We start from the raw sequence: 113,363 nt of genomic DNA, 5'->3' as shown, positions 1-113,363 counted from the left end.
CGGGTAGCGCCTCTGTCTCAAAGCCGTTGCCGAAGCCTGACATGTAGCCCGGCTGAATGGCGCTCTCCAGCCGATCGGCCATCTCGTTCCGCAAAGACGGATTCTGGACATTCATGAACGTGACCTCCACAATTGGTCACGATTGTAACTGTCAATTTTGTAACCAACAACGCCATGGCCAAACTTCAGCTCGAGCAGTTTCTGCCTTATCGCCTCAACCGCCTCGCTTCTGCGATTTCGCAGGATTTCCGCTCCATCTATGGCCCGCACTACGACCTAACGATCCCGGAATGGCGGGTGCTGGCCACGCTTGGGCAGTTCGACGAGCTCAGCGCCAAGGAGATCGGTCGACACTCGTCCATGCACAAGACGAAAGTGAGCCGGGCTGTCCGGACTCTGGAGGAGAGACGGTGGCTCAAGCGCCGCGGCAGTGAGGAGGACAGACGGGAGGAAATCCTGACCCTCACGGTTGATGGCCAGAAGGCTTATCGCGACATCGTCCCAAAGGCGGTGGCGTTCGAACGCCGCGTTCTGGACGATCTCGGAACGGAAGCCGAGCCGCTCCTGACCGTGTTGGAGCGGCTCGAGCAAATTTTCCGGGTGCGTTGATCTGGGTTTAAAGCGGCACATCGTCGGGAAGGCATTGGCCTTTGAGACCACGCCGCCCCTGACGCTTTCAACGAGGCGTGACGTCGAAGCCGAAATACTTCATTGAGAGCTTTTCGATCGTTCCATCCGCCTTCGCTTCGGTAATGGCCTTGTCAAACATGGACTTCAGCTCCGGATCACTCTTGCGGAGGCCGACCGAGCTGCCGCGCCCGAGCATGCCACCCTGGAACCGCGGCCCCACAAGCGTCATCTCCTCATTGCCGACCTTGGCGGCAGCTCCGGACAGATACGCAGTCGACGCCATGATCGCATCGATGCGCCCGGCCGTGAGGTCGAGGTCATGCTGCTCAGTGGTCTTGTATTCCCGGATCTCGGCAGTCCCCTTCAAGTATTTATCGAGGAAATTCGCCGCAATCGAGGATCCCTGAACGCCGATTGTCTTGCCTTTCAGGATCGGCTTGAGTTCTTCCACCGCGGCGGCAGCACCGGCCTCATTGGTTGCCAACGAAAAGATCTTGCCGTTCAGGGGCATGGTTGCAAGTGGACTCGACTTGAGAACGGCAAAGGTCTGACCGGTGGTGCCATAGGGCTGAGTGAAGGCCATGACCTCTTCGCGTTTGGCGGTCGCCGACATGCCGGCCATGATAGCATCGAACTTTCCGGCGTTCAGCGCCGGAATGATGCCATCGAAGGACTGGGCCTCGATCGTGCATTCGACTTTCATACGCCTGCACAGATCCTGGTAAAGCTCGATCTCAAACCCATCGAGCGATCCATCGGGCTTCGTGAAATTCCAAGGCGCGAAGGCCCCCTCCGTAGCGATCCGAACCTTCGTCCAGGTCTTGTCCTGCGCCATCGCATCTGTCCCGAGGACAATCGTCGCGCCGGTGAGCGCGAACGCCAAAATCTTGCCGATGATCTTCATGGTCTTTCCTTTGTTAACAGTAGGGATGCGGACTGTGCTGGAACGAACGGACTGGGGCTGGGAGCAGCCACGATCAATCATGCCGAGGTTTCAGCCTCCATTGCGCCGACAGGCGGATTCACGTCATCCGGAATCGGGTTCACGAAGGGCGTACCAGCCAGTCGCTCACGCAGGTCAGCCTTTGCCGCGGCGATCAGCGATGGGGTGAGGAAGAGATCGACCGCCGTTCCGGCCATGACCTTGGCCGCATGTTCCATTCCCTTATGGGCCGCAGGCGCTTTTCCTTGCGCCACGAGCTGCCAGGAGTGGCCAGGCGTCCCTATGGCGTAAGTGGCGCCGCGCATTTGAACAGTCGGAACCACCCAGCTGACAGTTCCAACATCAGTTGATCCTACCAACGTTCCATCACCGCTGCCGGGTGGGAAGATCGTGTCGCAGAGAGGAGCTCCCATGCGGGGCTTTAGTCCAAAGCGCGCAAAGGAGGATTTGATGTCTTCATCGGTCAGCGTTTTTTGAATCTCGGCCGCGAAGGCATTGTCCTGCTCGTCGAAGACGGGCGGCCCGAGACGCTCCAGATTCTGGTGCATCAGCTGCTCGAGCGGCGTATTACCGACGAGATTAGCATCGCCGCTGACGATCTCGCTGCAGACCGTCGTCTCAGTCATGAGTGCCGCGCCTTCAGCAATCTTCTTCACCCGGCGAAGCAATCCCTGCATCTCCGGCAGTTCACGGGCACGAATCAGATAACGCACCGTCGCGTTGGCCTGCACGACGTTCGGCGCCGAACCTCCGGTGTCTGTGATGGCATAATGGATGCGCGCCGTGCTCGGCATATGCTCGCGCATGTAGTTCACGCCAACGTTCATAAGTTCCACGGCATCAAGTGCGCTTCGCCCGAGATGTGGCGACGCTGCCGCATGGGAGGCTCGTCCGCTGAAGTGAAAATTGATCTCGTTGCAGGCCAGCGAAATCGGGTTGTTCACACCTGCAAAGGGTGCCGGGTGCCAGGAGATGGCGATGTCAACGTCGTCAAATACTCCTGCCCGCACCATGAAGCCCTTAGCGGACCCACCTTCCTCGGCCGGGCAGCCGTAATAGCGAATGCGCCCCTTCAGGCCGTTCGCCTCCAGATAATCCTTCACAGCCGTAGCAGCCATCAACGAACCACTTCCGAGCAGGTTGTGCCCGCACCCATGTCCGTTGCCGCCCTCACTAACGGGCTTCTGCTCCGCTAAGCCTGCGACTTGGCTGAGGCCCGGCAGAGCATCATACTCGCCCAGAATAGCGATGACGGGCCCACCTTCGCCCGCCTCGCCCATGACGGCCGTCGGGATACCGGCGATGTTCCGGGTGGTCCGAAATCCCTGCTGTTCAAGAACGGCGATGTGCTCGGCACAGGAACGACGCTCTTCAAAGTTGAGTTCGGGCATGTCCCATATGCGATCGCTAAGTTCGAAAAAGGTATCTCGTTTAGCTTCGATGAGGTCCCAAACCTCGGAGACGTTCTTGCCAGGCACGGGCGGACCTCTTCTCTGAGCACTCCGCCTGAAGCAGTAGCTGACATATCAGCTCTGCCAGACAGATATTCGCCAAAATTGGTACCAATATCATGCATGGCTTTTGTCTCTGCGCAAGGAAGGTCAAGCGAACAATTTTGCAGTAGCTGGACTTTCTGCCTAAAGAAGAAGCAGCGCCTCTCAAAAATATGTAACTGACTTGCAACAACCTGAACGGATGCACCTTTGAAGACGGAATGGATGAGCGTGGCCGACCTGATCGCGCGCGATGTCCGAGCTGGCACCTTCGCCCCCGGGTCGTGGCTGAAGCAGATCGATCTGGAACACCGTTACAGATGCGGGCGATCCGATATTCGGCGTGCTCTCGATTATCTTGCTCAGAAGCGATTGGTGCAGCACGTCCCCAATCGCGGGTACCATGTTGTTCTACCGGACAGCGACCAGACCGCCCATATTCTCGAGCTCCGCATAATTCTTGAAACGGCCGCTGTCGACAGTATCGTGGCCAACGCGACCCCTGATGCCATCATGCGGATCGATGCGCAGGCGTGTAGATTCGACGAAATGATCCTGAACGGAACAATCCTGGATCAATATGAAGCAAATCTTGCTTTTCATCGCGACTTGCTCAGCCTGTGCTCCAACCCCGAGCTATTCAGTCTCGTAACTGACCTCCGCAGCCGGACGTCCTCGGCCTTGGCTGGGCAATGGAGCACGCGGGCACGCGTTGAGCAATCAAGTCGAGAGCATCATGAAATGATCAAAGCGCTCGAAGCACGGGATGTGCAGCAGCTCAAAGACATCATCACGCGGCATATCCTCCAGCCGAAGGACCGATGAAGAGGCAGAGTGAGCTGGGCATCATATGCCCTCAACGACGGGTCGGATAGCTTCACCCTCAACAAACGCCTCCAACACTGCCCCAAGCTTCCCGACATCCCTTAAATAGGGAAAGGTATTGTGTCCCGTTTCCAGTTCGATGGTTCTGGTATGCGGAAACTCGCCCAGTCGGCGCGCGACGCGCATGTCAAATGCATTCTGGTTGCCAACCACGACCGTGATCATGCTCTTGGAATTTGAGGACAGGACGGGAGTTAAATCTCCACATTCGATCAGCTTGCCCTCTAAATGGCGAATACTCAAACTGTCTGGAGTGTTCAGGATGAACTCCGGCGCAGAGGCCAAGATGCGGTCGGCCCCGATGCTGACTCCAATGCCCAATGCGGGGAAGCCTCCCATCGAGTGTCCAAGGCACAGGATTTCGTGGTCGACGAAACTCGATTTCACATTCTGGAGGAACGCAAGAAGTCCCGAATAGGAAGAGGCGACTCCTGGGACGCCTGTCTGGTACCAATCGTTCAAACCCGGATTCAAGAAGAGCTTCTTACAATCGACATTGCGCAGGAAACTAGAATGTGACCGCGTTCCGAGCTTCTGGTTGATATAAGCAAAAACGATCAGCAGCTTCTTTCGATCAGAATCCTGCTCAAAAATGAGATGGTCCGAATTCTGAATGCGGATTGTTTGAGTTCCAATCGGTTCTTGCAACGTCACATGATCACCTTTCTCCAACACTTTGCCTGTCGCCGTCGCTCATCCGTTTCTCCAAGCAGAGCTGCGCCCTCAGCCACTCATCGTCGGCCGAAGTGTCCTTCAATGAGTTACCGGAACGCCACGCATCGAGCCGGGTGGACGCCCACTCTGCCAAAGAGCTGCGCATAGCTTCCAGATCGCTTCATGGTGAGAGCACGAATGCAAGGAACTCGGTTCAGTCATCCGAGCCCATATCGCGATAACGAACCGCGTTGCTCCATGTCTGCTCGATGCGTTTCAGCGTCCTGAATGTGGTTTCCAGATCACGCATCTCCGCCTCGTTGCGCGCCACAAGCTGCTGATAGGCTTTGTCGTTCCGCCTGATCAGATCGCACAATGCTCGCCCTTTTTCCGACAAGCGGATGCGAGCGGACCGGCGATCCCGCTCCGATGCTGTGCGAATGACGTATTCGGCTTCGACGAGCCGCTTCAGACTGTAGGACGCGTTCGAACCAAGATAATAGCCACGCTCGATCAAGTCGCGAACCGACAACTCGTTCGATCCGATGGTGAACAGCATCATCACCTGGGACGGACTCAGGTCGTCGATGCCGGCTTCGATCAGATCGGCACGCACGAGGTCGAGCGAACGCCTATGCAATCTCTCGATGACCCTCACGATCTCGATATGGGTGATACCCGTTGGCTCTGCCTGAGGAGCCTGAGGACCTTCCGTGCGGCTCACTGGCTCACCGCTCCTCCGGTGCAGAGTATGCAGCGTTGTCGGAAATTTGGACTCCGCTTCATCGTGAGCGACAATCCAAGGCAAGGAATTTGATATATTTTGCACATTATACCCCGTTATCCATTAATTAAATTAGTTCGAAATTCGAACTAATTTAATATTTCTCCTGGCATTGGCAGCATATCCAAGAAATAAGCTGGATAAACTGCTAGCCCGTATTGTCGTTTCCTCGGCCTTAGCTTTTTTATTGTTAGGCGAATCATACTTTATGGGTAGACGTTCTGCCATCGGTGATTCATAAATTCCCTCGAATAACTTTTAGGCAAAATTGAGATCTGCCGCATCATTGCCTCTTTTGGAGTCACTTCTGCATGACGAAAATGGCCCATCCAGAAGCCGCCGATACCCTCCACCAAGGGCGCAGAGCATTTGCAAGCGGCATCGCCTATGCGGGCGCCCTGAGTGCGATCATCAACGTGCTTCAGCTGACGGTTCCTCTGTTCATGCTGCAAGTCCATGACCGTGTCGTGAACAGTCAAAGCACGGACACGCTGGTCATGCTGATTGTCGTTTCCGTCATAGGCCTAGCCATCTACTGCATCCTCGATTATGTGCGTGCCCTCACCTATCAGGTCATGGCGAGCAAGCTGATCAGAAAGCTGAACCTTCCCGTCCTGGAGGCCGCCATATCTGCGTCCGTGACGAAGGGCATCTCCAAGTCCAGTCAAGCGATCCGTGACCTCAACGACATCCGGTCATTCATCGTTGGGAACGCCATCAGTGTCCCGCTGGAGGCATTTTGGGCGCCAATCTTCCTTGCCGTCCTGTTTGCTCTCCATTGGCTTTATGGCCTGGTGGCATTGACTTCGGCGGTTATCATCATCTCTCTCAGCCTTTTGTCCGATTTCCTGACGCGCAGAGCCATGAAGCGCGCCAATGAGTCCTCCATGCAGAACATCAGTGAAATCGGCGGCACCCTCCGTCATGCCGAGGCGGTCGAAGCCATGGGAATGCTTCCAGCCCTCTCGGAGCGTTGGCGGCAATCCCAATTGCACACGCAGGACCTTCTCGATGTGGTGACACGCCGGAGCCGCGCCATGGCATCGTTCACTCGGACCTGCCGCTATGTCATGCAGATCGCGGTTCTATCGGTCGGCGCAATCCTGGTCATCCAACAGGAAGTCAGCCCAGGGTCGATGGTGGCCTCAAGCATTATCATGGGTCGCATGCTTCTGCCCTTCGACTCGATGGTCGATGGCTGGCGGCAATGGGTGCTTGCCATTTCAGCCTGGAAGAATGTGAAAGAGCTTCTCGAGCATCGAGCCCCTAAGCGAGAATCCAAGCCGACGCCGCGCACCCAAGGCGAACTCACGGTCGACCGACTGGTCTATGCCCCTCCCGGTTCCGATGTACCTGTGCTCAAGGGGCTCTCGTTCAGCCTGTCGCCGGGCGAGGTGCTCGGTATCGTCGGTCCCTCGGCAGCTGGCAAGTCCACGCTTGCCCGCACGCTCATCGGGGTGATCAAGCCGACATCCGGCGGCGTCTATCTCGACGGCAACAACGTTTATCTCTGGGAACGTAGTTCATTCGGCGACATGGTAGGTTATTTGCCACAGAGCGTGTCGCTTCTTGACGGGACGATCCGGGACAACATCGCCCGGATGCGGGAAGCCGACCCCCGTATGGTGCTGGAAGCCGCCCGCCTCGCGGACGTTCATGAAATGATCGGCCGCCTACCTCTCGGGTACGATACCGTATTGGGGGATGGCGGCCATGCCCTCTCCGGCGGCCAGCGTCAGCGGATCGGGCTGGCGCGGGCAGTGTACGGCAGGCCGCGCTTGGTCGTCCTCGACGAACCAAACTCCAATCTCGACACCGACGGCGAACGCGCTCTCTTGCGGACCATCGAGGCCCTACGCGCGGATGGGTCGATCATCATCCTGATCGCACACCGGCCCTCCGTCATGCAGGCCGCCGACAAGCTCATGGTTCTGCAGGAGGGCAGGATCAGCCAATTCGGCCCACGAACTTCGGTCGTCAGCGCAATCACTCCCGGCGAGAAGCCGATTGCCGCAGTGAAAGGAAGCGCATGAAAAAGCGTTCGCAAACTATGGAGCAGACGACATCGCGCCCCGCGACATACATGGCCGTGGATATTGAACCGGCGAAAGACCGCTTCCGGGGTCGCGATCCTGGCGAGCCCTCCTATCGTGGACCGGTGATCGCAGGCTTGGCGACCATCTTCCTTGGTCTCGGCGGCCTCACCACCTGGGCCTTCTCAGCCCATCTCGACAGTGCTGCGATTGCGGCGGCCACTGTCGTCGTCGATTCCAAGCGCAAGACCATCAGCCATCTCGAAGGCGGGATTCTCAAAACGCTGCTTGCCCGCGAGGGAGAGATCGTGCAGGCCGGGCAGCCGCTCCTTCGTCTCGACGATACGCGGGCAAAGGCCGAGTTAGAGCAATTGCGCTCCAGGCGGATCGGCCTTGAGGCTCGGCTTGTGCGCCTTCGGGCCGAGCAGTCCGGGTTGGATGATCTCACCTTTCCCGAGAACCTGCTCCAAGCCGGAGGGCCGACGGCAGAGGAGATCCTGAAGGCTGAGCGGAAATTCTTCAAGGCCAGGCGTGAGATGTTCGATCGCCGCGTCGACATCCAGCGCAAGACTATCGAGCAGCAGGTGGCGGAAATCCAGGCCGTGAAGTCTCAGACCGACGCGAATACTCGACAATCGGAACTGCTCGACCGGGAGCTCAGGGCCATCGCAAGCCTCGTCGAGAAGGGCTATGCGCCGCGTCCGCGCCTTACGGAAATGCAGACGCGAGAAAGTCAGCTCCAGGGCGATGCCGGCGAACTGGCGTCCCGTAGGGCGAAGGCCGAACAAGCCAGGGCGGCGGCGGAACTGGAGATCCTTTCCCTCGGCAACGACTTTCAGCAGCAGGTCGCTTCGGACATCCAGACCGCGCAGCTCGAATTGGCTGATACAGTTGGACGAATAGACGCTGCCACCGATATTTTACGGCGTGTCGAGATCGTCTCCCCTGAGAGAGGCATCGTGACGAATATCCGCTCCCATACCCTGGGCAGCGTTATCGGCGCTGGGCAGCCCATCCTCGACATCGTTCCGGAAAATGAGCCATTGATCGTCGAGGCGAAAATCGGCCTACGTGATGTCGATTCTGTCCGCGTCGGCGCACCGGTTCAAATCCGGCTGACCGCCTATAACAGCCGCAGCACTCCGCCCCTCGCGGGAAAACTGACTTATCTTTCAGCCGACCAGCAGATGGACGAACGCAACAACTACGCCTACTTCGTCGCACGCGCTGAAATCGAACCGGGAAGTCTCAAGGCGAACTCTAAGACGACTCTCTACCCCGGGATGCCGGCCGAGGTTCTGATTATCAACAAGCCGAGACGCGCCATCGATTACCTGTTGGCCCCGATCACGGAGAGCTTCGACCGGGCCTTCCGGGAAGAGTAATCAGAAGGCATTCGGCACCGCCAATACTCGGCGCATTCCTGCCGCGAGGCGGCATCCGATCCCACCCGAACGATAGTTCGAATTTCGAATTAAAATACAACATATCAATATATATAATCAAATAACACACAAACAAAATTGAACCATGTCTAACTATAATTTCCCGTAACTCCAAACTTATACTTTGGCATTTACAACAACTACTTATTGTCTTACTTAATGCCTGCCGGGACACTCTCGACACAAGCACTTCCCGGAAATCTCCTCGCGCACAAAGCGCTTCATTTTGGCTCGAACACGCGACCGGGCGAATCGCAGCTTGCCCGGTGCTGACAATAAGGATGAGAGACATGGCGACTATTGGTGGTGGAGCCTCAAGCGATTCCTTGCATGGCACCTCCGGTGCAGACGTGATCTTCGGACATGGCGGCGATGACTTGATCCTCGGCGGTGGCGACAGTGACGCCATCTCCGGCGGCGACGGAGCCGATGTTCTCTTCGGCGGATCTGGAGACGATTGGATCTCTGGTGGCACCGATGATGACGTTCTGTTTGGCGGCGTTGGGGCTGATGTGCTTCAAGGCGATGCCGGAAGCGACATCCTGTTAGGCGGCAACAGCGACGATATTCTGCTCGGCGGCGCCGGAGACGATTATCTTCGGGGCGGCAACGGCAACGATATCCTGCGTGGCGGCGACGGGAGCGATGTTCTCGAAGGCGGCTCAGGCGACGACATCCTCCAGGGCGGCGCTGGTGACGACATTCTGCGCGGCGGATCCGGGAATGAGATCTTGGATGGCGGCGCTGGCGACGACATTCTCCACGGTGGCGCTGGCGGCGATACATTCGTCTTCAGTGGCGGCGGCGGCAATGATGTCGTTCTCGACTTCAAAGCCGGTCAGGACATCCTGCAGATCTCCAAAGGGATCAACGGAACAGACATTGCATCGGCAGACGATCTTGCCAGCCGTGTTCACCAGGTCGGCAGCAATACGATTGTCGATCTCGGAAATGGCGATACGATCACTCTCGTGAACGTGAATGCCGACGACATCAACAGCAACCCGAGCGATTATTTCTCGGTTCACTAATCCGCTTCTCTCCTGAAGAGCGGATGTCGCGGAGTCTTCTGCGGCATCCCATCAAACCAAATGGAGACAGGACGCGATGGCGAATCTTGCCATGCTCACATCACCGGCCGATGACTTTGCCTCCCTGAAGGTGGCATCTCTCGGGCGAGACGTTGTTCTGCTCACCTGGGACATGCCGCACATCGATCAGTGTTCACCTTCGAACCCTAGATGCGACGGCCAAGACATTTGGCCTTCCGCATCGCTTCGTCTCTCCTTGTCCGGCGGCGGAGAACGCCTCTTCTTGGTGTTCCGGCGCCCGGTCGGCGAAGCGGCAAATAAGGATCTGCGCCTCGAAACGCCTAGGCTTGGAACGATTGTCTCCATCGGTGACGATGCCGTGTTTTCCTCTGCCGACGCCGACAGCATGATCGGCGGACTTGACAGCCATGGTCGAGTAGCCCTCGCATCCGCGCTGTTCAACGTGTGGGGTGCGATGTTTCACCTCCGCCGGGAGAAGGCCTTCATCGATCTTCTCGGCGACCTTGTCTCCCAGATGGCTCCGACACCCGGACCGGCTGTCGCCATTGCGCAGGTTGCCGATGATTTTGTCCTGACGCGGACATCGGTCGTTGCGGGCTTCGGCAAGATCGACGCGATCTATACGTTCGGCAGGAACGGACCGACGCGTATCCTTGCCAGTCCTCACAGGATCCCAGATGGGAAGGCTGGGCGGGATGTCATCCATCTCCTGATTGATCGCGCGCGCATTCCTGCCGAGGATACTCTCCTGGTTCTGCTCGGCCCTGGAGGCCTATCCATCCGCCGCCTGCTCAGGCCGGAGGCCCGCCTTCCCTCCATCGAACGCTGGTTCCACGAGCGGGCGCATGCAGCGCCCGGCCTGCGTGAGCACGTGCTGAGGGAAATTGCCAAACGCTCGGCGGCGGGGTCCGCTTATGCGCTCGAGCTGCAGTTGCGGTTTCCTTTGCGCCCTCGCCGACTTTCGGGCAACCTCACTGCCCCATCGGCCGAGATCGTCTCCGCGCTGGCGACATCCGCAGGCACTCTGGTGACCGGTTGGTACCGTGATCCGGTGAACCTGTTCGCAGGCATCGAAGCCAGCGGACCTGAGATCGAACCTCTAGATCTGACGAAAGCCCTGTTCACCTTTCCCGTGGAAGTCGCAGGGCCGACGAAAGGATCCCGTCTTACGGCTACGGGCTTCGCTGTTCTAGCGCCCACCGGAAGGGGAGCGGAGCAGAACCTGCAACCACGCTTTCATCTTCGCCTGAAATCGGGCGCCCGTCATTCTCTCGTTCCACATCCTCAGCCTGCAGATCCCGCTCAGGCTCGCGCGACGGCTTTGCGGGCCATTCCGGCGCAGCACGTCGATCAGTCCATCCTCATGCAGGTTCTCCGACCGGCCATCGCCGATCTTCACGCACAGGTCGGCAACCAGATCGGGCGCCACACAATCCGAAGAATCGGCTTCTCTCACCGATGTCCGAAAGCGTCGATGATCATTCCGCTTTACCGGAATCTGGAGTTTCTTCGCTTCCAGATTGCCGCCTTCGCAACCGACCCATGGATTCGCGCAAATGCGGAGCTGGTATATGTGCTCGACTCTCCCGAACAGGCTCAGGAGGTCGAACATCTCCTGGGCGGCCTCCATCTTATTTATGGCCTTCCCGTTATTCTCGTGGTCATGGAGAGGAACGGCGGATATGCCCGCGCCAACAATGTGGGCGTGTCTGTTGCGCGAGGCGACGTTCTGGCGCTGGTCAACTCTGACATCATCCCGGTTTCTCCGGGATGGCTGGAAGCGATGGCGTCGCGGCTGAACGGTCGCCGCCGTATCGGCGCCGTCGGACCGAAGCTTTTGTTCGAGGACGGATCCATCCAGCACGCCGGCATGTACTTCTCGCAGGATCATCGTGGTTACTGGCTCAACCAGCATTTTCACAAGGGCATGCCGCGCGACTATGCTCCAGCCTGCGAGGAGCGCGTCGTCCCCGCCGTAACCGGCGCCTGCCTCGTCACTACGAGAGCATTGTTTGAATCCGTCGGGGGCTTCACGGAGGATTATGTGGTCGGAGATTACGAAGACAGCGATCTCTGCCTCAAAATCACCATGACGGAGCGCAAGATCGCATACGCCCCCGACATCGAGCTTTACCATCTCGAACGGAAGTCGATGTCTCTTAACTCCGAGTACATGCGCGGGATCGCCTGGCAGTACAATTGCGCTCTTCATACCGAGCGTTGGCGCGATGTCATGATTGCCGCAATGCAGACCGGACGCCCCCGCAAAATAAGGAATGCCGCCATATGAATGCGCAGTTCGATCTCACGAACACCTCGCGTGCACCGAAGCTCATTCCCGATGTGAACTTGAGCATCAAGAGCTTGATGGAAGAAATTGCGCTCAACGATTCTTTGCCGGCTCCGCCGCCTGAGAACGTCTTCGTGGGTGATGGTGATTACCGTGCGATCGGCGTCGAATATCTCGGCCACTTCATTCGGATCGGCGAGCTTCAGCCGTCCGAGTCAGTGCTTGACATCGGATGCGGCATCGGGCGAATGGCCGTTCCGCTGACGCAATACCTCGATCCCGAGACAGCTCTCTATGAGGGCATCGATCCCGTCAATGCGGGAATCGAGTGGTGCGTGCAGAATATCACGGCATCCTACCCGCACTTCCGATTCTGCCGCGTGGATGTCGCTCATGAATTATACAACCCAGGCGGGGCAATCGCTGGACATGAGATCGTCCTGCCGTTCTCCGAAGCGAAGTTCGACTTCGTCACGATGGTGTCCGTTGCAACTCATCTCCCGGAAGAGGAGATTTCCGCTTACGCGCGTGAGGTCATGCGCCTGCTGAGACCCGGCGGACGCCTGTTCCTGACCGCCTTCGTGGTCGCCGCAGGAGACCCGGACAGGCCGACGGCCCGTCCGCGATTCACCCGTGGGGAGACACCCGGCACATGGTACGGCGATCCTTTGGCGCCACTCGGGGCCATCGGCTTCGATGCGGGAATCATTGAGAACATTCTCACGAAGGCCGGCCTTCAGATCCGCCGCCTGAGCCTCGGCCATTGGCGTGGTAGGGTGAGCGATCACTATCAGGATGTCATCATCGCCGTGAAGCCGGAGTAGATCACGTGACAACACGCGTTCTGGTCGTTGCCCACAATCATCCGGATTTTCATCCCGGCGGGACGGAAATCCTCGCTCATGATCTCTTCCGTGAGTACCGCTCGCTTCCTGACGTCGAAGCGCTGTTCCTGGCGGCCACGAACAATCTCCATCGTGGCCAAAGGCCGGGAACGAGCTTCCAGTCGCCTGGAGGGGCTCCGGACGAAGTCGTCATGTGGTGCGGGCATTTCGACCAGTTCAATTTAAGCCAGGTCGATGCATACGGCGTCGTGCCTCATCTCGTCAGCCTGCTTGAGGACTTCCGTCCTGACATCGTTCACATCCATCATGTTCTGCTCATGGGTGTGGAGTTCATCGCGCTGGTGCGCCGAATTCTCCCAAACGCTCGCATCGTCATGACGCTCCACGACTACTATCCGATCTGCGCCCATGACGGGCTGATGATGCGAACCACAGGGAAGGAACGATGCGACCATGCGACGCCCAATCGCTGCAACGGGTGTTTCCCGAATGTCCCGGCGGATCGGTTTCTTCTACGCGAGCTGTATATTCGGACTCATCTCGACCAGGTTCACAGGTTCGTTGCTCCCAGCCGCTTCCTCAAAGAGCGCTTTGTGAGTTGGGGACTACCGTCCGGCTTGATCGAGGTCATTCCGAACGGTCGGCCCGCCGTCGTTCCCTCCGCCCATCGGGCAGCTTCCTCGGGCAGGCGGTCCGTATTCGGGTATTTCGGCAACCTCAATCCCTGGAAGGGCATTTCCGTCCTCCTCAAGGCGGCACAGCGTCTCATCGCGGATGGCGTCGGCGATTTTGAGCTCCGCCTGCATGGTGGCGCTCCTTTTCAGGCCAAAGAGTTCGTCACGACGGTCGATAACCTTCTTAACGCGACAGAGCCTCAGGTTCTGAGGCTCGGGCCTTATGGACGTGAGGACATTCCTGACCTCATGGCTTCCGTCGACTGGGTGGTGGTGCCGTCGGTCTGGTGGGAGAACGCTCCTCTGGTGATCCAGGAGGCGTTCGCCCATCGACGCCCCGTCATCACGAGCAGCATTGGGGGAATGGCGGAAGCCGTCAGAGATGGGATCGACGGTCTGCATGTCCGTCCCGACGACCCATCCCTGCTCGCGCGCACCATGCAGCAGGCCATAGAGACACCAGGTCTTTGGGAGACACTGGTGGCGGGGATCAACCAGCCGGCCGACATGGCGGTCGTCGCGGAACGCCACCTCACTCTCTATCGCAGCCTCCTCAAAGGTGCCGATATCATCGAACTGAAGGCGAACGCCGCATGAGCACAGCACAGTCAAGAGACGCAGTGGCCGTTCCAGTGGCTTCACAGCTCCAGGGCCGCGTCGATGCCATCGAAGGACGGCGCCTCTACGGGTGGGTCTGGAATCGCACTCACCCGACGGAGCGTCTCCTCATTCGGATCACGCTGAATGGCGGGAGTATCGCGTCGGCCACGGCCGACATGCCCCGCGTCGATCTGCGCCGCAACGGGATCGGCGACGGCGGACACGCCTTCGAAGTCGAGTTGCCAGACAGCGTCGGTCAGGACACGGCCGGCCTCGCTGTGGTGGCGATCGCGCCCTCGACCGGCGAGGAACTCGTCCTGCAGGCTCCGAGCCAGCACGAGCGCGCTGCCGAGGCTGCGATCAACGCGCCGCTGAGCCGCGTGTTCGACCGCCTCGACCTTCTGATTGAAGCGCAAAGGCGGTCTCAGGTTCTGCAGCGCGAGGCTGTCGAGAGTCTTCGGGGGACTTCGGCTCAGATCAGCGAGATCGTCGGCGAAGAGAACGGCATCGCGGCCGCTCTCGACGCTGTCCGGGCCAATCAATCCGACCTCGCCAAGAAGATATCAGACATCGAAGTCTTCCATATGCGCTTCGACCGGGTGCTGGCTGATTTCGGAAAGCAGATCGATGACCTCGGATCGTCCGTCGACCGCCCGATGAAGAGGGCCGTCACTCTCCTGATGGCGTTCGGGGGAATTTCCGCCGTAAGTGCCATCGCGGCGCTTGTCGTCCTTCTGCGTCATCCTCCTTGGTAGTGCCCCCCAAGTCACGAGCGAAAACGCATAGCGAACAGAATTTCAGGTCTCCCATGCATTACAATACGCAACCGCTAGATATGCGCGACTTGCCTCTGGACGGCGAGAGCGCACTCGTCACCCCGATCGGCGACGATCTTGCGCTGATTGCCGGCGTGGCCGACGCTATGACCGATCAGGTCGAAACGTTGCTCAACGGTGATCCTTCGATGTCCATGAAGGCTGATACCGTCAGCTGGGACCGCAGGGATGCGCCCGCGGATGCTGCGATTGGTTTCGTCTCAATTGTGCCGATCCGCCTCGCTGCCAAGGTTCGCCTGCGCTCGGTGGTGATGCGGCGCAGAGGACCGCCAATCCGCTACACTCTGATCAAGCCGGCGGTTCCACTTGGCACACTGATCTCTATCATCGCCGCTGACGCGGGTGATCGGTCGTCGATCGTCATCGACCGCATTATTCACGCGCTGATCGGCGGGAAATCCAGCCAGAAGCGGCTAGAGGCAGCCATATCGGTCCTCGGCGCCGCGGGCGCGACGGATGGATGGATCGAGGTCATCGGTTCGATTGATACGGGCCAAATCTTCCTTCAGGGTTGGGCCACCGATCTGCCTTGCGACAGGGTGCGGGTCCTTGCGGCCCACGAGGGACTGATGGCCGGCGACTTCAAATCGGCATCCGTCATCCGCAACGACCTGGGGGAGAAAGGCAAAGGCTTCGTGGGCCTGCTCGACACGGGAGCATCCGCGATTGACCCGGGCAAGCTCAAGAAGCTGTTCTTTCGCGGGCGTGACGGGTGGCGGAGTCTCGAGATCTATGATCGGCGCGTTCTCCTCTCCCCGACGGATGTGCCCGCTCACATCCGGGACGGTCTGGTCCACGCGAATGCAAATCCGGACACTATGCTGACCCTTCGGCGGGCCGGAGAACGCTTCGACGGGCGCGATACCGTGTCGGACCTCAAGCTGCCGGTTCGCATCGGCATGGACATGGCGGCCGAGATTCCAGGCGGTGGGATGCTGGTGGCCGGCTGGATGCTCGATCCGGAAGGCCACGTGGATTCCCTCACCCTGCGAGCCGGCGCAATCCAGCAGCGGATCGACGAGACCTGGACCCGCCTTCCTCGCTCCGATGTCTCATCGGCGTTCCAGCACAACGGCCTCTTCGCCGGACGTCTCGACCCGGCCCGCAACGATCACGGCTTCTTGGCCTTCGTCCCCGGTCCTCCCTCAGCCACCGATGGACCGGCCTATTTCGAGATGGCCGTCGGCGACACCGTCGCGTTCTATCCTCTCATGCCCCTTCGCGGCATGTCCCGCCGATCCCTCGAACGGCTCATCTCACCCCTCGACCCGAGGACGGCAACGGCCGGAGCCGCCATTGAGCGCCATATCGGCCCCATGATGCAGGCAATGGCCGCACCCGCGCCGACCGTCATCGAAATTCGCGACTTCGATTTCAACGATTCAGAGACCGGCCGGACCCTGGTGATCGGAGCCGGAATCGATGTCGAGGAGGCGGCCGTAACCTTATCGCTGCTCGCGCTCGATGCGGAAACGAAGGAAATGCCGATCATCGTCGCCGCGCCCCTGGAAGCTTTCGACAGCATAGCTCCGGAAGCGGAACGGCTCTCGCGCTTCTATGGGATCAAGATCAGGGTGATCGGCGCAACGGGCGTGCAGGATGCCTGCGACGCGTTCGAGTCCGCTATTCAGGCAACGAAGGCGGATACGCTGATCTTCCTCGCCGCTGGCGTCCTGCCGCGCCAAGCTGGATGGATCTCGTCGCTGGAACGGGCCTATCGCAAACGCGGGGGCAAGGCGCTGATCAGCCCCACGATCCTCTATGAAGACAATTCCATCCGCTTCGCGGGAACCTGGCTAGACCAGGAGGAGCAGAAGCTCGTCGACCGCTATATCGGATACCCGCGCGATGTCGTGCGCGGATCGCAACCGACGGAAGTCATCGCCGGATCGCTCTCGTGCTGCATCGTCTCGCGCGAATCCATCGCGTCAGTCGGCGGCTTTACGCGCTCCTATCTGAGTTCCGGTGAGAAGGGGCGCGACCTCTGCCTCAAGATGAGGCTCGGCGGGACGCCCGCAGTCTGGCTCCCAGATGTCGAGATGATTTCGGCTGACAATGATGTCGGCCCCTCGGCTTTTCCGGCGCACCGCTTGGCTCAGAAAATCGACCGCTGGAGCTTTGACCGAAAATGGTCGCTCCTCATCAACAATATGAGGTAGTGAAAGCATGTCCAATCCCTCTCCCCGCGTACTTATCGTCTCGCACGGTCATCCGAGCTTCTCCCTCGGAGGCGCCGAGATTGCCGCGTACAATCTGCACAAAGGCCTCAACCGGATCGGCAACGTCGAATCCCGTTTCCTCGCCCGCGTCGGGCACCCGGTCGCGCGTCACAGCCGAACGGCCCTGATGAGCCTCCGGCAGACTGAAGGCGAGTTTCTCTATCACGCCGACGAGTACGATCATTTTCTTATTTCAAACCGGAATACGGAGGAGATCGAGCGCGACTTCCTCCGTGTCCTGAAGGACTTGAAACCGGACGTCGTTCACTTCCATCACTTCATCGGCCTGGGTCTCGAGATGATCTATGCCGTTCGCCGGGCACGTCCGGATTGCGTGATTGTCATCACATTCCATGAATTCCTGTCGATCTGCAGCCATCACGGGCAGATGGTGAAGACCGGAGGGACGAAACTCTGCCACAGGGCCTCGCCGTCCGATTGCAATGCCTGCTTTCCGGAAGTTTCGCCGGCGCGGTTCCTGCGTCGCGAGCATTTCATCCGCGGGCTTCTCGACGTGGCCGACTTCTTCGTGTCACCCAGCCAATTTCTCGTCGACCGATATGTGGACTGGGGACTTGATCGCTCGCGCTTCATCGTCATCGAGAACGGACTGGACATTGCCGAAACCGCGCCGCCGCGAAGCCTGCCCCAACTGGGAAGCCGGCGCTCCCGGTTCGGCTATTTCGGCCAGATCACACAATTCAAGGGCGTTGATGTGCTGCTCGACGCAGTCACGTGCATTCCGGACGCCGTCTGGGGCGACGATGCCCAGCTGATGATCTTCGGTGGGAACCTGGAGCGACAGCCGGAAGCATTTCAGGAGAAGATCAGAAAGCTGGTGGAGCGCGCCGGATCCCGGGTCCGGTTCTACGGGGCCTACCAGAACAGCGAGATGCCGCGCCTTATGCGCTCGATCGACTGGACCATCATTCCCTCGATCTGGTGGGAGAACTCGCCCATCGTGATCCAGGAATCCTTCCATCACGGACGCCCCATGATCTGCAGCAATATCGGCGGCATGGCCGAGAAGATCGTCGACGGCGTTAATGGGCTGCACTTTCGCGTTGGTTCATCACAAGATCTCGTCGACCGAATGACCGAGGCGCTGACGAACCCGAAGCTTTGGAACGACCTGCGCGCGGGCATCGGGCAGCCGATCAACTACGAAGAATGCGCCCGGATTCATCTCGATCTTTATCAGGAACTTGCCGCGAAAAAGACGACAAGCTCGTCAGCAGTCGCGCTGACGGCTTAGTCTCTTACTGGCGAAACTATTTGGAGGCACAATCATGAAGCGCATTCTCGTCATCAGTCCTTCGGGCGAAGTCTACAACCACGACAATGTCCGCTGGTACCGACACAAGGATATTCAGCGCAGCATCAATCATTATCACAACATCGGGGACGCTTTCGTCTTCGACTCCTCGCTGAAGCTTCTGAACTACGACAAGCTTGATGCCCTCGAGATTGCCAATCCGGACCTGACCCAGATCGACCGGATCAATGCCGAGTACGATTATGTGTTCCTGCGAGGCTCGAACTATGTTCACAAGGACATGGTCTGGGACCAGGCGGTCGACGTTCTCAAGAGACTCAAAATACCTGTTATCGCCTGGGGTATCGGTGCCCAGGCGCCGGTCAAGGGTAAGATCGAGTTGTCGGAGGAAACAAAGACCGTCCTTCGCGTGATGGCCGATTCCACCACCTCCATCGGCGTGCGCGGCGCCTACTCGGCGCAGGTCCTCTGGGATCTCGGGATCAAGAACATCCGCATCGTCGGCTGCCCAACTGCATTCCGCCGGAACAATCCCGACTTGAACATCCGGCTGCCGCCTCTAGAGAAAATCCGGACGGCGGGCATCACGGTTCGTCGCGAGGTGTCGTCCACCTATGCTCGCGACATCCAGCAGTACCTGACGTTCCATCGCGACCTCGTGAAAAGCTTAGCGGACCGATTCGATGTGGTGTTGATGGCGCAGGGCGAAGTCGAGGAGAAGAAGATCGTTCTCGGCACGGCGGAGCAGCGGGAAGAGGCGATCAAGGCTCTGCGGGCTGACAAGCAGGTCAACGACTGGTATCTCGACGAAACTATGGAGAAGCTCCATAGGGAGAGGCTGTTCTATTCCGACGTAGTTGCGGATTATGAGAATCTCGTCCAGCAGAAGGATCTAGTCCTCGGATACCGGCTCCATGGCAACTTGATGGCGCTCGCGAACGGCGTGCCGTCGATCTACTTCACCTATGACAGCCGTACGGTCGAATTCGCCGAGACCTATCAGATCCCGAGCTTCGACGTCTTCTCGGGCAAGGAGTTCAAGCTCGAGGATTACTGGGATCAGTCGCTCTTCGACAGATTCAACCGAGCCTATCATCACACTTACCGCGAGATGCATCAGTTCCTGGTCGAGAACGGCGCGGATACGAAGATGCATCCTGTGATGCGGCAGGGTGAGTTCAGGCAGCTGCAAGCTGCCTGATAGTCCCATCGGGGTACCGGTCGTATTCTGGCATCCCTACAACTTCTCTCCACGTCACGCAAGAAACGAGGGGCAGTCATGGCTGTGTTGGTAACGGGCGGCGCAGGTTATATCGGAAGCCATATGGTTCTGGCATTAGCCGATGCCGGAAGGGATGTGGTCGTCCTGGACGATCTCAGCACCGGATTCGACTGGATGGTCCACCCAGCCGCGATCTTCATCAAGGGCGACGTGGGTGACGAGACTCTCGTTTCGCAGATCATTCGCAAGCATTCCATCAAGGTGATCGCTCATTTCGCGGGCTCGATCGTCGTTCCGGAATCCGTCACCGACCCGCTGAAATACTACATGAACAACACGGTCAGGTCGCGGTCGCTCATCAGCGCGGCGGTACAGAGCGGGGTCGAGCAGTTCCTCTTCTCCTCGACCGCCGCCGTCTATGGCGATGCCAGGGAGTGCTCAATTTCCGAGGGTGCGCCGCTCAACCCCGTCTCGCCCTATGGCACATCGAAGCTCATGACCGAGATGATGCTGAGGGACGTGACACGTGCACATCCTATGCGTTTCGTGGCCCTCCGGTATTTCAATGTCGCGGGCGCCGATCCTCGGGGCCGCAGCGGGCAAAGCACACGCCAGGCAACCCATCTCATCAAAGTCGCGACCCAAGCGGCTCTCGGCGAGAGATCCCACCTCGACATCTTCGGCACCGACTATCCCACGCCTGACGGCACATGCCTACGTGACTACATTCACGTATCGGACCTAGCCCACGCTCACATGCTCGCACTCGATTATCTCGATGCAGGCGGCAATAGCACCGTGTTCAACTGCGGCTACGGCCGTGGATACTCAGTGCGCGAAGTCGTCGAGGCCGCGAAGCAGGTCTCCGGCGTCGATTTCCCGGTGAACCTTTCTTCGCGACGCGCCGGCGATCCCGCCACCCTGATCGCAAGCGCCGAGCGGATCCGCGAGACCCTGGGTTGGTCTCCGAAGCTCAACGATCTTGAGGCGATCATCCGCCACGCCTTGGCGTGGGAGAACAGCCTGAAGCTGCGCAGAGCGGAAGCCGCTTAGCAGAGTCCCCCCTGCCCATGCGCCTCCGAATTCCGGCTCGGACCTGCCCCAACATATGCGGTTAACCGGCCTTACTCCGGCAAACACCCGATTCCAGGATGGATTCCATATGCTCGACGTGATGACTGCAGACAAGCCTCTTGATCAACCTGCATCCAGGCCAAAGGCTCCTGCCAAACCTCTACGGGTCGCGATCCTGTGGAAGTATCCGTCCCTGGGACTCTACTCGAACGCTGCGTTCGAGGATCTCTACAATGGGATTGGTCATAACAACGGCAATCTGGCTTTCGTCTATGCCATCGCCAGCCACATTTCCAATCCGATCAAGTTCTTCAGCTGGAGCGCTTCGGCCGAGAATCTGAAAGAGAATGCCGACATCATCGTCATTCCATGCGCCAATCAATTGGGGCGCCATACAAATTATGGCAACATGGCGGACAACCTGGAGAAAGCGGGCCTGCCGATTGTCGCTATTGGGCTTGGTGCTCAAGCTGACAGCTACGATCAGGACATCCAGCTCACTGATGGGACCCGTCGGTGGGCCCAAGTCATCGCGCGCTCCAATCCGTCCTCGGCCGGCTCAAACATCTATACTCGCGGCGCGTTCACCACGTCGCAACTCGACAAGCTGGGCATCCGTGGCTCGATTGCGGGCGGCTGCCCTTCCTATTTCACGAACCCAAATCCGGGTCTCGGCCAGAAGATCCACAAGCAGTGGTCAGACCTCTCTCTGCCGCGCTCCCTCTCGATCGCTGCGGGGCATCAAGCTTGGCTGAAGACACGTGAGATCGAGCATCAGCTGATCGGCCTCATGATGGATCCCCTGTACCCGGGCCAATATGTGGTTCAATCGATGGGAGAGATGATCCGGGTCTCCCGGGAGATCTTCGACGAGATCGATCCGCATGCGCTGAAGGAGATCCACAACCATACCGTTCCGCATTATTCCTTCGACGAATTCAAAGCTTGGTGCCGAAACTACGTCCGCTCCTTCTATGACATTCCGGCTTGGATGGACACGTTGCGCCGGCATGACCTCACAGTCGGGTCCCGGTATCATGGTGTCGCCCTGGCTCTTCAGGCGGAGCGAATGGGCTTGACGGTGACGATCGATTCTCGAACTCGGGAGCTCTGCGAGAACACGGGCGTCCCGCATGTCGCCGCAGCCGACCTGACTGCGCCGCTCACCCGCTCCAGCCTGAAGAGGATGATTCGATTCGATCCGGATGCCTATGACCGGCATCGGAGTGAGGCAGCGTCGCGGTACCTGGACTTCCTCACAGAAAACAGTCTCCAGCCGGCATCCTTCCTGCAACGGATTGCAGCCGCTACCTGAGATGAAGACTTCATGATGAGGATGGGACTTTGGAACACCCTCGTGTGGCCTGTGCTTCTTCTACTGATGATGAGCAGGGCCGAAATCGCCAGCGAACCGCTTCGCTTCCGGATCTCTCCCGAGCCCGAGGTGGTCTATAGCTATGAGCGGCAGCGCTGCGACTGGCGCATGATCCCAGATTCGCCCGCCAGGGCCTACCGCCGACAAGACGGTTCCGTTGCCCTGATCGCAGCGCACTTCCGGAACAGGGTTCTGGAGGGCTCAAGTTTTGCCGATCTGCATCCCCGCTGTTCCGTCGTCTCTCAGGGTAAGGAATCGGCGGATCCCTCGGTCTTCGATGATCGCTTCTGGATCCAAAGCCTCATTCCTCTCGATGGTGGCCGTGTTCTCGGATTGGCGAGCCAGGAATTCTCTGGACTGCGCCATGACGGGCTTTGCGCAAAGGGGACCGGCAGGCCGGAATGCTGGTACCTTTCGCTCGTGGCCCTGGAGGCGAATGAGCGGGACTTCTCCTTCACGCTGCTGCCCCGCAACCGGCGCCTTATCGCCGGATCGAACAAGCGCTTTGACACCAGCACCAAGGCGGCGGGATTCCTCACGCTCTCAAATACCGTGTTCGATGGAGAGCACGCCTATTTCGTCGCCTGGACGGAAGACGCCGCAAAGCCGGATGGACGCGGGAACTGCCTGTTCCGCGCCCCGCGATCCAATCTCGTGGCCGCTTGGCAAGTGATGGGCGAAGGCCGCTTCGTTCCTCCCCCGAACCCTTACCCGGCCGACGGCCGGAACCCCGTTCAAGCCACATGCGACCGCCTCGGGAATGGTGACATCACCGGCAAAATCCGGTCCCTGATTCGACTAGAATCCAGGAAACTCTGGATGGTCGTGTGGTCCACACGGGTGAACGATATTGGGGGAATCTATTATGCAACCTCGCCAGACCTTCGGAACTGGTCGGCGGCCTTCCTGCTTGCCCCGTTCGAGCCGCCATGGGGTACTTCGGAGAAGAAAGCCTATTACGATTATCCCTCGATCATCGATCACGACAGCCCGTCGCCGGTTTTCCAGACGGTCGGGAGCACGTTCTACCTCTACATGACCCGCTTCAATTGGCAGTCGAAGCGCCCCACCATGAACAGGGACTTAGTCCGCTTCGAGGTTAGCCTGGACTGATAGGATCCAGTTTCGCCGGAAACTCCATCAGCGCGCAGAGCTGCGCCCCTCGGCAACTACGAAATCGAACAACGCGTCTGCGGGCTCGACGCCGAGGCCTAGCCCGGTCGGCACTGTGTAATGTCCTCGCGCGCAGCCCATGCCGCCCTTCGTAAAGGCGAGGTTCCGGTCGAAGACGGAATGCTGGTACTCATGATAGGGAACGCGCTGGAGAGCCGATGACGTGACAAGGCTCGCCGCCATGAAGATGCCAACGCTGATGGATGCATGCGGGATGGTGTTGATGTGGAAGGTCTGAGCCATCCGGCCGATCTGGATGAATTCAGTGATGCCGGTGTGGCCAATCTCCGGTTGGATGACGCCCATGCAACGAGCCTCAAGCCTCGGTCGATACTCATAGACGGTGCGCCATTCCTCTCCGAGAGCCAAGGGCACGCCAATGTTCCTCGCGACCTTGGTCTGCCCTTCGAGATCCTCTGGTTGACATGGGGCTTCGGCGAAGTAGAGGTTCGAAGCCTCAAGGCGCCGGATCAGGCGTATGGCTTCCGAACTCTCGAACTTCCAGTGTAGGTCGACCATCAGGTCAATGTCGGGTCCGACAGCCTCGCGTAATGCGAGCATCTCCTGAACGATCCCCTCATCGGACACGACCGCCGCAAACTTGATGCCACGATAGCCTTTGGCCACCCACTCCACGGCGAGATCACAGCGCTCCTGCAAGGTCGCTCTCGGAAGTCCTGAGACATAGGCCGGGATGGTGGAGTGCCGTCTCCCCCCGAGCAGAGTAGAGATGGAAACGCCCAGATTCTTTCCGGCGAGATCCCAAAGGGCAATATCGACCCCGGCAAGGGCATCCACATAGTAGCCCCCGAAGAATCCCCTCACCCGCATGAGGTCGTAAAGATCCTCGTGGATCACCACAGCGTCGCCCGGGTCGCGTCCAATGATGACGGGTCCAAGAATATCGTCGATGATCGCCTTCGTCGCCTCGGGTGCTACGATCCCATAGCATTCCCCCCACCCCACGTGTCCGCTTTCGCCGGTTACTTTGATGAGCAGGGTCATATCCGTCGACGGATAGATCGTACGATTGCCTTTGCGGATTAGGTAACCACGCTCGTTGACGCGCTCTCCATCCTTTAACGGCCCGAGATAGGGAACCTCGCGCGGAATCGATATGATGTAGGTCTCGACCTGGACAATGGCATCGACTGACTTGTTCATGATTGGTCAGACCGGACGATGATGCTTGTACGGAAGCGATGCTTCCTGAAGCAGGAGAGTGAGCTCGGCTCGATCGCCATCGTCGAGTTTTGGCCCTTTGGCGCGGACGAAGGTGTTGCGAACGACTCCACGCCGACGCAGAACTTCCTTGGTCATATGCATGCGGAAAATCGCCTGAAAAGTGAGAAGAGGTAGCGAGGCGGAGTACAGCCTCCGCGCGGTTGCGACATCGCCCTGGTGCCATGACCCGATCATCATGGCGTGGATGTCGGCGAACTCACAAGCGGGCATGGTGCCGGCTGCGCCGCGGGCCATCTCGTCCATGACATAGCGTCCGCCAGCCCCGCCGAATATTGCATCCACTGAACCGCCCACTGCGTTCTTAATCCGCGTGAGGTGTTGTCCGCAAGGTGGCGTTTCCTCCTTGATGTACCGTACCATGTCGACGGCAGACGCTACGGCCGCCACTTCCTCTGGCGTCAATCCGGCACCGATTGGCTTGGGCTGGTTTTGCAGCATAAGCGGGACGGTGGCATTCGCCGCTACCTGCTGAAAATACTCGGTCTGGGCTTCGATTGAGTTTCCGAGATGCCCCGGAGCCATCACCATCACGGCGGCAGCACCGATCTCCGCCGCATGGGCCACATGACGGGCGGCCACGGCGGGATCGGGATCACTGCCGCCGATGATGATGGGAACGCGCCCATTGATTTCTCTGGCGAGAAGATTGACTTGATTACGCCGCTCCTCCTCACTCAGAGTCTCCACTTCGCTGGCCACACCCGGATAGACGACTCCATCGACGGCGCTCTCAAGTGCAAAGCGGATGATCGACAGAAAGTCCGTTTCATCGATAGCGCCATTTGAACGGAAGGGAGTCGCAAGGACGGGGAAAGCACCTGAAAGCGGGGTCTTCATTTGACAGCTCCTGCCGTAACGCCCTGGATAAAGTATCGCTGGAGGAAAAGGAAAGCCGCCACGATGGGAGCCGACGCCAGTAAGGATGCTGCCATCGCGCCACCCCAATCAGAATTGACTTCGTTCAGATACGTGAGCAGCAGGCCGGGCCCGATGGTTCGCTTGTCGTCCGAGACGATAAGTGTCATCGAATAGAGAAGATCGTTCCATGACCACATGAACGAGTAGAGGAAGACTGTCACGATGGGCGGGATCGAGATCGGGACGACGATTGTGTGGAGGATGCGCAGATCACTGGCGCCGTCCGCCCGCGCAGCTTCGATCAATTCGTCGGGCACCTGCGAGAAATAGCTATAGAGCATATAGGTGGATACGGGCAGGGCAAAAACGATGTAACTCAGAATTAGACCAGGACGGGTGTCCAGGAGCCCAGCCTCGCTCATCAGTGGATAGATGCTGATGAGAAGCAGGCCGAACGGAAACATCTGCGCGGACAGCATGAAGAGCATTGCCGGCTGCCGCCCGGCAAAGCGATACTTTGCAACGCTGTAGCCCGCGTAAAGCGCCAGAAGCGTGTTGAGGGCCGCACTCGATCCCGAGGCGATCAGGCTGTTGAACAAATACATCGGCAGCTTGCCTGTCGTCAGCGCCGTCACGAAATGCGTCAAAGTCGGAGTCGTCGGAAACGGAGTCGGAACGACGCTGTAAAGCTCAGCGTTCGATTTCATAGAGGATATCACTAGCCAATAGAGCGGAAAGAACAGAAACAGGCCGATCAGCGCGAGCGTCAGGCTGAAGACCACCTTCGAGACGGTGCTGGAAAGATCAAACATGTCAGGCGCCTTTCACCAGCATACGCAGATACAGGAACGCGGGCGGCAGCAGAGTCGCCACCCACAGGACGCCGATTGCCGACGCCAAGCCGACATCCCATTGTTCAAAGGCGCGACGGTAGACTTCGACCGAGAGAACGGCGGTCGCGCGCACCGGTCCGCCCCCGGTCAAGGCATAGATCGTGTCGAATTGCTGCAGGTTCCCGATGACGCCGAGCACTACAACGACGATCAGCACCGGACGAAGGTGAGGAAGAACATGATCGCGTAGGATCGCCCAGTTATTGGCGCCATCGACTCGGGCGGCATCAACCTGCTCCCGATCCAGGTTCTGCAACCCCGCCAGAAAGAACGCCATGAAGAGCGGGATCGACAACCAGATCTTGGTGATAATCACGGCGACCATGGCTCCGGCTGAGGTGGAAAGCCAAGCCTGTGGCATCTCGATAAAGCCCATCTCCAGCAGAAACGCATTCAGCACCCCGTAGCGGCTGTTGAAGATCCAACCCCAGATGAAGGCACTCACCGTGCTCGGCAACACCCAGGGAAGGAGCGACATGGAGCGCAGGAACCCACGGCCGCGGAAGGGCTGGTTCAGAATAAGCGCCCATGCGAGTCCCAGGACGAGCGTCCCAGCGGTTGTGAAGAACACGTAAATGGCAGTCGTCAGGAAAGCCTGCCATACGTCTGGTGTTGCGGCGATCTTGGTGAAATTCCCCAGGCCGTCGAATCGAGGTGCGGGCGTCTCAAGCGTGTATTCGAAGAGTGAGAGCGCCAGCGCCTGGAGGAAGGGATAGAGGATGATGCCTCCAAAGGCGATCGCCGCCGGAAGGAGGAGCATCAGTCCAACTCGGCGCTGACCGGCCTTAAGACCGCCGCGGACGGCATGCGGTGACACCTGGGCAGGTGCAGGACTTGATGGGATCTCGGCGGCAAGGGTCATAGGATCATCGCGTGCAAAGAGATGCGTGTGAATCGCGACTGGCTGCCCTCAAAGGCAGCCAGCCATGCCGGTCAGTTCTGCTTGATGACATTCGCCATGGATGTCTCAAGTCGCTTCTGCATCGACTGGATCGAATCGTCGATGCTCTTCTGGCCCAGCAACGCGCCTTGCACCTCCTCGCCGATAATCTGCGTGAGTTCGGCAGCGTTCGGCCAAATACCGACTTCGTTACGGCGCGGGTTGCCTGCAGCCTTTGCCCAAGCCGTCAGGAACGCGTCGCCTGCTACCTTTGGATTGGCGCGTGCGGATTTCGTGACAGGAAGAGCGCTCTGTTCAAGCGGGAACTTGGATTGCGCCTCGTCGGACGTCAGATAGGTAATGAACTGGCTAGCCGCCGCATCGGCATTGGCCTTGCCGGTGGATGAGAACTGCACCAGCAGATGACCCCACTGAATCGAGGCGGGCTCCAGGCCGGCGATAGCGATCGGCGTCGCAAGAGGCAGGACGTTCGCATCGAAGGCCGACCCCTGGCCGGAGAAGCTGCGCAGGTGGGTCCTGGCCTGCGGTGCATCGAAGAGGAAGGCGGAGGCTCCCTGCGCCACAAGGCGACGAGCATCGGGTCGATCGATCTCGGGGGCGGCTAGACGATCTTTCATCAGCCCAACCATGAAGCCAAGCGCCTGCTTGCCGGCATCCGCGTTCCCGATCTTCACCTTTCCCTGTTCGTCGATGATTTCACCACCGAAGGTCCAGGTCCAGATCATGAAGTCGAGCAGGATCGAGCCGTTATTCTTGGTTGCCATCGTGTATGGCACCGAGTTCGGTACTTTGTCACGTACCGCCACCAGGGCGCTCCGGAACTCCTCGATAGTCGTCGGCGTCTTGCTGACGCCGGCCTTCTCCAGCACCGCCTTGTTGGCAATGAGGCCGATGGAACCGGAGATGAGCGGCAAAGCCAGTTGCTTCGAGCCGACCTGTCCCATGGCGAGAGCATCGGGAGCAAACATCGCAGCCAGCTTGTCCTTGCCATAGACCTCGTTCAGATCGACGAGACCAGCCACGTTGGCAAAGCTTGGCAGCCAGCGCTCGGACAGTTGAGCGACACTCGGCAGAGTTTTGGAACGCGCCCTCAAGAAGATGTTCTTCTGCATGTCGCCCCAGGCATAGCCCAGGGGCTCGACCGTGAGCTTGGTCTGAGCCTCGAAGCCCTTGAGCAATGCGTCAACGGATGGCTTGGCGGCCTCTTCCGCATAGCTGAAGCTCATGAAGCTGACATCGGCGGCCTTCGCGGCCTGACCCGATAGAGCGAGACTCGCTGCCAATATAGCGGCGGACGCAACCGGTGCGAATCGTTTCATCGTTCTTCCTCCCGATACGGAGCAAAGCCCCATATTTCTGCGCACGTGCTTTGACCGAGGATGGCCGTGCGCTAGACCACCCCTCCGTCGACGATGAACATCTGCGCCGTAACGAGACGCGAGTCGTCGGCGCCGAGCCAGAGCGCCATCCGGGCGATGTCCGGAGGCAAGAGATGTTCCTTTAGGCACTGTACTTCGAGGTATTCTGAAAACTTCCCCTGATAGATGCGCTTTGCCCGCTCGACCTGGCGCTCTGTCAGGACCCAGCCCGGTGCGATGGAATTGACTCGGATGTTGCGCTCGCCGAGCTCTCGCGCGAGCGATTTGGTCAAACCCATCACGGCAGATTTCGCTGTCGTATAAAAAATCAGGCCGGAGGCTCCTCGCATCCAGGAGATCGATCCCATATTGATGATGGAGCCGCCCCCTGCCCGGGTCATCTCACCGATCACGGCCTGCGCGGCAAAGAACTGGTGTCGCAGGTTGGTCTGGAAGCGCTCGTCCCAATATTCGGGCGTTACGTCTTCGATCGGCATGCGGTCGTCATTGCCGGCATTATTGATCAGGATCCGAACTGGCCCGATCCGCTCCGAAAGTGACCTGATGGCAGATCGAAGCGCCCGGATGTCGCGCAGATCTGCCGCCTCATAATGCGGCTGGTTGCCCGTCGCCGCCGCAACACGCCGAGCCGTCTCATGTGCGTAGTCCTGGCTCAGATCAATGAAGCCAACGCGTGCGCCCTGTCCGCAGAAGTGCTCAACCAGGGATGCTCCGATTCCGGACCCGCCTCCCGTAATCAGAACGCCTTTTTCCCTCAAGCTCGGATAGGTGGCGCAATCCACCGTCACGCGTGGGATGAGCTCAGGATGGAGGCTCATGCCGCATTCCTCGCCATCGGCTTTGCGGAAGCCAGCGTCCGTCCGTCTTTCGAGAAGACATGGACGGCATCTGGATTGACCAAGACGCCTACCCGTTCGCCCTGGCTGATGGGGCGCTCTCCATCGAGACGAACGACAATCATCTCGTCGGTGCCATCAAGTGCCACATAGGCGTAGGTATCGCTGCCGAGATGCTCTGTCATGGCGACGCGACCGTCGAGAGCATTGCTGGTCCCCGGTGCGCAGAGTTCAAGATGCTCTGGCCGCACACCAATCTCGTGGGCAGCTTCAGGCGCCGACGTGTTCAACGAGATGGACCCGCCGGGCATTCTCACCCGTCCGCCATCGAGGCGGTGCCCCTGGACGATTAAGAAGTTCATCCGCGGACTTCCTATGAAGCCTGCAACGAAACGATTGGCCGGGGTGTTGTAAAGATCGAGCGGAGACCCGATTTGCTCGACCTTACCGGCATTGAGCACTACGATCTTGTCGGCCAGCGTCATGGCCTCGATCTGATCGTGAGTGACATAGATCATTGTGGTGCCGAGACGTTCCTTCATGCGCGCAATCTCAATGCGCATCTCGACCCGGAGTGCCGCATCCAGATTGGAGAGGGGCTCGTCGAACAGGAAGATCTTCGGCTCCCGAACGATGGCACGACCGATCGCGACGCGTTGACGTTGGCCGCCCGACAATTGGCGGGGCTTGCGGTCCACGTATTCGGAGATCCGCAGCACCCGGGCGGCCGCCTCAACCCGACGGCGGATCTCCTCGCGCGGTGTTCCTGCCAGTCTCAAGGCATAGCCCATATTGTCGGCGACGGTCATGTGCGGATACAGGGCATATGACTGAAACACCATGGCGATCCCGCGCTTGGCCGGAGGCACGTCATTCACCACGTGACCGTCGATGATCATCTGACCGGACGAGATCTCATCGAGACCGCAGATCAAGCGCAGAAGTGTGGACTTGCCACATCCTGACGGCCCAACGAAGGCGGCGAACTCACCGTCTTCGACCGTCAGGTCGATCCCCTTGAGCACGTCGACACTTCCGAACGACTTCCGGACCTGATGAAGCTCTAGTTTGGCCATATCGATTGCGTGTCCCTGAAGTATCTGTCACCCGCCGAAGACGTTTTCCGGTAGCCCCTTGATGCCGGTCTCAATGGCAAAAACGCTGCCCGACAGCGGAGCATCGGCGATTTGTCCCGCAGACAGGCGAATGCGGGCCGAAGTCACGAAGAGGGTGTGCATCTCCGCGCCGCCGAATACGCAGCTGGTCGGCCGGGGCACCGGCAAGTTGATGACGCGCTCCACACGCCCTTCCGGATCATACCGCGTGACGCACCAGCCGTCCCAATGTGCGCTCCATACGAACCCTTCGCCATCAATGGTCAAGCCGTCCGGCTTGCCTTCGCTCTCCGGCACGGTCACGAAAATGCGCCTGTTCTCTATGGATCCGGTCGTACTGTCGAAATCATAGACGTAGATTGTCTGCTTCGCGGTATCGGTGAAATAAAAGAGACGATCGTCGGGGCTCCAGCCTAGGCCATTCGAGACGTGGAAGCCCCGGTCCATTTCATGAACCCTCCCGTCGGGATCAAGCCGCCAGAGCGAGCCTTGCCCCGGAGTCGTGTCGATGGCGAGCGTACCGGCCCATAGCCGGCCATGGCGATCGCACTTTCCATCATTGAACCGGTTCCCCGGACGGCCGATCTCGGGTCGGGCAAGCACCATGCTCTCGTTCGATTCCGGATTGATGGCTCGCACCTCGTTCTGCATGCCGGCAATGAATCCACCTGCCTTGCGCGGGATCAGGAAGCTCGTCAGCTCGGGCATCGGCCAGGAGCGGTAAGTCCCCTTGATCGGGTCGCCAATGCAGACGGACGGCGCGAGAATGTCGACGAAGTAGAGCTGCTGGTCGTGAATAGACCAATGCGGCCCTTCACCCAGGAAGAGACTCGCGGGAATGGCGCATCGCACGTCGTCCCGGTCGGCACCGAGCGGCCGGGGGTTAATATTCAACGACATTGCCACCTCGCCGATATTGCCGGAAATTCGCCGGGCAGCCTCGATGACGTCACGTCCGAGAGCATGGAGGCGCTCGGGCGGCAACCGGAAGGACGGGCCGATAACCCCGATCGCACCCAATGGCTTGGCCTCATGATCCAGAATGGGCGCGGCCACTGAGCTGATGCCGATATTCTGCTCGTCGATGGAAACCGCGTAACCGCGAGCCTTGGTGAGATCGAGCTGACTGAGGAGTTCGTTGAAATCCGCAATCGTGTGAGGGGTCAGGCGCTGCAGCTCTGCCTCACCCAGGAGCCTGCGTCGCATTTCGAGCGAGAGATGCGCAAGGATCGCCTTGCCGAGACCGCTTGCATAGGGTTTGGCTCGGCTTCCGACGCCGTTGCCGAGGCGTACCGGCTGCGGGGCCTCGCGCTGATCGATGTAGAGGATCTCATCCCTATCAAGGATTCCGAGTCGCACCGTCTCGCCTGTGAGGTCCCGCAGGCGCTCGAGCTCCGGCTCGGCCGCGCCGCGCAGGTCGAAATCGTCCCAGACCCGGTGTGCCCATTGGAACAGGCGCGAGCCAAGGCGATAAGTCTGATCCCGGCCATCGAGCTTCAGAAGCCGCTCATCAACAAGTGCCTGAAGGATGCGATGCAGTGTGCCCTTGGGCATGCCGGAGCCGTCAAGAAGATCCGTAAATCGGGGCGGCACTGCAGCCGAAGCCACGAGCTCGATGAGCTGAATGCCTCGCGTGAGCGCCTGCACGCCTGGAACTGGCCCAGAAGGGCCGCTTTCGACCTCATCGTCGATTCTCAGCTCCGCCTGCATGCGTCCCATCACAGCTCCGTCGAAAGGATGAGCCTCTTGTCCAATTGACCCTTCCGGATGGGTGGAATTATGTTGGAACCGAGTTCCAAGTCAACTCGCCTTTCGTTGAAGAGGTCCGCCCCAATGAGAATCACAGCCATTCACCATGCTCTTGTGCGGATCCCGTTCACGGAAAATATTCTTTGGGGGTCGGGCCGCAGGATCGGAACGACCCGGCTCATCTGCCGGATCGAGACCGATGCTGGGATCGTCGGATGGGGCGAGACGATCTCGCTGATCACAACCGTACCGGCAGTGTTCGCCGATATCGTTGCCAAGGTAGGATTAGGCTATCCTGTGGCCGACGTGGAGCGCCTGCACCGGCATGTTCTGGGCTCTGGCTACTACCACCACAAGAGAGCGGCCGTGATGGCGGTTGCTGCGCTCGAGATGGCCATGTGGGATGCTCTCGGCAAGCAGGCGAAGCTTCCCTTGTCAAGCCTCTGGGGTGGGCGGTGGCGCAAGGATGTGGAAGCAGCCGCCTATCTGTTCACAAAGGACGTGAAACAGCTGAAGGAGAGGATCGGAAGGTTCCTCGACGCTGGCTACGAGACCTTCAAGGTCAAGATTGGCTTCGACGAGCCGAGCGATATCGAATTGGCAGCGACCTCCCGTGAGGCCATCGGCACACGGGCTCTGCGCCTTGACGTGAACGGCGCCTGGACACCCGGCACCGCCAAGCGGCAACTGGAAAAGCTGCGAGCCTTCGACCCGGCCTATGTGGAGCAGCCCCTGGAACTCGATGATCTTGCAGGCCATGCGCTCCTGAGGCGATCGACGCCGGTTCCAATCGCCCTCGACGAGAGTGCCTACACTCTGTCCGATATCGGCAACATCGTGCGTGCCGATGCCGCAGACGTGGTGCTGCTCGATCCGCACGAGGAAGGTGGGCTGTGGCAGACGATCAAGGCCGCGGCCATCTGCGAGGCCGTCGGAATCCCGGTGACGCTGCACTCGGGCGCAGAACTGGCGCTGTCCCAGGCGGGCTACATCCACCTCGCAGCATCGATCCCCAACATGAGCCTCGCCATCGATACGGAACGTGCTTATCTCGGCGGAGACATTTCCGCCGCTCCTCCTGCTTTGCTGCTCGGACGTTTTCAGGTCCCAGACACGCCAGGCCTTGGCGTCGAGGTCGACGAAGAGGCGGTGCGACGCTATGCGGTCGACAGCATCGTGGGCGCCTACCTCGACGAGGAGCGCAAAGACTGGTTTCCGGTCAAGCCAGCCTACTAGAGGGATCCAGCATGTTCATTGCGATCGAATGGACCTCGATGACCTTCCACGCCTTCCTCTTGTCCAATGACGGGTCCCTTCGGGGAGAGCGGCAGGAGGCGAAAGGTATCAACCATATCGGTGGTGGCGCCTTTGAAAAGACTCTCCGCGACATCGTCGGAGATTGGACGACAAAGGCCAGCCGCATCTATCTCTCCGGCATGATCACCAGCCGCAATGGCTGGGTGGAGACACCTTATGCGCAGGCGCCTGCCTCTCTGGATGACGTCGCTGCGCAAGCAGTCATAAAGCTTATGGACGGCTTGCCGTCCCTCGTGTTTCTTCCGGGCGTCTCAGTACGCGATCCCCTGCCCGACATGATGCGAGGCGAGGAACTCAAGATTTTCGGCGCGATGGGACTAAACAGCGGCCTTGTCGTCCTTCCCGGCGCTCACAGCAAGTGGGTCTCCGTCAAGAAGGGTCGGATCGAACATTTCGCCACTTATATGTCGGGGGAGATTGCCACATTGCTGAAGTCGAGCTCCCTCGTCAGCAAGCTGATTCCGGAACAATCAATCGACAGCTAGGAGGCTTTCCTGCGCGGTGTCAGGCTTGCGCAGGACCGCTGCATTGGAGGCCACGTCCTGCGGCGCATTTTCTCGGCACGCAGCGGCGCTCTGTGTGGAGAACTATCTCCCGCAGAGATCAGCGATTACCTTTCGGGCCTGTTGATTGGCGCGGAGGTGAGGGAGGCGATCGCGGAGTTCAGCGCTCCTGACAACCATGTTACGCTGATCGGCGCTCCTGCCTTATGCCGGCGCTACGGTTTGGCATTGCAGGAAGCCGGGATGAGGTCGTCGGTAACCGACAATGCCGCTCTGAGGGCCTTTCAAGCACTTTGCGTCAGCAGCCCGTGTTTCAGCGGCACGGTAGAATCTGCTTCCCGAAATTGACGCCTCAGCGATCGACGTTGAATGGCGCTGAGTTCGTCTCCGTGGATCAGTTCAACTTCGAACGTCTCTACCAGAACCGGACGACTTCATGGCTTGGAACCTTCCCTAAGCCTGCAGATGGAATGTGCCCGGCAAGGACATCTAGGCGTTCCTAAATCGTCGATTATTGCTATAGCATCACATTTTACGTGGACTGACCGGATCTTGATTCCCTGCGAGCGGAACCTAGTGCTTGGCTGGTGATTGCCTTTTACGGACTCTGACAAACGCATCAGACAGTGGAGCGCCGCCTGGATGCCCATTCCTTTGCCCAACCAGCCTTACCCCGAACCGACGCCGTCTGACCCCAATCCAGCGCCGGTGAGCCCCCCTACTCCGCCAGAGGCTCCTCAGCCCGAACCTATCGGCGTTCCGCCTACGACGCCGGGCGATATACCACCGCCGGGTGAACCGATCGGAGTGCCTCCCACATCACCACCAGAGATCCCTGTCACGCCGACTACGCCTCAACCGACCGCATGATGGGTATCGGCGCCTAGACTGCTATGGACTGCGCGGAAGCCCTGACGATGTGCCTCTTCAGAAGCGCTGCGCCGAATAAGGCTTTAGATCGATCGAGCTAGGCCTTCCATCGACCAAGTCTGCGACCAGCAGTGATGTGATCGCCGCCTGGGTCAGACCATGATGACCATGACCGAACGCATAGACCACGCGGGCGTCTCGTCTGGATGCGCCGATGACGGGAAGAGAGTCGGGAATGGACGGCCGAAAGCCCATCCAGAGTCTTGCATTTTGTGTCGCATCGAAGTCGGGAAGGAAGCGCTTCAGGCGAGAGATCATCGCCGATGTGCGGTCATGATTGGGATGGGAGTCCAGTCCGGCGAACTCGACGGCGCCGCCAACCCTGTCACCGGTATCAAGGGGCGTGGTGACAAAACCCTCGCCCTCGAACATGATCGGACGGTTGAGACCGAAAGCACCCTTGGGATAGGTGGCATTATAGCCGCGCTCCGTGTCGAGAGGGATCCTATCTCCCAGCATCCTTGCGATCGGACGTGACCATATCCCAGCTGCAATGACAACCTTGTCGGCAGAGACACTTCTTTCGGAATCGTTCGTTCGCACATGGATTCCGCTGTCCTCTGCCTCCACCGCTAGAGCGCGGGAGACTACACGCACTGCACCTCGCTCCTGAACGAGCCTCATAAGATCGGACGCCAAATCGGCAGGATCGGAGATGTGGCACGCATCCGGATAGAGAGCACCAGCTTCGATGTTTTGAAGCGCAGGCTCCAGTCGCTTGAGATCGTTGCCATCAAGCACATCGATCTCAATGCCGAGTTCACGCTGGTGATCGAGGACATCCCTGGCCCGCAAAAAGGCCTCCTGACGCCTCCACACGGACATGATTCCGTTCTCTCGCAGATGCGTGCTCAGATTCAACGAGGATAGAAGCGCCTTCCAAGACGGTAGCGCTTCCGCGTTGATGGCACGAATGGCCGCCATGCTCGCCTTGATCCGCATGGGCGATGAGGATAGCACGAAACGGATGAGCCATGGCATCAGCGCCGGAAGATAGGTTGGCCTGATGGTAAGGGGTCCCAGCGGATCCACGAGCCAGCCTGGAAGATTCCGCCAGACTTTCGGCGACGCGAGTGGCATGATGTCGGTATGGGCAATCCAGCCGGCATTGCCGTCCGTCGGCCGCCTCGCCTGATTGCCCGGGTCAATGAGAGTGACCCGATGACCTCTGTCGAGGAGGGCATGCGCGGCCGTTAGGCCGACGATTCCAGCACCGACGATTGCGATCCGCATCCTGCATCCTGTTCACTTGAATACACACGCCCCGACAACCGGGGCATCAGGCTCGCACAGTTCGATCCACAACCTGGAATCCGTGCGCGAAGGGATCGCGATCGTCGATGACGATGGTGTTGAAGCCTGTGACCCGCGCCCATCCCTCGATGGAGGGAATGATGGCGTCGCGGTCTCCGACCTTCGTGCGCCCTTCGACGCGCCCAATGAAGGTGGAGCCGATGATGCTCTCATGAACGAACTCATCGCTTTCTTTCAGATCCCCCCGCGCCGCGAGATGCGCCATTCGGGCCGATGTCCCCGTGCCACACGGCGATCGATCGATGGCCTTGTCGCCATAGAACACGGCGTTCCGAGCCGTTCCGCCCTTCGTCTGCGCCCGTCCCGTCCACAGAACATGAGTCAGGCGGTTGATCTCCGGGTTTTCGGGATGCGCAATCCGATAACGGGCGTTGAAGGCTTCCCTCAGCCTGGGGCTCCAGCGCAGGACATCGGATGGATTGATGTCCGCCAAGTCGGAGTAGAGAGCCTGCGGTTCGACGATGGCGTAGAAGTTGCCGCCATAAGCGACGTCCATGGTTAGAGAACCGAGCCCTTCCACCTCGACCTCGTATCCTGTGCCATAGAGGAAAGACGGAATGTTGGTGATCCGAACCCGTTCGATAAAGGGGCCATTCTGCTCATAGCGCGCCTCGACCACCCCTGCCGGCGTGTCGAGCCGCAGGAGGCCCGGCGTCCTGGGATGGATCAAACCGTTCTCAAGCGCAATGGTGACGGTCCCGATCGTCCCGTGCCCACACATTGGGAGACAGCCGGACGTCTCAATGAACAAAATGCCCACGTCGCAATCGGAGCGCGTAGGCGGGTAAAGGATCGAGCCGGACATCATGTCGTGTCCGCGAGGTTCGAACATCAGACCTGTGCGAATCCAATCGTACTCGGCAATGAAATGCTGCCGGCGGTCGAACATCGTCTCCCCCTTCAACTGGGGAATGCTACCGCCGGACACCACCCGAACCGGGTTGCCGCAGGTATGGCCATCAATGCAAAAGAAGGTGTGACGCGCCATCGCTCGCTCGCTGATCAGAGATATTGCCAACTTCCATCGAAGCGGCGAAGGATATCGTCAGTCCTTCGCCGCGACTTCCTCAGGCAGCTGATTTCAAGCCGACGTCCGGAAGAGTCGGACGGCTTCTCAGGGCCTTGTCCATGATCGCCTCCACCTCTGCGCGCTCGTGGGCGTTCAGAGGGAGGCGCGGCGGGCGAGTTAGTTCCGTTCCACGGCCCATGATTGCCTCACAGAGCTTGATGCATTGCACGAGATCCGGACGAGCGTCGAGGTGAAGCAGCGGCATGAACCATTCATAGAGCGCCTTCGCTTCTTCATAGCGACCCGCCTTTGCCAGCCTGAACAGGGTTTCGCCTTCCTGAGGAAAGGCATTCGACATGCCGGAGACCCAGCCGGCAGCGCCGAGCATCACGCTCTCAACCACGACATCGTCAAGACCGGCGAACAGAACGAAGCGATCACCAACCATGTTCTTCGTATCGGTAAACCGGCGGGTATCCCCTGACGAATCTTTGAAGCAGACGATCGTTTCACAATCGGCGAGAGAGACCAGGATGTCGGGGGTCACGTCATTTTTGTAGATCGGAGGGTTGTTATAAACCATCACAGGTAGGTCGGTCGCTTTGGCGACGCCCCGGAAATGTGCGGCGGTCTCGTGCGGCTTGGAGGAATAGACCAGTGCCGGCATGACCATGACGCCATCGAGCCCTACCCGCTCGGCTTCTCTGGCAACCTCCGAGGCGAAGGCCGTCGTAAACTCAGCGATCCCGGCGATCACCGGAACTCGTCCCCGAGCGACCCCTTTGGCAGTCTCCATGATTGCCACCTTTTCGGCTCGGCTTAGTGACGTGTTTTCCCCCACCGTTCCGCAGACGATCAGCCCGGAGACACCGTCTCTGATCAACCCATCTATCACCTGGGCCGTGGCCTCGAGGTCCAGCTCGTAGTTCGATTTAAACTGAGTGGTAACCGCGGGGAAAACCCCCTCCCATCCGATCTTGGCCATTCCGCCTTCTCCGATACTGGACATTGATGGGCATTATTGTAGATTGTATAAAATCTACCTTGTCAAGTCAGACGGGGGTATGTTGCTTTAGCGGCGATGACTCACGAGCACTGACCTCATCAGCGGCGATCCAATGGGCCTTGAAACAAAATTAGTCGCCAAGCCGACACAAAAATCCCTTCAGCATCGGACAATCGCTGCTGCGGTAGCAGAAAGTCTGCGAGAGCGAATTTTGGACGGCGATTTCAAGGCCGGATTTCCCCTGCGGCAGGACGCCTTGGCAAACGAGTTTGGCGTGAGCCGAATCCCCATTCGCGAAGCATTGATGCAACTTGAGGCAGAAGGGCTCGTCAAGATTCACCCTCACCGGGGAGCCATAGTCTCGGAGCTTTCGACAGAGGAAGTCGAGGAGCTTTTTGAGCTCAGAGCCTTGCTTGAGCCGCGACTTTTAGGGGCGTCCGCCAACCGTCTCACGCAGGATGATTACAAGACGCTCAAACAGATCCTTCAGGAGTACAGCGCTGAACTCCGGGCGAACCATGTCAGGCGCTGGGGCGAATTGAATACACAGTTTCACGTGCTTTTGTACCGTCACGCAGAACAGCCTCGTACATTAGCGATCGTGGTTAATCTCCTTCAGGAATGCGACCGGCATACTCGCCTCCAGCTCTCCCTCACGGATGGCATGAAGCGCGCAGAGGCAGAGCATGCTGATCTCCTTCATCTCTGCGAGACCGGGCAGATCACAGCGGCCTGCGATCTTTTGAGGGCACATATCGAGGACGTCGGGAAATCGCTGCGGACATATCTCGAGCAGCATCAGCGACCGGGTGAAACCCGCTGAGTGCCAATCTCTCCAGAGACGGCTTCTCCAGGCCGATCTGCCGATTTCAGGCGCTTGGCGCTCACACGCCGATGATCGCGCCCTGAGATTTGCTCCCCAAGCGCTCATCCTTAACCTCGGCTTCTTACAAGGGACGGAGGTGCTGCGCGGTCGATGGAGACACGGCCCCTACCCCTTTGGAGATAACACTGAAGCGCCTGGAAGAAGGCACACTCGCACTTCGTAGATATTGCTACGTCCGATCTAAGATCGATATCCTAAATACAGGCAAGAGCTCTGTACGTAGACTACTGAACTCAAGAATATCCGCCGAACCTCTAAACGGCGACCGAGATTGGAACTGGGGGGCTCCAATGACAGCAGGAATTCGGGTGGGCGTGATCGACAAGCACCCTCTCTTTCGGGATGGTGTAGTCCTCGCGCTGCGCACTCAGGAGGACATAGAGGTCGTTGGCCAAGGGGCTTCGATTTGGGACGCGATCGACCTGGCGGAGAAGTCTCAACCGCACGTGATCGTGGTTGATGCCGGCACTTTGGATTGCAGCATGGGAGCGGTCGAGTCGATCCTCCAGCAGCATCCCTCAATCCGGATCCTTATTCTTGCTGATGAGGCATCCGAGGACCATATCCGCGCAGCTTTGAAGCGTGGCGTGCGGGGCTACCTGCTGAAAGGTAGCAGCGCCGGCGAGTTGGCCGAAACCGTGCGGGCGCTGAGCCAAGGACAGTGCTTCATCTCGCCAAGTCTCGCGGCGAAGCTGCTCATGCGGACTGGCCCTGAAGCGACAAGCGAGGCAACGGGATCAGGTCATCTGTCACACCTGACACCGCGCGAACAGCAGATCTTGTCGATTCTCGCTCAAGGCCGCAGCAACAAGGAGATTGGCAGCAAACTCGAATTGAGCGAGAAGACCATCAAACATCATCTGACGAACATTCTTCAAAAGCTGCATGTCCGGAACAGGGTGGAAGCCGCTCTTGTGGCATCCAATCACCTTTCTCAGAAGCGGCTAGCCTCCTGAACCAATCGCATACCGTTTCTGCCGTGTCTGCTCAGTGCCGGGAGAAATGATCAATCGAGGCTCACATCTCGCTGAAATGCTGAAGCATTCGAGTCGCGTCCGGTTCAATCCCGGTGAAGAGGCGAAAAGCGCCAACGGCTTGAAAGACCGCCATTCCTCCACCAGACATGGTGCGGCAGCCTCGCGCCCGGGCCTGCCGCAGCAATTCCGTTTCCAGCGGAAAGTAGACAATGTCGGAAACCCATAAATCGCGATGCAGCAGGTCCGCGGAGAAGGCCATGCCAGGATACTTGGCCATGCCGAGCGGAGTCGTGTTCACCACGCCGTGAGCAGTCGCAAGCGCCTCCGCAGGAGACACGCCGGAAAAAGCGCGCTCAGGACCGAAGCGGTTGCACAAATCTGCCGCGAGAACATCAGCCCTAGCCCTATCAGTATCGATCACGATTACCTGACCTGTCCCCAGTGTCAGAAGTGCGTGGGCAACGGCGGCCCCTGCTCCGCCGGCCCCGAACTGAACCACTCGGTCGCGTTCGACGTCGGGCAGTTCGCGCTGAAAGCTTTGTGCGAACCCCCACCAGTCAGTATTGTGCCCAATGCGATGCCCATCCTTCAGCACAACCGTGTTGACGGCGCCGAGCGCCGCCGCGTCGGGTGCCAGTTCGCCAACCAGCGGGATTACAGCCTGCTTGAACGGATGGGTGATGTTGAGTCCTGCAAACCCGAAATGTTCGGCAGCGGCCACGATATCCGGAAGCGAATGATGGTCTAGACCGAGCGCTTCGAAATCAATCAGCTTGTAAATGTATCGAAAACCCTGACGTGCCCCTTCCCGCTCGTGCAAGCTGGGTGTTCGCGACGCCTGAATACCGGTGCCTACGAGGCCAGCAAGGACAGACGGTCGTTTCCAAGAGCCCAAGCCTTCATCACCATGAGACTTCAGTTCCATCAGATCTTCGCTCTCCATGAACTCAACCAGCCTTCGTTGATTTCGAGATCATGGCGAGCAGGGAGCGCACAGCCGTCGGGTAGCCGTCAGTGCCCAAGCCTGCAATAACAGCGGTCGCCACCGGAGAAACATAGGATTTGTGATAGATCGGTTCGCGCCGATGGATGTTCGAGATATGAAGCTCGATAATCGGACCCGGAAACATCTTCAAGGCGTCCATGATCGCCATGGAAGTGAAAGTGAAGGCCGCCGGATTGATGATGATCCCACATCCCTCGTCGATGGCTTCATGAACCCACTCGATAAGCTCATATTCCCGGTTGGACTGTCGGAACACCAACGGGTGGTCGCCTGCGGCGCCCCGGCACAGGGCCTCGACTCCATCCAAGGTCGTGCGCCCATAAATCTCCGGTTCTCGCGTTCCGAGACGATTGAGATTGGGCCCATTGAGGATGTAGATCGGCTTGCTCATTGAGGTGCTTCTCGCGATTGGAGCAGGCTTATCCCTGGTAGCCGAACAGGCGCGGCAGCCAGAGCACGGTTTCAGGAACGAATGTCAGGATGGCCAGGGCGACGATCATGGCGAACAAAAAGGGCAGAGTGTCCCGAACGATGTCCCGCAGGGGCTCGCCTGATATGTTCGCCATGATGAAGAGAAGCAAGCCGTACGGCGGGGTGATCAGCCCGATCATGATATTGACGACGACCACGACCCCGAAATGGACAAGGTCGATGCCGAGAGCCTGAGCCGTCGGAATGAAGACCGGAACCACGATGAGCAGGATTGCGGTTCCTTCCAGGACGCAACCGAGGAGCAGGAGAAGAATGTTCACGAAGATCAGGAATCCGACCGGGGAGAGGTCCCACCCGGCCAGCAGCGCCTTCACCCCTTCCGGAATATTTTCGACAGTGACCACGTAATTGAAAACGAGCGCGCCTGCGATCAGCATTCCGATCGACGACGTGGTACGCGCACTGACTGCAAGCGACTGATAGAAATCGCGCCAACTCACGCTGCGGTAGAGCCCGGCGGAGATGAGAAGGGCATACGCTGCAGCGACCGCGGCGGCCTCTGTGGGCGTCATGACGCCGCTATAGATGCCGCCGAGGAGAACGACTGGCATCATGAGCGATGGAAGTGCCTCCCACGTGATGCGTGGAATTTTTCGCAGAGGGACCGGTTTTTCGACCGGGAAGTTCTTGCGGCGGGCCGTGATGGCGACAATGATCATCTGGCTCAGCGCCATGAGTAATCCCGGGATGACCCCACCAAGGAACAGAAATCCGATGGAGGCATCGGAAACAAGTGCATACAGCACCATCGGGATGGACGGCGGGATGATGGGGCCGATGACGGAGGATACTGCCGTTACGGCGGCGGCATAGCTCGGCGTGTATCGCCCGTCCCGGGTCATCATGACCTGCATCATGCGACCCGTGCCGGCAGCATCGGCGATGGCCGATCCCGACATCCCGGCGAAGATGATGCTCTGTAGAATGTTGACCTGTGCAAGCCCGCCGCGGAAACGGCCAACGAGGGCATTGCAGAAGGCCATGAGTCGGTCGGTCATGCTGCCGATATTCATGAACTCGGCGGCAAGGATGAATAAAGGAACAGAGAGAATGACGTAGTTGGAGTACATTCCGTTGAGGAGTTGCTCGGCAGCAGTGCCCATGTCCTGGCCGGCCAAGAGCAGATACAAGATCGACCCTGCAATCATCGAATGCCCGATCGGCAACCCCAGAAATGCAAGAGCGGTGATCGCGACGAGCGACAGCGAGAAGGGGCTGGTCAGGTTCATACGCCGGAACTCGCCTTGGTGGGATCAAAATCATCCGGCGCGACGCCGCGCAGTGCCTGCCACGCAAGCCAGATGTAGCGGATGATGGTTGCAACGACGAAAACGAGATAAATCGAAAACAACCAGTCGAACCGGATTTTGAGATAGCTGGTCTTTTCTACCTTCATGAAGGTGACATAGTCGAAAACTGCCGGGAGCGAGATGAGATACAGTGCGATGAGCGCTATGGCGGTGATGACGCACATGACCCTGCGGGCCTGGGGACCGACTGCACCGTAGATGATATCGAACCGGATTTCCTCGCGTTCGGTGACGACGAACGAGGCCCCCCAGAGGACGAGCCAGATCCAGAGGACGACACTGATCTCATGGGTCCATCCGATCGGGAGGCCGAGGAGATACCGGAATGCGATCTGCAATAGAAAGGCCAGGAACATCGCACCCAGCATAGCGGCCGCCACATTCTCGGCACGGCGAGCGAGCCAGGCACCAAGCAATCGCAAGGATAAAGTCATGAAAGCCACCGCTTCCTAAGGAGGCACCGAGCCGATGGGGAAGTGCAGTCGCCGGACGATTGCGCACCGACGACTGCAGGTTCTCGCTACATCGCGTTGATCTTGTCGAGCATGCCAGGCTGCCAACCCTTCGCCAGGTCGGACGCCAGGTACTTCTTCTGTGCATATTCGCGGAAGGCTTTCAGGTCGGGTGTATAGACATCCAAGCCCTTTTCCTTGAAGAACGTCGCGAGCTCAGCCTCCTTTTTCAGATGCTCCTGCGTGCTCCATTCGATGGCCTTGTCGGCAGCGGCCTGGAAGGCTGCCTGCTTTTCAGGCGACATAGCATTCCAAACCTTGTTGGATACGGCCAGAACGTCGAACCCCACAAGGTGCGAGGTCAGAGCGACCTGAGACATGACCTCATAGAACTTCATGTTCTGTACGTTCGGGAGCGGATTGTCCTGACCGTCGATGGCGCCGGTCTGCAACCCTGTATAAACTTCGGCATAGGCCATGGGCGTCGGGTTTGCACCGAGTGATTGACCCAGGAACTGCCAGGCATCGCCTCCAGGCATTCGAAGCTTGATGCCGGCAAGGTCCTCAGGCTTGCTGATCTTCTTGCTTGGCTTGAGACCCACGTGCCTGGCGCCGAAATAAGTTGGGCCGAGGATGTGAATACCAAGCTGGTCGGAGGCCATTTTTTTGAGCTGCTGGCCAACATCGCTCGCGAACACCTTCTTCAAGTGATCGGCGTCGCGGAAGAGGTAAGCGGATGTCACGATGGACCAGGCCGGGATCTGGTTGGAGATGTCCTGTGGGGCGATATTGCCCATCTCGAGGTTGCCGCGTTGCATCGCGACGAGTTCGGTTCCCTGCTTGAACAGGGTGCCACCATAATACGGTTGGAGAGCAAACCCCTGCGCTTTTATCTCTTCTCCGAACCGCTTCATCATCTCGGCCCGGATATCCTGCTCCGAGAAGACCGCCGAGAATCTGAGATTAGTCGGGGCCTGAGCCTGGGTGCTGCCGCTCATGCCGCAAGCCAAAAGGGCCGCACACGCACCCACCAGGAAGCGACGATTGGTCGTGAATGTCATAGTTCCCTCTCCTCTTCGTGTTGCGCATTAGTCTGCGTCTTTGCCGTACTATCTGCTTTGAGAAACCAAGAATCAATAGTCGATATCGAAAATCTCTGATAATCTGGATTTCAGCAGTTATTTTCGAATGCATGTAGAACGCGGCACTGTCGGAGGAAGCTCAGGCTCGATCATGGGGAAGTGGCTGAATGAGCATTGAACTGGTGGCAACGTCTATTGCCGACCAAGCCCATACCCGAATCCGGGACGATATTATTTTCGGGCGCCTCTCCCCTGGAACCAAGCTGCGGCTGGACCGGCTTTCGAGCCTGTACGGGGCGGGAGTCAGCACCCTGCGCGAGATTCTCAGTCGCTTGTCGTCCGAGGGGCTTGTCATCGCCGAAGGCCAGCGCGGCTTTCGGGTCGCTCCGGTCTCCCCTCAAGGTTTCGAGGATGTCGCGGCGATGCGGCTTCTCCTTGAAACCTATGCGCTGCCTCTGTCCTTTGCGGCCGGCGACCTGGAATGGGAGAGTCGCGTCGTCGCCGCCCATCACAAGCTCGCTTCCCTGGAGCGGCGGATGCTGGCCGGGGATCAGGGCGGCACGGAGCTCTGGAAACGATATGATAGGGAGTTCCACCAATCTCTCATTGGGGCCTGCGCTTCTCAGACCCTGCTTGATCTCTATGGCGGCGTTTTCGACCAGTATCTCCGGTACCAGATGGTAGCGGTCGTGTTCCGTGGTGAGATTGCCGCCAAGGAACACAAGGCGTTGCTCGACTGCGCCCTTGCACGCGATGCGGACCGGGCCTGCCAGGTACTGACCGGGCATGTGAACGGATGCGTGGCCTTCACCCTGGAGAGCGGGGCCTTGAAATGACAGATCACGGACAGGAAACTCCACAGCCTTCGACAGTTGGAGAAACCGCCTACCAGAAGGTCCGCGCCGACATCGTGTTCGGTCGCCTTCCGCCCGGCAAGAAGCTGAGGCTCGACGGGCTGAAGGCCGATTACGGTGCCAGCATCAGCACGCTCCGGGAAATTCTGAACCGGCTCCAATCGGAACGTCTGGTGGTCGCCGAAGGCCAGAAGGGATTCGAGGTCGCGCCCGTGTCGATCGCGAACCTGCGGGAGATCGCTGCCCTGCGCCAGCTCCTCGAATGTCGGGCCCTGGAGCAGTCGTTCCGGGCCGGCGACATGGAGTGGGAAGGCCGGGTCGTCGCCGCCCATCACCGGCTGGCCCGCATGGAGGAGCGGATGGCTCATGGCGACAGAACGCATTCCGAGGAGTGGAAGCGGTACGACTGGCAGTTCCACCAGGCGCTGATCTCGGCCTGCGGATCGAAGATGCTGATCGACACCCATGCGGCCGTCTTCGACAAGTACCTTCGCTATCAGATGATCGCCTTGAGCTATCGCGGCGACATCGCGGAACGGGAGCATGCACAACTCATGGAATGCGCCCTGAAGCGGGACGCGAAGCGGGCCTGCGAAGTCCTCACGCAACACGTCGCCGGCGGCGTCGAACACGCCCTCGCCACCGGCACCATCAGATGACATCGGACGCGGCCGGCGGGATCAGCCCTGCTCCCGGCCCCGAGAGGACATGGACGAGGAGCATGCGCACAGCCATCGCCACCGTTTGCCTGAGCGGGACCCTCAGCGAAAAGATCGAGGCCATCGCGGCCGCACGGTTCAAGGGCGTGGAGATCTTCGAGAACGATCTCTTGTCCTTCAACGGCACACCGGCCGATGTGCGGCGCATGGTCGAGGGCCATGGGCTCGAGACGATCACGTTCCAGCCGTTCCGCGACTTCGAAGGCATGCCCGAGCCGCAGCGCTCCAAGGTCTTCGCCCGGGCCGAGCGCAAGTTCGACGTGATGCAGGAGCTCGGCTGCGATCTCCTCATGGTGTGCAGCAACGTCTCTCCGGATTCCCTCGGCGGGATCGAGCGGGCGGCCGCCGATTTCCGGGAACTCGGCGAACGGGCGGAAAAGCGCGGCGTGCGCGTCGCGTTCGAAGCGCTCTCCTGGGGGCGCCACATCCATGATTACCGCGACGCCTGGGAGGTGGTCCGCCGGGCCGATCATCCTGCGGTCGGGCTCGTGCTGGATTCCTTCCATATCCTCGCGCGAGGGACGGACCTCGCGGCGATCCGGTCCATTCCGGCCGACAAGATCTTCCTGGTGCAGATGGCCGATGCGCCGAGGCTCGCCATGGATTACCTGTCCTGGAGCCGGCATTACCGGTGCTTCCCCGGACAGGGCGACCTGCTTGTCGACGAGTTCATGCTCGCGCTGAACGCGACCGGCTTCAATGGGCTCCTGTCCCTGGAGATCTTCAACGACCGGTTCCGGGCGGGCTCGGCGCGCAGCGTCGCGGTCGACGGGCACAGGTCCCTGATCGTCATGCTCGACGAGCTGCGCCGGCGCACGGGCACCGCCTCCCCGGATCTGCCGGCGCTGCCGCCGAAGGCCATCTGCTCCGGGGTGGAGTTCGTCGAGTTCGCCATCGACGAACGGGGTGCGGTGGAGTTCGAGCGCACCTTGGGCCGGCTCGGCTTCCGGAAGGCCGGCATCCACCGCTCCAAGGCCGTGACGCGATGGCGACAGGGCGGGATCAACATCGTGGTCAATGCGGACAAGGAGGGCTTCGCCCATTCCTTCAACATCACGCACGGCACCGCCGTCTGCGCCCTGGCCCTGCGCGTCGACGACGCTCCGGGGGCGGTCGACCGGGCGGTCGCCCTGCTGGATCAGCCGTTCCAGCAGCCGGTCGGTCCGGGCGAGATGACCATCCCGGCCGTGCGCGGCCTCGGCGGAAGCCTTCTGTATTTCGTCGACAACAAGACCGGTCTCGACCGGCTCTGGGATGTGGATTTCCAGGCCGTCGACACCGATGACGCCGCAGGAGCTGGCCTAAAGGCGGTCGACCACGTGTCGCAATCGATGCATTACGAGGAGGTGCTGACGTGGCTGTTGTTCTACACCTCCCTGCTGGAGGTGCGGAAAACGCCCGTTCAGGCGGTGATCGATCCCGGCGGCGTGGTGCAGAGCCAAGCCATCGAGACCGCCGACGGCGCGCTGCGGTTCATCCTCAACGCATCCCAGAGCCAGCGCACGCTGTCGTCCCGTTTCCTGAACGATCTCTTCGGATCGGGCGTCCAGCACATCGCCCTGTCGACCGACGACATCTTCGCGACGGTCGAGCAACTCAGGGCGAACGGCGTCGATCTCCTGCCCATTCCGGACAACTATTATGACGATCTCGAGGTGAGAACGGACCTCTCCGCGGACGAGGTCGCGCGGCTGCGCGCCTGCCACATCCTGTATGACCGGGAGGGCGCGGCCGAATACTTCCAGGTCTATACCGGAACCCTCGAGGGCGGGTTCTTCTTCGAGATCGTCGAACGGCGCGGCTACCAGGGCTACGGCGCGACGAACGCGCCGATCCGGCTGGCGTCGCAGACGCTTCTCACGTCCATGGCGGCTCCGCCCGAGATGTGACGACGGGCCGTCAGGTCCGCATGAGCCTGCGGGCCTCGGCGACGCTGGCGCCGGCCGCCGTGGCGAGGAGGCGCACGTCATTGGGCAGGGTCACGAGGTCGAAGCCCCAGCCGATGGCCTTGGCCGCATAGCCCGGCGAGCCGCAATGGAGCGCCGCACGGATCCCGGCTTGATGAGCCTTCGCCAGAATGGTCTGAATGGCCTCGACCATCTCCGGCTCCTCGCGGTCGAAGCCGACGGGATAGCGCTTGCCGGTGAGCCCGAGAGTCAGATCGGCGGGACCGATATAGACGCCGTCGAGCCCCGGCGTCGCGACGATCTCATCGAGGTTGCGGAAGGCCTCCGCCGTTTCGATCATCGCGAAACAGAGCATGTTGTCGTCGGCCTCGCCCGCATAGTTCGACCCGGCCGAGAAATTGGCCCGGGTTGGCCCCAGGCTGCGGGTTCCGCCCGGCGGATAGCGGACATAGGAGACCAGCTCCGCCGCCTGCGCACGAGTGTTGATCATGGGGCAGATCACCCCATAGGCCCCGGCATCGAGCGCCTTCATGATGGCCGCAGGATCGAGCCACGGCACACGCACCAGGGGCGTGACGTCGCTCGAGCGCATGGCCTGCAGCATGCCGACCGCGGCCTGGTAGTCGATGACGCCATGCTGCAGGTCGATGGTGAGGGAATCGTAGCCCTGCTCCGCCAGGATCTCGGCCGTGAAGGCATTGGCGATCGACAGCCAGCCGTTCAGGACGGGCTTCCCGTCCGCCCAGAGAGACTTGATTCTGTTCGGCTCCATCCCGCCTCCTGGCCCGCTGGCAAATGACCGTCCTGATCGTGTAGCGCGCGGAGCCCGCCGCCGTCAAAAGAAGAGACCGGCGCCAGATGCCTGCGCCGGCCCCTCAGGCTCAGCGTCCGTTCGCCTTGCGCCAGGCTGCGAAGTCGCCGTGCGTCCGCTCATCCGTCGGCGGGTAGAGGCCCAGGATCGAGCGGCCCTTCAGCACCTCCTCCTGCACGAAGTCCTCGAACGCCGTCATCTCGACGGCCTCCGCGGCGATCTCGTCGGCCAGATGCGCCGGGATCACCACCACGCCCTCGCCGTCGCCCACCACGACGTCGCCGGGCCACACGGGCACGTCACCGCATCCGATGGGAACGTTGATGTCGAGGGCCTGATGGTGGGTCAGGTTGGTCGGCGCCGAGGGGCGGTTGTGATAGGCCGGGATGTCGAGCCGCGCGATCTCGGGCGAGTCCCGGAAGCCGCCGTCGGTCACCACGCCGGCGACTCCGCGCTTCATCAGGCGGGAGACCAGAATGCCGCCCGCCGAAGCCGCGCGGGCATCCTTGCGGCTGTCGATCACCATGACGGCGCCGGGCGGGCACTCCTCGACGGCCTTGCGCTGCGGGTGGGCGCGATCCTGGAACACGCCGATCGGGTTCAGGTCCTCCCGGGCCGGGATGTAGCGGAGGGTGAAGGCCTCGCCGACCATGTTGCCGAGATTCGGGTTGAGCGGGCGAACGTCCTGGATGAACTGGTTGCGCAATCCGCGCTTGAAGAGGGCCGTGCACAGGGTCGCCGTGCTGACGGCCTTGAGCTTCTCGCGGGTGTCCGGTTTGAGCGTGGTCATGATTGTCTCCATCTGTCAGTAGATCGCCGGCTCGCCCGTGGGCGCACCGAAGCTCGTCTCCAGGAAGTCGAAGTCGCAGCCCTCGTGCGCCTGCTTGATGTGCCGGGTGAACATCCATCCATAACCGCGCTCGAAGCGCGGCTCGGGCCTGACCCATGCGGCGCGGCGCCGCTCGAGCTCCTCGTCGGGGACATCGAGGCTGATGGTGCGCTCCGCTACGTTCACCGAAATCATGTCGCCGGTCTTTACCAGGGCCAGCGGCCCGCCGATATAGGATTCCGGCGAGACATGTAGGATGCACGCGCCGTAGCTCGTGCCGCTCATGCGGGCATCCGACAGGCGCAGCATGTCACGCACGCCCTGCTTTACCAGTTTCCTCGGGATCGGCAGCATGCCCCATTCCGGCATGCCGGGCCCTCCCTGCGGGCCTGCGTTGCGCAGAATGAGGATGTGGTCGGCCGTCACGTCCAGGTTCTCGTCGTCGATGGCGGCCTTCATGGAGGGATAATCGTCGAACACGAGAGCAGGCCCCGTGTGCTTCAGATAGCGCGGATCGCAGGCGCTCGGCTTGATCACGCAGCCGTCGGGAGCGAGGTTCCCCTTGAGGACCGCGAGCGCGCCCTCGGCATAGATCGGGTTGTCGACGCCGCGGATGACGTCGTCGTTGTAGACCTCCGCCCCGGCGATGTTCTCGCCCAGGGTCCGGCCGCTGACGGTCATGGCATCGAGGTGGAGATGATCCCTGATGCGGGTCATCAGCGCCGGAAGACCGCCGGCATAGAAGAAATCCTCCATCAGGTACGTGTCGCCGCTCGGCCTGACATTGGCGATGACCGGCACCTTGCGGCTGGCCGCCTCGAAATCGTCGAGGCCGATCTCCTGACCGGCCCGCCGCGCCTGGGCGATCAGGTGGATGATGGCGTTGGTCGAGCAGCCCATCGCCATGGCGACCGCGATGCCATTCAGGAACGCCTCGCGGGTCTGGATCCGGCCAGGGGTCAGATCCTCCCAGACCATCTCCACGATTCGCCGTCCGCATTCGGCGCTCATGCGGACATGGTTGGCGTCGGGGGCCGGAATGGACGACGCCCCCGGCAGGGTCATGCCGATGGCCTCGGCGATCGCCGTCATGGTCGAGGCCGTGCCCATGGTCATGCAGGTGCCGTGGCTGCGTGCGATTCCGGCCTCCATGTTGAGCCAGTCGGCATCCGTGATCGTGCCGGCCCGGCGTTCGTCCCAGTACTTCCAGGCATCCGAGCCGGATCCCAGGATCCTGCCCTTCCAGTTGCCGCGCAGCATCGGGCCCGCCGGCAGGTAGATGGCCGGCAGCCCCGCGCTCGTGGCGCCCAGAAGCAGCGCGGGAGTGGTCTTGTCGCAACCGCCCATCAGGACGACGCCGTCGACGGGATGCGACCGCAGCAGCTCCTCAACGTCCATGGCCAGCATGTTGCGGTAGAGCATGGTGGTCGGCTTGACGTATTGCTCGGCCAGCGAGATCCCGGGGAGCTCGACCGGGAAGCCCCCGGCCTGAAGGACGCCCCGCTTCACATCGTCGACGCGCTGCTTGAAATGCGCGTGGCACGGGTTGATGTCGGACCAGGTGTTGAGGATGGCGATGACGGGGCGGCCGACCCAATCCTTGGGGGCGTAGCCCATCTGCATCATGCGGGAGCGATGACCGAAGCCCCGCAGGTCGTCGGGCGCGAACCAGCGCGCGCTCCTGAGCGTCTCAGGCGTCTTTCGTGCAGTCATGGTGCGAACACTCGTCGATTGAGAGGAAGGATGGGCGGAGCCGATGGCAGCTCAGCTCTGCAGGCCCCACTTCCGGATGGTCTTGCGCTCGATGGTCCTGAAGATCAGGTTCTCGACCACCAGACCGATGATGATCACGGTCAGCAGTCCCGCGAACACGGACGGGATGTCGAGCAGGTTGCGGTTCTCGAAGATGAACCAGCCCAGTCCCCCCTGGCCCGACGACACGCCGAAGACGAGCTCCGCGGCGATCAGCGTGCGCCAGGCGAAGGCCCAGCCGATCTTGAGGCCCGTCAGGATCGACGGGAAGGCGGCCGGAACCAGGATCTTGAACACGTAGGACAGCCCTTTCAGGCCGTAGTTGCGCCCCACCATCCGCAGGGTCTGCGACACGCCGAGGAATCCGGAATGGGTGTTGAGCGCCACGGCCCAGAGAACCGAATGGATCAGGATGAAGACGAGGCTGCCGTTGCCGAGGCCGAACCAGATCAGGGCCAGGGGCAGCAGCGCGATGGCCGGCAGAGGGTTGAACATCGCCGTCATCGTTTCGAGGAAATCGGTGCCGATGCGGGTATTGATCGCCAGGATGGTCAGGATCGACGCGATGGTGACGCCGGACGCGTAGCCCATCAGGAGCACTTTGAGCGAAGTCCAGGCCCTCGCCGGGAGCGTGCCGTCGGCGATCCGGTCGACCATGGTCGATAGCGTGTCGCTCAAGGTCGGGAAGAGAAGCGGATTATCCAGGTAACGGCCGTAGATCTCCCAGACGATGCCGAGAAAGATAATGATCACGGTCTTGCGGACGAAGCCGTTTCCCCAGGCCAGCTCGAAGGTGCTGAGCCTGCGCTCGACCTCGCCCGTATGCGTTTGCGCTGCTGCCGTCTCGGCGCGCATCACGATCTGTGCTTGGCTCATGAGCGTCATCCCTAATGTGCGACTTCGTCGGCGAACAGAAGTTCGTGAATGTGTTTCTCGAGCTGCCCGGCGCTGCCGTCCGTGGGCGAGACGCGGTCCACGTCGTTGACCTCGGCCTTCACGCGACCGGGATGGGGCGACAGAAGCAGGATGCGGTTCCCGATCTTGATCGCTTCCGCGATGGAATGGGTCACGAACATCACGGTGAACTTCGTGTCCTCCCAGAGCTGCAGAAGCTCGTCCTGGCAGGTCCTCCGTGTGAGCGCGTCGAGGGCTGCGAAGGGCTCGTCCATGAGCAGGATGTCCGGCTCCATGGCCATGCCGCGGGCGATCGCGACGCGCTGCTTCATGCCGCCCGACAGCGTGTGCGGGTAGGAGTTGACGGCGCGCGTGAGATTGACCTTCTCAATATAGGCACGGGCCCGGTCCTCCGCCTCCTTGCGCGGCAGCTTTCGCGCGGCCAGCAGGGGAAACATCACGTTCTCCAGAACGGTCTTCCACGGCAGCAGCTGATCGAATTCCTGGAACACCATCATGCGGTCGGCGCCGGGCTCGGTGACGTCGCGACCCTTGATACGGATGCGCCCTTCGCTCGGGCTAAGGTAGCCGCCGACCGCCTTGAGGAGCGTGGACTTGCCGCATCCGGACGGGCCGAGCAGAACGAAGCGATCCGACTGGTTGACCTGGAAGCTGACCCGATCGGTCGCCGTTACGAGAACGCTGGGAGTCTTGTAGCGCAGCGTGACGCCACTGACGTCGAGAAGAGCGGACATCGATCAATACCTGACATGAAAAGGGATGGGGCGCCCGGCCTATGCGCCGGGCGCCAGGCGCGATTCGTCAGCTGCCGTTGAGATCGTGCGCGATCGGCAGATAGAAGTCCTTCCAGGATTTGGGCTGGGTCTTGAGCGTGCCGATCTTGTAGAGGTGGTCGGCGAACTTCATCGTGCCCTGCGGCTCGAGGTTCCATTCCATCATGCCGGGCTCCTTGAGCCATGCGAGCAGGTCGTCCGGGCTGGTCTTGTCGCCAGTGATCTCCTTGTAGATGTCGACCGCCGCCTTCGTGTCGCTGCGGATGAAGTCCTGCGCCTCCTTCGACGCGGCCCGGACCGCCTCGATGACCTTCGGGTTGGCCTCGGCGAACTTCGTGGTCGTGAAGAACTGGCCCTGCGTGAGCGGCCCGCCGATGATGTCGGGCGATTGCAGGATAATGCGGGCACCGGGAACGGTCTTCATCTCGATGTACTGGAAGGGCGGCGCCGCGAAGTGGTTCTTCACCTCGTGCTGCGGATTGGTCATGGCCACGACGGCGTCGGGGTGGCCGAGCTGCACCGTGTTGGCGTCGAGCTTCGACCATTGGTCGGCGCCGAACTCCTTGGCACTCGCCATCTGGAGCAGGATCGCCTGGGTCGAGACCTTGACGGTCGGCACGGCGATCTTGTCGCCCGGGCCGAAATCCTTCAGCGACTTGATCTTGGGATCGTGCGTCACGAAGGCGAGCGGCAGGGCCGACGAGGCCACGATGCCCTTCACGCCGCCCTTGGTCCGGTCCCAGAGCAGGAGCAGGTTGCCGACGCCGGTATTCACCATGTCGACGCCACCCGACAGGAGCGCGTCCGTCTGCGCGCCGCCGCCGCTGAAGGTGATCCACTTGGTCTTCAGGTCGGGCAGTCCGAGGCGGGCGGCGTGCTTCTCGATGAGGTGCTGCTTCTCGATGATGTGGGTCGGCAGGTAGATGATGCCGGGCTGCCGCGTGATCGAGACCTCATTCTTCTGCTGCGCGAGGGTCGGATTCGCGAGAGCGGCGAGCCCGACGGCGGCCGCGATACCGGCGCACAGGCGCCTCATCTGCTTCTTCATGGTGCTTCCTCATGGTGGGCCCCTCTTGTCGGGAGCCTCGATGGCCAAGCTCGGCCCATCAGCCGATAGCTCATACACTAATGCATTAGTGCATTCGGCACAAGTGTGGTATAGACAGGGCCGACGAAAGTTCAGGTTCCTTCCGATGCCGCCATCCCGCACCGCTTCCGCTCCACGACCCGCGATTCCCGCCACGGATCGGCTCGAACGTGGCCGGCAGGCCGCCCCCCAGGTCTTCGAGCAGCTGCGGGAGATGATCATCTCCCTGGCCCTGGCTCCCGGAACAGTCCTGAACCGGGTTACCCTGCAGCAGGAATTCGGGCTCAGCTCGACCCCGATCCGGGATGCGCTCCTGAGGCTCCAGGAGGACGGACTCGTCGACATCTTCCCGCAGCATGCGACCGTCGTCAGCCCGATCGACCTGAGGCTCGCCCAGCAGGCCCATTTCCTGCGCCGCTCCCTGGAGCTCGAGATCGTCCGCGACCTGGCGCTCGCCCGCGACCCCAGGCTCGTCGCCAGGCTTCAGGGCTTCCTGGCCCAGCAGCAGGCCCTGATGGAGGCGGCCGATTTCGAAGCCTTCTCCCTGGCCGACCAGGCCTTCCACCAGCATCTCTACGAAGCCGCCAGGATGAACGACCTGTGGGGTCTCGTGCGCAGCCGCAGCGGCCATATCGACCGCCTGCGCCGCCTCCATCTTCCCACGCCGGGCAAGGCTCAGGACATCGTGCGGCATCACAGGCTGATCGTGCAGGCGATCGCCGATGGATGCCCCGAGGACGCCCAGGAGCATCTGCGCCACCACCTCTCCGGGACCCTGTCCTACGTGGACGAGATCCGGGCGAAGTATCCCGGCTATGTCCGAGGCTAGGCGGCGGAGCCGCAGATCTCGGCCGGGTCATCGGCCATCGCGCCGGCGGCGCTAGACGGACTGCAGAGGCTTCGGCTCCGTCCGGACATACCGCGCCGCCCAGAGCGCGGCCTGCGTGCGATTGCAGGCTCCGATCTTCTTCAGGATCGCCTTGACGTGAACCTTCACCGTGGCTTCGGACAGGTTCAGCCTGCGGGCGATGACCTTGTTGGGCGCCCCATCCCTCAGGCAGGTGAGGATCTGGGCCTCCCGGCTGGACAGCTTCCGGCTCTGATGGCCATTGACGCTCATCGGAACCAGACCTTCGCCCGCATCGCCCTCGGCGTCGTTCAGCCCCAGCCGTGCGATCGGCAGCACGATGGTGGCCGGAAGGACGATCTCCCCCAGCATCACCAGTTCGAGCGACTTGACCAGCACATCCTGCCGCTGATTTGACAGGCAGAAGCCATGCACTCCTGCGCTCCACGCGGCGTGCACGACGCCCGGATCGAAGGAATCGGCCAGCATCACCATTCGTGCATCGGGAGCATGGGCCTTCAGCCGTCTCACTAGGTCGATGGTGCCGTCCGTGAAGCTGCTTCCATCGATGATGAAGAGTACGGACGCCTCGTCCTCGATCCGGGGCAGGCTTGAAAACCCGTCGATGATGTCGTGCCAGACGATGAAGCCTGCCTCCGACAGGACGTTTTCCAGACCGAGGCGAAGCAGCGGATTTGTGCAGACCGGAAAGACGATCGCCGATGAGCAGGCACGATCGTTATAGGTCAAGCGGGTTTCGCCGGCGCTTTGTAACGACATGTCGTGTTCGCCTTTTCTTTGCGCAAATGTGTTTTCCAAATATGTTTTCTGGTCATGCAGGCTCAGCCGTCACTGGATGACGTAGACAATCTTGCGGGATGTCGCATCGACGATCACGCGGCGGCCATCGACCATCGCGTAACGATAGGTTTCATGCTTCGGAATCGGGTGCAGCTCGACGGTCTCGGACAGGCTGTCGCCGACAGATGTTCCTTGGGCGACGGAGGTCGTCGGGGACCGCTCCAGACCGACCGCCAGCCGGGCCGACAGGTCAGCCGCAATGGTGCGAACGGCCTCCGGGATGGCGTGCGATGGGTTGACCGAGGCCGTCGCAAGCGGGCCCGTTGCATTCGGCGCCGTGGTGGGGGTTGCAATGGTCCCAACGGAGAAGACGGCAAAAGCCAGATGGTACGCGACTCTCATACTCATCCTCTATCACTCGCCAGATTGGACAGAGAACGGAAGAGCCCGCGGGTTTATTCCACCTTTTCTAGAAAAATTCTCAAGTACCCGGGGCTCCACGAAGGCTGCCCCTCGCGGAACGACCTCACGGAGAGGTCTCGGCGAGAGCCTTGGCCTCCGCCTCCTCGGCAAGAGGCTCACCCGCCCCGATCGTCTGCAGATACGCCGCCGTCGGATCGCCTCCGCCGCTCGGCACGTACGCGTCCTGGCCGACGGGCGTTGCGAGGGCGAAGGTCGCCTTCCACTCGCCATCGCGGCACGCGACCGCCTCGGCGGCCTCGGCAGGAGCATGCAGACGAAATTCACGGCACAGGGACCCGTCCGCAACGCGATAGGTCGAGATCACCCGCAGGCGGCCGAACGGCAGGTCCACGTCCTGTCCCGAGCCCGTTCTGTCCAGTTCACGATGGAGGATGGGGCTGTCCAACTGAGCCAGCAGCCCATGCGCTTCGGGCCTGTTCCACCACCCCGCAAAGTAGCCCAGCGCAAGCGCGATCGCGGCGACGGACGCGGCCAGGGCCCATTGCCCGAGCGCCTGGTTCGATCTCAGCCGTTCGCTCCACGACGCCTTGACGCGCGGTCCCGATGTCGATCCAGCTGCGGCCTCATACGCCCTGATCTGGGCCGAAACGGCGGACCGCAAGTGCGCCGGCACATCGGGCGACAGGGCATCCGAGAGGGCCGACCGGGTCAGGCGGCGGCTCTGCTGAAATTCCATGATCCGCCTGGCCACGACCGGATCCTCCGCCATCGCCTTGGCGATCGCAGCAGCCGTGGGTTCCTCGAGTTCGCCGTCGGCAAAGGCCATCAGGATCTCATCACTGAGGTGTAGCTGAGACATCACAATCGCTCCCCTGGTCCTTTCGTCGGCGCCTAGTGCATCGTGCGGACCCAGAGGGCCGCGTCAGCGAAAAGTGGACCCGGTTTTCCGCATCAACGATGCACACATCAATGACGAAGCATCGGACCCGATCCCAAAAGTGGGTCCACTTTTGGGTCCGATGCTTTAGGCGGCGTCCGTCATCTCCATCAATCGCCTGCGCGCCCGTGCGAGCCGGCTCATGACCGTCCCGATGGGAACCCCCAGGACCTCGGCAGCCTCCCGGTAGCTGAGATCGTCGGCGCAGACCAAAACGAGAACCTCCCTTTGCTCCTGCGGCAGGCTGTCGATGGCGCGCTGAACCTGCGACAGGACCAGCCTGTTCAGGACAGGCCCCTCTCCCGGATCCCCGATGAGCTGCGTCTGCAGGGATACATCTTCCGTCATGCCTTCGGCCTTCATCCGTCTGAGGTGATCGATCCAGTGGTTGCGGAGAATGCGGAACATCCACGCATCGAACTTGGTCCCCGGCGTCCAGCTGCCCGCATTGGCAAGGGCGCGCTCGCAGGCCCCCTGAACGAGATCATCCGCCAGGGGTTGCGAACGGCAAAGCACAAGCGCAAAGCGCCTGAGCCGGGGCAGAAGCGCCACCAGTTCCTGTCCTATGGCTGCCGGCATTCCTGCTCCGCATGGACTCTTCGCATCATAACGAAGGAACGAGCCGATTTATTCCCGACCACGTGAGAAGAGCCCTCGGACCGAATGGGAAGTCGACGGCTCCACCTGCTGGACAAGATATCGTCCAGGACAGAGCTTTCCACCTCTCCAAGAAAAAAGGCAGCCCAGGCGGGGCCGCCCATGTCCAAGAAAAAGGGCGGCCCTGATGGGCCGCCCATGCCGCACTCGGGAAAGAGCGGTTGTTAGCGGATGACCTGCACGATCTTGTGGCTGCCCGGCTCGACCAGCACCGGGGTGTTGTTCACCACCGTGTACTTGTAGCCCTTCACCTTGTACTGGGCCGGAACCTCGTAATAGGTCACGCCGGACTCAGGCAGGGTCGCGCCGACACGCACCTCTTCCTTGTAGCTGTAGGACGGCACGGACTGGGTCGTCACGTACTGGCGGAATTCCGGCTGCTGCTGGTCGGCGATGCCGCCCACGATGGCGCCCGTCACGCCGCCCACGGCAGCGCCGACCGGACCACCGACGATCGCGCCGCCGACGGCACCCGTGGCCGCACCGGCAGCAGCGCCGCCCGACTGGGCGAAGGCAGCCGCAGGGGCCAGGGAGGCAAGAACGATACCGGCAACAAGGATCTTCTTCGACATGTTCGTACTCCTGAATGAACGTTCGGGCTTCGCACCCGGCAACCGATAACGCATCATCCAACAAGTAGTTTCCAAGCAACTTGCAGAACGTCGGGGAAGATTTGCGAGCCCGACAGAATGAATAAACGTTCATCGTTCTGATCCCACAGTATATATCCCGCCGTTATTCATGTTCCGTTCATCTTGCCGGCCCTTTGACGCTGCAGAAGGAGCAGGAACCCTCGAGGCAGCAGCTCGAATTGTCGGTCGTTCTCCAGACTCCCCGTTATGACTGAAGGCCACCGTCTATGCTGGAAGCCCGCTTCAGGCTTAGGCAGCCATGGCTGATGGGATGCCTACCAGACACTGCATCGCTCTCGTATGGCGGCACGCGACAACCCCTGCCGAAGGTTGAATGCGCCTGTTCCACAGGCGGCGCGAGAGAGCGGCACGCGCGATCTTGGCGCACTCGATCGAAGCGCCGGATACGCATTCGGAGACGCTATGCACTCCGACCATGATGAGGCAGAATGACCTCTCGATGAGGAGAGTGAGTCATGGAAGCGCTGGTGCTGGAGCGCAAGGACGAACTCCACTTGCGCGACATTGCGCTCGAGGAAACCTTGGGACCTCGAGACGTGCGGATCGCCCTTCGAACGGTGGGCGTCTGTGGCAGTGACGTGCATTACTACACTCATGGAGCCATCGGGCCGTTCGTCGTCAGGGAGCCGATGATCCTCGGGCATGAGGCGGCAGGACAGGTCGTCGAGGTCGGATCGGCCGTGACGGAACTGAGCCCGGGCGATCGCGTCTGCATGGAGCCCGGCATTCCCGATCCGACGAGCCGCGCGACGCGTCTCGGCAAATACAATCTCGATCCGGCCGTTCGCTTCTGGGCAACACCGCCTGTGCACGGCGTGCTGCGGCCGACCGTCGTGCATCCTGCCGATTTCACGTTCAAGCTTCCCGGGCATGTCTCCTACGCCGAAGGCGCCATGGTCGAGCCTCTGGCCGTGGGGGTCCACGCCGCCACCAAGGTGCAGGTCCAACCCGGCGACTTGGCTGTCGTCATCGGAGCGGGACCGATCGGCATGATGACGATCCTGGCCGCCTTGGCTGCGGGCTGCTCCCGGGTCATCGTGAGCGACATCCACGAGCCGAAGCTGCACATGGCCCGCAAGCTCGGTCCCGTCATCCCGGTGAATGTGAGAAGCGAGGATCTGTTGGCCGCTGTCAGGCGCGAGAGCGACGACTGGGGAGCGGACGTCATCTTCGAATGCTCGGGCTACCCGCCCGCCATGGCGGACATGTTCGACCTCGTCTGTCCGGGGGGGAAAGTGGCTTTGGTTGGCATTCCGCTCGAGCCCTTCGCCTTCGATGTGAGCAAGGCGCAGGTCAAGGAGGTCCGAGTCGAGAGCATCTTCCGCTACGCCCATGTCTACCCGCGGGCGGTGGCGATGATCGCGTCAGGACGAATCGACGTGAAGCCTCTGATCACCGACCGCTTTGCCTTCAAGGACAGCGTCGAGGCGTTCGATTTCGCCAAGGCCATGCCGCCCGCTTCCGTGAAGGTGCAGATCGACATGCCGGGTTGAACCGGGCTCAGGCGCCGCCGTTCAGGTAGCGCTGCAGCGTGGCGCGGACGCCGTCGCGCCACAGATTGTTCAAAGACGCTTCGAAGCGCGAGCGGAATTGCGGCGCATCCGCGACATCGCCGAAGATGTCGCGCAGATCGAGAAACGACGTCGGATCGTCCTTCGCGGCCAAAGCCGCGGTGGTCAGGCGGCCGGCATTGGGATCGTCGAGCGTGAAAGGCTCGCCTGAATCGGTCGTTCCGGCACAGTACCTGCACCACAGGGCGGATTCGAGGGCCAGTCCCGTCACGTCACTGCCCATCTTCAGTCGGTCGCGCGTGGAGGGAAGAATGAATTTGGGCTGCCGGTTGGAACCGTCCTGAGCGAGACGCGGGATCGTGTCTCCGACATCCGGATTGGCGAAGCGTCGGGCGATCAGACCGTAATAGTCCTGAAGATCGACTCCGGGCACCGGCGGCACGCAGGGGATGATCTCGTCCGTCTCGAGCTTGTCCAGAAAGCCGCGCACGAGCGGGTCGGCCATGGCGTCGTGCACGAAATGGATCCCCAGGAGTCCTGCCGGATAGGCGATCGTGGCATGGCCGCCGTTGAGGATCCGAAGCTTCATGAGCTCGAAGGCCGCCACATGCGGCGTGAACGTGACGCCGACCTCCTCCAGGGCTGGACGACCCGTCGGGAAGTTGTCTTCCAGGACCCACTGGCGGAACGGCTCGCAGAAGACCGGCCAGTTGTCCTGAACCCCGAACCGCTCCTTCAGGATGGCGCGCTCCCGGTCCGTCGTCGCGGGCGTGATCCGGTCGACCATGCTGCTCGGAAAGGCTACCTGCTCCCGCACGTAGGCGGCGAGCGCCGGGTCCACGAGATCGGCGAGGCCCGCCACCGCATCCTGTGCCACCTGCCCGTTATGGGGGATGTTGTCGCACGACATCACCGTGAAGGGCGCAAGCCCCTGGTCGCGGCGGCGCCGGAGCGCAGCCAGGAGAACACCGAATACCCCTTTCGGCGCATCCATGTGGGCGGCGTCGTGGACGATGTCCGGATGGTTCGGATTGAACGCTCCCGTCGCCGGATCGATGCAGTAGCCGCCCTCCGTGACGGTCAGGGACACGATGCGCAGGGCCGGATCGTCCAGGGCCGCCACGATGGCACGTCCGTCCTCGTTCACGGGCACGAACCCCACCATGGCGCCGGTCACGCGGGCGATGTTGGCGCCGGGATCGAGTTCCACCACCGTAGTGAGCCAGTCCTGAGGCTCCAGCGCCTGCCGCATCGCCCTGTCGCCAGCGCGAATGCCCGCGCCGATTAGAGCCCAATCGCGATCTTTCCCGGCATTGAAGAGGTCGTCCAGGTAGACCGCCTGATGGGCCCGGTGGAAGTTGCCGACGCCGATATGCAGGATGCCCGCCCGAAGCTCGTCGCGCGCGTATCGAGGCGTGGCGACCTCGGACGACAGACGGGGGAGACTGGCGAGATTCAAGGACTGGGTCATGACGGTTGGACCTGATCGGGCACGGGAGAGATACGGTTTGCGGGAGCGGCCGCCGGGTCACGGACTATGCCGCGATGTCCCGTGATGATGTCAACGGCCTTGTCGGCAATGGCGAGCACGGGCGCATTGGTGTTGCCGCTAGGAATTGTCGGCATGATGGAGGCGTCGACGATCCTCAAGCCAGCGATGCCGCGAACCGACAGATCCGGCGTCACGACGGCATGGGGATCTTCGTCTGTTCCCATGCGACATGTGCCAACCGGGTGGTAGTTGGTCTTCACGGTCCTGCGGCAGTGATCGGCAAGATCCGCATCCGACGCGGTGCCCGGTCCGGGAAAGATCTCGCGGGCCACCATTTCCCGGACGGGGCTCGTCGCGAGGACCTCCCGGGCATAGCGCAATCCCGCAATGCTCAGGCGAAGGTCGTCGGGGTGGCCGAAGAATTGCGGATCCACCCGCGGCAATACCGCGGGATCCGCGGATGCAAGCCGCACCGAACCGCGCGCCTTCGGCCGCAGCAGACAAGGGTTCATGGTCACGCCATGGGTCGGCTCGACTCCGGAGACGTCGCGATCGAGATAGACGGTCGGAACGCAATAGAGCTGGATCGTCGGCCGGTCGCCGCCGTCGGGATCGATGAAGGCGCAGGCCTCGACTCCCGTGGTCGTCACGGCGCCCGACTTGAACAGCACGAATTGCAGCCCGCTGCTCAGCATCGCGAGGCCGCGATCCTGGCCGAAATAGCCGAAGTCCCCCGCGGTCGTGGCCACGATGGGGACTTCATGATGGTCCTGCAGGTTCCGGCCGACGCCGGGCAGGTCGACGGAGACCGTGATCCCATGGCGCGAGAGCTCGTCGGCCGGGCCGATGCCCGACAGCATCAGAAGCTTCGGCGTCATGTAGGTGCCGGCCGCGAGGACCACCTCCGCGTCGGCGAAAGCGCTCTCCCATCCGGGGGCGCCGGCGAGATCCACGCCGACCGCCCGCGCCTTTTCGAGCCGAACACGGGTGACCGTGGCGTCCGTCAGCACCGTCAGGTTCGGGTGAGACAGCACGGGCCGCAGGAACGCGTCGACCGCGCTGCACCGGCGGCGCGTGGTCCAGTCGATCGTGTGCTGCATGAACCCGACGCCGTTCTGCTTGGCGCCGTTGAAGTCGGGCGTGAAGGGAACGCCCATCTCTTGCATCGCCTGCACGAAGGCGCGGCTCATGGCGCAGTGCTGGCCCAGATGGGACACCTTCAACGGACCGCTCACCCCGTGATAGGGCGCGCCGAGGTGATCGTTGCCCTCCTGGCGGATGAAATGGGAAAGGAGATCCCTGTAGCTCCACCCGGCGCCGCCCAGGGCTCTGTCCCATGCGTCGTAATCGTCGGTCTGGCCCCGGATGTAGACCATGGCGTTAACGGCGCTTCCGCCGCCCAGCACCCTCGCCTGCGGCACGATGGGAGCGCGGCCGCCGAGCTGCTCCTGGGGGAGCACGTGGTGCATCGTGAGATAGGTGTCCCGGGCGAGAAACTTCATGTAACCCGCCGGCATGGCCAGGATCGGGCTCACCCGGCGACGCCCTGCCTCAACGAGCAGCACGCGGGCATCGTGCTCGGCCACGAGGCGGCTCGCCACGACGCAGCCTGCGCTGCCGCCGCCCACGACAATATAATCGAACTGCCTGGAGGCCATGATCTGCCTCTCGCAGGAAGGCGTCAGCTCGCCTTGCGGGTCGGCAGCCGACGCAGATTGGCGAGCGGATGCCTCTGCGCGCGCTCGAGCGCGAGTCCGTCGCCGTCGAACAGGTGGCAGGTCGCCGGATCGAGCTTGATCGCGATGCGTTCATGCACGGCGGTCGGGATCTCCCCGTCCGCTTGTACGATCAGCATCGTGCCGTCCTTGATCTGAGTATAGAGGAACGTTTCGCCGCCGAGGCGTTCGACGACCATCACCTCCCCGGTGATCTCCCCCTCGCCGGCCAGGCGCATGTGCTCCGGGCGGATGCCGAGGGTGACGGCATCGCCGACCCTCTGGCGTCCAGGCCGGACCGGCACCGACAGGGGTGCCCCGCCGGCGAGCTGGATCGTGGTCGCCGCATCCGTCACCGACGTCACCGTTGCGGGCAGGAAATTCATCTTGGGACTGCCGATGAAGCCTGCCACGAACAGGTTCCTGGGGTGATGATAGAGCTCCAGCGGCGTACCGGCCTGCTCGACGACGCCGCCCTGCAGCACCACGATCTTGTCGGCCATCGTCATGGCCTCGACCTGGTCGTGGGTGACGTAGATCATCGTCGCGGCGAGCTCGTCGTGAAGCCGGGCCAGCTCGATGCGCATCTGGACGCGCAAGGCCGCATCGAGGTTGGAGAGCGGCTCATCGAAGAGAAAGACCTTCGGCTTGCGCACGATGGCCCGGCCGATCGCCACGCGCTGCCGCTGGCCGCCGGACAATTCCTTCGGCTTGCGGTCCAGGAGCTTATCCAGGTGCAGGACGCGCGCGGCCTCCGCCACCTTGGCGCGCCTCTCCTCCTTGGGCACGCCGGCAAGCCGCAGCGAGAACCCCATGTTGTCTGCAACCGACATGTGCGGGTAGAGAGCATAAGACTGGAACACCATCGCCAGACCACGGTCGGACGGCGGCACGTCGTTGACCCTCTGCCCGTCGATCAGAAGATCGCCCTCGGTGATCTCCTCGAGGCCGGCGATCATCCTGAGAAGCGTCGACTTTCCGCATCCGGAAGGCCCGACGAAGACGCAGAACTCGCGGTCGTCGATGGAGAGATCGACCCCCTTGATGACCTGCACCGAACCGTAGCTCTTCTCAATGCCTTTCAGGACGATCGTCGACATGCTGCGTTTCCCGTTTACTTGACCGCGCCGAAGGTGAGACCGCGTACGAGCTGGCGCTGGCTCATCCAGCCGAAGACCAGGATCGGCGCGATAGCGATCGTCGACGCGGCGGAGAGCTTGGCCCAGAACAGGCCTTCCGGCGCCGAGAACGACGCGATGAAGGTCGTCAGCGGCGCGGCTTGCGAGGTGGTGAGATTCAGGCTCCAGAAGGCCTCGTTCCAGCACAGGATAATGGACAGGAGCGCCGTCGATGCGATGCCCGGCAGCGACAGGGGCAGGAGGAGCATCCAGACCTCCTGCTTCGGCTTCGCGCCGTCCATGCGTCCTGCCTCGAGGATGTCCTTGGGTACTTCCTTGAAGAAGGTGTAGAGCATCCACACCACGATCGGCAGGTTCATGAGCGTGTAGACGACGATCAGGCCCCAGCGCGTGTCGATGGCGCCGGTGTCACGGAAGAGCAGATAGATCGGGATGAGGACGCCGACGGCCGGCATCATCTTGGTGGACAGCATCCAGAGCAGCAGATCCTTCGTGCGCTTTCCCGGGAAGAACGCCATGGCGTAGGCGGCCGGAACGGCGATCAGCGTCGCCAGCAGGGTCGCGCCCACGGAAATGATGATGCTGTTCATCGCGAAATGAATGTAGTCGGCCCGCTCGCGGACGGTGACGTAGTTCTCAAGCGTGGGCGTGAAGAACAGTTTGGGCGGCGTCGCGATCGCCTCCACTTCCGGCTTGAAGCTCGTCAGGATCATCCAGAAGATCGGGAAGAAGATCAGTCCGGCGGCGAGCCATCCGACGACTGTGAGGATGAGCTTCTCGCGGGTTTTGGGATGCATGGCTCACCCTCAATCGGCGATGTTCTTTGCGATCGACCGGACCAGGAAGATCGCCACGATATTGGCCAGGATGACGGCGATCACGCCGGCCGCCGAAGCGCCGCCCACGTCGTATTCGCGCAGGGCCCGCAGGTAGATCAGGAAAGCCAGGTTGGTCGAGGCAAGCCCGGGGCCGCCCGATGTCGTGACGTAGATCTCGGCGAAGACCGACAGCAGGAAGATGGTCTCGATCATGATGACGACGCTGATGGCGCGGCCGAGATGGGGCAGGATGATGAAGAAGAACATCGAGAAGGGACCTGCGCCGTCCATGCGCGCGGCCTCCTTCTGCTCGCTGTCGAGGGATTGGATCGCCGTGAGCAGGATCAGCAGGGCGAAGGGCAGCCATTGCCATGCGACGATGATGATGACGGAGGTCAGCGGGAAGCTGCCGAAGAAATCGATGGCCGGCAGGCCCAGTGAGCGAGCGAAGAATGCGAAGAGCCCGTTGACCGGGTGCATCAGCATGTTCTTCCAGATCAGGGCGCTCACCGTCGGCATGACGAAGAACGGCGCGATGGCGAGCAGTCTGGCAATGCTCCGGCCGTAGAATTCCTGGTCGAACAGCACCGCCAGCAGCGTGCCGAGTCCGACCGTGATCACAAGCACCCAGAAGACGAGAAAGAGGGTATTCGCCATCGCCGTCCAGAGGGACGGATCGGTGAGCAGGAAGGTGTAGTTCTCGAAGCCCGCAAATCCGCCAACCGACGGGTCAAGAAGGTTGTAGTACTGGAACGAGAACCAGAGCGTCATCACCAGCGGCACGATCATCCAGAGGAACAGGATGATCACGGACGGGGCAATCAGCGGAAGGGTTTTGACGTTGCGCTGGCTGCGTCTCCCGGCAGGAGCCGTGGCGCCGGTAACGGAGACGGTCGTGGTGGTGCTCGCCATTGCGATCCTCGCGGCTGGAGAGCAACCGGCGGACCAGGGGCCCGCCGATTGCATGGCGATCAGCTTATTTGGGGTAGCCTGCCTGCTTCATCGTGCGCTCGGTCGAGCGCTGCGCCGTTTCAAGGGCCTGCTCCACGGTTGTCTGGCCGGCCAAGGCGGCCGCGATCTGCTGCCCGACCGCCGTGCCGATGCCCTGGAACTCGGGAATGGCCACATACTGGATGCCGATATAGGGCACGGGATCCTTGGTCGGCTTGGTCAAGTCGGCATTGACGATCGCGTCGTACACGACCTTCGCGAAGGGTGCCGCCTTCTGGTACTCCGGGTTGTCATAGGTCGACTTGCGCGTTCCGGGAGGGGCTGCGACCCAGCCGGCCTCGCTGCCCACCAGCGTGATGTACTCCTTGGACGTCGCCCATTTCACGAAGGATTTGGCGGCATCGACCTTCTTCGAGGATGCCGGGATGCCGAGCGCCCATGCCCAGAACCAGCCCGATCCGTTGCTCGTGACCTCCACCGGGGCAGCCGTGAAGGCGGTCTTGTCCGCCACCTGGCTTTCCTTCGGGTTGTAGATGTAGCCCGCAGCCGACGTGGCATCGACCCACATGGCGCAATGACCGGTGGCAAACAGCGCCCGGTTCTCGTTATGCCCGTTCGCCGTCGCGCCCGGAGGGCCATATTCCCGCATGTTCTTGACGTAGTAGTTGATCGCGTTCTTCCACGGCTCCGTCGTCAGCTGTGGCTCCCACTTCTCGTTGAACCAGCGCCCGCCGAAGGCATTCACCATGGGGCCGATGAAGGCCATGTTCTCGCCCCAGCCGGGCTTTCCGCGCTGGCAGAACCCGTACTGCTCCTTCGACTTGTCGGTGAGCTTGGCGGCATATTCCGCGATCTGGTCGTAGGTGGGCTTGTCGGGCATCTTGATGCCGGCCTGATCGAACAGATCTTTTCGGTAGAAGGTGAACGAGCTTTCGGCATAGAACGGCACGGCATAAAGCTTGCCGTTGTAGGACAGGCCGTTCATCACCGACGGAATGATATCGGCGTAATCATAATCAGCGCCGAGATCATTCAGGGGAACAAGCCAGTTCTGTTTGCCCCAAATCGGGGCCTCATAGGAACCGATCGTGATGATGTCGAACTGCCCGCCCTTGGTGGCGATATCGGTGGTCGCACGCTGGCGCAGCACGTTCTCCTCGAGCACCACCCAGTTCAGCTTGTTGCCCGTCGCCTGCTCCCATTTGGGCGACAGACGCTGCATGATGATCATGTCCGCATTGTTGACCGTCGCGATTGTCAGGGTCTGGCCCTGTGCCAATGCCAGACCCGTGCCCGCAATCCAAACTGCCGCAGACACTAGCGAAAGCTGCCTCAACTGCATTGCATCCTCCCGATGGAAGCTGTTCTGGATTGTTATTCGTTATAATAATGAATGCTGGCACGGCGAGTTATGGCCGTCAATTACTCAAAGCAAGCTCGCGTCTGTCGGAACTACATCAAGTTTTATCATGGGATTTGCTTGGATGTTTCTATTGTGTGATTTACCTCTTGCGGGGAATTGCCGCGCGGCTCGCGGTGCCTAGATAGAGCCGCCGCCATGCAATCCTTCTCGCTTACCTCCTTTGGCAGACGGTGAATGGCATCGACCCTCGTGGACAGATCGTCTAATATGCAAACTGGAGCGTAACTTGATGCTGCCGGTGGAAGGCGTTCTTGGTTCGCGGAGGATGCCGGGTCCGTCAGGACTTTCTAGAAGCCAAACCCCGCCTTGACGTAACCTTGTCTCTCGCCGTCAGCCGCCGACACTCCAAAGATGCTCCCGGGTTGGAGGGTCGCCATGAGAGGGCTGCTGCGGGGTCTTTCCATCGTCGTCGTTTGCACCCTGTGCGCTGCCGCAGCTCATGGAGAAATCCTGATTGGCATGGCGGGCGCACTGACGGGCCCCAACGCCTATCAGGGGGAGCAGCAGCAGCAGGGCGTCGAGATGGCGATCGCCGACATCAACGCCGCGGGTGGCCTTCTCGGCCAGCAGATCAAGCTCATCTCCGTTGATGATGCATGCGACAGCGCGCAAGCGATCGCCGCCGCACAGCGCCTTGTTGCCGCCAAGGTGTCGTTTGTCGTCGGACATCAGTGCTCGGGCGCATCCATCCCGGCCGCCGCGATCTATGCGCGGGCCGGCATCATCCAGATGACCCCCGCCTCGACCAATCCGCGCCTCACCGAAGAGGGGAGAACCAATACCTTCCGGATTTGCGGGCGCGACGATCAGCAGGGCGCAATCGCCGGCGACTTCCTCGCCGCGCGCTGGAAAAGCGGCAAGATCGCCATCGTCCACGACGATTCCGTCTACGGCAAGGGCCTCGCCGAAGAAACGAGCCGCCAGCTCCACAGGCATGGCGTCATGGAGACGGTATTCGAGACCCTCGTCCCCGGACAGAACGATTACTCTCCGCTGATCGCGAAATTGCGGGCCGCCGGGATCGAGGTCGCCTATTTCGGCGGCTACTACCGTGAAGCCGCATTGCTCATCCGAGGCGCACGCGAGGACGGCTATCGGTTGCAACTGGTATCCGGGGACGGGATCGCCAGCGAAGCCTTCGTGCAGGTCACGGGAGAAGCCGGCACGGGCACCCTCTTCACGTCCTTCCGGGATCCGCGGCGCAGCCCCGTGGCCGCACCGGTGGTGGAGCGCTTCCGCCGACAGGGCTTCGAACCCGAAGGCTACACGCTCTACAGTTACGGCGCCGTGCAGGCCTGGGCCCAAGCGGTCATGAGGGCAGCATCCACGGAAACCAAGACCGTCATCGATGCCCTGCGCGGCAACGAGTTCGATACGATCCTCGGCCGGGTCGGATTCGACGACAAAGGCGATGTCCGGCAGCCCGGTTTCGAATGGTTCATCTGGCGGAGCGACCGGTATGTTCCCCTGGAGTAAGGGAGGGGCGATGCCCTTACCATCATGCCCGTCTGGCTGAGCGTCCGTTGGCGCCTCCTTCTTGCGTTTCTCGGAATCAGCGCCTTCGCGCTACTGGCGGCCGCGGCGGGCACCTACGCCTTCCGCCAAATGGCCTTCGTGATCGAGCGCATCACGGAGCAGCGCGTGCCCTCGGCCATCACGGCTCTCGATTTGTCCCGACAGGCCGAACGGATCGTCGCGGCGGCCCCCACTCTGCTGAGCGCGCGCTCACAGATGCAGTACCGGGAGATCTCGGCCTCGATCACGGCCGAGGTCGACCGTCTCGAGGCTCTGCTCGCCGAGATCAAGAGCGATGTCGACCCCGCGACAGGGACCACCATGGAGCCAGCCGTCGAGCGGCTCCGTCGCAATCTCACGGCACTCGCCGGCCTCGTCGCCGGCCGGATCGTCGTCTCGACGCACAAGGACGCGCTCCTGCGGCGTCTTTCCAACGCCACAGTCGCAGCGCAGCGTCTGGTTGCTCCGGCTCTCGTCGTGCTGGATTCCAAGTTCGCCGCCTCACGGCGCGAACAACCGACACAAGGGGCCCCGCAGCCTCCCGCGGTGGTCATTCAGGAGATCGCCGACGATCTGCTGATGCAGAAGGCGCAGCTCGAATTCGCCGCGATCGGCGATGGCCTGCTCAAGGCCTCCTTGACGGACAACGCGGCCGACATCGCGGTTCTCGGCTTCCCCTTGAACCGCTCGCTCTCAGCCCTGCGCCAGATCTCCACCGACCTGGCGGATCCCCGCCTTCGCGCGCGCTTCGAGCAGCGCATCGCCGACTTCGCCAAGCTCGTCGAGGGACCGGACAGCCTACTGTCCGCGCGAAGGACCGAACTCGGCCTGATCGAGGATGCCGAGCGCCTCCTGCAGGAAAACGCCGGCCTGTCGTCCCAGCTCACCCAGGCCGTCGACGGTCTCGTCACCGCGGCCCGGCTGGATATCCAGGCGGCCAGCCGGGAGGCGCTGACGGCGCAGCGCGTCGGCAACAACGTGCTGCGCGGCGTGGTCGCGTTGAGCCTCCTCAGCTCGCTTCTCATCGTCTGGCTCTATGTCGACCGCAACCTCGTCGCACGCCTGCGCAATCTGAGCGACAGCATGCTGGCGATCGCCGGCGGCAACCTGCGGGCTCCCCTGCCGGGCGACAGCGGCGACGAGATCGGACAGATGGCCAAGGCGCTCGCCGTCTTCCGCGACACGGCGATCGAGGTCGAGGAGAAGAACCTGCGCGAGGTCGCCAACGCCCGGCAGCGTCTGATCGACGCCATCGAGAGCATCAATGAGGGCTTTGCGCTCTACGATGCCGATGACCGCCTCGTCCTGTGCAACAGCCGCTATCAGGAGCTTCTCTATCCCGCGACGAACGTCCCCATGGCCCCCGGGACATCGTTCGAGACGGTGATCCGGCGTGCCGCGGAGCTCGGGCTCATCAAGGAGGCGCGAGGACGGATCGACCCCTGGGTGGTCGAGCGACTGGCCCGCCACCGGAATCCGGTCGTGGCCGAAGTGCAGCACCGGGAGGGCGACCGCTGGATCCAGGTCAGCGAGCGCAGGATCGCCGGCGGCGGAACCGTTGCCGTCTATACGGATGTCACCGAGGTCAAGCGACATGCGGCGCAGCTCGAACTGGCCCGCGACCAAGCCATGGCGGCGACCCGGGCCAAGAGCCAGTTCCTCACCAACATGAGTCATGAGCTGAGAACGCCGCTCAACGCCATCATCGGGATCACCGAGATGCTGAAGGAAGATGCGGTGGAGACGGGCGAGACGGCCATGATCGAGCCGCTGGACCGGATTCACCACGCCGGGGCGCATCTTCTGGCTCTCATCAACGAGATTCTCGATCTCGCCAAGATCGAGTCCGGCAAGCTCGAGCTCCATACGGAGGAGATCGAGCTCGGCTGCCTGTTGGAGGACGCGGCTCGAACGGCCGAGACCCTTGCGGCCAAGAACGAGAACCGTCTCGTCACCGAACTCGCGGCGGACCTCGGCAGCATCCATGCCGACCCCGTTCGAATCCGTCAGGTCGTTCTCAATCTTCTGAGCAATGCCTGCAAGTTCACCAGGAGCGGAACGGTCACTCTCCGTGCCGGGCGCGAGACCGGTCCAGGCGGCGACCAGGTGGTTCTTTCCGTTCACGACACGGGAATCGGCCTGACGGAGGCTCAATGCGCCAATCTCTTCCAGGAATTCACGCAAGCCGACAGCTCGATCACCCGGAAGTACGGAGGAACCGGGCTGGGCCTCGCCATTAGTCGCCGGCTCTGCCGGATCATGGGCGGGGATATCACCGTTCGCAGCTCCCCGGGGAGCGGAAGCACCTTCAGCGTCACCCTGCCGGCTGGACGAAGTCCCCCAGGCATGCGCAGCCTGCGGTCCGACATGAAGCGTCTGCCGATCGGCACCCGCCCGGTCGGACGCGGGCAGCGCGCGCTGGTCATCGACGACGAGGACACGTCGCGCGACATCCTGAGGCAGCTCCTGACGCGGGAGGGCTTCGAGGTCGTAACGGCCGAAAGCGGTCGTCGGGGAATCGAACTGGCCCGGGACTTTCGACCCTCGGTCATCACGCTCGACGTGCTGATGGCGGATCCCGATGGCTGGAGCACTCTTCAGGAGTTGAAGCGGGATGTCGCGTTGAGGGACATCCCCGTCATCATGGTCACCATCGTGGATGAAGAGAACCGCGGTTACGCGCTTGGCGCCGCAGCCTATCTGACGAAGCCGGTCAACCGGGAGTGCCTCCTGAAGGCGCTTGCGTCATGCCGTCCCGAGCATGCGAACCCGCGTGTCCTGGTCATCGAGGACGATGCCCAGACCCGCGGCTGGCTGACGCGCATCCTCCGGGAGGATGGATGGGAAACGGCCGAGGCGGAGAATGGAAGGGTCGCCCTGGAAAGGCTTCCCGTCGTGGGTCCGGATATCGTCCTTCTCGACCTGATGATGCCCGAGATGGACGGGTTCGAATTCGTCGACGAAATTCGCCGAGACGAGAAAACCCGCCATCTCCCCTTGATCGTGCTGACGGCCGCGGATCTCAGCGACGACGACCACCGCCGCCTCAGCGGCGGCATCCGTAAAATCCTGCGCAAGCGGCTCGGCGGAAAGGATGAGGTGCTGTCCAGCCTGCGGGAGGTCATCGCCGATTGCATGCGGCCTGGACATGCCGGGCATCGGGAGCGAGCATGATCCGGATTCTGTATGTCGAGGACAACGAGGACAATGTGTACATGCTGTCTCAGCGCCTGAAGCGGCATGGCTTCGACGTTCTCGTTGCCCGCGACGGCGAGCAGGGTGTCGAGACGGCCCGTCGGGAAAAGCCCGATCTCATCCTGATGGATCTCGGCCTGCCGTCCCTCGACGGCTGGAGCGCCGCCCGTCTGTTGAAGGGAGCACCCGACACCCGGCGAATTCCGATCATCGCACTCTCCGCCCATACGATGCCAGGAGACAGAGAACGGGCCCTGGCGGCAGGCTGCGACGAATACGACGCGAAGCCGATCGCATTCGAGAGGCTCCTGGCGAAGATCGACAGCCTTCTGCAGGATCGGACGGCACCATGATCGATACTGGCGTTCGTATCCTGGTCGTCGATGACAACGAGGACAACCGGTACACACTGACGCGGCGCCTGCAGCGGGAAGGCTGGGCGGACGTGGTCACCGCCGAGAACGGGCGCGAGGCCCTCGACAGGGTCGCTGAGGAGCGGTTCGACCTCATTCTCCTCGATATCATGATGCCCGAGTTGAACGGATACGAGGTTCTCAAGCACCTGAAATCCAATCCCGCGACCCGCGATATCCCTGTGTTGATGATCTCGGCCCTGTCCGAGTTCGAGAGCGTCGTCCGCTGCATCGAGCTCGGAGCGGAGGATTACCTGCCGAAGCCCTTCAATCCGGCGCTCCTGCGGGCCAGGGTCGGCGCCTGCCTGGAGAAGAAGAGGCTGCACGATCAGGAATTGAGCTACCTCAAGGAGATCGAGCGGCAGCGGTCCCGAGCCGAGGCGCTTCTCCATGCCATCCTTCCGGCGCAGGCGGTGGAGGAACTCGAAAGCGTTCAGAGCGTCACGCCGCGCCGGCATGAGAACGTCGTCGTGCTCTTCGCGGACGTGGTGGGCTTCACGGCCTATTGCGACCTCCTCGCTCCCGAGGAGATCGTCGCCAACCTTCACGTCTTCGCCACTGCCTTTGAGGACAATGCGGCGGAACATGGCCTCGAGAAGATCAAGACGGTCGGCGACGGCCTTCTCGCCACCGCTGGCCTTCTCCTGTCCAACCCGGACCCGGTGATGTCCAGCATCGCATGCGCGGCCTCGACCATCGCGTCAGCATCCCGTCTGCCGATTCCGTGGGACGTGCGGGTGGGCATCCATGTCGGCCCCGTGGTGGCCGGCGTCGTGGGCCGTCAGAAATTCAGCTTCGACATCTGGGGCGACACGGTCAACGTCGCGGCTCGCCTGGCGGCCTACGGCACGAGCGCCAGCATCAATGTCAGCGCAGCCGCATGGGAACAGGTGAAGACCCGGATCGACGCCTCCCCCCTGGGCCCGGTGCCGATCAAAGGGAAAGGCGTTCTGGAAGCCTACCGGGTCGTCCCCGCTCGGTCGCGCGGAAGCGCGGGACCGGATCAGATGTGAAGCTCCTGTCCGAGCGCCTTGAGAGCCGCCTCCTGGAACGCCTCGCCCTGGGTCGGATGAGCATGGATCGTGCCGGCGATGTCTTCGAGGCGCGCGCCCATTTCAACCGCGAGGCCGAAAGCTGCCGCCAGTTCGGAGACGCCATGACCGACGGCCTGTATGCCGAGGACCAGATGATTGTCCAGGCGAGCAACGACCCGCACGAATCCATCCTCACCCATCTTGGTCATCGCCCGACCATTGGCCGAGAACGGAAACTGACCGATCGTGATCTCGATCCCCGTTCGACGAGCGTCTTCCGGTGACAGGCCGACGGTCACGATCTCGGGGTCGGTGAAGCACACGGCAGGAATACTGCGCTTGTCCCAGACGCGCTTATGACCGGCGATGATCTCGGCCACCATCTCGCCCTGCCCCATGGCGCGATGAGCCAGCATCGGCTCCCCGGTCACGTCGCCGATGGCATAGATCCCGCGCATGGATGTCCGGCACCGCTCGTCGATGCGGATGAAGGGCCCGTCCATGTCGAGGACGAGCTCGTCCAGTCCCCAGCCCTGCGTCACGGGCCGTCGCCCGACCGTGACGAGGACCCTGTCTGCGGTAAGCGACGTCTCGGATCCGTCCTCCGCCTCGACCAGCAGGGTGCTGCCGGCCTTGGCCAAGCCTTTGGCCTTGGCCCCGGTCATCACGTCGATGCCGAGAGCCTGCAGCCTCTTGGACACGGGACGCGTCAACTCGGCGTCGTATTGCGGCAGGATGCGGCCTTGAGCCTCGACGACGGTGACCTTCGCTCCCATCTTGGCGAAGGCGGTGCCGAGCTCCAGGCCGATATAGCCGCCCCCGACCACGACAAGGCGCTCCGGAACCGAAGTCAGTGCCAACGCCTCCGTGGAGGAGATCACGGCTCCTCCGAACGGCAGGTTCGGCAATGCGACGGGGGCAGACCCCGTTGCGATCACGACGGTCTCGGCGCGGACGATCTGCCGGCCCGTTTCCGTCTCGACCTCGATCGTCTTGCCGTCGCGAAAGCGTGCATGTCCCTGAACGATCTTCACCTTCGCCTTCTTGAGAAGGCCCGATACCCCGCTGTTGAGCCGCCCGACGATGCCGTCCTTCCAGGCGATTGTCTGAGCGAGATCGAGTTCCGGTTTCGTCGCTCTGATCCCGAGGGAATTGCGACCGTTCGAAAGATGGACGATCCTGTCGTACTCCTCCGCCGCATGGATGAGCGCCTTCGAGGGAATGCACCCGACATTCAGACAGGTTCCGCCGGGCTTGCCCGCGTCGACGATGACCGTGTCGATCCCCAGTTGACCGGCCCGTATGGCGCAGACATAGCCGCCGGGTCCGGCCCCGATGACCAGAAGCTTGCAGGAAATGTCCTTCATCGGTCTCAGGTCTCCACGAAGATCATGGCGGGCGTCTCCAGAAGCGCCTTGATGCGCTGCACGAAAACGGCCGCGTCCCAGCCATCGATGATCCGGTGATCGAAGCTGGAGGACAGGTTCATCATTTTGCGGGGAATGAAGGTGGAGCCATCCCAGACCGGCCGCACCACCATCTTGTTGACCCCTACGATCGCGACCTCCGGATAATTGATCACCGGCGTCGTGACGATCCCACCCATGGCGCCGAGCGACGTGATGGTGATCGTCGATCCGCTCAGCTCCTCACGGCTCGCGAGGCCCGACTTCGCCGCCTCGGCCAGACGGTTCAGCTCGGTGGCGCAATCCCAGAGATCGCGGGCTTCCGCATGCTTCACCACCGGCACCATGAGGCCGGAACCTGTCTGCGTCGCAATGCCGATATGCACGCCGCCATGCTGGTGGACGACGCCCGCGTCGTCGTCGTAGATAGCATTCAGATGCGGCTGCTCGGCAATGGCCTTGACCATCGCGCGCATCAGGAAGGGAAGAAGGGTCAGCTTCGGCCGGTCACCCCGCCGGTTCGCATTGAGCGAAGATCGCAGATCCTCGAGCGCCGTCACGTCGACCTCTTCCACATAGGTGATGTGCGGGATGCGCGATTTCGCAAGCGCCATCTTCTCGGCGATCTTGCGCCGCAGCCCAATGACCTTGATGTGCTCGACGCCCGTGTTCTGCGCGAGCCCCGGTGCCTTGGAAACCTGACGGCCATGGGTCAGGAAGGCATCGAGATCCTCATGGGTGATCCGACCCGCAGGACCGGAACCCGGAACCTGCCGGAGATCGACGCCAGCCTCGCTCGCGCGCAACCGGACGGCCGGCGATGCGACCGGCCTCTCGCCCTCGGGGCGCATCGCCGGGGCGCGATGCATCCTCGCCGGCGGTGCCGGCGGCCGTTCCACCGGTTGTGGCGGCGTGCTGCGAGCCTGCCGTTCGACGATGGCTTCCGGAACTTTGACGGCGCCGTCTGCCTGGGCTTCGATCTCCCCAGTCCGAGCGGGCGCCTCGGCGGCCTTCTCCGGCGGGCTGCTCTCGGAAGACGCGCGCTCCTCCCCCTCGACCTTCAAGCGGATCAGAGGGGAACCGATGGCGACCACATCGCCGATCTCGGCTCCGAGCCACAACACCTCGCCGTCAACGGGAGAGGGAATTTCCACAGTGGCCTTGTCGGTCATCACCGCCGCGAGCACGGCATCCTCGCGGACGAGGTCGCCGACCTTGACGTGCCACTCGACGAGTTCGGCCTCGGCGATCCCTTCGCCGACATCGGGCATTTTGATCAGGTGCTCGCCCATGTCAGGCCTCCATCGTCTCGACGAGGGCGCGTCCGACACGGGCCGGCCCCGGGAAGTAATCCCATTCCTGAGCATGCGGGTAAGGCGTGTCCCACCCGGTGACCCGCGCGACGGGAGCCTCCAGATGGAAGAAGCAGGCCTCCTGAACGAGAGCTGCCAGCTCTGCTCCGAAGCCGGACGTCAGCGTCGCCTCGTGGACCACCACGCAGCGGCCCGTCTTCCGGACGGATGCCGCGATCGTTTCCATGTCGAGCGGGATCAGCGTCCGCAAATCGATGATTTCCGCATCGATCCCGGCCTCGGCGGCAGCGGCCTGCGCCACATAGACCATTGTTCCATAGGCCAGCACGGTGACGGTGGCGCCTTCGCGCACGATGGAAGCCTTGCCGAGCGGCAGGCTGAAATGGCCGCTCGGGACTTCGCTCAGGTCGTGCTTCGACCATGGCGTCACAGGACGGTCGTGGTGACCGTCGAAAGGGCCGTTGTAGAGACGTTTCGGCTCCAGGAAGATCACCGGGTCCGGATCCTCGATGGCCGCGATGAGAAGGCCCTTGGCGTCATAGGGATTGGACGGCACCACTGTCTTCAACCCCGCCACGTGGGTGAACAGGGCTTCGGGGCTCTGGCTGTGGGTCTGTCCGCCGAAAATGCCGCCGCCGGTCGGCATGCGGATCACCAGCGGACAGGTGAATTCGCCATTCGAGCGATAGCGCAGCCGGGCCGCCTCGGACACGATCTGGTCATAGGCCGGATACATGTAATCGGCGAATTGGATTTCGATGCACGGATGCAGGCCGTAGGTCGCCATGCCGATCGCCGTTCCGACGATGCCGGCCTCGCTGATCGGCGCGTCGAAGCAGCGCGTCTTCCCGTATTTCTGCTGGAGCCCGGCGGTGCAGCGGAAGACGCCGCCGAAATAGCCGACATCCTCGCCGAAGACGACCACGCGCTCATCGCGCGCCATCATCACGTCCATCGCGTCGCGGATGGCTTCGATCATCGTCATGCGCGCCATGGCTCAGACTCCTGCCTGCTGGCGCTGACGGCGCAGATGCGGCGGCATCTCGGCATAGACGCCATCGAACATCTCGCGCGCCGAGGGCTTGGCGCCGGCGTGGAGCGTGCCGTAGCTCTCTGCTTCCTTCTGCGCGGTGATCACCGTGTCGAGGATCTCGGCCTCCGCCTGCTTGTGGCGCTCCTCCGACCAGGCCCCGCGCAGGATCAGATGGTTTTTCAGCCGGATGACCGGATCGCCGAGGGGCCAGGCATCGGACTCCGTCTTGGGACGATAGGCCGAGGGATCGTCGGACGTCGAGTGGGCGCCGACCCGATAGGTGACGTATTCGACGAGCGTCGGGCCGAGATTGCGCCGCGCCCGCTCGGCGGCCCATTTCGCCACCGCATAGACGGCGAGATAATCGTTGCCGTCGACCCGAAGAGACGGAATGCCGAAACCCAGGCCACGGGCGGCGAACGTCCCCGCCCCACCCCGGGCGATGCCCTGGAAGGTGGAGATCGCCCATTGATTGTTGACGATGTTGAGGATGACTGGGGCCTTGTAGGTGGACGCGAAGACGAGCGCCGCATGGAAGTCCGACTCCGCCGTCGAGCCGTCGCCGATCCAGGCCGCGGCGATCTTGGTATCGTTCTGGATGGCCGAGGCCATCGCCCAGCCGACCGCCTGAACGTACTGCGTGGCCAGATTGCCCGAGATCGTGAAGAACCCGTGCTCCTTGGAGGAGTACATGACGGGCAACTGGCGTCCCTTCAGGGGATCGCGGGAATTCGAATAGACCTGACACATCATGTCGACCATCGAGTAGCCGCCCGCGATCAGGAGGCCTGCCTGCCGATAGGTCGGAAAGTTCATGTCCCCCGGCAGGAGCGCCTTGCGGAAGGCAGAGCTGATGGCCTCCTCGCCCAGATGCTGCATGTAGAAGGATGTCTTTCCCTGCCTCTGGGCGATCAGCATGCGGGCATCGAAGGTGCGCAGCGTCATCATGTTGCGCATGCCCTCGATGAGTTCCTCGTCGCTCAGGAGCCCGGCCCAGGGGCCGACCGCCTCTCCGGCGCGATTGAGGACCCTGATGATGGAGAAGGCGAGATCGCGGATGGATTCCGGATCCACGTCGATCTCGGGCCGGGGGACGGCGCCGGCTTTCGGGATCCTCACATTCGAGAAGTCGGGTGTCCCCCCGGGTCGAACGGCTGGTTCGGGCACGTGAAGGGTCAGCGGTCCGTAATCGGTCATGGTCTTTCGTTCTCCTCCCGAGAGAACTAGGAACGAAACACCATTCGGCCATAGGCTGAGCCGTTTCAAAAGAGGGTGAGACCGGTTATCGACAGGCTCCGGAAGCGCCGACCAATCTGCCGGGCCGTTACGGCTTCACGGTCGCCAGAACTTCGCCCGCCGTGATTTCAGGCTCGCCTTGAATCAGATCGGCCAGACTCGCATGGATCCACGTCAGAGCCTTCTCATTGGCCGCAAGCGCGGCCTCGCGGCTGTCGAACAGCGTCACCGAGCCGCCGATGCCGTTGCCGCAATCGAAGACATGATACTGCTGAAAGCCAGGAGACTGCCGCAGGATCTGGCCGATCCCGCTCTCGGCGCGTCGAGCTGCTTCGGGCACGGAGCGCATGTTCCTGAATTTCCGGATGACGACATACATGAATGCCTCCATCTTTCGCAGACGAGCACAACCCCAAACGCAAGGGAGCCATTCTGGACAACTCCCGCGACGACGACCGCCGTCGATCGCTGCAGGCGACCATGGCCCCGCTAATGGGCCATCAGGACCGGCAAACCCGCGTGGGCAATGATATGGCTGGTGGCTCCGCCGAAAATCATCTGCCTGAGGCGGCTCTGGGTATAGGCTCCCTTGACGAGCAGGTCCGCATGGAACGAGGCCGCGTCCTCCAGGATGGCTTCGCCGGGAGCGCGCGTGTTCAGCCTGCGTGCCGCCGTCTCGGCCCGGACGCCGTTCCGCTGGAGGCGAAGCGCCAGTTCCGCGCCGCTCGGCCCATCCACGCCCCATCCGTCCAGGGTCAGAACGACGACGCGATCGGCCTTCGCCAGAAGAGGCATTGCGAGCGCCACGGTTCGAGCCGTCTCCGTACTGCCGTTCCAGGCAATCACGATGGTCTCGCCGATTGATGCCGGAGTCGAGGGCGGAACCATCAGCACCGGCCGCCCTCCCTCGAACAGGGCAGCCTCGAGGGTAGCCAGTCGCGGCGGCTCGTCGCTTGCCCCCGGGCGACCAAGGACGATCAGATCGAACACCCTGCCGAAATTCCCGATGTAGCTGTCTCCAAACAGCTGCGGGCCGATCCATCCACAGGAGGCCTCCTCCGGCACCTCCGTCTTTCGTGGCACCGCGCAGGAGAGCATGAACTCCTCGAAAAGGTGGCGCGCGCGCTCCACCAGCTCACGCTGCTCCTTTTCGCTCAGGATCGTCCATCCGACCGGGACATCGAACGCGATGACGTCAGGAATGTCGGGACCGAGCGCCAGGCCTTCCACATGGCTCCCGAAGCGGCCGGCCACCAGGAGGGCGGCGTCAAGGACCGAGCGAATGAAGCTGTGCTGCTCAACCGGAACCAGAATGGCCTTCATGGCAACCACCTCGGTCAGCCTGCGAGCCGATGCCCCGGGAACATTATACTCCCGAACTCCGCTTTCGGCACATCCAATCTTCTCCACTCCTCGTCGAGCCTTGGGTCTCAGACATGAACTGGGCCTCAGACATGAACGTTGCCGAAGGCCAGCTCTCCTTCCCCTGTCTGCTTGCGCAACGTGGCGTAGAGAATCCAGCCATAGAAGATCGCCAGAGCGGCGATCACCGCCCATCCGGGAACCGGCCCGATCGCCGCATTCCGGACCCATTCTTCCATCGACGTGACGAGGTGGGCGTCGACGGCATTTTCCTGCATTCTGATGAAGGTGGTTTTGACGATCCAGGCGAACAGCAGGATCAGGAACATCCAGCAGTAATTCCGGCGGAGGCGGCGTGAGAGGGCTTGGCTGGTGCTCGTCAGGAACAGGGGGCGCCTGAGGTCGTCGCCCAGCTTCTGGACCCAGTCGGCCGTGGTTCCCTCCTCGGGCGAGAAGATCTGGGCGAAGTAGTTGCGCTCCATCCGGCGCACGCGATTGCGATAGACGTCGAAGAAGCGATAGCGGCGCGCCTCGATCACCAGGAGCAGCAGGACAAGCACCATGGCGAAGATCAGCACCCCATGGTGGGCCGTTGGCGTGGAGAGCGAGACCGACAGCATGGCGGCCACCACGGTAATGGCCCAGTTGGTCGTTCGGTCGATCCGATCGCGCCACCCGGCCATGCGGGCGATCTCGGCGCGGTGGTAATGCGCCATAACGGTGACGAACTCGCTGGAGGTGCTGGGAAAAGCTGGCGCCTCGACGGGCGGGCGCAGGGCCTGGACAGGCGCAGGATCGTTCTGCGGCAGCATGACGGCGCTCCCTCGGCCCCCTCGGATGACACCGGTCGGTTCTGGAGGCTTGCGCTCTTGTCAGAACGTTACAGGGCGAAACCCATTATAGCACCGGGACGGGCGTGCGAAGAGCGCAGATCTCGAGTGGAGGCCGTCAGACCGGAACGGATCTACTCCGGGCCGTGGCCATTCCGCCGCCTACGGGGCGAAGTCACTCCCAGACGGCATCGGCAAGCCCATCGAGCGGAATCTTGAGATAGCGCATTCCATTGCTCTCGGGGGCCGGCAGCCGTCCTCCTGCCATGTTCACCTGCAGGGCATGCAGGATCAGCTTCGGCATCGGCAGCTTGGCATCCCGTGCCTGGCGCATGGCGACGAACGCGTCCTCCGTGCGAGCCCGGACGAGGTGGATGTTGGAAGCCTTTTGGCTGGCGACGGTGCTTTCCCAGGCAGGGTCCCGGCCTCCCGGGCTGTAATCGTGGCCCGAGAACAGGCGGGTCTCGTCCGGCAGCGACAGGATGCGCCGGATGGTGTGCCATAAGGCTCTTGCATCCCCGCCGGGGAAGTCGCACCGGGCCGTGCCGAAATCCGGCATGAAGAGCGTATCGTGGATGAAGGCGGCATCCCCGACGACATAGGTGATGGATGCGAGGGTGTGACCTGGAGAGAACATCACTCGCGCATCCATGTCTCCGATCTGAAAGACCTCGTCGTCGGCGAGCAGGCGATCCCATTGCGAGCCGTCGGCCGCAAACTCCTTCAGGTTGTAGATCTCCTTCCAGAGCCGCTGCACGTCGACGATCCGCTCTCCGATGGCCGTCCTTGCCCCTGTCCTGTCCTTGAGATAGCCCGCGGCCGACATGTGATCTGCATGGGGATGCGTATCGAGGATCCAATCGACGGTGAGGCCCTTCTCGCTCACGTGAGCCAGCAGTGCATCGGCCGACGCGGTCGCGATCGATCCCGACTTCTCGTCATAGTCGAGAACGGGATCGACGAGAGCGCAGCGTCCCGTTGCAGGATCGGCCACGATATACTGGATGCTGCAGGTCCGTTGATCGAAGAACGCCTCGACCTGCGGTGGACCAGCCGAGCGATCCGGTCCTGCTTGCGGATAAGCCGCTGTGCTCATGGCTTCCACTCCTTGAGGCGAAAACGGACGGCGTCGCCGCAAACCTGTAGTCGGCACGCGGTGCGGCGCTGGTCGCAGGCATCCACCAGCGGACGGAAGGCCATCGGGCCTCGGGTTGCGGAACGATCGTCCTGGCCCCTTCGTCGGGCATCGAGCAAGCAATCTGCCCCTTATATACCGCAGAGCGTTGCCGGTGAAGTGGCGCCCGGAGCAGGACCGGCTGCGTGTCCGCGGCAGGTCGCAGGCACCGGATCGGCACCTTGGACTGCGAGACGGTTTCAAGCCTCCACGAACACCTCCGCGTGCTCGACGGAGAATCGGCCCAACTCCTCAACGACGGCCTCCAGGTGCGCCTCCATGGCCCGGCGCGCGGCCGGCGCATCGTGGGCCTCGAGAGCCCGGAAAATTTCCCAATGTTCGGCAAGGGTCACGATATGCCGGCGGGGCGAGGAGAGAAGACGGCGCACACGATCGATGTTCGCCCGGGAGGCGTCGATCACGGCGGCCACCCGCGGCAGCTTGAGCCCTTCGACGAGAATCGTATGGAATTCGAGATCCAGCACGTGGAAGCCCGGACGATCTCCCCTCAAGACGGCCTCCTGCTGCGCCTCCAGGTTGCCGCGCAGGGCCTCGATGTCATGACAGGACAGATGCCGTGCGGCATTCTCCGCCACCATGCCTTCCAGAGCCTGACGGATCAGCATGGATTCCCTGATTTCCGCCAGACGGATGCGCGCCGCTCTCGACCCGCGCTGAGGCAGGATCTCGACGAGCCCCTCCGCGGCCAGGCGTGTCAGCGCCTCCGAAACCGGGAACCGGGACACCCTGAGCGCGCTGCAGACGGCACCTTTGTCGATGAACTCGCCAGGGGCGAAGTCGAGCGCCACGATGGCCGAGCGCAAGGAGCGCTCCACCAGATCCGTCGTATGGCCTCGGCTCCCTCGCTCGAGGGGAGCAAGGAAAACATAACTTTTTCTCTTGTCCACGGCGTCCATTTGCCTAACATGTTAGCCGAACCGTTGAGCGGACGCCACCGTCTCGTCGGATAGCTCCTACGAGCGGCACCGCTCGTGATCATGTTTCAACCGGCCACAGAGCCGGCATTCGGAGAAACGCCTATGCCATTTCTGACCCGCCGCCTTGCGTTCGGCCTCGTCGCAGCCGCAGCCGCCATTCTTCCCACCTTGCCGGCGAATGCCCAGACGAAGCTGAAATGGGCTCACGTCTACGAAACCTCGGAGCCCTTCCACACCCAGTCGGTGTGGGCGGCACAGGAGATCGCGAAGCGCACCAACAACCGCTATCAGATCGACGTCTATCCAGCATCGCAGCTCGGCAAGGAGAGCGACATCAATCAGGGCCTGTCGCTCGGCACGGTCGACATGATCATCTCCGGTCCAAGCTTCGCCGCACGCAGCTATCCGCCGATCGGCATTGGGTATTATCCCTACATCTTCCGCGACTCCGCCCACCTGCTCGCCTTCGCGAAGAGCGACGTCTTCAAGGAGCTCAGCGCCGGCTACGCTGAAAAGACAGGGCACCAGATGCTGGCCCTCACCTATTATGGCGTGCGCCACAGTTCCACGAACAAGCCCTTCAAGACCTGTGCCGAAATGAAGGGTCTCAAGATCCGCGTGCCCGATGCCCCCGCCTACTTGGCCATGCCGCGCTCCTGCGGCGCCAATACTTCGCCCATCGCCTTCGCGGAGGTCTACCTGGCCCTTCAGAACGGCACGGTCGACGCGCAGGAGAACCCGCTGACGACGATCGAGGCGAAGAAGTTCTACGAGGTCCAGAAGAACATCGTGCTGACCGGCCATATCGTCGATCATCTTGCGACGATCGTCTCCAAGCAGCTCTGGGCAAAGCTCTCGGACGAGGACAAGAAGATCTTCGCTACAGTCGCCCAGGAAGCGGCCGTCCGCGCCTCGGGGGAAATCCAGGCGAAGGAGAAGGAACTGATCGAGACTTTCAAGCAGAAGGGTTTGACGATCACCGAGGTCAACAAGGACGAGTTCAAGGAAGCCGTGATGAAGAACGTCACCCTGGAATCCTTGGGCTATCGCAAGGCCGACTACGACAAGATCCAGGCCTTGAAGTCGGAAGGTCTTTGAGGTTTCGGGCGGGCCGTCTCCGGCGGCCCGCCTTTCCGCCGTTCAAGGATCCCACCGCCCGCCCCGGCAGGGATCACTTCTGACCTCCAGGAACGAGGCTCACTGAGACATGACGACTGAGGTTCACACCCAGGTCAGCGCCGAGGAGCTGGCGCAGACTTTCGACGAGAGCGAGCACGCACCGGTCGATCTATCGGGCTATGCCTTCGAGGACTGGCTGTCTTTAGCCCTGTTCTGGGCGATGTCGCTCGCGGTTTTCGTTCAATTCTTCACACGCTACGTGCTGAACGATTCCTTCGCCTGGACGGAGGAGATCGCGACCAATCTCCTGGTCGCTCTCGTCTTCATCGGGTCGGCCATGTGCGTGCGCATGAGCCGCCACATCCAGGTCGACTTCCTCTATCGCTATCTATCACCCGGTCTCGCCCGCGTGCTGGCAACCCTGATCGACGTCATCCGCGTCGCCTTCTTCGCTTATGGCGCCCTCCTGGTCTGGCGCTTCATGAGCATCATCGGCGACGAGCAGATGACGACCATCGCTCTCCCGAAAAACCTCAGCTACGCCTTTGTCTTCATCGGGTTCGTCCTGATGTTCTTCCGCTCCGTTCAGGTTGCTGTCGCCAACTGGCGCCGTGGCTATTCCGTGCTCGAGCGGCCCGAAGCATTCGATGCACCCTTGGTGGCGGAAACATAATGCTCATCCTGATCGGTTCTTTCCTCGTTCTGATGGTCCTCGGCCTGCCCGTGGCCATCTCCATGGCCGTCGCGTCCCTGCTCTATATCCTCGCCAGCGGCACGGTGCCGGACGTCATTGTTGCGCAACGCATGATTGCCGGCGTCGAGAGCTTTCCGCTTCTGGCCGTTCCGTTCTTCATTCTGGCCGGCAACCTCATGAACATCGCCGGCGTCACGGGCCGCATCTACTCGTTTGCGGTTGCCCTCGTCGGGTGGATGAAGGGCGGCCTCGGACAAGTGAACATCATCGGATCGGTGATCTTCTCGGGCATGTCCGGGACGGCCATCGCCGATGCGGCCGGCCTTGGCACGATCGAGATCAAGGCCATGAAGGATCATGGCTATTCGACGGAGTTCGCCGTCGGCGTCACGGCGGCATCTGCGACCCTCGGGCCGATCATCCCACCTTCCTTGCCGTTCGTGATCTACGGGATGATGGCCAATGTCTCTATCGGTGCCCTCTTCCTGGGAGGCCTCATTCCGGGCATCGTGATGACCCTGCTGATGATGGGGACCGTAGCCTACTTCGCCTATCGGAACGGATGGGGCGCAGATACTCCCTTCTCATGGGCTCAACTGGGCAATGCCACCATCGAGGTCGTCATCGTTCTGGCCTTTCCGGTCGCCGTCTGGCTGATGATCCAGGCCGGACTTTCCGCCAACGTCTCCATTGGGATCGCCCTCGCTGTCCTGCTCGCCCTCGACTGGTATTTCGACTTCTCGGCCGTGATGGCCCTGATGGCGCCGGTCATCCTGATCGGCGGCATGACGCTCGGCCTTTTCACCCCGACGGAGGCGGCTGTCGCTGCCGTCATCTGGTCGCTGTTCTTGGGCCTCGTCCGCTATCGCTCCATGACGTTCAGGAGCCTGGCCAAAGCGACCTTCGACACCATCGAAACGACAGCATCGGTTCTCTTCATCGTCACGGCGGCGTCGATCTTCGCATGGCTTCTGACGGTCAGCCAGGCGGCGCAGATCCTCTCGGATGCGATCCTGGGCTTCACGCAGAACAAGTGGGTGTTCCTGCTGCTTGCCAACATCCTCATCCTGTTCGTCGGCTGCTTTATCGACACCATCGCGGCGATCACGATCCTTGTTCCGATCCTACTGCCGATCGTGCTCAAGCTTGGCATCGACCCGATCCATTTCGGCCTTATCATGACGCTCAATCTGATGATCGGCCTGCTCCATCCGCCTCTCGGCATGGTGCTCTTCGTTCTGGCGCGGGTCTCCAGGTTGTCGGTCGAGCGCACCACGGTGGCGATCCTTCCCTGGCTCGTCCCCTTGATGCTCGCGCTGATCGCGATCACCTATATTCCGGAACTGACGCTTTGGCTCCCGCAGAAAATGGGTTTGGGACGATAGTGGATCGTTCGATAGACATTCCTAACCGATTATTGAGATACTCATGAGCACTCCCCGCACCATCCGCCTCTCGCCCGATGACAATGTGGTCATCGCCATCGACCTCGTGAACCAGGGCGCGAGCGCGGCTGGACTGACGGCCCGCGAACGTATCCTGCGCGGCCACAAGATGGCCGCGCAGCCGATCCGGGAAGGCGAGCCGATCCGCAAGTTCGGCCAGATCATCGGCTTCGCCAAGACCCACATCGCGCCCGGCGAATGGGTGCACGAGCACAATGTCGGTCTGCACGACTTCGAGCGGGACTACGCCTTCAGCGCAGATGCCCGGGAAGACGATCTGCTTGCGCCCGGACTGCGCGCCACCTTCCAGGGGTACCGCCGCGCGTCCGGTCGAACGGGCACGCGGAACTATATCGGCATTCTGACATCGGTGAATTGCTCCGCGTCCGTCGCACGCTTCGCAGCCGCCGAAGTCGAGCGCTCAGGTCTTCTTCGCGACTATCCCGGCATCGACGGCGTCGTTGCGATCGTTCACGGGACGGGTTGCGGCCACGCCGCCTACGGCGAAGGGTTCGACATCCTGCGTCGTACGCAATGGGGTTATGCCAGCCACCCCAACTTCGCCGGCGTCATCATGGTCGGTCTCGGCTGCGAGGTGTTTCAGATCGGCAGGATGAAGCAGGAATACGGCCTTACAGAAAGCGAAACCTTCCGCACCCTCACCATTCAGGAGACGGGCGGCACGAGGCGCACCGTGCAGGCCATCGTCGAGGCCGTGAAGGACATGCTCCCGATCGTCGCTCGGGCTCAGCGGGAGACGCGCCCCGCATCGGAACTGGTGCTGGCCCTTCAATGCGGCGGTTCCGACGGCTATTCAGCCCTCACCGCCAACCCGGCGCTGGGTGTCGCGTCCGATCTGCTGGTCCGTCATGGCGGAACGTCGATCCTGTCGGAAACCCCTGAAATCTACGGTGCTGAGCATCTTCTGACCCGGCGGGCCGCCACCCCGGACATCGGCGAGAAGCTCGTGTCGCGGATCAGATGGTGGGAGGATTACACGGCCCGCAACGGCGGCGAGATGAACAACAATCCCTCACCCGGCAACAAGGCCGGCGGATTGACGACGATCCTTGAGAAATCCCTGGGCGCCGCCGCGAAGGGCGGACGCTCGACCCTTCGGGCTGTCTACGAATACGCCGAACCCGTGAAGGACCACGGCTTCGTCTACATGGATACGCCCGGCTATGATCCTGTTGCGGCGACCGGCCAAGTGGCCGGCGGCGCGAACCTGATCGCCTTCACGACCGGCCGCGGCTCGGCATTCGGCTGCAAGCCCGTGCCGTCCCTGAAGCTCGCCACCAATTCCGACATCTACCGTCGCATGCTCGACGACATGGACATCAATTGCGGCGATGTTCTCGACGGCGTGTCCCTGGAAACGAAGGGCCAGGAAATCTTCGAGATCCTGCTCCGGGTCGCCTCCGGGGAGCACACGAAGTCGGAGGATCTCGGCTACGGCGATCTCGAGTTCGTCCCGTGGCAGGTCGGCGCAACGATGTAAGCGCAGCGCCGACCGTCCGATGATCCCGGACGGGCGGCGAGTGCGACACATCGTTCCTCGGGAGGCCCGTTAACCCGTTGTTAACCATCACCGGGCGATGATCTTCCCGCTGATCCCTCGCCGGATCGACACTCTCCCAAATGCGAACGGGGCGCGGATGTACCGCCTCGCTTCGCTTTGGGATGCAGTGCTGGAGCCCGTGCCGCCCCATCCCGGCATGCAGTCGAACTACGCGCATCGGCCGTTTTTAGGACGTCGAGCATCGCCATCGGCAGCAAGGGACGGCCAATCGATAATCGGGTGGGCTTAGCCGAGCACGTAGAACGCCGCGCCAATCGCTGCCAGCGCACCCACGAATGCATAGGGATACCAGGTGGGAAAGGGCTTGTCGTGACCGTTGAAGCTCAAGCAGGTTCTCCTGAATCAAGGGCATGCTCTCTCTTCTTCCTCTTCTTCATGCAAAATGGTCTTTTCGTGAAATCCAAACGAAAACGGCCGAGCTTCGTGCGGCGGGCGGCCGCCTAAGATGAAGCCGGGCCAAGGTCCCGCCAACCGCCGAATGGCGCGGCAAATCGGAAGAAAATTACTTTGAAGCACTTTTAAGGAAGCGAATACCACCCCGATCTCAAGGCTGTAGCGGGTGTTTTAGAACACCTCTGATTTTTGGCTAAGCCCTTGATCAATCTCAATTCTTTCAGATATCTCATCGGACGCCCCTGCGGGAATTCTCCCGGTCTCGGGCACTCGTTCGATCTGCCGAAGGCAAGTGCGTTCGTTCAGCTCTTTCGCTGAAGGATCCGGAGCTGCGCATCACGTCCGGCGGTCGCTCGCCAGCATGAGGAGAATGAGTTCATGGGCATGAGCACATGGAATGAGCCTGGGTTTGCAGCAGGAAGCGTCTTCGCCTGCTTGGCTCTGCTCCTGCCTTTCAGCGGGATGGCGCTCGCCCAGGACAATGCGTCGGCTTCAAGCCCCTTGCGGATCGAGTTGAACAAGATCGAAGCATCGGGGGAGAACTGCCGGACCTACTTTCTCATCGACAATCAAAAGGGCGAGGGCTGGAAATCTCTGAAGCTCGATCTCTTCGCGCTGGATACGGATGGCGTGGCAGCCAAGAGGCTGGCGGTGGAAGTGGGTCCGGTGCCTCGCCGCAAAACCCTCATCAAGCTCTTCGACTTTCCGGGACTGACCTGTTCGCGCTTCGGACGTGTTCTGCTCAACGACGTCCTGACCTGCGAAGGCGCGACCAGCGCGCGCGAGGAATGCCTGTCCGGAATCGAGACGGCCTCCAAGATCGACGCCGTATCCTTCGTGAAGTGAGATTGCCCTCATGAATGAGATCATGCCTGCCGCAACGCATGACATGTCCTTCCTCGGCCTGTTTCTGCAAGCCGATCCGATCGTCAAAAGCGTCATGATCCTGCTCGTCCTGGCCTCCCTCGGCTGCTGGACCATCGTCATCGAGAAGCTCCTTCGCTTCGGAAGCATCCGTCGTCAGGCCCGCGCTTTCGAAGCTGCGGCGCGCTCGGGTGATAGGCTTCATCCGCAGATGCCCGGGGCGACGGGCCGGATCGTCGCGGCCGGTCACGAGGCGTGGCGCGATCAGGACGTCTCCGAGAGCCGCGCCGACCGGCGGGAGCGCATCGAACGGGCCATGCGGGCTGCCCTGTCCGTCGACATGCGCCAGCTTCAGGTTGGATTGCCGTTCCTCGCCACGATCGGCTCCGCGGCACCGTTCATCGGCCTGTTCGGAACGGTCTGGGGCATCATGAACTCCTTCTCGGCCATCGCCGCCAGCCAGGACACGAGCCTCTCCGTCGTGGCGCCGGGCATCGCCGAGGCGTTGTTTGCAACCGCCATCGGTCTCGTGGCCGCCATTCCGGCCGTCATGGCCTACAACAAACTGACGACCGATCTCGGACGCCTGCAGCAATCCTTCGCGGCCGGCATCACGGCGCTCGGCGACCGGCTCGCCCGCGACCGCAAGTCCCACGTTCGGGCGGAGGCTGCCGAATAATGGGCATGGGGCCAATCCGGGCGCAGGATACGGACGACGAGTTCGGGTCCGCTCCCCTGTCGGAGATCAACGTCACGCCGCTGGTGGATGTGATGCTCGTTCTGCTCATCATCTTCATGGTGGCGGCACCGCTGATGACCGTCGGCGTGCCCGTGCAGCTGCCGAAGACGGCAGCCCCGAAGGTGTCGCAGCCGAAGCAGCCGGTCGTGGTCACCATCGACGCGCAGGGCCAGCCGTTCCTCGACAAGGAGCCGCTCGCTCCCGAGACCATGATGCCGCGCCTGCGGCAGCTCGCCGGCGTGGATCCGAGCCAGGTCGTCCTCGTCCGTGGCGACAAGGCCGTTCCTTATGGGCGCATCATCGAGATCATGGGCCAGATCAACGCCGCGGGCTTCAGCAAAGTATCCTTGATCGCGCAGGCCCCGAGCGGATCACCGTCTCCCTAGGATCCGCAGCAAGCCCGATGTCCGCACACATTCTCAGACCGATGCAGGAGCCGAACCGGCTCGGGATCGCCTTTCTCGCGGCGCTCCTGCTGCACGGGGCGGCGCTGACCGCCGTGACTCTGTGGCCATCCGATGCGGAGAAGCCGCCCGGGGAGCAGGAGATCACGATCGATCTCGCGCCCGCCATGGAAGAACTCGTGTTGGTCGCGCCATCGCTCGAACATTCCCAGGAGGTGCCTCCCGCCGAAACCGAAGCCCTGCCGGTCGAGACGGAAAGCGTCGAGGAGCCGCCGCCCGAGGAAATCGCCGAAGCCCAGCCTCAGGACGCGACCGAAGCGGTTCCGGTGGAAGCGGTTCCGGTCGAACAGGAGACCGCGCGGACCGAGGCCGTCATCCTGCCGCCCCCCGACACGGTGGTCGCCAAGCCGCTCGAGACGCCTGCGCCGCCCAAGCCGGAGAAGAAGCCCCTGCCGAAGCCGGTGGAGCGCAAGCCTCCTCCGCGCCGAACCGTTGCGGAACCGAAGCCGCTTCCCTCCGATGCCCGCCAGGGCCAGGCTTCAGCCTCGCGCGAGGATACGGGCGGCCAGGCGGCCTCCGCGGATCCGACCGCACGCAATCGCTACCTGGCCAGCCTCGTGGCCTCGCTGCGCAATCGCCTGCGCTATCCGGACGTCGCGCGCAGCCAGGGCGTGACGGGCGTTGCAACCGTGCGCTTCACCATGGATCGGTCCGGTCGAATCGTCAGCGCGTCCTTGGTGCGGGGTGCAGGCCATCCGGCGCTGGATCAGGCTGCGCTTGCTGCGGCGAGCCCCGGTTCGTCCCTGCCGCCCATTCCGGACTTCATCCCGCAATCGACCTTCACCGTGCCGCTGCGCTTCAACATCCGCTGAGCCAAACCACGGTCGCGACCTTGACGGTCGCGGGATCGCCATTACCCTGTCGGTCAAAGGCGCCGGCCGTTACCTTCGACGTTGAAGACGACGGCATGAGCTGCGTTCCAGGACAGGGAGAATCGCCATGGCCGATAAGGCTTTCGCCTCGACAAGCGACACCGCCGCCAAGACGGTATCGTTCACGGAGATCGGCCCGGATCTCTATGCCTACACGGCCGAGGGCGATCCCAATTCAGGCATCATCGTCGGCGACGACGGCTGCATCGTCATCGACGCGCAGGCCACGCCGGCCATGGCCGAGGACGTGATCGCCCGCGTACGCACCGTCACCGACAAGCCGATCAAGTACGTGGTGCTCTCGCACTACCATGCCGTGCGCGTGCTCGGAGCCTCGGCTTACGAGGCGCAGGGCATCATCGCTTCGACCACCACCTACGATCTGATCGTCGAGCGCGGCGAGCAGGACAAGGCGTCCGAAATCGGCCGCTTCCCGCGCCTGTTCCGCGGCGAGAGCAGCATCCCGCCCGGTCTGACCTGGCCGACGCTCACCTTCGAGAGCGGCATGTCGGTTTTTCTCGGCAAGCGCGAGGTCAAGCTGTTCCATCTCGGTGCCGGCCACACGGCGGGCGATATCGTGGCCTGGGTGCCGGACGCGGAGGTGATGTTCACCGGCGATCTCGTGGAGTACCACTCCGCCTGCTATTGCGGCGACGCTTACCTGCGCGAGTGGCCGCAGACATTGGATTCGATCCTCGACTTCCAACCAAAGGCGATCGCCCCGGGTCGGGGCGATGCGCTGCAGGGCGGGCAGGCGGTGCGCGAGGCGGCGGCGATGACGCGCGACTTCGTGGGCACGCTCTATGGCGCCGCCGAATTGTCGGTGGCGCGTGGACGCTCTCTCAAGGAGACCTTCGCGGCGACGCGCGACGTGATGGACCCGAAGTTCGGAAGCTTCGCCATCTACGAGCATTGCCTGCCCTTCAATGTCTCGCGGGCCTTCGACGAAGCTTCCGGCATCGATCATCCCGTCATCTGGACGGCGGAGCGCGACCGGGAGATGTGGGCGGCCCTGCAAGGCTAGTCTCTGACGAACGGGAGGAAGCCGCGATGAACAGCCGCAAGACACTCTTCCAGTTCGGCTATCGCCGTAGCGCGGATCAGGATCGCCCGTCCCCTGCCCGGCATGCGGTCATCGTGGTCGGCGCGGGTCCCGTGGGCCTTTGCACGGCCATCGACCTGGCGCAACGCGGCGTGCCCGTGGTGCTTCTCGACGATGCAGACCGGATCGGCGAGGGATCCCGCGGGATCTGCTACGCCAAGCGCACGCTCGAGATCCTCGACCGGCTCGGCGTCGCCGAGCCATGTCTCGAGAGAGGCGTGACCTGGAAGCTCGGCAAGGTGTTCCAGCGCAACGACCAGCTCTATGCCTTCGACCTGCTGCCCGAGGATGGGCACAAGATGCCGGCCTTCATCAATCTTCAGCAGTATTATCTCGAGCATGCGCTCGTCGAGCGTGCCGCAGACCTGCCCGATCTCGACATCCGCTGGCGCAACAAGGTCATCGGCCTCCAACGCCGCAACGACGGCGTGACGCTCACCATCGAGACGCCGGAAGGTGCCTATGATCTCGAGGCCGATTGGGTGGTGGCGGCGGACGGCGCCCGCTCGGCCCTGCGCGGGATGCTCGGCCTGGATTTCCGGGGCGAGGTCTTCGAGGATCGCTTTCTCATCGCCGACGTGAGGATGAAGGGCGACTTTCCGCCCGAGCGCTGGTTCTGGTTCGACCCGCCCTTCCATGACGGCCGCTCGGCCCTCCTTCACAAGCAGCCGGACGATGTCTGGCGCATCGACCTGCAGCTCGGCCCCGATGCGGACGCGAAAGCGGAACAGACGCCCGAGCGCGTCATGCCGCGCCTTCGGCAGATGCTGGGGCATGAGAACTTCACGCTCGAATGGGTGTCGGTCTACACGTTCCAATGCCGCCGACTGGAGCGCTTCGTTCATGGACGCGTGGTTTTTGCCGGCGACGCCGCCCACCAAGTATCCCCCTTCGGCGCGCGCGGCGCGAATTCCGGCATTCAGGATGCGGAGAACCTCGCCTGGAAGCTGGCGCTCGTCGTCAGGGGCGAGGCCCCGGAGCGCCTGATCGACACCTACGACATCGAACGTTCGGCGGCCGCCGACGAGAACATCGGTCATTCGACCCGCTCGACCGACTTCATCGCCCCGCGCTCGGCGCAGGAACGGCGCTTTCGCGATGCGACCCTTGCTCTCGCGCGCCACACCCCCTTTGCCAAGCGAATGGTGAATTCTGGCCGGCTGTCGCTGCCCTCGACCTATGAGACGCCTCTGTCGACGCCGGATCGTGAGACCTGGTCCGGGTCCGCCCGCCTCGGCGCTCCCCTGCCCGATGCCCCGATGCGGACCCGCAGCGGCCAGCCTGTCTGGCTGCTCGAAGCACTGGGCAGCGAAGAGACCGTCATCCATGTGCCCGACGGTGCCCCGCAGCCCGCAGGCGAGCGCGTGCTCGTCATCGGGGACGACCTCATCGATGCGCAGGGCTATTTCGCCCGACGTTTCGACTCGACGCCCGGAAGCACCTATCTCGTGCGACCGGACCAGCATCTCGCGGCACGCTGGCGTCATCCGGCGAGATCACAGATCGAGCGCGCCTCCCGCCGCCTCAGAGGATCGGAGGGGGATCGCGCATGACCTCGCTCATGACCGACAGCCGCTTCCCCGATCCGGACCGCGCCTATCGTGCGCTGATCGAATCTCATCGGGGATTGTCGGATGAGGACAGCGCAGCTCTCAACAGCGCCCTCGTTCTGATCCTGGCCAATCACATCGGCGACCACGCCGTGCTGCAGGAGGCTCTCGCCCTCGCCCGGCAGAGCCTGAATCGGACGCAGGGCGAAGCGGTCTGATCACGCGATGCCGAGATAGGCGGCCTTGACCTGTGGATCGGCCAGCAGGGCCGCGCCCGCCCCGCTGTAGGCGACCTTGCCGGTCTCCAGCACATAGCCCCTGTCGGCGATGGCCAAAGCCGCACTGGCATTCTGCTCGACGAGAAGAACCGTGATGCCGTCGTTCTTGAGAGACACGATGGCATCGAGGATCTGGTCGACCAGAAGCGGCGACAGACCGAGAGACGGCTCATCCAGAAGCAGAAGACTCGGCCGGCCCATGAGCGCGCGGCCGATCGCCAGCATCTGCTGCTGACCGCCCGACAAGCCTCCGGCCAGAAGGTGCCGCTTTTCGGCCAGAACCGGGAACATGGCGAAGATGCGATCGCGGTCCTGGTCGATCTCCCGGTCTCGACGACGATAGGCACCGAGGCGCAGGTTGTCCTCCACGGTCAGGGGGCCGAACACCTGTCGGCCTTCTGGCGATTGCGTGATGCCGAGCCCGACTCTTCGGTGCGGCGGCAGCCGGTCGATCCGTTGGTCCTTGAAGCGGATTTCGCCGCCGGTCATCGGCTGAACGCCGGACAGCGTGCGCAGCAGCGTGGTCTTGCCCGCGCCGTTCGAGCCGACGAGCGCAACGATCTCACCCGAACGGACCTCGAGGCTGATGCCCTTGAGCACCTCGATGCGCCCATAGGCGCTGCGCAGATCCCGCACCTCAAGCACGGGCGGCCTCCCGTGCGCCGTGCTGCCCCAGATAAGCCTCAAGGACCCGTGGATCATCGCGTACCTCCCGCGGCGTTCCCTCGGCGAGCGGACGGCCGCGCTCCAGCACGAGGATCCTGTCGGAGATCTTCATCACGAGCTTCATGTCGTGCTCGACGAGAACGACGGCCACGCCCCGATCGGCAACCTGTTTGATGAGATGGTCGATCTCCTCGGTCTCCACCGCGTTGCAGCCGGCGGCCGGCTCGTCGAGAAGTAGCACGCGCGGTTCGGCGGCGAGCGCACGGGCGATCTCGAGGCGCTTGCAGGCGCCGTAGGGCAGCGAGCCTGCCGAGGTGTCCGCCACATCCTTCAAACCGACATCGGCCAGGAGCGCGAGTGCCGCGGCCCGCGTCTCACGGTTCTGACGCGTGACGGAAGGGGTTCTGAACAGAGCCGGCAGAAGGCTGCACCTTTCCCGCAGGTGACGGCCTACCATCACGTTCTCGCAGGCGGTCATGCGCTGGAAGATCTGCAGGTTCTGGAAGGTGCGGGACAAGCCGCGCGCCGCCAGCTTGTGCGGCGCAAGCCCGGTCACGTCCTCGTCGGCGAGATGGATCGACCCGCGGCTCGCCACGTAGACACCGGACACGATATTGAACAAGGTCGTCTTCCCTGCCCCGTTCGGCCCGATGATGGACACGATCTGGCCGGGGCTGACCGAGAAGCTCACGCCGTCGACGGCCTTCACGCCGCCGAAGGAGATGCCCACATCCGTCGCCTTCAGGATGCTCATGAGCGCGCCCTCCGGAGAAGCAGGTTCGAGAGGCTCGGGACGATCCCGTTGCGCATGAAGATCATCGCCACGATGATGATGAGACCGAGCAGAAGATGCTCGTATTCCTGGAAGACGGTGAGAGCCTGCGGGAGCGTGACGAGCACGGCGGCGCCCACGATGCTCCCCACCACGGATCCGAGCCCGCCGAGCACCACGATCGTCACAAGCTCCACCGAATGCAGGAAGCCCGCCTGATCCGGGTTGATGAACCCGTTCATGAAGGCCAGCGCGGATCCGGCGAGGGATGCATAGATTGCGGCGATCACGAAGGCCTGCAGCTTGAAGCGCGCCACGTCCACGCCGACCACCTGCGCGGCGATCTCGCTGTCGTGCAGGGCGCGGAAGGCTCGCCCGGTCGGCGTCTCGTCGAGGTTGAGGGCGATCCAGGTCCCGACCAGCAGGAGCCCCCCGGTCACCCAGTACCAGGTGTAGGATCCGCTGACCCGCCAGCCGAACAGGGTGAGCCGCTCGACGGGCATGCCGTCCGGGCCGCCGGTCCAGCGGCTTTCGGTCGTGATGACGAGCGCCACGAGAACCCCGAGCCCCAGGGTGGCGATGGCCAGATAATGCCCTTTGAGGCGCAGGATGGGACGCCCCACAAGATAAGCCAGAACGCCGGAGAGGACCGCCCCGATGAGAAGCGCCGCCCAGGGGGGAATGCCGAGATGCGTCGGTCCGATGGCGACCGCATAGGCGCCGATCCCGAAGAACGCCGCGTGACCGAGGCTGACCTGACCCGCCTGTCCCATGAGGATGTTGAGCCCGATGGCCGCGAGCGCCGAGACCCAGACGAGCGAGGCGACGCGGAAATAGTAGCTCGACGGAAAGACGAACGGGAGAATGGCGATCACGACGGCCAGGATGAGCAGGGTGACGAATCGCTGGTTCACGAGTGCACGCATGCTCACACCCTCTCCACGACCCGGCGTCCGAACAGGCCCTGGGGCGCCGCGAACAGGACGATGAGGATGACCAGGAACGCGAAGGCATCCTTGTAGGTCGAGCTGAGATAGCCCGCGCCAAAGGCCTCCAGCAGGCCGAGCAGGAGCCCGCCGACCACGGCACCGACCGGATTGCCCATGCCGCCCAGCATGGCGGCGGCAAAGCCCTTCAGGGCCAGCAGCGTTCCCACATCATAGCTCGTCAGGGTGATCGGCGTGACCAGGATGCCGGCGATCGCCCCGATGGCCGCGGAGCCGCCGAAGGCGAGCGCCATGATGGTGGTCGTGTTGATCCCGACGAGCCGCGCGGCCAGACGGTTGGCCGCCGTGGCCAGCACGGCCTTGCCGACGAGCGTATGTTCGAGAAAGACGTAGAGCGCCAGGACGACGACGGCCGTTCCGCCGAGCACCCAGAAGCTCTGCGGCTGCACGGCGGCCCCCAGCACGTCGACCGGCGTGTCGCCCGTGAAGGCGGGGAGCTTGTGAAACTGCTTGTCGAAGACGATCGCCGCGACGCCGCGCAGCAGGATCGATGCGCCGATGGTGATGATGATGAGCGTCACGGCCGACGCTCCGCGCGCAGGCTCGATGGCGAAGCGGTGGAGCAGGAGCCCGATTGCCACGGCGGCCGCGATGGCGACCAGGGCCGCCAGCGGCAGCGGCACTCCGGCGGCCGACGCGAACACCGTCACCATGCCGCCTAGCATGACGAACTCGCCCTGGGCGAAGTTCACCACGCCCGAGGCGTTGTAGATCAGCGTGAAGCCGAGTGCGACCAGCGCGTAGACGGCTCCCACCGTCAGACCGGAGATGAGGAACTGGAGGAACTCGGCCATGATGCAGCCCCGCGACCTTCAGGTTGCCGGACAGGAGGCTGACCGGCAGCCTCCTGTCCGATCGGTTGCAGCGTGGGATCAGCTTCCGGAGGCGACCAGGTTCCAGTCGCCGCCCTTGATCTCGAGCATGCGGAACGCCGAGAGGTCGAGGCCGAGATGGTCGGTGGCGGACATGTTCACGATGCCGCCTGTACCGACGAAGCCCTTGGTCTTCTCGATCTCGTCACGGATCTTCTGAGGGTCGGTCGAGTTCGCGCGCTTCATGGCCTCGACCAGGATGAAGAGGCCGTCATAGGCATGGCCGCCGAAGGTCGAGACGGGCTGCTTCGTGGCACCCTCGTAGGCCTGCCTGTACTCGGTCACCACCTTCTTCTGCGGATCGCTCTCGGGCAGCTTGTCGCCGACGAGGAGCGCGGCGGCCGGCAGACGGACGCCCTCGGCCGCCGGGCCCGCCAGATCGATGAAGCTCTTCGAGGCTACGCCGTGACTCTGGTAGAACGGGATGCTCGTCATGCCGAGCTGCGCATAGTTGCGGGTCACGATGGCCGGCCCCTGGCCGAAGCCCGGATTGACCACCGCCTGCACGCCGGCCGTGTTCTTGATCTTGGTGAGCTGGGCGGTCATGTCGCTGTCGCGAGGGCCGTAATTCTCGTCGATGAGGATCTGCATGCCGTAATTCGGCGCGACCTTGACGCATTGCGCGCGCATGGACGCTCCGAAGCCGTCCGTGCCGGAGATCATGCCGATCTTGGTGAGATTGCGCTTCTTCAGATCCTCGAAGATCTTCTCGCAGGCCATCTTGTCGGTATGCGGCGTCTTGAAGACGAACTTGCGCACGGGGTCGATGACCTCGATGGCGCCGGCGAGCGAGATGAACGGGACTTTCGCGTCTTCGAAGACCGGGATCATCGCCATGGTGCTGCCGGTCGTCGTGCCGCCCACCATGGCGATCACCTCGTCGTCCTCGATGAGGCGGGTCGCAAAGGTGCGTGCCTTGTTGGCGTCGCCACCGTCGTCGTAGATCACGAGCTCGATCTTCTTGCCCGCGATGCCGCCGGCCGCATTGATCTTGTCGACGTAGAGCTTGAGCGTCTTGTCCTCGGGCTCACCCAGGAAGGACGACGGCCCGGTGACCGAGAGAACGGATCCGATCTTGACGGTGTCCTGCGCGAGCGCGCCATGAGACAGAGCAAGGCCCATGACAGAGGTGGCCAGCAGGATCTTGTGAGTTGCCTTCGCGTTCATGTGTTTCCTCCGAGGTTCTTTGTCGTTTACCGATTTTGTTGTTGCGCAAGGGGTCAGGCTGCCGGGAGCCTGCCGGTCATCGCGGGAACGGAGCAATGGGACAGGACTGCGCAACGCTGGCGTTGCTGTGCGCGTGCATCCTGGCGGCCGTCGAAACCTGCCATCCCGTTTCGCTCCGTAAAGGGCCGAGTGTTGGCTTATTGACGCTGTTTGTTCCATCAATATAATTGACCGGACGGTTGGTCAATAGTAAACAAGTCGCAAGACCACCCGCTTGCCATCAGCGAATGTTCGGGAGGGCCATGGTGGAGAACGATCTCGTCATCACGGAGCGCCGGGAGGGTTATCGGGTGATCACCCTCAACAGGGCCGATCGTCTGAACTCCTTCAACGAGGCGATGCATGCGGCCCTGATGTCGGCCCTTCTCGATGCCGAAGCGGACGAGGCCTGCCGGGCTCTCGTCCTGACAGGAGCAGGACGCGGCTTCTGCGCCGGACAGGATCTGTCGGACCGGGTTTTCAGCCCCGGCCAGGTTCCGGATCTCTCCTCCACCCTGGAGCGCCTCTACAACCCGCTCGTGCGCAAGCTGCGCGCTCTGCGGATGCCGGTCATCTGCGCGGTCAACGGCGTCGCGGCGGGCGCCGGAGCCAACCTCGCACTCGCCTGCGACATCGTCCTGGCAGCGCGTTCGGCCAAATTCATCCAGGCCTTCGCGAAGCTCGGCCTCGTGCCCGATTCCGGAGGAACCTGGTTTCTGCCGCGCCTCGTCGGTCCGGCGCGCGCCCGCGCGCTCGCTCTCCTGGCCGAACCTGTTCCGGCCGAGCAGGCGGAGGCCTGGGGGATGATCTGGAAGGCGGTCGAGGACGGCGCCCTGATGGACGAGGCCCATCGCCTTGCCGCCCACTTCGCCGTTCAGCCGACCGTCGGGCTCGGTCTGATCAAGCAGGCGCTCGATGCCTCCGAGACCCGCGATCTCGACAGCCAGCTCGATCTGGAGCGCGATCTCCAGGGACAGGCGGGCCGCACGCCCGACTACATCGAGGGCGTCACGGCGTTCTTCGAGAAGCGGCAGCCGAAATTCACCGGGAGGGCATGATGGACGCTGGATCGACCCGCGCAGGACGTGCCGCCCACGACCTCGCTTCAGCCTGCGCCGACGCCATGTGGGCCGAGGACCAGGCGAGCCAAGGGCTCGGGATGAGGGTCGAGCGCGTGTCGCCCGGCGAGGCCGTCCTGTCCATGGCGATCCGCCCCGACATGACGAACGGGCATGGCATCTGCCACGGCGGCTTCATCTTCACCCTCGCCGACTCGGCCTTCGCGTTCGCCTGCAACACCTACGACCAGCGCACGGTCGCCCAGCAATGCGCCGTGACGTTCCTCCAGCCGGGCCGGCGGGGCGACACGCTCACGGCCCATGCGGTCGAGCGCCACCGTTCGGGCCGCTCGGGGATCTACGACGTGACCGTCCGCAACGGCCAGGGCGAAACGGTGGCCGAATTCCGCGGGCACTCGCGCACGATCGCGGGCACGCTTCTCGCGTCGGATGACACCGAAAAGACCCCATAAGAACGAACGAATGGGAGGTTCCCTTGCTTCAGATCCCGCACCGCAAGCTGTCCGAACTCAAGCCCCAGGCGACCCAGCTCGATCGCCTCGAACTGGCGTCGCGGGATGAGTTGGCCGCCTGGCAGCGCGAGCGTCTCGCCTGGTCCCTGCGCCATGCCTACGAGAACGTGCCGCACTACAGGGCGAAGTTCGACGCGGCAGGCGTTCATCCGGACGATTTCAGGGATCTAGGCGATCTCTCCAAGTTCCCGTTCACCACCAAGGCCGACCTGCGGGACAATTATCCCTTCGGCATGTTCGCCGTTCCGCAGGACCAGATCGCCCGCGTGCACGGCTCGTCGGGCACCACCGGCAAGCCCACCGTGGTCGGCTACACCAAGCGCGACATCGACACCTGGGCGGACGTGGTGGCGCGATCCATCCGGGCGAGCGGCGGGCGTCCCGGCATGAAGGTGCACGTGGCCTACGGCTACGGCCTCTTCACCGGAGGACTGGGCGCGCATTACGGCGCCGAGCGCCTCGGCTGCATGGTGATCCCGATGTCCGGCGGCATGACCGAGCGCCAGGTGCAACTCATCCAGGACTTCCAGCCCGACATCATCATGGTCACGCCGTCCTACATGCTGGCGATCCTCGACGAGTTCAAGAAGCAGGGCCTCGATCCGCGGCAATCCTCGCTGAAGGTCGGGATCTTCGGCGCCGAGCCATGGACCAACGCCATGCGGACCGAGATCGAAGAGGCCTTCGACATCCATGCGGTCGACATCTATGGCCTGTCCGAGGTCATGGGGCCGGGCGTTGCCTGCGAATGCGTGGAGAGCAAGGACGGACTGCACATCTGGGAGGATCATTTCTATCCCGAGGTGATCAACCCGGTGACGGGCGAAGTCCTGCCGGACGGCGAGGAAGGCGAGCTCGTCTTCACCTCCCTGACCAAGGAGGCGATGCCCGTCATCCGCTATCGCACCCGGGACCTGACGCGCCTGCTGCCCGGCACGGCGCGCACCATGCGCCGCATGGAGAAGGTCACCGGCCGCACGGACGACATGATGATCATCCGGGGCGTCAACGTGTTCCCGACCCAGATCGAGGAGAAGCTCCTCGCCATCCCGACCCTGTCGGGACATTACCAGATCATCCTGACCCGCGAGGGCCGGATGGACCAGATGGAGATCAGGGCCGAGATCCGGCCGGATGCCGATTATCCGGAAACGCGGAAAGCCGCCGCCGACCGCCTGACCCAGGCGATCAAGGACACCATCGGCATCACGGCTCAGGTCAATGTCCTCGACCCGGAAGGAATCGAGCGCTCGCTCGGCAAGGCGCGGCGCGTGATCGACCGCAGACCGAAGGAATAGAAGAACCCCATGGCCCGTACCCGTGCCACCGATTACGACGACAAGCGCCGCGCGATCCTCGATCGCTCGGCCGAACTCTTTGCCGAGCACGGCTACGACCGTGCCTCGATGAGCAAGATCGCAGAGGCCTGCGGGGTCTCCAAAGCCAACCTGTACCACTACTACAAGGACAAGGAAGCGCTGCTCTTCGACGTCATCCGCTTCCACCTCGAAGAACTGCTCGAGGTCGTAGAGGCGGCCGACCGCCCGGACCTTGCTGCGGATGACCGCTTGAGAGAGCTGGTGGCGGCGCTGCTCGAGGCCTATCGCGATGCCGACGCCCAGCACAACGTGCAGATCAACGGCATGCGCCTGCTCCCGACCGACCGCCAGGCCGAGCTCAAGGCGGTGGAGCGGGACCTGGTCAAGATCTTCTCCGATGCGGTGGCGGGCGTTGCGCCGCAGCTCAAGGGAACCAAGCTGCTCAAGCCTGTGACCATGTCCCTCTTCGGCATGATCAACTGGCATTATCTATGGTTCAAGAGCACCGGCGAGATCACCCGTGCAGATTATGCAGCGCTGGTGTCCCGGCTCATCGTGGATGGAACCCGCAATCTCCAGGCCGAGCCCGCGGCCGCGTCCCGGCGCATCAGCGCGGCGGAATAGAAGACTCCTAAAACCGAAACCGCGCGGGAAGATGGGGCACCAGGGTTCGGCGTCCCGCAGCGAACCGGACACCGCGTCCGTGGAAAGCCCGGTCCATCATCCGGCCCGATGGTCAAACGATTACTGGAGCGAGACCTGATCGCCGATCTCGCGCGACCCATGGCCCGGAACTTCGAGCCCGAAGCGCGAAAGCATCGGATGAACGTGGCTCTGCCACTGCGCCATCAGCTCCTCCCGGCCCTTCTGGCGCAATCCGTACCTGCGATGCTGGGAGAAATGATCCGACGCGCTGCTGCCGAAGGTGTCGGCCACGCGCGGATACCAGTAGTTGACGGAGGCCTGAGCATCGATCCTGTCGTGGCCTCTCTCGAGAGCCGCCTGCAATCCCTGTTCCCCCAGTTCCGCGTGGCGCCTCTCTACAGGAAGGATCTCGGCAAGGACGTCGGCGAGCGGCTGGTAGGAGCCGCGTGTCAATTCGTCGAGCTGCACCACGGTGGCCCGCCCCATCAGGCAGTTCATCACCACCGCATCGACCCAGCCGTTGATCGGGTAATGGAACACGTTGAGGCGCATGTCTCCGGCAATGCGCCTCGTGGCCAGATTGACGCTGCGGTCGAGACGGGACGCCCAGGGATGAGCTCCTACATATTGCCCCGTGTCGGCCCCGAACTGCTCCATCAGGGCCAGGACCTGACGCGCGTGGTCGAACTTGTCGAAGACGATGCGTGTCGCGATGATCCGCTCCTTGAGCCCCGGAGCCAGGTTGATGCAATCGGCGAAGCCCGAGGCGCCCGCCATCTCGGAATCGACGAAGATCGCCATCAGGCGCATGAGTTCGCCGCGATAGCGAGGCGTCACGTTGTCGGGAGCGCTCAGGCGGCCGCCGCCGGCCAAGAAGGCGACGAGGCTTTCTTCATCAACCATGGGACCACCCTCCCCGCCTCTTGCGGCGTCACTTGTCGAAATCGACCAGAATCCGGTCGCTCACCGGATAGCTCTGGCAGGTCAGAATGTAGCCCCGCGCGATCTCGTAATCCTCGAGAGCGAAGTTCGCGTCCATGTCCACCTCGCCCTCGACCAGCATTGCCCGGCAGGTGGAGCAGACGCCGCCCTTGCAGGCATAGGGCAGCTCCAGCCCCTCGGCCGTTGCGGCATCGAGCACCGATGCGGTGCCCTTCTCGAAGGACAGGGTGCGGGCGCGTCCGTCGATGACGATGGTGGCCTCGCATAGGTTCCTCTTGTCTTCCGCTGCCGCCTCCTCGGGTCTGCGCTGGCGTCGGCTCGGCGTCGCGGTGGCGAAAAGTTCGAACTTGATCTGGCGCTTGTCGAGCCCGTGCTCCTCGAGGCTCTGCGCGATGCCGAGCATCATGTCCTGCGGCCCGCAGATGAAGGCGGTGTCGATGGACGATGCGTCGATCCAATGGTCGAGCAGCTGGTCGCACTTCTCCTTGGTCAGCCGTCCGTTGAAGAGGTCAATGTCCTGCTGCTCGCGGCTGAGGATGTGGATGAGGCTGAAGCGATCGAGATGCTCGTTCTTGAGATCCTCGAGCTCCTCGCGGAACATGATCGAACCCGATGCGCGATTGCCGTAGAACAGGGTGAAGGACGAATTCGGCTCGGCGACGAGCGTGGTCTTGATGATGCTCAGAAGCGGCGTGATCCCGCTGCCCGCGGCGAAGCCCACGAAGTGGCGCCTGCGGGTCTCGTCGAGAGGCACGAAGAAATTGCCCATGGGCGGCATCGCCTCGATGACCTGCCCGGGCGCGAGCTGCTCGCTGGCCCAGCTCGAGAAGGCTCCGCCGGCGATCTTCTTGATGCCGACCCGGAGCCGACCCTCCATCGGCGTCGCACAGATGGAATAGGACCGCCGCACCTCGTCGCCGTCGATCGTGGTCCGCAGGGTCAGGTACTGGCCCGGCGAGAAGCGGAACGCCTCCTTATGCTCGTCCGGCACGTCGAGAGTGAGCACGATGGCGTCGCGGGTTTCGCGCCGCACGTCGGCAACGGTGACGGGGTAGAACTTCGTCATGGAGCATCCGGTCTTTTCAAATGCACTTGAAGTAGTCGAAAGGCTCGAGGCAGTCGCGGCACCGGTATTGTGCCTTGCACGGCGTCGAGCCGAACTCGCTCACCCGGTCGGTGTTCTCGGATCGGCAGCGCGGGCACGCGATGGTCAAAGGCTTGCGCAGGAAGCGGTCGAAGGGCGACGGACCACCTGCGTTCTCCGCCGGGGGGGCGATGCCATAAGCCTCCAGCCGCCGGCGGCCCTGCGGGGTGATCCAGTCCGTGGTCCAGGGCGGCGACAGGCGCCGCTCGATCCGCAGGCGGTCGATCCCGCGCGCGCGCAGAGCCGCTTCAATCTCGAACGCGATGACGCTCGTGGCAGGACAGCCCGAATAGGTCGGCGTGATGGCGACGACGAGATCTTCATCCTGCCATTGCACGTCGCGCACGATGCCGAGATCCATGACGGAGACCGCCGGCACCTCCGGGTCTGGAACGTCGCCCAGCCAGTCTCTGATCTGGTTCGGGTCCGGCCGCGTCAGGCTGTCCATCATCGATCCTGCGCTCCTCACCACGTCGCGTTGGGATAGGCCCGCTGCAGGAACTGGAGATCGGCCAGGATGTAGCCGAGATGCTCGGAATGAACGCCGCGCTTGCCGCCTTTCTGCGCCCAGCCGGCCTGCGGCAGCGTGAGCGTCGCCTCCCCGATCGTCGCGCGAACGAGACCGAGCCAGGGCTCGTGCAGCGTCGCGACGTCGGGCGCAAGGCCGTTCCGGACCATGGCCTGGTCGATCTCGTCAGCCTCGAACAGCTCGCCGGTATACATCCACAGATCGTCGACGGCGTTCTGCATCCGGCGATGACTTTCCTCCGTGCCGTCGCCAAGGCGCAGAACCCATTCCTGGCTCCGCTCCAGGTGATAGGTGACCTCCTTGAGGCCCTTGGCGGCGATCTCGGCGATACGAGGCTCCGTCGAGCCGGTCAGCCCGCGCAGCAGCAGATAGTGCCAGGCATCGAAATAGAACTGCCGGGCCATCGTGGCGGCGAAGTCGCCGTTCGGCTGCTCGACCAGAAGCACATTGCGGAAGTCGCGCGCGTCGCGCAGATAGGCGAGCTTGTCGGCATCGCGTCCCCTGCCCTCGATCTCACCCGCGAGGTTGAGCCAGAGCTGCGTCTGTCCGATCAGGTCGAGAGCGACGTTGGAGAGCGCCAGATCCTCCTCGAGCGCCGGCGAATGGCCGCACCATTCGGAGAGACGGTGGCCCAAGATCAGGGCATTGTCGCCCAGCCGCAGCAGATACTCGACGAGAGCGTCCTGCGCGGTCATCACATATGCCCCAGCTCTTCGGGGATCTCGTAGAAAGTCGGGTGGCGATAGACCTTGCTGTTGGCGGGATCGAACAGCGGCCCCTTGTCGCCGGGCGAGCTCGCCGCAATATCGGACGCCTTCACGACCCAGATGCTGACGCCCTCGTTGCGGCGTGTATAGACGTCGCGCGCGTTCATGATCGCCATCTCGGCATCGGGCGCATGCAGGCTGCCCACGTGCCGGTGGGCCAATCCATGCTGGCTGCGGATGAACACCTCCCAGAGAGGCCATCCCTTCTTGTCGGTCATTGTCTCTCTCCCCTCCCGCCTAAGCAGCCGCCTTGCCGTGCGCCCGCGCGGCCTTCTTGGCCGCATAGGCGTCCGCCGCATCGCGCACCCATTGTCCCTCTTCGTAGGCCTTCACGCGCGTGCGCAGGCGCTGGCGGTTGCAGGGTCCGTTGCCGGCGATGACCTGATAGAACTCGTCCCAGTCGATCGCGCCGAAATCGTAGTGGCCGCGCTCCGCGTTCCACTTGAGATCAGGATCCGGAACGGTGAGACCGAGATACTCGGCCTGCGGCACCGTCTGATCGACGAATTTCTGGCGCAGCTCGTCGTTCGAGTTGATCTTGATCTTCCAGCGCATCGATTGCGCGCTGTGGACCGATTCCGCGTCGGAGGGTCCGAACATCATCAGCGACGGCCACCACCAGCGGTTCAGCGCGTCCTGCGCCATCTGCTTCTGCTCGGGCGTGCCGCGGGCAAGCTTGGTCATCGCGTCGTAGCCCTGCCGCTGATGGAAGCTCTCTTCCTTGCAGATGCGGATCATGGCGCGGGAATAAGGCCCGTAGGAGCAGCGCTGCAGCGGCACTTGGTTCATGATTGCGGCTCCGTCCACGAGCCAGCCGATGGCCCCGATGTCGGCCCAGGTGAGCGTCGGATAGTTGAAGATGCTGGAATACTTGGCCTTGCCGCTGTTGAGCTGCTCCAGGAGCTCGTCGCGGCTCACGCCAAGGGTCTCGGCGGCGCAGTAGAGATAAAGGCCGTGGCCGGCCTCGTCCTGCACCTTGGCGAGCAGGATGGCCTTGCGCTCGAGGGTCGGCGCCCGGGTGATCCAGTTACCCTCGGGCTGCATCCCTATGATTTCGGAGTGAGCGTGCTGGGAGATCTGCCGGATCAGGGTCTTGCGATAAGCCTCCGGCATCCACTCCTTCGGCTCGATCTTGATGTCGGCATCGATGCGGTCCTGGAAGGCACGCTCCTCCGGAGACATCTCGTCCTTGGACCGGATGTGCTCGACGCCTGTTTTCACCATCTGTGCGTACATGGCGCTTCTCCCTGACGTTCAATCCTGCCGGGCTCTCGTCCGGCCGCCCTGCCCAAGACCGGGCCGGATTGGACGGAATCGAGCCTCGCCTGCCGGAGCAGCCCTTCCGCGCCGCGCTGATCATGGCGCGCAGGCGGCATGCCTCTCCGGCTTTCCGCGGACCTCTTTAATATGTCACATAAAACAGATTAATCAAGAAATTTTTGTAACACTTTCTTCAGCCGATCCTCAGTTCCGCGGCCGGCTCCGCCGTCGCGAAGCGCTGCCCGAAGGTCTCGTCGACCGCGGGGAGTGGTCCCAGGTCGTTCTGGGCATGGGTGTCAATCCAGCGCTCGGCGGCCGGAAGCAGGGTGCGGTAGATCGTGCCGCAGAGGGACCGCGCCCCTGTCCCGGCCCAGGGCCTGGGAAGGAGCTGCGACGGCAGCAGCGGATCCTTCAGGACCGCCCTGCGGTAATCATGGATCAGGAGAATACGCACGAGAAGGGCGTCGAGATTCGTGAACCCCGCGCCCCGTTCCAGGGCGCCGAGGGTGCCCGCATAGGTGTCGATGAACCGTCTGTAGCGCGCTTCGATCTCCACCAAGGGCCATGCCTTCTCGACCAGCCGCCGGGCAGTGGGCAGATCGGCCGGGGTCGCGGCCAGTCTCAGGAAGGGGCCGACCTTGGCCGCCGGTGCCGCAGCCATCAGGAGATCGGGCCCGAGCGGGCCATAACCTGCGGCTGATAATTCGCTCCTCAGCGCATTGCGGTCCTGCGCGTTCTCGAGCAGGAGGAGATCGAACGATCCCTGCCACTCATGGGGTGGGTCGGCATAGATCCGCCGCGTGGCCTCGGCGAAAGCCTCCTGGCCCTGCGGCGTCAGCCGGTAATAGCTGTTGCGCCCCACCTTCCAGCGCTCGAACCAGCCCTCGGAGACGAGGCGGGACAGGGCCGTCCGGACGAGCGTGTCGCTGATGCGGAAGGCCCGCATGATCTCGTGCAGGGATGCCAGGGACAGCACCCCGCCCCGGGGCACCACGGCATCCCCGAACACGGTCACGATGAGCGAGCCCGCCCGGATCGGCGTCCGCTCGTGAAACCTGTCCAGCAGAGCCTCTACGACCGCGATCATGCAAGTGTACTCCGGTTATCTGGGCCGGGGAGCCGGAGCCGCCTCCGCCCGTCCGGCCTTCACCTACTCAGACTGGCGCATTCCTGTCGAGCCACCCGGGCGATCAATAGATCCCCAAAATTCCTTGACTAACCGACCGGTCGGTCAATAATGCCGGAAAGGCGCGGCGATGCCAATGCGGCCGCTCGTTCATCATTCCAAGGTGTCCCAATGAGACTTGAGAGCTTCGTTCGTGGAAGTTGGATGTCGCCCGGTCAGGAACTGGCCGATATTCACAGCGCCGTCACCGGCAACGTGGTGGCACAGGTCGCCAGCGGCGGCCTCGACATGGGCGAGGTGCTGGCCTATGCCCGCCAGGTTGGCGGGCCCAACCTGAGGAAGCTCACCTTCCATCAGCGTGCAGAACTTCTGAAACGTCTTGCCATTCATCTATCAGAACGCAAGGACCGGCTTTATCAGCTCTCCTACCAGACAGGCACCACACGGTCCGACAACCTCATCGACGTGGATGGCGGCATCGGCACCCTCTTCGTCTATGCCTCCAAGGGCCGTCGCGAACTGCCCAACACCACCTTCCTGCTGGATGGAAATGTCGAAGCCCTTTCAAAGGGCGGCAGCTTCGTCGGTCAGCACGTGATGACGCCCCTCCATGGCGTTGCCGTTCACATCAACGCCTTCAACTTCCCCTGCTGGGGCATGCTCGAAAAGCTCGCGCCCGCCATCCTGGCCGGCGTCCCGGTTGTGACCAAGCCCGCGACGATCACGTCCTATGTGGCCCATGCGCTGGTGCGCATGATCACGGAATCCCGCATCCTTCCCGACGGGGCGCTCCAATGCATCGTCGGCTCCACGGGCGATCTCTTCGATCATCTGACCTGTCAGGATGTCGTGTCCTTCACCGGCTCCGCCGATACGGCCCAGAAACTGCAGCGGCATCCCGTCATTGCGCGCGAGTCCGTCCGCTTCATCGCCGAGCGCGATTCGCTCAATGCGGCCATTCTTGCGCCTGACGCCGGGCCGGGAACGCCGGAATTCGACCTCTTCATCAAGGAAGTGGCGAAGGAGATGACCGTCAAGGCAGGACAGAAATGCACGGCCATCCGCCGCGCCATTGCTCCCAATGCGCATGTGTCCGCCGTGATCGAAGCTCTGGGAGAGCGGCTCGCCAAGATCAAGGTTGGCAACCCGGAACTCGAGAGCGTCCGCATGGGGCCGGTCGTCGGTCTGGGCCAACGTCGGGACGTGCTGGCTCAGGTGGCAAAGCTGCGAACAGAAGCGGATATCGTCGTTGGCAATCCGGATAATTTCGACGTCGAGGGCGCGGACCGCGAACGCGGCGCCTTCATCCCGCCTCTCGTGCTCCATTGCCCGGACCCGATCCGGGCCACCAACGTGCACAGCGTTGAAGCTTTCGGTCCCGTTTGCACCGTGATGGGCTATGACGGCCTCGATCAGGCGGTAGCCCTGGCCAATCGGGGCGACGGCAGCCTCGTAGCGTCCCTCTACACCTATGATTCTACCACGGCGGCCGATCTCGTCTTCGGGGTCGGCGCCTTCCATGGTCGTCTCGTGCTGATCGACCGGGACTGTGCCAAGGAGCAGACCGGCCATGGCTCCCCGATGCCACACATGGTTCATGGCGGACCAGGACGTGCCGGCGGCGGCGAGGAACTCGGCGGCATGCGCGGTGTGCATCATTACATGCAGCGCACCGCCCTGCAGGGCTCTCCCGCCATGCTCTCACGGGTGACGCAGAGCTGGATCAAGGGTGCCCCGACCATCGAAGAAAGCCGGCATCCTTTCCGCTTCTATTTCGAGGACCTCGCCATCGGTCAGACCTTCGTCTCCAAGGAGCGCACGATCACGCTTGAGGATATCGAGCACTTCGCGGAGTTCACCGGCGACACCTTCTATGCCCATATGAGCGAGGAAGCGACGAAGAACCATCCGTTCTTCCCCGGTCGAGTGGCCCACGGCTATCTCCTATTGTCCTTTGCGGCAGGCCTCTTCGTCGATCCGGACCTCGGGCCCGTGCTTGCAAATTACGGTCTCGACTCCTTACGTTTCATCAAACCCGTGCAGCCGGGCGAAACCATCAAGGTCCGGCTGACGACAAAATCGAAGTCGCCGCGTAACGAGCAGTACGGCGAGGTGCGCTGGGACGTTGAGATCATGACGGACAAGGGTGAACCGGTCGCGACCTATGAGCTCCTCACGATGAACGCGGTGCGTCCATGACGGATATGGCCTCAGCCAATGACGCTGGACCGGTCAGGCTTGTCCGGAACGCTCCCGTGGCCGTGATCGAGATCGATAATCCTCCAGTCAATGCCACGTCTCAGGCCGTGAGAGCAGGCCTGCTCGCGGCGATTCGGGAGGTCGACCGCGACCCGCAGATCTCGGCCGCGGTGATCGCCTGCGCCGGCCGTACCTTCGTGGCCGGAGCCGACATCCGCGAGTTCGGTCAGCCTCCACAAGAGCCCCACCTGCCCGATGTCATCAACGCCATCGAAGCCTGCTCCAAGCCGGTCGTTGCCGCTGTTCACGGAACGGCCCTTGGCGGAGGCTGCGAGATCGCGCTCGCCTGCCATGCCCGTGTGGCCGATCCGGGTGCAGGCTTCGGCCTGCCGGAGGTCAAGCTCGGGCTGGTTCCGGGAGCCGGCGGCACGCAACGCCTGCCGCGGCTGGTCGGGCTGGAAGCGGCCCTCGATCTCGTGACGAGCGGGCGGACCGTCAAAGCCGCGGAAGCGCTGCGTCTCGGCCTGATCGATCGCCTCTCCTCCGGCGACCTGCGCCGGGATGCGATGGAGCTTGCTCGAGAACTGATCGATCAGCCGCTGCGACGCACCGGTGAGCTGAATGTCGATGCGATGAATGCCGAGGCGGCTTCTGAAGGGGGCGCGGACGTCCGCCGGAAAGCCAGAGGCGCCGAAGCGCCGGGCAGAGCCGCCGAACTCGTTCTGCTGTCCGCAAGCCTGCCTCTTCAGGACGGCATGGCGCGGGAGCGCGAGACGTTCCTGGAACTGCGCGCGTCCAGGCAGTCGGCCGCCCTGCGGCATGCCTTTTTCGCCGAGCGGGAGGTCACGCGTCTCCCCGGCCTCGACTCCATTGAGCCCCGCCCGGTCCAGAAGATCGGGATCGTGGGCGCCGGAACGATGGGATCGGGCATCGCCATCGCGTTCGCGGATGCGGGCTTCGACGTCAAGGTCGTCGAGACCGGCGAACAGGCATTGGCGGCCGGTCAGGCGCGGATCACGGAGGTCTACGACAAGCAGGTTGCAAGCGGTCGGATCACGGCCGCCGCACGCGACGAGCGCCTCCGGACCATCGGGTACGCGGTTGGTATCAGCTCCCTATCGGATCGGGATCTCGTCATCGAGGCCGTGTTCGAGGATTTGGACGTCAAACGGGTGCTTTTCCGGGATCTCGATGCGATTCTCCCCCCTGGAACGGTATTGGCAACAAATACCAGTTACCTTGACATCAATCTGATAGCCGCTGCCACGTCCCGGCCGGCCGACGTGGTGGGCCTGCATTTCTTCAGCCCTGCCAACGTGATGAAGCTCCTCGAGATCGTCCGGACCGACCGAACCGCCCCCGACGTCATCGCCACGGGCCTCAGCCTCGCCAAGCGCCTGCGCAAGATCCCGGTCGTGTGCCGGGTCTGCGACGGCTTCGTCGGCAACCGCATCCTGTCGCGCTATCGTCTGCAGGCCGAGTACCTCCTCGAAGAAGGCGCCCTGCCGCACGAGGTCGATGCGGCGCTGGAAGCGTTCGGGTTCCCGATGGGCCCGTTCGCTGTATCCGACCTCGCCGGCCTCGACATCGCCTGGGCGCGGCGCAAGCGGCTGGCGCCCACCCGCGATCCGCGCGAGCGCTATGTGGACATCGCCGACCGGCTCTGCGAGGCGGGCCGCTTCGGGCGCAAGACCGGTGCGGGCTGGTATCGCTACACGGGCGGCAAGCGGCAGGTCGACCCCTTCGTCACGGAGCTCGTCGAGGAGGCCTCGCGGCGGCGCGGGCTGACGCGACGTTCGGTTCCCGCGGAGGAGATCCAGTCCCGCATCCGGGCGGCCATCGTCAACGAAGCCTGCAAGATCCTGGACGAGCGCATCGTCGAGCGTCCGCTCGACGTGGACGTGGTGATGATGCACGGCTATGGCTATCCGGCCTGGCGCGGCGGCCCCCTGTTCGAGGCCGACACCGTCGGGCTCGGGCCGATCCTCGACACCGTGCAGGAACGCGCCGAACGGGACGGGCCCGGATGGGATCCGGCGGACGGGCTCGTGAGCCGGGCCGCCTCGGGAGCGACGTTCTACCCATAGGCGGAACTTCCAAACACCATCAGCGGGGAATCCACGCATGTTCGATCGAGCCACCGCCGAGGCGATGCTCGGAAACGTCTTCGCCTCCTGGGTGCAGGCGCTCGACCTCTCCATCGAAAGCCTCGGCCCGGACGGCGCCGTCCTGCGCATGCGGTTCTCGGAAAAGCTCTGCCGCGACAACGGCGTGGTCTGCGGACAGGCCCTCATGAGCCTGGCCGACACCGCCATGGTGTTCGCGGTCTCCTCGGCCGCAGGCGCCTATCGCCCCATGACGACGGTCGACCAGACCATGCACTTCCTCAGGCCCGCCGCGCAGGCCGACGTGCTGGCGGACGCGAAAGTCGTTCGCCTCGGGCGCACCATGGCGTTCGGCAGCGTGACGCTCACGGCCGACGGCGATGCGCGGCCCGTGGCGATGGCGCAGCTCGCCTATGCGTTGCTGGCCGAGGGCAGGTAGCGGCCCGCCTGTCACCTATCGTGAGAGGGCTTCTCATGGCCTTCCCTCGCCGTCATGGCCGGGCTTGCCCCGGCCATCCCGCTTGTCTCGAGCGCGCCGTTCTTCATGATCGGGATCACCGGCACAAGGCCGGTGATGACGTGAGGATGTTGCTGCTCTCTTTGTGAGCCAGCCTGTCAAAACGGCAGCGCCACGCTGGTCTTGATCTCCTTCAGGACCACGTTGGTGCGCACCGTGCGGATCCCGGGCAGCCGGAACATGAACTGGTCCAGGAATTCGTTGTAGGCGTGCATGTCGCGCACGACGACGCGCAGGTGATAATCGGCGTCGCCCGTGGTGGCGAAGCACTCGAGGACTTCGGCGCGCGCTGTTACACGTGAAACAAATTCGTCGACGAATTTGGCGTCATGCCGCTCGAGGGACACGTGCAGGATGGCCGAGGTGGC

106 protein-coding genes and 1 pseudogene (2 of these 107 only partly in view) are annotated in these 113,363 nt (G+C 62.4%); 46 read left to right on the top strand and 61 right to left on the bottom strand.

Annotation, left to right across the window (positions count from 1 at the left end; translation table 11 throughout):
- Positions 1–115: the 5' portion of a homogentisate 1,2-dioxygenase gene (gene hmgA, locus HPT29_RS04515; protein ID WP_173950202.1), read on the bottom strand. 1,244 nt of this gene lie to the left of the window's left edge; the window shows 115 of its 1,359 coding nt (coding positions 1–115); its start codon is at positions 113–115; its stop codon lies off the left edge, out of view.
- A gap of 59 nt (positions 116–174) precedes the next feature.
- On the opposite strand from hmgA, the gene HPT29_RS04510 reads away from it, so the two are divergent.
- The gene (locus HPT29_RS04510; RefSeq protein WP_173950201.1) at positions 175–609 is read left to right on the top strand and encodes a MarR family winged helix-turn-helix transcriptional regulator; all 435 of its coding nucleotides are present in this window, start codon (positions 175–177) and stop codon (positions 607–609) included.
- 67 nt (positions 610–676) lie between these two features.
- Here the strand turns inward: HPT29_RS04510 and HPT29_RS04505 are convergent, their stop codons facing one another.
- Positions 677–1,534 carry a transporter substrate-binding domain-containing protein gene (locus HPT29_RS04505; RefSeq protein ID WP_173950199.1) on the bottom strand — a complete coding sequence of 286 codons (858 nt, stop codon included), beginning with the start codon at positions 1,532–1,534 and terminating at the stop codon, positions 677–679.
- A gap of 77 nt (positions 1,535–1,611) precedes the next feature.
- Positions 1,612–3,051: a M20 family metallopeptidase gene (locus HPT29_RS04500; RefSeq protein ID WP_173950198.1), complete on the bottom strand. Its 1,440-nt coding sequence runs from the start codon at positions 3,049–3,051 to the stop codon at positions 1,612–1,614.
- A 240-nt stretch (positions 3,052–3,291) separates the two neighbouring features.
- Between HPT29_RS04500 and HPT29_RS04495 the strand changes: the two genes are divergently transcribed.
- Positions 3,292–3,891: a GntR family transcriptional regulator gene (locus HPT29_RS04495; protein ID WP_173950197.1), complete on the top strand. Its 600-nt coding sequence runs from the start codon at positions 3,292–3,294 to the stop codon at positions 3,889–3,891.
- A gap of 21 nt (positions 3,892–3,912) precedes the next feature.
- Here HPT29_RS04495 and HPT29_RS04490 read toward each other — a convergent pair whose 3' ends face one another.
- Positions 3,913–4,605 (bottom strand): hypothetical protein, encoded by a 693-nt coding sequence (locus HPT29_RS04490; RefSeq protein WP_173950196.1) that lies wholly within the window; start codon positions 4,603–4,605, stop codon positions 3,913–3,915.
- Between the two features lie 214 nt (positions 4,606–4,819).
- The gene (locus tag HPT29_RS04485; protein WP_173950195.1) at positions 4,820–5,329 is read right to left on the bottom strand and encodes a MarR family transcriptional regulator; all 510 of its coding nucleotides are present in this window, start codon (positions 5,327–5,329) and stop codon (positions 4,820–4,822) included.
- 371 nt (positions 5,330–5,700) lie between these two features.
- Between HPT29_RS04485 and HPT29_RS04480 the strand changes: the two genes are divergently transcribed.
- The 3 genes from HPT29_RS04480 to HPT29_RS04470 all read left to right on the top strand — a co-directional run bounded on the left by HPT29_RS04480 (position 5,701) and on the right by HPT29_RS04470 (position 9,898).
- Complete coding sequence (locus HPT29_RS04480) at positions 5,701–7,422, top strand: type I secretion system permease/ATPase (RefSeq protein ID WP_173950194.1); 1,722 nt, start codon at positions 5,701–5,703, stop codon at positions 7,420–7,422.
- Positions 7,419–8,807, top strand: a complete 1,389-nt coding sequence (locus HPT29_RS04475) for an HlyD family type I secretion periplasmic adaptor subunit (protein WP_173950193.1) — start codon at positions 7,419–7,421, stop codon at positions 8,805–8,807. The genes HPT29_RS04480 and HPT29_RS04475 overlap by 4 nt, the downstream gene beginning before the upstream one ends.
- 350 nt (positions 8,808–9,157) lie before the next feature.
- Positions 9,158–9,898 carry a calcium-binding protein gene (locus HPT29_RS04470; RefSeq protein ID WP_173950192.1) on the top strand — a complete coding sequence of 247 codons (741 nt, stop codon included), beginning with the start codon at positions 9,158–9,160 and terminating at the stop codon, positions 9,896–9,898.
- Positions 9,899–10,091: 193 nt separating this feature from the next.
- On the opposite strand, the gene HPT29_RS04465 is transcribed toward HPT29_RS04470, so the two are convergent.
- Entirely contained in the window at positions 10,092–10,625 is a 534-nt protein-coding gene (locus HPT29_RS04465; protein WP_259060475.1) for a hypothetical protein, read from the bottom strand.
- Positions 10,626–10,790: 165 nt separating this feature from the next.
- Between HPT29_RS04465 and HPT29_RS04460 the strand changes: the two genes are divergently transcribed.
- From HPT29_RS04460 to HPT29_RS04415, 10 genes are all read left to right on the top strand, one after another.
- Positions 10,791–12,209, top strand: a complete 1,419-nt coding sequence (locus HPT29_RS04460) for a glycosyltransferase (RefSeq protein WP_259060474.1) — start codon at positions 10,791–10,793, stop codon at positions 12,207–12,209.
- Positions 12,206–13,033, top strand: coding sequence for a class I SAM-dependent methyltransferase (locus HPT29_RS04455; protein ID WP_173950190.1), 828 nt, complete (start codon positions 12,206–12,208; stop codon positions 13,031–13,033). Before HPT29_RS04460 ends, HPT29_RS04455 begins: the two co-directional genes overlap by 4 nt.
- Positions 13,034–13,038: 5 nt before the next feature.
- Positions 13,039–14,325 carry a glycosyltransferase family 4 protein gene (locus tag HPT29_RS04450; RefSeq protein ID WP_173950188.1) on the top strand — a complete coding sequence of 429 codons (1,287 nt, stop codon included), beginning with the start codon at positions 13,039–13,041 and terminating at the stop codon, positions 14,323–14,325.
- 23 nt (positions 14,326–14,348) lie between these two features.
- Positions 14,349–15,083: a hypothetical protein gene (locus tag HPT29_RS04445; protein WP_259060473.1), complete on the top strand. Its 735-nt coding sequence runs from the start codon at positions 14,349–14,351 to the stop codon at positions 15,081–15,083.
- 80 nt (positions 15,084–15,163) lie between these two features.
- Positions 15,164–17,323 carry a hypothetical protein gene (locus HPT29_RS04440; RefSeq protein WP_259060472.1) on the top strand — a complete coding sequence of 720 codons (2,160 nt, stop codon included), beginning with the start codon at positions 15,164–15,166 and terminating at the stop codon, positions 17,321–17,323.
- A gap of 7 nt (positions 17,324–17,330) precedes the next feature.
- Positions 17,331–18,638 (top strand): glycosyltransferase family 4 protein, encoded by a 1,308-nt coding sequence (locus HPT29_RS04435; protein WP_173950184.1) that lies wholly within the window; start codon positions 17,331–17,333, stop codon positions 18,636–18,638.
- A gap of 34 nt (positions 18,639–18,672) precedes the next feature.
- Positions 18,673–19,860, top strand: a complete 1,188-nt coding sequence (locus tag HPT29_RS04430) for a polysaccharide pyruvyl transferase family protein (protein ID WP_173950183.1) — start codon at positions 18,673–18,675, stop codon at positions 19,858–19,860.
- Between the two features lie 78 nt (positions 19,861–19,938).
- A complete protein-coding gene (gene galE, locus HPT29_RS04425) occupies positions 19,939–20,934 on the top strand; it encodes a UDP-glucose 4-epimerase GalE (protein WP_173950181.1) in 996 nt (331 codons plus the stop codon).
- Between the two features lie 109 nt (positions 20,935–21,043).
- Positions 21,044–22,270 (top strand): polysaccharide pyruvyl transferase family protein, encoded by a 1,227-nt coding sequence (locus HPT29_RS04420; RefSeq protein ID WP_173950180.1) that lies wholly within the window; start codon positions 21,044–21,046, stop codon positions 22,268–22,270.
- A gap of 15 nt (positions 22,271–22,285) precedes the next feature.
- Positions 22,286–23,443 (top strand): glycoside hydrolase family protein, encoded by a 1,158-nt coding sequence (locus tag HPT29_RS04415; RefSeq protein WP_173950179.1) that lies wholly within the window; start codon positions 22,286–22,288, stop codon positions 23,441–23,443.
- Positions 23,444–23,470: 27 nt separating this feature from the next.
- Here HPT29_RS04415 and HPT29_RS04410 read toward each other — a convergent pair whose 3' ends face one another.
- From HPT29_RS04410 to HPT29_RS04375, 8 genes are all read right to left on the bottom strand, one after another.
- On the bottom strand, positions 23,471–24,667 hold the full coding sequence (locus HPT29_RS04410) for a mandelate racemase/muconate lactonizing enzyme family protein (protein WP_173950178.1): 1,197 nt from the start codon (positions 24,665–24,667) through the stop codon (positions 23,471–23,473).
- Between the two features lie 6 nt (positions 24,668–24,673).
- Positions 24,674–25,585 (bottom strand): dihydrodipicolinate synthase family protein, encoded by a 912-nt coding sequence (locus HPT29_RS04405; protein ID WP_173950177.1) that lies wholly within the window; start codon positions 25,583–25,585, stop codon positions 24,674–24,676.
- Positions 25,582–26,418, bottom strand: a complete 837-nt coding sequence (locus HPT29_RS04400; RefSeq protein ID WP_173950176.1) for a carbohydrate ABC transporter permease — start codon at positions 26,416–26,418, stop codon at positions 25,582–25,584. Before HPT29_RS04400 ends, HPT29_RS04405 begins: the two co-directional genes overlap by 4 nt.
- 1 nt (position 26,419) lies before the next feature.
- Entirely contained in the window at positions 26,420–27,361 is a 942-nt protein-coding gene (locus HPT29_RS04395; protein ID WP_173950175.1) for a carbohydrate ABC transporter permease, read from the bottom strand.
- 71 nt (positions 27,362–27,432) lie between these two features.
- Entirely contained in the window at positions 27,433–28,764 is a 1,332-nt protein-coding gene (locus tag HPT29_RS04390; RefSeq protein WP_259060471.1) for an extracellular solute-binding protein, read from the bottom strand.
- 26 nt (positions 28,765–28,790) lie between these two features.
- Positions 28,791–29,597, bottom strand: a complete 807-nt coding sequence (locus tag HPT29_RS04385) for an SDR family NAD(P)-dependent oxidoreductase (protein WP_173950173.1) — start codon at positions 29,595–29,597, stop codon at positions 28,791–28,793.
- Positions 29,594–30,691, bottom strand: coding sequence for an ABC transporter ATP-binding protein (locus HPT29_RS04380; RefSeq protein WP_173950172.1), 1,098 nt, complete (start codon positions 30,689–30,691; stop codon positions 29,594–29,596). Before HPT29_RS04380 ends, HPT29_RS04385 begins: the two co-directional genes overlap by 4 nt.
- 27 nt (positions 30,692–30,718) lie before the next feature.
- A complete protein-coding gene (locus tag HPT29_RS04375) occupies positions 30,719–32,449 on the bottom strand; it encodes an SMP-30/gluconolactonase/LRE family protein (protein WP_259060470.1) in 1,731 nt (576 codons plus the stop codon).
- A 114-nt stretch (positions 32,450–32,563) separates the two neighbouring features.
- Between HPT29_RS04375 and HPT29_RS04370 the strand changes: the two genes are divergently transcribed.
- The gene (locus tag HPT29_RS04370; protein ID WP_173950171.1) at positions 32,564–33,715 is read left to right on the top strand and encodes a mandelate racemase/muconate lactonizing enzyme family protein; all 1,152 of its coding nucleotides are present in this window, start codon (positions 32,564–32,566) and stop codon (positions 33,713–33,715) included.
- 11 nt (positions 33,716–33,726) lie between these two features.
- Positions 33,727–34,647, top strand: a pseudogene (locus HPT29_RS04365) (2-dehydro-3-deoxygalactonokinase).
- Positions 34,648–35,226: 579 nt separating this feature from the next.
- On the opposite strand, the gene HPT29_RS04360 reads toward HPT29_RS04365, so the two are convergent.
- From HPT29_RS04360 to HPT29_RS04350, 3 genes are all read right to left on the bottom strand, one after another.
- A complete protein-coding gene (locus HPT29_RS04360) occupies positions 35,227–36,462 on the bottom strand; it encodes an NAD(P)/FAD-dependent oxidoreductase (RefSeq protein ID WP_173950169.1) in 1,236 nt (411 codons plus the stop codon).
- A gap of 46 nt (positions 36,463–36,508) precedes the next feature.
- On the bottom strand, positions 36,509–37,531 hold the full coding sequence (locus tag HPT29_RS04355) for a 4-hydroxyproline epimerase (protein ID WP_173950168.1): 1,023 nt from the start codon (positions 37,529–37,531) through the stop codon (positions 36,509–36,511).
- A 79-nt stretch (positions 37,532–37,610) separates the two neighbouring features.
- Positions 37,611–38,537 carry a dihydrodipicolinate synthase family protein gene (locus HPT29_RS04350; RefSeq protein ID WP_173950167.1) on the bottom strand — a complete coding sequence of 309 codons (927 nt, stop codon included), beginning with the start codon at positions 38,535–38,537 and terminating at the stop codon, positions 37,611–37,613.
- 133 nt (positions 38,538–38,670) lie between these two features.
- Here HPT29_RS04350 and HPT29_RS04345 point away from each other — a divergent pair, with 133 nt between their 5' ends.
- Together HPT29_RS04345 and HPT29_RS04340 are read left to right on the top strand one after the other, a co-directional pair.
- Positions 38,671–39,381 (top strand): GntR family transcriptional regulator, encoded by a 711-nt coding sequence (locus HPT29_RS04345; protein ID WP_173950166.1) that lies wholly within the window; start codon positions 38,671–38,673, stop codon positions 39,379–39,381.
- Between the two features lie 353 nt (positions 39,382–39,734).
- Positions 39,735–40,400 carry a LuxR C-terminal-related transcriptional regulator gene (locus HPT29_RS04340; protein WP_173950165.1) on the top strand — a complete coding sequence of 222 codons (666 nt, stop codon included), beginning with the start codon at positions 39,735–39,737 and terminating at the stop codon, positions 40,398–40,400.
- Positions 40,401–40,461: 61 nt separating this feature from the next.
- Here HPT29_RS04340 and HPT29_RS04335 read toward each other — a convergent pair whose 3' ends face one another.
- From HPT29_RS04335 to dctP, 5 genes are all read right to left on the bottom strand, one after another.
- Positions 40,462–41,346 (bottom strand): shikimate dehydrogenase, encoded by an 885-nt coding sequence (locus HPT29_RS04335; protein WP_173950225.1) that lies wholly within the window; start codon positions 41,344–41,346, stop codon positions 40,462–40,464.
- 22 nt (positions 41,347–41,368) lie between these two features.
- Positions 41,369–41,818: a type II 3-dehydroquinate dehydratase gene (locus tag HPT29_RS04330; RefSeq protein ID WP_173950164.1), complete on the bottom strand. Its 450-nt coding sequence runs from the start codon at positions 41,816–41,818 to the stop codon at positions 41,369–41,371.
- Positions 41,819–41,846: 28 nt separating this feature from the next.
- Positions 41,847–43,148, bottom strand: coding sequence for a TRAP transporter large permease (locus tag HPT29_RS04325; RefSeq protein ID WP_173950163.1), 1,302 nt, complete (start codon positions 43,146–43,148; stop codon positions 41,847–41,849).
- Complete coding sequence (locus HPT29_RS04320) at positions 43,145–43,663, bottom strand: TRAP transporter small permease (protein ID WP_173950162.1); 519 nt, start codon at positions 43,661–43,663, stop codon at positions 43,145–43,147. Before HPT29_RS04320 ends, HPT29_RS04325 begins: the two co-directional genes overlap by 4 nt.
- Positions 43,664–43,749: 86 nt before the next feature.
- Positions 43,750–44,742: a TRAP transporter substrate-binding protein DctP gene (dctP, locus tag HPT29_RS04315; protein ID WP_173950161.1), complete on the bottom strand. Its 993-nt coding sequence runs from the start codon at positions 44,740–44,742 to the stop codon at positions 43,750–43,752.
- 188 nt (positions 44,743–44,930) lie between these two features.
- On the opposite strand from dctP, the gene HPT29_RS04310 reads away from it, so the two are divergent.
- The 3 genes from HPT29_RS04310 to HPT29_RS04300 all read left to right on the top strand — a co-directional run bounded on the left by HPT29_RS04310 (position 44,931) and on the right by HPT29_RS04300 (position 48,225).
- Positions 44,931–45,599 carry a GntR family transcriptional regulator gene (locus tag HPT29_RS04310; RefSeq protein ID WP_173950160.1) on the top strand — a complete coding sequence of 223 codons (669 nt, stop codon included), beginning with the start codon at positions 44,931–44,933 and terminating at the stop codon, positions 45,597–45,599.
- On the top strand, positions 45,596–46,276 hold the full coding sequence (locus HPT29_RS04305; protein WP_173950159.1) for a GntR family transcriptional regulator: 681 nt from the start codon (positions 45,596–45,598) through the stop codon (positions 46,274–46,276). The genes HPT29_RS04310 and HPT29_RS04305 overlap by 4 nt, the downstream gene beginning before the upstream one ends.
- Before the next feature lie 62 nt (positions 46,277–46,338).
- Complete coding sequence (locus HPT29_RS04300) at positions 46,339–48,225, top strand: bifunctional sugar phosphate isomerase/epimerase/4-hydroxyphenylpyruvate dioxygenase family protein (protein WP_173950158.1); 1,887 nt, start codon at positions 46,339–46,341, stop codon at positions 48,223–48,225.
- Between the two features lie 10 nt (positions 48,226–48,235).
- On the opposite strand, the gene HPT29_RS04295 is transcribed toward HPT29_RS04300, so the two are convergent.
- The 6 genes from HPT29_RS04295 to HPT29_RS04270 all read right to left on the bottom strand — a co-directional run bounded on the left by HPT29_RS04295 (position 48,236) and on the right by HPT29_RS04270 (position 54,371).
- Complete coding sequence (locus HPT29_RS04295) at positions 48,236–49,015, bottom strand: HpcH/HpaI aldolase family protein (RefSeq protein ID WP_173950157.1); 780 nt, start codon at positions 49,013–49,015, stop codon at positions 48,236–48,238.
- A gap of 109 nt (positions 49,016–49,124) precedes the next feature.
- On the bottom strand, positions 49,125–49,844 hold the full coding sequence (locus tag HPT29_RS04290) for a ribonuclease activity regulator RraA (protein WP_173950156.1): 720 nt from the start codon (positions 49,842–49,844) through the stop codon (positions 49,125–49,127).
- 15 nt (positions 49,845–49,859) lie between these two features.
- Positions 49,860–51,596 (bottom strand): L-arabinonate dehydratase, encoded by a 1,737-nt coding sequence (araD, locus tag HPT29_RS04285; protein ID WP_173950155.1) that lies wholly within the window; start codon positions 51,594–51,596, stop codon positions 49,860–49,862.
- 51 nt (positions 51,597–51,647) lie between these two features.
- Complete coding sequence (locus HPT29_RS04280; protein ID WP_173950154.1) at positions 51,648–52,511, bottom strand: ABC transporter permease; 864 nt, start codon at positions 52,509–52,511, stop codon at positions 51,648–51,650.
- An 11-nt stretch (positions 52,512–52,522) separates the two neighbouring features.
- Positions 52,523–53,284, bottom strand: a complete 762-nt coding sequence (locus HPT29_RS04275; protein WP_173950153.1) for an ABC transporter ATP-binding protein — start codon at positions 53,282–53,284, stop codon at positions 52,523–52,525.
- A gap of 67 nt (positions 53,285–53,351) precedes the next feature.
- Positions 53,352–54,371: an ABC transporter substrate-binding protein gene (locus HPT29_RS04270; protein ID WP_371823234.1), complete on the bottom strand. Its 1,020-nt coding sequence runs from the start codon at positions 54,369–54,371 to the stop codon at positions 53,352–53,354.
- A 145-nt stretch (positions 54,372–54,516) separates the two neighbouring features.
- Between HPT29_RS04270 and HPT29_RS04265 the strand changes: the two genes are divergently transcribed.
- Positions 54,517–55,239 (top strand): GntR family transcriptional regulator, encoded by a 723-nt coding sequence (locus HPT29_RS04265; RefSeq protein WP_173950152.1) that lies wholly within the window; start codon positions 54,517–54,519, stop codon positions 55,237–55,239.
- A gap of 51 nt (positions 55,240–55,290) precedes the next feature.
- On the opposite strand, the gene HPT29_RS04260 is transcribed toward HPT29_RS04265, so the two are convergent.
- From HPT29_RS04260 to HPT29_RS04240, 5 genes are all read right to left on the bottom strand, one after another.
- Positions 55,291–56,037, bottom strand: a complete 747-nt coding sequence (locus HPT29_RS04260; protein ID WP_173950151.1) for a response regulator transcription factor — start codon at positions 56,035–56,037, stop codon at positions 55,291–55,293.
- A 69-nt stretch (positions 56,038–56,106) separates the two neighbouring features.
- Entirely contained in the window at positions 56,107–56,460 is a 354-nt protein-coding gene (locus HPT29_RS04255; protein WP_247654759.1) for a DUF1236 domain-containing protein, read from the bottom strand.
- Positions 56,461–56,584: 124 nt separating this feature from the next.
- A complete protein-coding gene (locus HPT29_RS04250) occupies positions 56,585–57,340 on the bottom strand; it encodes an anti-sigma factor (protein ID WP_173950149.1) in 756 nt (251 codons plus the stop codon).
- Positions 57,341–57,505: 165 nt separating this feature from the next.
- The gene (locus tag HPT29_RS04245) at positions 57,506–57,997 is read right to left on the bottom strand and encodes an RNA polymerase sigma factor (RefSeq protein ID WP_173950148.1); all 492 of its coding nucleotides are present in this window, start codon (positions 57,995–57,997) and stop codon (positions 57,506–57,508) included.
- Positions 57,998–58,239: 242 nt separating this feature from the next.
- On the bottom strand, positions 58,240–58,647 hold the full coding sequence (locus HPT29_RS04240) for a DUF1236 domain-containing protein (RefSeq protein WP_173950147.1): 408 nt from the start codon (positions 58,645–58,647) through the stop codon (positions 58,240–58,242).
- Between the two features lie 536 nt (positions 58,648–59,183).
- Between HPT29_RS04240 and HPT29_RS04235 the strand changes: the two genes are divergently transcribed.
- Positions 59,184–60,221, top strand: coding sequence for an NAD(P)-dependent alcohol dehydrogenase (locus HPT29_RS04235; RefSeq protein WP_173950146.1), 1,038 nt, complete (start codon positions 59,184–59,186; stop codon positions 60,219–60,221).
- Positions 60,222–60,228: 7 nt separating this feature from the next.
- Here HPT29_RS04235 and HPT29_RS04230 read toward each other — a convergent pair whose 3' ends face one another.
- The 6 genes from HPT29_RS04230 to HPT29_RS04205 all read right to left on the bottom strand — a co-directional run bounded on the left by HPT29_RS04230 (position 60,229) and on the right by HPT29_RS04205 (position 67,696).
- Positions 60,229–61,710: a mannitol dehydrogenase family protein gene (locus HPT29_RS04230; protein WP_173950145.1), complete on the bottom strand. Its 1,482-nt coding sequence runs from the start codon at positions 61,708–61,710 to the stop codon at positions 60,229–60,231.
- The gene (locus tag HPT29_RS04225; RefSeq protein WP_173950144.1) at positions 61,707–63,389 is read right to left on the bottom strand and encodes a GMC family oxidoreductase; all 1,683 of its coding nucleotides are present in this window, start codon (positions 63,387–63,389) and stop codon (positions 61,707–61,709) included. The genes HPT29_RS04230 and HPT29_RS04225 overlap by 4 nt, the downstream gene beginning before the upstream one ends.
- A 23-nt stretch (positions 63,390–63,412) precedes the next feature.
- On the bottom strand, positions 63,413–64,546 hold the full coding sequence (locus tag HPT29_RS04220) for an ABC transporter ATP-binding protein (protein ID WP_173950143.1): 1,134 nt from the start codon (positions 64,544–64,546) through the stop codon (positions 63,413–63,415).
- Between the two features lie 14 nt (positions 64,547–64,560).
- Positions 64,561–65,382: a carbohydrate ABC transporter permease gene (locus HPT29_RS04215; RefSeq protein WP_173950142.1), complete on the bottom strand. Its 822-nt coding sequence runs from the start codon at positions 65,380–65,382 to the stop codon at positions 64,561–64,563.
- 9 nt (positions 65,383–65,391) lie between these two features.
- Positions 65,392–66,315 (bottom strand): carbohydrate ABC transporter permease, encoded by a 924-nt coding sequence (locus HPT29_RS04210; RefSeq protein ID WP_173950141.1) that lies wholly within the window; start codon positions 66,313–66,315, stop codon positions 65,392–65,394.
- Positions 66,316–66,379: 64 nt separating this feature from the next.
- A complete protein-coding gene (locus HPT29_RS04205) occupies positions 66,380–67,696 on the bottom strand; it encodes an ABC transporter substrate-binding protein (RefSeq protein WP_173950140.1) in 1,317 nt (438 codons plus the stop codon).
- Between the two features lie 456 nt (positions 67,697–68,152).
- Here HPT29_RS04205 and HPT29_RS04200 point away from each other — a divergent pair, with 456 nt between their 5' ends.
- Genes HPT29_RS04200 through HPT29_RS04185 form a run of 4 tightly spaced genes read left to right on the top strand, consistent with a single transcriptional unit; the run spans position 68,153 to position 73,913 of the window.
- Positions 68,153–69,253, top strand: coding sequence for a branched-chain amino acid ABC transporter substrate-binding protein (locus HPT29_RS04200; protein ID WP_173950139.1), 1,101 nt, complete (start codon positions 68,153–68,155; stop codon positions 69,251–69,253).
- A gap of 24 nt (positions 69,254–69,277) precedes the next feature.
- Positions 69,278–72,466 (top strand): response regulator, encoded by a 3,189-nt coding sequence (locus HPT29_RS04195; protein ID WP_173950138.1) that lies wholly within the window; start codon positions 69,278–69,280, stop codon positions 72,464–72,466.
- Positions 72,463–72,840 carry a response regulator gene (locus HPT29_RS04190; protein WP_173950137.1) on the top strand — a complete coding sequence of 126 codons (378 nt, stop codon included), beginning with the start codon at positions 72,463–72,465 and terminating at the stop codon, positions 72,838–72,840. Before HPT29_RS04195 ends, HPT29_RS04190 begins: the two co-directional genes overlap by 4 nt.
- Positions 72,837–73,913 carry an adenylate/guanylate cyclase domain-containing protein gene (locus tag HPT29_RS04185; RefSeq protein WP_173950136.1) on the top strand — a complete coding sequence of 359 codons (1,077 nt, stop codon included), beginning with the start codon at positions 72,837–72,839 and terminating at the stop codon, positions 73,911–73,913. The genes HPT29_RS04190 and HPT29_RS04185 overlap by 4 nt, the downstream gene beginning before the upstream one ends.
- On the opposite strand, the gene lpdA is transcribed toward HPT29_RS04185, so the two are convergent.
- The 9 genes from lpdA to HPT29_RS04140 form a co-directional block, all read right to left on the bottom strand.
- A complete protein-coding gene (gene lpdA / locus HPT29_RS04180) occupies positions 73,904–75,301 on the bottom strand; it encodes a dihydrolipoyl dehydrogenase (RefSeq protein ID WP_173950135.1) in 1,398 nt (465 codons plus the stop codon). The genes HPT29_RS04185 and lpdA overlap by 10 nt on opposite strands.
- A gap of 5 nt (positions 75,302–75,306) precedes the next feature.
- Entirely contained in the window at positions 75,307–76,632 is a 1,326-nt protein-coding gene (locus tag HPT29_RS04175; protein ID WP_173950134.1) for a dihydrolipoamide acetyltransferase family protein, read from the bottom strand.
- Between the two features lies 1 nt (position 76,633).
- Entirely contained in the window at positions 76,634–77,647 is a 1,014-nt protein-coding gene (locus HPT29_RS04170; RefSeq protein WP_173950133.1) for an alpha-ketoacid dehydrogenase subunit beta, read from the bottom strand.
- 3 nt (positions 77,648–77,650) lie between these two features.
- The gene (locus HPT29_RS04165) at positions 77,651–78,883 is read right to left on the bottom strand and encodes a 3-methyl-2-oxobutanoate dehydrogenase (2-methylpropanoyl-transferring) subunit alpha (RefSeq protein WP_173950132.1); all 1,233 of its coding nucleotides are present in this window, start codon (positions 78,881–78,883) and stop codon (positions 77,651–77,653) included.
- Between the two features lie 127 nt (positions 78,884–79,010).
- Complete coding sequence (locus HPT29_RS04160; RefSeq protein WP_173950131.1) at positions 79,011–79,301, bottom strand: hypothetical protein; 291 nt, start codon at positions 79,299–79,301, stop codon at positions 79,011–79,013.
- 110 nt (positions 79,302–79,411) lie between these two features.
- Positions 79,412–80,245 carry a universal stress protein gene (locus HPT29_RS04155; RefSeq protein ID WP_210272467.1) on the bottom strand — a complete coding sequence of 278 codons (834 nt, stop codon included), beginning with the start codon at positions 80,243–80,245 and terminating at the stop codon, positions 79,412–79,414.
- Positions 80,246–80,370: 125 nt separating this feature from the next.
- On the bottom strand, positions 80,371–81,096 hold the full coding sequence (locus tag HPT29_RS04150) for a DUF2270 domain-containing protein (RefSeq protein WP_173950130.1): 726 nt from the start codon (positions 81,094–81,096) through the stop codon (positions 80,371–80,373).
- A gap of 193 nt (positions 81,097–81,289) precedes the next feature.
- Positions 81,290–82,210 carry an MBL fold metallo-hydrolase gene (locus tag HPT29_RS04145; RefSeq protein WP_173950129.1) on the bottom strand — a complete coding sequence of 307 codons (921 nt, stop codon included), beginning with the start codon at positions 82,208–82,210 and terminating at the stop codon, positions 81,290–81,292.
- Positions 82,211–82,488: 278 nt separating this feature from the next.
- Positions 82,489–83,112 carry a GntR family transcriptional regulator gene (locus HPT29_RS04140; protein WP_173950128.1) on the bottom strand — a complete coding sequence of 208 codons (624 nt, stop codon included), beginning with the start codon at positions 83,110–83,112 and terminating at the stop codon, positions 82,489–82,491.
- Between the two features lie 216 nt (positions 83,113–83,328).
- On the opposite strand from HPT29_RS04140, the gene HPT29_RS04135 reads away from it, so the two are divergent.
- The 11 genes from HPT29_RS04135 to HPT29_RS04085 all read left to right on the top strand — a co-directional run bounded on the left by HPT29_RS04135 (position 83,329) and on the right by HPT29_RS04085 (position 94,268).
- Entirely contained in the window at positions 83,329–84,324 is a 996-nt protein-coding gene (locus HPT29_RS04135; protein ID WP_173950127.1) for a sialic acid TRAP transporter substrate-binding protein SiaP, read from the top strand.
- 109 nt (positions 84,325–84,433) lie between these two features.
- Positions 84,434–85,018, top strand: a complete 585-nt coding sequence (locus HPT29_RS04130) for a TRAP transporter small permease (protein ID WP_173950126.1) — start codon at positions 84,434–84,436, stop codon at positions 85,016–85,018.
- Positions 85,018–86,424, top strand: a complete 1,407-nt coding sequence (locus HPT29_RS04125) for a TRAP transporter large permease (protein ID WP_173950125.1) — start codon at positions 85,018–85,020, stop codon at positions 86,422–86,424. The genes HPT29_RS04130 and HPT29_RS04125 overlap by 1 nt, the downstream gene beginning before the upstream one ends.
- Positions 86,425–86,467: 43 nt before the next feature.
- Positions 86,468–87,985, top strand: a complete 1,518-nt coding sequence (locus tag HPT29_RS04120) for a UxaA family hydrolase (RefSeq protein ID WP_173950124.1) — start codon at positions 86,468–86,470, stop codon at positions 87,983–87,985.
- 858 nt (positions 87,986–88,843) lie between these two features.
- Positions 88,844–89,305, top strand: a complete 462-nt coding sequence (locus HPT29_RS04115; protein WP_247654763.1) for a Tat pathway signal protein — start codon at positions 88,844–88,846, stop codon at positions 89,303–89,305.
- A gap of 10 nt (positions 89,306–89,315) precedes the next feature.
- Positions 89,316–90,002 carry a MotA/TolQ/ExbB proton channel family protein gene (locus HPT29_RS04110; RefSeq protein ID WP_173950122.1) on the top strand — a complete coding sequence of 229 codons (687 nt, stop codon included), beginning with the start codon at positions 89,316–89,318 and terminating at the stop codon, positions 90,000–90,002.
- Positions 90,002–90,448, top strand: a complete 447-nt coding sequence (locus HPT29_RS04105) for an ExbD/TolR family protein (protein ID WP_173950121.1) — start codon at positions 90,002–90,004, stop codon at positions 90,446–90,448. The genes HPT29_RS04110 and HPT29_RS04105 overlap by 1 nt, the downstream gene beginning before the upstream one ends.
- Before the next feature lie 17 nt (positions 90,449–90,465).
- The gene (locus HPT29_RS04100) at positions 90,466–91,338 is read left to right on the top strand and encodes a TonB family protein (RefSeq protein ID WP_173950120.1); all 873 of its coding nucleotides are present in this window, start codon (positions 90,466–90,468) and stop codon (positions 91,336–91,338) included.
- Between the two features lie 127 nt (positions 91,339–91,465).
- The gene (locus HPT29_RS04095; RefSeq protein WP_173950119.1) at positions 91,466–92,422 is read left to right on the top strand and encodes an MBL fold metallo-hydrolase; all 957 of its coding nucleotides are present in this window, start codon (positions 91,466–91,468) and stop codon (positions 92,420–92,422) included.
- A gap of 26 nt (positions 92,423–92,448) precedes the next feature.
- Entirely contained in the window at positions 92,449–94,053 is a 1,605-nt protein-coding gene (locus HPT29_RS04090; protein ID WP_173950118.1) for an FAD-dependent oxidoreductase, read from the top strand.
- Complete coding sequence (locus HPT29_RS04085) at positions 94,050–94,268, top strand: DUF2783 domain-containing protein (RefSeq protein ID WP_173950117.1); 219 nt, start codon at positions 94,050–94,052, stop codon at positions 94,266–94,268. Before HPT29_RS04090 ends, HPT29_RS04085 begins: the two co-directional genes overlap by 4 nt.
- Here the strand turns inward: HPT29_RS04085 and HPT29_RS04080 are convergent, their stop codons facing one another.
- The 5 genes from HPT29_RS04080 to HPT29_RS04060 form a co-directional block, all read right to left on the bottom strand.
- Entirely contained in the window at positions 94,269–94,973 is a 705-nt protein-coding gene (locus tag HPT29_RS04080) for an ABC transporter ATP-binding protein (RefSeq protein ID WP_173950116.1), read from the bottom strand. It lies immediately after the preceding gene.
- Entirely contained in the window at positions 94,966–95,748 is a 783-nt protein-coding gene (locus HPT29_RS04075; RefSeq protein WP_173950115.1) for an ABC transporter ATP-binding protein, read from the bottom strand. The genes HPT29_RS04080 and HPT29_RS04075 overlap by 8 nt, the downstream gene beginning before the upstream one ends.
- Positions 95,745–96,692 (bottom strand): branched-chain amino acid ABC transporter permease, encoded by a 948-nt coding sequence (locus HPT29_RS04070; protein WP_173950114.1) that lies wholly within the window; start codon positions 96,690–96,692, stop codon positions 95,745–95,747. The genes HPT29_RS04075 and HPT29_RS04070 overlap by 4 nt, the downstream gene beginning before the upstream one ends.
- Positions 96,693–96,694: 2 nt before the next feature.
- On the bottom strand, positions 96,695–97,567 hold the full coding sequence (locus tag HPT29_RS04065; protein ID WP_173950113.1) for a branched-chain amino acid ABC transporter permease: 873 nt from the start codon (positions 97,565–97,567) through the stop codon (positions 96,695–96,697).
- Positions 97,568–97,645: 78 nt separating this feature from the next.
- Positions 97,646–98,767 (bottom strand): ABC transporter substrate-binding protein, encoded by a 1,122-nt coding sequence (locus HPT29_RS04060; protein WP_259060654.1) that lies wholly within the window; start codon positions 98,765–98,767, stop codon positions 97,646–97,648.
- A 350-nt stretch (positions 98,768–99,117) separates the two neighbouring features.
- Between HPT29_RS04060 and paaG the strand changes: the two genes are divergently transcribed.
- From paaG to HPT29_RS04040, 4 genes are read left to right on the top strand one after another with little or no spacing between them, the layout of a single operon-like run.
- Positions 99,118–99,909, top strand: coding sequence for a 2-(1,2-epoxy-1,2-dihydrophenyl)acetyl-CoA isomerase PaaG (paaG, locus tag HPT29_RS04055; RefSeq protein ID WP_173950222.1), 792 nt, complete (start codon positions 99,118–99,120; stop codon positions 99,907–99,909).
- Complete coding sequence (gene paaI, locus HPT29_RS04050) at positions 99,909–100,382, top strand: hydroxyphenylacetyl-CoA thioesterase PaaI (protein ID WP_173950111.1); 474 nt, start codon at positions 99,909–99,911, stop codon at positions 100,380–100,382. Before paaG ends, paaI begins: the two co-directional genes overlap by 1 nt.
- A gap of 23 nt (positions 100,383–100,405) precedes the next feature.
- On the top strand, positions 100,406–101,740 hold the full coding sequence (paaK, locus tag HPT29_RS04045) for a phenylacetate--CoA ligase PaaK (protein ID WP_247654764.1): 1,335 nt from the start codon (positions 100,406–100,408) through the stop codon (positions 101,738–101,740).
- A gap of 9 nt (positions 101,741–101,749) precedes the next feature.
- A complete protein-coding gene (locus HPT29_RS04040; RefSeq protein WP_173950110.1) occupies positions 101,750–102,385 on the top strand; it encodes a TetR/AcrR family transcriptional regulator in 636 nt (211 codons plus the stop codon).
- Between the two features lie 120 nt (positions 102,386–102,505).
- Here HPT29_RS04040 and HPT29_RS04035 read toward each other — a convergent pair whose 3' ends face one another.
- The 7 genes from HPT29_RS04035 to HPT29_RS04005 form a co-directional block, all read right to left on the bottom strand.
- Positions 102,506–103,309 (bottom strand): Phenylacetic acid catabolic protein, encoded by an 804-nt coding sequence (locus HPT29_RS04035; RefSeq protein ID WP_173950109.1) that lies wholly within the window; start codon positions 103,307–103,309, stop codon positions 102,506–102,508.
- A 28-nt stretch (positions 103,310–103,337) separates the two neighbouring features.
- Entirely contained in the window at positions 103,338–104,414 is a 1,077-nt protein-coding gene (gene paaE, locus HPT29_RS04030) for a 1,2-phenylacetyl-CoA epoxidase subunit PaaE (protein ID WP_173950108.1), read from the bottom strand.
- 16 nt (positions 104,415–104,430) lie between these two features.
- Positions 104,431–104,940: a 1,2-phenylacetyl-CoA epoxidase subunit PaaD gene (gene paaD, locus HPT29_RS04025; RefSeq protein WP_210272481.1), complete on the bottom strand. Its 510-nt coding sequence runs from the start codon at positions 104,938–104,940 to the stop codon at positions 104,431–104,433.
- 17 nt (positions 104,941–104,957) lie between these two features.
- Positions 104,958–105,716, bottom strand: a complete 759-nt coding sequence (gene paaC / locus HPT29_RS04020) for a 1,2-phenylacetyl-CoA epoxidase subunit PaaC (protein WP_173950106.1) — start codon at positions 105,714–105,716, stop codon at positions 104,958–104,960.
- Positions 105,716–106,006 (bottom strand): 1,2-phenylacetyl-CoA epoxidase subunit PaaB, encoded by a 291-nt coding sequence (paaB, locus tag HPT29_RS04015; protein WP_173950105.1) that lies wholly within the window; start codon positions 106,004–106,006, stop codon positions 105,716–105,718. Before paaB ends, paaC begins: the two co-directional genes overlap by 1 nt.
- A 19-nt stretch (positions 106,007–106,025) precedes the next feature.
- Positions 106,026–107,024 (bottom strand): 1,2-phenylacetyl-CoA epoxidase subunit PaaA, encoded by a 999-nt coding sequence (paaA, locus tag HPT29_RS04010; RefSeq protein WP_173950104.1) that lies wholly within the window; start codon positions 107,022–107,024, stop codon positions 106,026–106,028.
- Positions 107,025–107,241: 217 nt separating this feature from the next.
- Positions 107,242–108,135, bottom strand: a complete 894-nt coding sequence (locus HPT29_RS04005; protein ID WP_173950103.1) for a PaaX family transcriptional regulator — start codon at positions 108,133–108,135, stop codon at positions 107,242–107,244.
- A gap of 210 nt (positions 108,136–108,345) precedes the next feature.
- Between HPT29_RS04005 and paaZ the strand changes: the two genes are divergently transcribed.
- The 3 genes from paaZ to HPT29_RS03990 are packed head-to-tail and all read left to right on the top strand — an operon-like array spanning position 108,346 to position 112,917.
- Complete coding sequence (gene paaZ / locus HPT29_RS04000) at positions 108,346–110,373, top strand: phenylacetic acid degradation bifunctional protein PaaZ (protein WP_173950102.1); 2,028 nt, start codon at positions 108,346–108,348, stop codon at positions 110,371–110,373.
- Between the two features lie 5 nt (positions 110,374–110,378).
- Complete coding sequence (locus HPT29_RS03995; RefSeq protein ID WP_173950220.1) at positions 110,379–112,460, top strand: 3-hydroxyacyl-CoA dehydrogenase NAD-binding domain-containing protein; 2,082 nt, start codon at positions 110,379–110,381, stop codon at positions 112,458–112,460.
- 37 nt (positions 112,461–112,497) lie between these two features.
- Complete coding sequence (locus tag HPT29_RS03990) at positions 112,498–112,917, top strand: PaaI family thioesterase (protein ID WP_173950101.1); 420 nt, start codon at positions 112,498–112,500, stop codon at positions 112,915–112,917.
- A gap of 176 nt (positions 112,918–113,093) precedes the next feature.
- Here HPT29_RS03990 and HPT29_RS03985 read toward each other — a convergent pair whose 3' ends face one another.
- A protein-coding gene (locus HPT29_RS03985) for an Lrp/AsnC family transcriptional regulator (protein ID WP_173950100.1) crosses the window boundary here: on the bottom strand, positions 113,094–113,363 show its 3' portion. The gene runs 186 nt beyond the window's last position; 270 of the gene's 456 nt are visible here — the last part of the coding sequence; the start codon falls outside the window, past its right edge; it ends in the stop codon at positions 113,094–113,096.

It is taken from the genome of Microvirga terrae (assembly GCF_013307435.2).
Lineage (GTDB): Bacteria > Pseudomonadota > Alphaproteobacteria > Rhizobiales > Beijerinckiaceae > Microvirga > Microvirga terrae.
This window is presented reverse-complemented; position numbering and strand designations above follow the sequence as displayed.

What these genes read in the sequence shown, in the direction of transcription:
- HPT29_RS04510 (WP_173950201.1), top strand. Translation starts at nt 175, where the DNA reads ATGGCCAAACTTCAGCTCGAGCAGTTTCTGCCTTATCGCCTCAACCGC.
- HPT29_RS04505 (WP_173950199.1), bottom strand. Translation starts at nt 1,534, where the DNA reads ATGAAGATCATCGGCAAGATTTTGGCGTTCGCGCTCACCGGCGCGACG.
- HPT29_RS04495 (WP_173950197.1), top strand. Translation starts at nt 3,292, where the DNA reads ATGAGCGTGGCCGACCTGATCGCGCGCGATGTCCGAGCTGGCACCTTC.
- HPT29_RS04480 (WP_173950194.1), top strand. Translation starts at nt 5,701, where the DNA reads ATGACGAAAATGGCCCATCCAGAAGCCGCCGATACCCTCCACCAAGGG.
- HPT29_RS04475 (WP_173950193.1), top strand. Translation starts at nt 7,419, where the DNA reads ATGAAAAAGCGTTCGCAAACTATGGAGCAGACGACATCGCGCCCCGCG.
- HPT29_RS04470 (WP_173950192.1), top strand. Translation starts at nt 9,158, where the DNA reads ATGGCGACTATTGGTGGTGGAGCCTCAAGCGATTCCTTGCATGGCACC.
- HPT29_RS04465 (WP_259060475.1), bottom strand. Translation starts at nt 10,625, where the DNA reads ATGGATGACATCCCGCCCAGCCTTCCCATCTGGGATCCTGTGAGGACT.
- HPT29_RS04455 (WP_173950190.1), top strand. Translation starts at nt 12,206, where the DNA reads ATGAATGCGCAGTTCGATCTCACGAACACCTCGCGTGCACCGAAGCTC.
- HPT29_RS04440 (WP_259060472.1), top strand. Translation starts at nt 15,164, where the DNA reads ATGCGCGACTTGCCTCTGGACGGCGAGAGCGCACTCGTCACCCCGATC.
- HPT29_RS04435 (WP_173950184.1), top strand. Translation starts at nt 17,331, where the DNA reads ATGTCCAATCCCTCTCCCCGCGTACTTATCGTCTCGCACGGTCATCCG.
- HPT29_RS04430 (WP_173950183.1), top strand. Translation starts at nt 18,673, where the DNA reads ATGAAGCGCATTCTCGTCATCAGTCCTTCGGGCGAAGTCTACAACCAC.
- galE (WP_173950181.1), top strand. Translation starts at nt 19,939, where the DNA reads ATGGCTGTGTTGGTAACGGGCGGCGCAGGTTATATCGGAAGCCATATG.
- HPT29_RS04420 (WP_173950180.1), top strand. Translation starts at nt 21,044, where the DNA reads ATGCTCGACGTGATGACTGCAGACAAGCCTCTTGATCAACCTGCATCC.
- HPT29_RS04415 (WP_173950179.1), top strand. Translation starts at nt 22,286, where the DNA reads ATGAGGATGGGACTTTGGAACACCCTCGTGTGGCCTGTGCTTCTTCTA.
- HPT29_RS04410 (WP_173950178.1), bottom strand. Translation starts at nt 24,667, where the DNA reads ATGAACAAGTCAGTCGATGCCATTGTCCAGGTCGAGACCTACATCATA.
- HPT29_RS04405 (WP_173950177.1), bottom strand. Translation starts at nt 25,585, where the DNA reads ATGAAGACCCCGCTTTCAGGTGCTTTCCCCGTCCTTGCGACTCCCTTC.
- HPT29_RS04400 (WP_173950176.1), bottom strand. Translation starts at nt 26,418, where the DNA reads ATGTTTGATCTTTCCAGCACCGTCTCGAAGGTGGTCTTCAGCCTGACG.
- HPT29_RS04395 (WP_173950175.1), bottom strand. Translation starts at nt 27,361, where the DNA reads ATGACCCTTGCCGCCGAGATCCCATCAAGTCCTGCACCTGCCCAGGTG.
- HPT29_RS04385 (WP_173950173.1), bottom strand. Translation starts at nt 29,597, where the DNA reads ATGAGCCTCCATCCTGAGCTCATCCCACGCGTGACGGTGGATTGCGCC.
- HPT29_RS04380 (WP_173950172.1), bottom strand. Translation starts at nt 30,691, where the DNA reads ATGGCCAAACTAGAGCTTCATCAGGTCCGGAAGTCGTTCGGAAGTGTC.
- HPT29_RS04375 (WP_259060470.1), bottom strand. Translation starts at nt 32,449, where the DNA reads ATGGGACGCATGCAGGCGGAGCTGAGAATCGACGATGAGGTCGAAAGC.
- HPT29_RS04370 (WP_173950171.1), top strand. Translation starts at nt 32,564, where the DNA reads ATGAGAATCACAGCCATTCACCATGCTCTTGTGCGGATCCCGTTCACG.
- HPT29_RS04360 (WP_173950169.1), bottom strand. Translation starts at nt 36,462, where the DNA reads ATGCGGATCGCAATCGTCGGTGCTGGAATCGTCGGCCTAACGGCCGCG.
- HPT29_RS04355 (WP_173950168.1), bottom strand. Translation starts at nt 37,531, where the DNA reads ATGGCGCGTCACACCTTCTTTTGCATTGATGGCCATACCTGCGGCAAC.
- HPT29_RS04350 (WP_173950167.1), bottom strand. Translation starts at nt 38,537, where the DNA reads ATGGCCAAGATCGGATGGGAGGGGGTTTTCCCCGCGGTTACCACTCAG.
- HPT29_RS04345 (WP_173950166.1), top strand. Translation starts at nt 38,671, where the DNA reads ATGGGCCTTGAAACAAAATTAGTCGCCAAGCCGACACAAAAATCCCTT.
- HPT29_RS04340 (WP_173950165.1), top strand. Translation starts at nt 39,735, where the DNA reads ATGACAGCAGGAATTCGGGTGGGCGTGATCGACAAGCACCCTCTCTTT.
- HPT29_RS04335 (WP_173950225.1), bottom strand. Translation starts at nt 41,346, where the DNA reads ATGGAACTGAAGTCTCATGGTGATGAAGGCTTGGGCTCTTGGAAACGA.
- HPT29_RS04330 (WP_173950164.1), bottom strand. Translation starts at nt 41,818, where the DNA reads ATGAGCAAGCCGATCTACATCCTCAATGGGCCCAATCTCAATCGTCTC.
- HPT29_RS04325 (WP_173950163.1), bottom strand. Translation starts at nt 43,148, where the DNA reads ATGAACCTGACCAGCCCCTTCTCGCTGTCGCTCGTCGCGATCACCGCT.
- HPT29_RS04320 (WP_173950162.1), bottom strand. Translation starts at nt 43,663, where the DNA reads ATGACTTTATCCTTGCGATTGCTTGGTGCCTGGCTCGCTCGCCGTGCC.
- dctP (WP_173950161.1), bottom strand. Translation starts at nt 44,742, where the DNA reads ATGACATTCACGACCAATCGTCGCTTCCTGGTGGGTGCGTGTGCGGCC.
- HPT29_RS04310 (WP_173950160.1), top strand. Translation starts at nt 44,931, where the DNA reads ATGAGCATTGAACTGGTGGCAACGTCTATTGCCGACCAAGCCCATACC.
- HPT29_RS04305 (WP_173950159.1), top strand. Translation starts at nt 45,596, where the DNA reads ATGACAGATCACGGACAGGAAACTCCACAGCCTTCGACAGTTGGAGAA.
- HPT29_RS04300 (WP_173950158.1), top strand. Translation starts at nt 46,339, where the DNA reads ATGCGCACAGCCATCGCCACCGTTTGCCTGAGCGGGACCCTCAGCGAA.
- HPT29_RS04295 (WP_173950157.1), bottom strand. Translation starts at nt 49,015, where the DNA reads ATGGAGCCGAACAGAATCAAGTCTCTCTGGGCGGACGGGAAGCCCGTC.
- HPT29_RS04290 (WP_173950156.1), bottom strand. Translation starts at nt 49,844, where the DNA reads ATGACCACGCTCAAACCGGACACCCGCGAGAAGCTCAAGGCCGTCAGC.
- araD (WP_173950155.1), bottom strand. Translation starts at nt 51,596, where the DNA reads ATGACTGCACGAAAGACGCCTGAGACGCTCAGGAGCGCGCGCTGGTTC.
- HPT29_RS04280 (WP_173950154.1), bottom strand. Translation starts at nt 52,511, where the DNA reads ATGAGCCAAGCACAGATCGTGATGCGCGCCGAGACGGCAGCAGCGCAA.
- HPT29_RS04275 (WP_173950153.1), bottom strand. Translation starts at nt 53,284, where the DNA reads ATGTCCGCTCTTCTCGACGTCAGTGGCGTCACGCTGCGCTACAAGACT.
- HPT29_RS04270 (WP_371823234.1), bottom strand. Translation starts at nt 54,371, where the DNA reads ATGAAGAAGCAGATGAGGCGCCTGTGCGCCGGTATCGCGGCCGCCGTC.
- HPT29_RS04265 (WP_173950152.1), top strand. Translation starts at nt 54,517, where the DNA reads ATGCCGCCATCCCGCACCGCTTCCGCTCCACGACCCGCGATTCCCGCC.
- HPT29_RS04260 (WP_173950151.1), bottom strand. Translation starts at nt 56,037, where the DNA reads ATGTCGTTACAAAGCGCCGGCGAAACCCGCTTGACCTATAACGATCGT.
- HPT29_RS04255 (WP_247654759.1), bottom strand. Translation starts at nt 56,460, where the DNA reads ATGAGAGTCGCGTACCATCTGGCTTTTGCCGTCTTCTCCGTTGGGACC.
- HPT29_RS04250 (WP_173950149.1), bottom strand. Translation starts at nt 57,340, where the DNA reads ATGTCTCAGCTACACCTCAGTGATGAGATCCTGATGGCCTTTGCCGAC.
- HPT29_RS04245 (WP_173950148.1), bottom strand. Translation starts at nt 57,997, where the DNA reads ATGCCGGCAGCCATAGGACAGGAACTGGTGGCGCTTCTGCCCCGGCTC.
- HPT29_RS04240 (WP_173950147.1), bottom strand. Translation starts at nt 58,647, where the DNA reads ATGTCGAAGAAGATCCTTGTTGCCGGTATCGTTCTTGCCTCCCTGGCC.
- HPT29_RS04235 (WP_173950146.1), top strand. Translation starts at nt 59,184, where the DNA reads ATGGAAGCGCTGGTGCTGGAGCGCAAGGACGAACTCCACTTGCGCGAC.
- HPT29_RS04230 (WP_173950145.1), bottom strand. Translation starts at nt 61,710, where the DNA reads ATGACCCAGTCCTTGAATCTCGCCAGTCTCCCCCGTCTGTCGTCCGAG.
- HPT29_RS04225 (WP_173950144.1), bottom strand. Translation starts at nt 63,389, where the DNA reads ATGGCCTCCAGGCAGTTCGATTATATTGTCGTGGGCGGCGGCAGCGCA.
- HPT29_RS04220 (WP_173950143.1), bottom strand. Translation starts at nt 64,546, where the DNA reads ATGTCGACGATCGTCCTGAAAGGCATTGAGAAGAGCTACGGTTCGGTG.
- HPT29_RS04215 (WP_173950142.1), bottom strand. Translation starts at nt 65,382, where the DNA reads ATGCATCCCAAAACCCGCGAGAAGCTCATCCTCACAGTCGTCGGATGG.
- HPT29_RS04210 (WP_173950141.1), bottom strand. Translation starts at nt 66,315, where the DNA reads ATGGCGAGCACCACCACGACCGTCTCCGTTACCGGCGCCACGGCTCCT.
- HPT29_RS04205 (WP_173950140.1), bottom strand. Translation starts at nt 67,696, where the DNA reads ATGCAGTTGAGGCAGCTTTCGCTAGTGTCTGCGGCAGTTTGGATTGCG.
- HPT29_RS04200 (WP_173950139.1), top strand. Translation starts at nt 68,153, where the DNA reads ATGAGAGGGCTGCTGCGGGGTCTTTCCATCGTCGTCGTTTGCACCCTG.
- HPT29_RS04195 (WP_173950138.1), top strand. Translation starts at nt 69,278, where the DNA reads ATGCCCGTCTGGCTGAGCGTCCGTTGGCGCCTCCTTCTTGCGTTTCTC.
- HPT29_RS04190 (WP_173950137.1), top strand. Translation starts at nt 72,463, where the DNA reads ATGATCCGGATTCTGTATGTCGAGGACAACGAGGACAATGTGTACATG.
- HPT29_RS04185 (WP_173950136.1), top strand. Translation starts at nt 72,837, where the DNA reads ATGATCGATACTGGCGTTCGTATCCTGGTCGTCGATGACAACGAGGAC.
- lpdA (WP_173950135.1), bottom strand. Translation starts at nt 75,301, where the DNA reads ATGAAGGACATTTCCTGCAAGCTTCTGGTCATCGGGGCCGGACCCGGC.
- HPT29_RS04175 (WP_173950134.1), bottom strand. Translation starts at nt 76,632, where the DNA reads ATGGGCGAGCACCTGATCAAAATGCCCGATGTCGGCGAAGGGATCGCC.
- HPT29_RS04170 (WP_173950133.1), bottom strand. Translation starts at nt 77,647, where the DNA reads ATGGCGCGCATGACGATGATCGAAGCCATCCGCGACGCGATGGACGTG.
- HPT29_RS04165 (WP_173950132.1), bottom strand. Translation starts at nt 78,883, where the DNA reads ATGACCGATTACGGACCGCTGACCCTTCACGTGCCCGAACCAGCCGTT.
- HPT29_RS04160 (WP_173950131.1), bottom strand. Translation starts at nt 79,301, where the DNA reads ATGTATGTCGTCATCCGGAAATTCAGGAACATGCGCTCCGTGCCCGAA.
- HPT29_RS04155 (WP_210272467.1), bottom strand. Translation starts at nt 80,245, where the DNA reads ATGAAGGCCATTCTGGTTCCGGTTGAGCAGCACAGCTTCATTCGCTCG.
- HPT29_RS04150 (WP_173950130.1), bottom strand. Translation starts at nt 81,096, where the DNA reads ATGCTGCCGCAGAACGATCCTGCGCCTGTCCAGGCCCTGCGCCCGCCC.
- HPT29_RS04145 (WP_173950129.1), bottom strand. Translation starts at nt 82,210, where the DNA reads ATGAGCACAGCGGCTTATCCGCAAGCAGGACCGGATCGCTCGGCTGGT.
- HPT29_RS04135 (WP_173950127.1), top strand. Translation starts at nt 83,329, where the DNA reads ATGCCATTTCTGACCCGCCGCCTTGCGTTCGGCCTCGTCGCAGCCGCA.
- HPT29_RS04130 (WP_173950126.1), top strand. Translation starts at nt 84,434, where the DNA reads ATGACGACTGAGGTTCACACCCAGGTCAGCGCCGAGGAGCTGGCGCAG.
- HPT29_RS04125 (WP_173950125.1), top strand. Translation starts at nt 85,018, where the DNA reads ATGCTCATCCTGATCGGTTCTTTCCTCGTTCTGATGGTCCTCGGCCTG.
- HPT29_RS04120 (WP_173950124.1), top strand. Translation starts at nt 86,468, where the DNA reads ATGAGCACTCCCCGCACCATCCGCCTCTCGCCCGATGACAATGTGGTC.
- HPT29_RS04115 (WP_247654763.1), top strand. Translation starts at nt 88,844, where the DNA reads ATGAGCACATGGAATGAGCCTGGGTTTGCAGCAGGAAGCGTCTTCGCC.
- HPT29_RS04110 (WP_173950122.1), top strand. Translation starts at nt 89,316, where the DNA reads ATGAATGAGATCATGCCTGCCGCAACGCATGACATGTCCTTCCTCGGC.
- HPT29_RS04105 (WP_173950121.1), top strand. Translation starts at nt 90,002, where the DNA reads ATGGGCATGGGGCCAATCCGGGCGCAGGATACGGACGACGAGTTCGGG.
- HPT29_RS04100 (WP_173950120.1), top strand. Translation starts at nt 90,466, where the DNA reads ATGTCCGCACACATTCTCAGACCGATGCAGGAGCCGAACCGGCTCGGG.
- HPT29_RS04095 (WP_173950119.1), top strand. Translation starts at nt 91,466, where the DNA reads ATGGCCGATAAGGCTTTCGCCTCGACAAGCGACACCGCCGCCAAGACG.
- HPT29_RS04090 (WP_173950118.1), top strand. Translation starts at nt 92,449, where the DNA reads ATGAACAGCCGCAAGACACTCTTCCAGTTCGGCTATCGCCGTAGCGCG.
- HPT29_RS04085 (WP_173950117.1), top strand. Translation starts at nt 94,050, where the DNA reads ATGACCTCGCTCATGACCGACAGCCGCTTCCCCGATCCGGACCGCGCC.
- HPT29_RS04075 (WP_173950115.1), bottom strand. Translation starts at nt 95,748, where the DNA reads ATGAGCATCCTGAAGGCGACGGATGTGGGCATCTCCTTCGGCGGCGTG.
- HPT29_RS04070 (WP_173950114.1), bottom strand. Translation starts at nt 96,692, where the DNA reads ATGCGTGCACTCGTGAACCAGCGATTCGTCACCCTGCTCATCCTGGCC.
- HPT29_RS04065 (WP_173950113.1), bottom strand. Translation starts at nt 97,567, where the DNA reads ATGGCCGAGTTCCTCCAGTTCCTCATCTCCGGTCTGACGGTGGGAGCC.
- HPT29_RS04060 (WP_259060654.1), bottom strand. Translation starts at nt 98,767, where the DNA reads ATGGGCCTTGCTCTGTCTCATGGCGCGCTCGCGCAGGACACCGTCAAG.
- paaI (WP_173950111.1), top strand. Translation starts at nt 99,909, where the DNA reads ATGGACGCTGGATCGACCCGCGCAGGACGTGCCGCCCACGACCTCGCT.
- HPT29_RS04040 (WP_173950110.1), top strand. Translation starts at nt 101,750, where the DNA reads ATGGCCCGTACCCGTGCCACCGATTACGACGACAAGCGCCGCGCGATC.
- HPT29_RS04035 (WP_173950109.1), bottom strand. Translation starts at nt 103,309, where the DNA reads ATGGTTGATGAAGAAAGCCTCGTCGCCTTCTTGGCCGGCGGCGGCCGC.
- paaE (WP_173950108.1), bottom strand. Translation starts at nt 104,414, where the DNA reads ATGACGAAGTTCTACCCCGTCACCGTTGCCGACGTGCGGCGCGAAACC.
- paaD (WP_210272481.1), bottom strand. Translation starts at nt 104,940, where the DNA reads ATGGACAGCCTGACGCGGCCGGACCCGAACCAGATCAGAGACTGGCTG.
- paaC (WP_173950106.1), bottom strand. Translation starts at nt 105,716, where the DNA reads ATGACCGCGCAGGACGCTCTCGTCGAGTATCTGCTGCGGCTGGGCGAC.
- paaB (WP_173950105.1), bottom strand. Translation starts at nt 106,006, where the DNA reads ATGACCGACAAGAAGGGATGGCCTCTCTGGGAGGTGTTCATCCGCAGC.
- paaA (WP_173950104.1), bottom strand. Translation starts at nt 107,024, where the DNA reads ATGTACGCACAGATGGTGAAAACAGGCGTCGAGCACATCCGGTCCAAG.
- HPT29_RS04005 (WP_173950103.1), bottom strand. Translation starts at nt 108,135, where the DNA reads ATGATCGCGGTCGTAGAGGCTCTGCTGGACAGGTTTCACGAGCGGACG.
- paaZ (WP_173950102.1), top strand. Translation starts at nt 108,346, where the DNA reads ATGAGACTTGAGAGCTTCGTTCGTGGAAGTTGGATGTCGCCCGGTCAG.
- HPT29_RS03995 (WP_173950220.1), top strand. Translation starts at nt 110,379, where the DNA reads ATGGCCTCAGCCAATGACGCTGGACCGGTCAGGCTTGTCCGGAACGCT.
- HPT29_RS03990 (WP_173950101.1), top strand. Translation starts at nt 112,498, where the DNA reads ATGTTCGATCGAGCCACCGCCGAGGCGATGCTCGGAAACGTCTTCGCC.